Origin of the sequence: Paenibacillus praedii (genome assembly GCF_049725345.1) — a bacterium.
Classification (GTDB): Bacteria; Bacillota; Bacilli; order Paenibacillales; family Paenibacillaceae; genus Pristimantibacillus.
Map to the genome: position 1 here is coordinate 57,672 of NZ_JBMWAM010000001.1, position 115,343 is coordinate 173,014.

The window sequence follows — 115,343 nt, forward strand, 5'->3', positions numbered from 1 at the left end:
TTGATCAATGCGATGGAACCGATCGAACACAAGTTCTCGATGTTCTTCCGGAATGCCGATTCCGAAATCCTGAACGCGGATTTCGATACCTGTATCTAAAAACAACACATGTAGAACGACGTTATCGTCGCTGTACTTAAGCGCGTTATCCAACAAAATTAATAAGACCTGCTTTATTTGATTGGGGCTGGCCACCACCAAACGAGGTTGACCGCTTGTCTTAATGTCGATGCTGCGCGGTTGAAGCTTCTTAGCCAACTTTGCTGCCTGCTTACAGCTTGCCAAGAGGTCGAAAGATTGCAAATCCGTATGATTATGTTGTTGCAAAGAAGCAAGGTCAAGCATCTGCTTCGTCATGATTCGCATCCTTTTAGATTCTTCATAAATCGTAGCAACAGCTTCCCGTTGTACCTTTTCGTCTGTGATCCCCCATCGCATGAGCATTTTCGCATATCCTTCCACGATCGTGAGCGTTGTATTCAGTTCGTGAGAAGCATCCGAGACGAACTGTTCTTGCTTTACATAGTTGTCCTCTAACCTTCTCATCATCCGATTAAACGTCTCAGTCATGTGAAACAATTCATCTTTGGAGCGACTGTTAATCGGAATTTTCTTGATGACCAAGCTTTGCTCAATGTCTTGCATGGTTCGGATGCTGTCTGAAATCGGCTTCATAATTGCTTTAGATAAGAATAGTCCGCATAAGAAACTAAGCAGCACAGCTCCACCCGTCGAAACGAAAAGTATCGCAAAGAGCCTATTCTTACTTACATCCAACGCGTCCATTTTCTCGAATACTTCCAGGGAACCAACAATCTTATTCCCGTTCGTTAGGGGCACTTTAATCGCAATAAGGTTTTGCTCGCCTCCTTCAGTGATTTCAGAACGAGAAAATGCCTGAAATCGTGGGGGAGGCAGCTCAAATGATTCGTTACCATAAATGATGTGCATCACTTTGGAGTTTACATCGAGAATTCGCACAATGACATCTTCAGGAGGCTTTAAGTTGTTCGTCACAGTAGCTAATCCTGGTTGCATAAGAGAATTTGTATCCCATTCTGTCATCCATTGCGAGGCTTTTGTTTGCAGCGCTTCAATTTCGTTCTCGGTCGCTGTCTTAATGAAAAGATAGTAGATGGCAAAATCAGAACAAATCATAATAACGATGAGGCATGTCGATGTCAGCAGTGCGATTTTTGTCCTGATCTTCATTGGAGTTGTCCTTTCAGGCTATACCCGACTCCTCTGATGGTATGGATTAGTTTATGGCTATGGTTGGAATCTATTTTTTTTCGCAGATACCGAATATAAACATCTACGATATTGGTGTCCCCCAAAAAGTCATACCCCCATACGCGATTGATAATTTGTTCTCGCTCCAGCACTGAGTTCCTATTCTCCAACAGGTATAAAAGCAGATTGTATTCTTTGGGAGTGAGTTCAATTCTTTCGCCGCCGCGAGTGATTTCTCTTGTAATCGTATCGATGACCAAGTCCTCGATCTGTACGACTTCCTCTTCTGGCTCCTCATCACGCAGGCGCATGCAAGCTCTAATTCTCGCCATAAGTTCTTCGATTGCGAAAGGTTTCGTGATATAGTCATTGGCCCCTTGGTCGAGCCCGCCAACCTTATCAGGAATGGAATTGCGCGCGGTCAACATAATAACAGGTGTCTGCCTGCTTGTTTTTCTAAATCTTCGCAGCACTTCAATGCCGGACATTTGCGGCAGCATAATGTCCAGAATAATAACATCCCACTCTGATTGAATCGCTTTATCAAGTCCATCCTCACCGTTATCAGCTATTTCGACGAGGTAGCCTTCGTACGTCAATTCTAATTGAAGCAGCCTCGAGATTTTCTGTTCATCCTCAATCACGAGTATCTTTCCTTGCATCTGCTAATACCTCCTTCCTTCATCATCGTATCGGCTGCGTTATATACGTAAGAAAAACCTAAGCTCCTTTGCTTAGGTTTTCTTATACACAATGGCAGTATTCATGTTTTAAGGCGTTTCGGATGCACCAGAATTCGTCGTATTATCATCATTCACTTCTAGATCCGTATCACTCTGCTGCTGATCGTCGTCAATCTCAGTGTCCGAATCGACACTTCCAAATTGTTGATCGTCATTGACTTCTTTGTCCGTATCTACTGCCGTTGAAGGCTGATCATCGTTCGTTTCTTGATCATTGTCATTAACCACTTTGGATGATGTCACGGACGGGTCCGCCTTTGCGGATGGCAGCAATGCTGCACCAGCCAATCCGCCAATGACGAGTGCGGCAGCAAGAGCTGCAACTCCAGTTCTGCGTTTAAATGCCATTTACTTCTCCTCCTCATCTTGGATCCAATTTCGTACAAGTTCAATATATACGACGGACCTGAGAATTCGAGGAGAAATACATTAGAATCAAATGAGAGAACGCTGTAAAAAGTTACTTTTTGTTTGCCTCATTTAAGATGATAAGCGATTCGTCCAATGCCGATTTAGATTTGCTTATATCCGGATTTTTTGAACGGACTGCTGCTAGTACATCGTCGATCGTTCCATCGATTTGAGTCCACGTCTTACGGTCAATTTTCCTGAGCTTAGGCTCTGAAACATCCCAATTATGCTCCAAGTCGTTGGCCTTCGATTTTGCCGTAGCAAAGTCCTTTGCGTTTACAGCGTTCAGCATGTCATTCTCAAGGGTAATAAAATCACCTACCTGACCGGCCAATGTCGTTTGGGAAGAATCGATTTGCGGCACAAGATATTGATTGCACCAAACGTATCCGCCAATGACGAGCAAGAGGAACAAGCTTAAAACCACCGCAGTTTGTACCCCGATGCTTTTCTGCTTCGCATTTATTGGGTTCGGAGTTACTGCTTCGCTTTTAGAAACGATATCGATTTTGGATACGACAAGGAAAACAATAATCGCCAAAATCGCTAAGAGAAAAATGACACTTGTTATGGTTGCTCCTAATTCCAAACCGCCATTTTTCTTGGATTGGGATAAGTAATCGCCTAATGAAGCCCCAAGCGGCCGCGTTAGGATATAGGCGATCCAAAACGCAAGTATCTCATTGAGCTTGTATTTCCAAGCAATGATTATGCAGGCGATGACAATGACGACAGTAATGCCTGTCTTCAAATACCCCAGACCAAGTTGTTCGGAGAATAAATCACCAACGGCCGTTCCAAGTGCAAACGTGAACAGAATTGTAAGCCAGTAGAACACTTCTCTCCTCGCGGTATAAATCGAGTGAATGGAAAGCGTCTTTTCGCTGAGATACCACAATAGAAACGTTATCCCCAGCAGCGCGCTGAACAAAATCGTACTCGTCTCAAGCGGTACCCCGATTCCGTCTGTCAAATTATCTGTGATCAGCGTTCCGAATACACTGATCAGCACCACGGTGAGCCAATATAAACTTGGCACATATTTTGCTGCCTTGAATTGAAGGAACAATACAAGGATGAATGCAATTCCCATAATGACGGTCGTGAACGTTAAACCCAATCCAAGGTTAACATTTAAGAAATCCGAAAATGTTTCCCCCACCGTTGTGCATAGCACCTTAATGATCCAGAAAAAAATCGTAACTTCCGGAACCTTACTAAATAAATTCAGTTTTTTTTCATCTGTTAACATTTCGATTCTCCTTTCATACAGGTATAATTCTCACTTCCACACTTGGCTAATCGGTGCTGCGCTGCGACTCGCGCCCAAACGTGGGAGACCGTACAGATCCTCAATCGTTCGCAGCAGATTATAATGGTTGATCTTCTGCGTATATTTTCCCGGCTTTATCATCGAGCCTGCCATGATAACGGGAATATGATTCTTTTTCGAATTATCGTCTTCATCCCATGTGAGGATCAGCAAGCTGTGATGCGTCTTTGCCCACGCCGCGTATGAATCGATGTTCTTTTTTAACCAATCATCCGCTTCTTTCACCGTCCCGTCATGCATATCGTTTTGATGATTTGGAATGACGAAAGAAACAGTCGGCAGCTTCGTGAAATCCTTTGGGAAGGCCGAGAATGGCTGATTCAGTTTAGCGGGAATGTTCGTAAATTGTACCCATGGATTATGCTTTCGCCCATATCCCCCTGACCAACAACCCGTGAATCCAGCCTTTGGCATATCTTCAGAGTACCCTGTAAAGGTCAAATTCGATTTCAATAATTCAACACCTAAGTTGTCGGTCTTGAACGGCTTGTTACAAGAATCATCCTTCACCCCTTGCATAGATCCGGAAAACAGTGCGAGATAATTCGGCTGACTCGGATGGGTAATCGCATAGGCATTCGTAAACAAGGCCCCTTGGCGAAGTAACGCGTTCATGTATGGCGCATTGGAACTGCCGATGATTTGGTTATACGAATGATTTTCCTCCACGACAATGACAATATGATCCACCGCGATCTCAGGAAACTTTGAGGAAGCCAGCAGCAAATCAGCCGTGGACGACTCCGATGTTTGCGTTATCTCCGGAATTGCCTCCAAGTGCGGCTGTGCTGATAAACCACAGCCTGTTCCGATGGTTATCACAAGCAGAAACAGTAAACCCATCCATTTTGAACGACCCGTTTGTAAGTACATATTGTTCCCTTCAAGTTTATTCATGATCGAATATCCTCACGGGAAATAGTCTGCCGATTCACAACCAGCAGTCTGATCCTGTTTAATATTCGTTGGCCCATTCTGCATCAGCATCTAGTTTTTCGAAACTCGCTGACGTTCCGCCTCGAAAGACCACCAAGATAACGATAAGAATTGTCAATACGAATGTTACCGGTCGACGACTTCCGAGAAGGTCATCGTTCCGCTAGCCGCCGCAGCACCCCCACTCAAGAGGATCACTTCGCTCGAGATGGGAATACAGGCGCTTTCAAGTACCATGCCGACGAATATCCCAGCCAGTCCCAATGCGTCGATCATTTGAACAGCATTGCTTGAAAACCATTCCACGATCTGGTGCAATTTGCAGCCTCCTTTCCTTCTTGAAGCTTCCCCCATTATGCTGTCATCAATAGATAGGCCAAGAATACAGCCGCGAGCACGAATCGGTAATAGGCAAACGGGGCTAACTTCAGTCGTTCCAACAGCTTTAAAAAAGTGATGACAGCCAGCAGAGCTACGACGAAAGAGACGATGAAGCCGGTCGCAAAAAATCCCGCGTCTGAAGCTGTCAACGTATCGTAGCTCTTAAGCAGCTCATAGCCGCTTGCGGCCACCATCATCGGAATCGCAATCAAGAAGGAGAAGTTCGTCGCTGCGCGGTAACTGACTCCTGTCAATAACCCGCCTGCGATCGTAGCTCCGGAGCGAGAAAACCCCGGCCACAGCGCCAGGCATTGAAATAATCCGATCATCAACACTTGTCTATAAGAGAGTTGATCCATGGCTTCGGCCTCAACCTTCACTTGTTTCCTTTGTCCGAATAACATGAAAACGCCGCCCAGTACCAAGCCCACCAACACCGTATAGGGCGAGAACAAATACGACTTGATGAACGAATGCAGAACCAATCCCAGTACCATGGCGGGCAAGCAAGCCAAGATGACATGAATCAGGTTCAGTTTCTGCGCCGGATCGGGGTACCTCCCTTTGGCGTCCGGCTTTAAGGTTGCGAAATCAAGCAGGTTCAATATCCGCCGCCAATAAATGACGGCAACTGCTAAAATGGCACCGAGCTGAATAATGATTTCGAACGTGTCCGCCTTATCGCCGGAGAAACCGAGCAGCTTGCCGCTCAGAATCAGATGGCCCGTCGAGGAGACAGGCAGAAACTCCGTCAAGCCTTCTACAATGCCTTGGATGATGGCGGTGAAGATATCTTGCATGAACGGGTACACACTCCTTTAGCTTTTTTGGACACCAATGAATAGCAATACCTACTGTAAAACGTAATCCTTAACCAGTGGTGAAGCGTTTCTTAACATTTTATTAAATGCCATTAAAGGTTCATTTCTTCGAACAAAAAGAAAAGGCCTGATTCGTAATCAATCAGGCTTTGACTTATCCTTTAAAGCGGTACCCGGTACCCCACACCGTCTCGATATACATCGGATTGGCGGAATCGGCTTCGATTTTTTCACGGATTTTGCGAATATGAACGGTTACTGTTTGCAAATCGCCGAGTGCGTCGATCCCCCATATTTTCTCGAACAAGTGACCCTTGCTGAATACCCGGTCCGGATGTCTGGCAAGAAAATAGAGCAGATCGAACTCTCTCGTTGTCAACAAAGCTTCTCTTTCGTTTACGAACACTTTGCGTGTGTCCGGATCGATGCACAAACCGCGAATGTGAATATCATTTTTCGTCTCCGGTGTTCCTACCAAACGGTCATATCTCGCCAGATGCGCCTTGACCCTGGCGACGAGCTCTGCCGGCTTGAACGGCTTCGTAATGTAATCATCTGCGCCGAGGCCAAGACCTCGAATCATATCGATATCCTCTCGCCTTGAAGTCACCATCAGAATTGGTATATTCTTTTTCTCCCGAATTTTCCTGCATACCTCGAAACCGTTCATCTTCGGCAGCATCAGATCGAGAATAATTAGATCATATAACCCCGCTAAACTCTTTTGCAGACCTGCTTCACCGTCGAAAGCCATATCGACTTTATAACCGTTAATCTCCAAATAATCTCTTTGCAGCTCCGATATTGTTACGTCGTCTTCAATCAAAAGAATGATTTTCACTTGTATCAGTCCTTTATCGAGATGGGAAGTCTAAGCTCGATCGTCGTGCCGATCCCAGGTTCACTGGAAGCTGTAATAATTCCATCATGCCCATCCATAATTTGCTTTGCAATGGCAAGACCCAAGCCGCTGCCGCCCGTATGCGCATTGCGCGATTCGTCCGCTCGATAAAAACGTTCGAAAATATGCGGCAACGCTCCCGAATCGATCCCAATGCCGTTATCCGCGATTTCAATAACCGCCTCTCCACCTTTACGATAAGCGTTCAAATGAATTTCAGGATCGCTTTTATCTATAAACCTAACGCTGTTTTGAACAATATTGCCAAGCACTCGCTTGAAATGATCTCGATCCAACGAAACGATGATCTCCGAGTTTAGTCGAATATCAGCATTGAACATAATCGCCTTCTTCCCGAGCTCGAATTGCAGCTCTTCCGCCCAGTCTTGGAGGAATGAATCTAAATTCACAAGTTCGAACTGAAACGGCTGACGGTCCAAGTCCAGTTTAGAATATAAGAATAGCTCCTCAATCAGGTTATCCATCTCATCCGCTTTGACGGCAATAGTCCGCATGTATTTCGCGCTTTTCTCCGGCGTATCCGCAATCCCGTCCATGATACCGTCAACATAGCCGCGGATGGCCGTCAGCGGCGTTCGGAGATCATGCGAGATATTCGCAATTAGCTCTTTACGATTCTTCTCATACTGCAATTGCACACGAATAGATTGTTGCAACCGTGAGCGCATTTCTTCAAATGCAATGCCTAATTGCCCGATCTCATCCCTCCCAGAGACATGAAGCTTGAAGTCATAGTTGCCTTCCTTAATTTCTCGCGCCGCATTCCGAAGCGCTTGGAGTGGACGTATGATGTTTTTGGACATGAACGTGGTCAAGAAGATATGCGTCAAGACCAGCACGCAAAGCAACGCAAAGAACAGGGTCGGGAAATATTTACGGATGAAATAAATGATGGGATCAATTTGGGAGATTATGAAGACCGTACCTCGCTCACCATTCCGGTAATCGAAGTCGAACTGCAAAATTACGAAATTCTCATTGCCGATCTTTTTAAGCGGTAGTTGGCTGAACGCATCCTTCCCTTTGAACGGTGGTAAGTTAGTCAAATCCAGCGTTTGTTGGATTCCCGGAGAACGATACACGATTGATTCGTTCACACGGACCGCGAAACTTGAATTTTTGCGCTGAAGCTCCATCGTCAAATCGTCAAGATAGACCTGGTCCTTTAACAAGTCAGGCTGACGCTGAACAGACCGTTTGATTTCTTTCGCAATATGCTCGACATCGTTGTGGTCAAACCGGTCTTCAGTGGATTCGTAAATCCCCTTCATATTTTGAAGATCTCCACGGAAGAACATAATCATGAGCAAACTTATAAGTAAAATAGAAACAAGCGGAATGAACAACATCGCTGCATATGAAAGCAGCAATTTCAAACGAATGGACATGTCAGAAATTCTCCTCCGATCTTAAGCTTCTTTGCGATCAAACATAAGATATCCGAGCGAGAAAAACAAGACGAGTCCGGCCAAATGGATCTGCCTCCTTCGTATGAATAACTGCATACCCAGAATAAGCAAAGCTTCTAAACTATTGATAAACTAAGTCTTAAATTTCTCTTAACTTCAATGGAGGCTCGTCCTGCGGGAACGGAACTTCTTTGACCTCCACCTCTCCTCCAAATAATGCTCATACCAACTGATGCTTGCTACCAGCCAAGCTCCACTTATTAAATATCCTCCGATGATGTCACTCGGATAGTGGACGCCGAGATAGATCCGGCTTATACCGATCATAAGGATCATCGTCAACCCGATAATTACGATCGCGATCCGAGTCCAAGCACGACGTGCATGTTTCCAAAGAAAGTATATGGTTAGACTGTATAGAGTGAACGCGGACATTGAATGACCACTTGGAAAGCTGTACCCCGCAGCATTAATGATCCGATGAATGTCCGGCCTTGCTCGATGGAAAATCTGTTTGAGCAAATAATTTAGTAAACTCGAGCAGAGGATGACACCAACGAAAAAAATCATTTCCCTTCGATAACCGATTATGACAAGCGTCAGTACGATGAGTATCGTAATAATCGTCACATAGACCCCGGAGCCCGCGGTCGTGAACCCCTTCATGACAACAGTCACATTAGGGGAGTTAAGACTTCGAATAACATCTACAATTTGGTTATCAAAGAGAGCCACCCGGTGCCGGCTAATCATGACGGCTAATCCTGCAAATAAACACAACATAAGGATCACACTTACAACCGAACGAAACATCACAGTTTTCAAAAATCCCACACGAATTCCTCCCTTTGTCAGTTAGACAGAATTTAAAAAGAGAGTCATCCAAATTAAGGACGACTCCCTCACAGTATTAGTTCGGATAGGCTTTTGCATACCGCATAATTTTCTTAAAAACGTTCGAATCTGGGTGCTTTTTGAAAATGTAGGGATCTGGGCAGGTATTCACTTCGAGTATCCATGGATGCATCGTTTCATCCATCGCTATATCGAGCCCGATCACGCGTACGCCAGGGAACGCATTCTTCATTACTTTTCCTGTCTGAACACCTAGCTTCGATAGCGTATATAGCTTCGATTTCACTTGACCCGTATGGTTTCGTAATAATCGGCTCGCCACAACGATCTTTCCGCCGCTGTGATAGTTGGTAACGATTTTATTTTTAGCGGCTACCCTGCCTATAATTCCGGTCGTTTCCCAGGTTCTGTTTGGCGAATATTGAACCATCACCCGGATATCAAATTTACTTCCTTCAAATTCCAACAGTTGAATTCCCTTTTGAACGAGATACCTTTTCCCATTTGTTTGACTCAGGATGGATCTGTAGAGAGAATCATACGCGTTAAAGGTTCGAATCTTCTGGCCAAGCTGGTATCGGAAGCCGTTCCCCGCTCGATCTACCCGCATAACGCCATTACCAAATGAACCGAACTCCGGTTTGATATACACCATTTTATACCGAGTTAAAAGACGAAGCAAAGTCGATCGTGTCATTCGCAAAGTTTCAGGGACATATTGAGATAAAAATGCATTATTTTGGATAACAGCGGTCTTTCTCCATTTACTCCCTACGTAGCGCACCACTTGTTGTCTCCTTTTCTAGATGCTATCTTTATAGATTCCTATTAATTTCCTTGCAGTCTGACGCCAACTAAATCGATTCAATGCGTCATTCCTAGCTTGCCTTGCTAAGCGGGCATAAAGATGCGAATCTTTTGCTAGTTTGACAATTTGGTGCGCAAACGCCGAAGGTTGCCGGTATTTTTGAACGAGAAGACCATTTCGCCCATGCTGAACGATTTCTGGAATGCCACCATTTTTGGAGGCAATGACTGGTAAACCGCTAGACATCGCTTCTACATTGACCAAGCCAAAAGCTTCATGTTTTTGCGAAGGACACACGAAACAATTGCCCGATCGATAGAACCCCGGCATTTGCTTGCGAGATAAATTACCCTTGAACTGAACAGGTATCTTTAGGTTGCGTGCCGTCTGCTTTAAAAACGCTTTGTAGGCAGGCTTCCCAGTTCCTCCAGCCACTGATAATCGGAGAGAGGGAATGGATTTCCGAGCTAATTGAACAGCTTTTAGTAAAGTAGGAACGCCCTTTCTGGGAATAAGCCGACCTGCGAAAAGAAGGTGGAACGGCTTAGAAGTTGGGTTACCTCGTGGCCTGAATTTGGATGTATCCACACCTAGATGCACAAATTTGATTTTATCTTTGTGTGCGGGAAACCGGTTATTCAACGATAGTTGCAGCGATTTGCTATTTCCAATAATTAAATTGACATGCTTAAAGTCCTCGTTCGCTTTCTTAATTGTTGTCATCGGGCTGGATACGAAAGTCATTGAGTGCATGAAGATGGAGATTGGCGTAGTTGGAAATGCTTTTCGAACTGCCCCGGCAAAACTCGGTCTGTTGTCGATTTGGATGATATCGTAAGACTTACCCTTGGCCGCTCGGATCGCATTTTTTAAATAAAACTGTTTTGACCCTCCGGGAACGCGTAGAATGGTCACATTATTCATGATCGATTTACGGGGAAGATTCTTTCGTAAGAGACTGACAATTGTGATCTGATGTTCGCGCGAAATTTGCTTGGTAATTTGATAGATACAGTTCTCTACAGAACCTCCAATTGGAGGCGGCACAGGAATTTGCTCAGGTGCAATTATAAGAAGTTTCATTCCATTCTCCCTTTCCTATAATGTAAGTTGTAATCCAAACTATTCATCTCTCGATTATTGTTGCTAGGCAACTATAGACAGGAGAAGAATTTAATAACTTGCCCATGGGAAATACCTGAAGCCTCCCCACGCGATGTTACTTTCATTAAGCACAATCGTTGCCGCAGAAACGATATGTTTTGGAACCATCTCCTCGTCCTCCAACCTCTTACAAGAATTTATGGATATCATTTGTTATTCATTCTGTTATCACCTCGCGATTCTTTTCACTCTGATGATAAAGTCTTATCCCAGATAGTTTCCTTTATCTTGTCAATGCTCGGATGACTGTCCACACAAATTGTCCCTAAAGTACTGTGTTTAGAACTCGAAATTACTTCATGAATCACTGTTTCAAATGGTGCGGATAACATTTGCATGAAGCCGATTTATCGATAACTGTAATCTTTTTTGTATATAACGATAGTTTCACGGCCTTTAAAGCAATATTTTCAAAAGCATCTATGTCAACACCGTATCTCCCTACTCGAACTGAACTTTCACTATTAACACTTGCTATACATACAGTCTCACCTTTAAGGGTGATGCAATTAAATCCAGTACGATTTGTAGATTTGCGTATTTCTTCAGTTGATGCTTACATTGAGTCATTAAGATGAAGAATCAAGAAGGTAGAAGAGGAAAACAAGCAGCTTCGAGAACAATTGAAAGTCGCGTACGCAGAGGTTTGTAAAAAAATCTGAGGGAACATCGTTCCCTCCTTTCTTCAATTAAAGGGCCAGATTGTTGATGAAGAATTGCCGATTTTTGCAACAGATTTCAACCCTGAAGATTTTAAATATCCAAAACAAAAATATTGAAATATTACCTCTGAACATTCTGTTATATTTAAAAATGATGGAGAACTAAAGCTTTTTATTCTGTTTTCTAGTAATTTTTCAATATCACTGATAAAAAAATGTATGGAGGTATCTAATTGTGAGAGTAAAGTTACAGGACAATTTTTCAATATCAAAATTAGTTATCGGATGTATGCGAATGAATGAATGGAATTTCAGTATAGAACAAAGTGTAGAATTTGTTGAATGGTGTATTGAGCAAGGGATTACTACATTTGATCATGCTGACATTTATGGTGGCAATCACCATAACGAAGCTCTATTCGGTGAAATTCTTAAAATTAAACCCCAGTTAAGAAATGAAATGGAAATTATCACAAAATGTTCAATATGTGTTCGTAATGATGAAAACCCTAATATAAAAACGAGATACTTCAATACTGATAGGGAGTACATAATAAATCAGGTTAACAAATCAATTGAAAAACTAAACTGTGATTACATTGATTTATTACTCATTCATATGCATGACTTGCTAGTTAATCCGAAAGAATTAAATGATACGCTTAATGAATTAAGAGATAAAGGAAAGGTTAGATACTTTGGGCTATCAAACCATAATCCATTGGAATTCGATACACTACAAAAATATGCGGATGTAAAATTTGTTACACATCAATTTATGTTGCATCCTTTGGGAATTGAAAATTATAAGAATGGGACAATGACCCATTGTTTAAAGGAAGGAATTCATCCGATGTTTTGGTCACCATTAGCAGGGGGGAGAATTTTCAATCCTACTAATGCCTTAGAAGAGAACATGAAGAATGTATTAGAAGGTATTAGGCAAGAACTTCACCTAGAGGAGATTGATGAAGTTATTTATAAGTGGCTTCTTATGCATTCATCAGATCCTATAATAGTATTAGGAACTGGAAATAGAGAGCGTATAAAGCGAGCAATACATTCTCTAGGGGGTATGCAGATGACAAGAGAACAATGGTATAAAATCCTCATAGAAGCAGGCTACAACTTATGGTGAGAGTGTCAAAACCCCTTGCAAACATTATTATGACTCGAATGATTTGAGACACGGCAGTACGACATTTTTTATTGAAGTAATGGATAGCTTATGAGCAATATCTTTTGTTCTATTCAGCTAAAACTATTGCTGGACGATCTTCAATTAAAGGGCGCGATTGTTGAAAAAGAAGTAAAGGAGGGATACATATTAGTCATATTTAATATGTATTCCTCCCACTATAAAGTAATGTTTTCTCCTGTTTTCTCACGTAATCTCAATATTTCAACTTTGACAGCTTCAGCGGTAATAACGGAGAATGTAGCCTATGCAATTGACTGAAGTCAGAGCGCAGGCGGGAACAGAGCATAATGTCGTTCCGGATCGTCGTCTGGCCGCCGCACGCCGACGTCCATCAACCGCAGCTGCTCCGAACGTCATTCCTCCTTCGTTAGTACTTTCATTATCCAGCCAATAACCTGAGCGCTATGATGTTCCTTCATTTCGGCCATGGATATATGCTTTTGTCCAATTCGGGACTTATTTGTTCAATAATAAACGCAACAACAAATGAAAAAACAACTGATATCGCCATTTGTTTAGGTTTTTTGTAAAAGACTACACATTAACCACTGCTCTCCCCTTTCGTTAAAACGGAGCCCCTTGGCCCTTAAAAGCAACACCTATATCATTGCCTGCGTCGTTCCTCATAACGAATCCTGTGACACATTAATATATTTCAGTTGCTTCATACCATATAGAAAATCAGGCTTCCGATTAATCATACACATTCCTAAGTCCAAGAATCGCAGGTACTTCAGCTTCTCTAACTCGAGCGGTAGCTCATGAATCGAGGTGTATTGAATCGTAAGCTGCTCCAGTTGTTCCAGCTCTCCAATCTCCGGTGGGATGCGGTTTAGGCTGATCTCTTCCTGTGGCTTGATCTGATACCCGAGAGTTGGCCGATCCGAGCTCCCACAATAGATGCAAAGCTCTTTCAGGTTCTTCAGTCTGGCGATGGATGCGGGGATACTCTCTAAATCAGCCGTCAGGATTTTCAAGCGTTCAAGCTTGCTTAGCTCGAACAAGCCTTCGGGTAGACGATAAAGATCCTGTTCAAAAATTTCTAGATCACGCAACTCTGTAAGCTCCCGGATTCGCTCAGGCAGCTCTGTCAGCCCATGTCCACTTATATACAGCCAGTCGGTTTTATGCTTAATGGCATCATCTAGTAGACGATCCAGGTCCCGGTGAGCCTTTAATTCCAAAAAAAGCCCTGTAATTTGATCCATCAGTTCGATTGCTTCTTCCTCAGTTACTTCCATACCATACATATGTTCATGCACAACCGAGTAAAGGTAGTCTCCGCCACCTTCTTTCAAGAAACACAAGTCTTCCGGCAGGCTAGGATAAATCTAATCCGACAGGCGGTTAGCCATTTGCTTCAATAGGTTCCCGCTTTCTTCGCAGCATCTATATAAATTGTAGGTTCCCGCGGTATAAAAGGCATGACTGCGATAGGTATTTCTTATTTGTGTAACTTCATCCATATTATCGTCTTGGATTACGATTGTCTTCATCAGATAAGGTTCCAACGCTTCAAATATACTTGTGTAATGGCCCCGTACCACATCAGCCGGAATTTTCTCCCCGAGCACAAAACATTCCGAGTTCCGTATCGCCAAATCTATTACCTGCTTGTAAGCTTCGCCTTTAGGGTCTGTATACATTCTCATCCCATAAGTCTCCATTCCCATTCGAAGTTCATAATATTCCTTTTGGCATGATACCACAATTTGGAGCTATCCTGCCCGTTTTATGTTCAATTCTTCCCTTCTATTCTAAACTACTCCTGAAATGAAATAGCGACGGAAAAAGCAATTTACGGCTTTGCAACGAAACAAATACAGCCGCCTCTCAAGAGGGCAGGCTGTATTTGTTTAAAGTCTTTTAATTGGATGGAATAATTCGAATATCCTTATCTAAATTGGCAAGCATCATGTAATTCCGATTGAAAGTAAAGATGCGTTTTACCTGATAATAGGACATGGTCACAGCAGTGAATGCTTCGCTAAGCGAGAAACGGAGCTCGGGCCTTTCCATAAGCAGTCTGCGAGATTCCCTCTCAAATTCGGGGCCGCTGGAGATGACCTCCAGCTTGCCTTTACTCACTGCCTTATCAATTGCATTCAGAAAATATTCCGCCTGCTGATAGCTGTATTCATTGCGAAGCCATTCGTGAAGATCAAATATAATGGAGTTGGTCGTCACGTAATTACGTTCAAGATCATGCAAATCCAGAAACAGGGAACGGGCTTTCACATAGCGAGGGTCATCAGGGTTCATTAAAGCGGCTAAAGCTGTTTCATCGAGAAAAATTGTATCCTGAATGTTCAAGTGGTTATCCATATGTCAGCACTCCTTAATCCTCTAGTTTGCAAATACCATCCAAATACAGAAGCGGGTTATCTTCCTTTTTATCCACTGAGATGGGGGTTGCTTCGTATGGGCTGCTTGCCAAGTATTGGACAATGATACCATTGACGATCGTTTGCACGGTCGTATGCTGCATATCGGCGATTGCTTTCAACTCAACATAATATTGCGGATTGAGTTCTATAGTGCCTTCATCTTGTTCTTCACTTCTTGAAGAAATGAATTCGGAAGCGGTAGACCTCGCTTTTTCGAATTGATTTTGAATGAAGCGTTTGTAATTATTCACCATCGCGATTCACTCCTTATGTATAACTTTTATAAAGATTCGGCGAATTTTGTCGATTTCAGGGGGTAATGTCGGGTGGAAAGCCAGCTTCTGGCTTCCATCAAACTGATGGACGTCATACGCTATTTTTTTAAACTCTCTAATTTTTTCGCCATCCTTGCACCATCCTTTTAAGTTGGTGCTCTATTTGTATGCGAACAAATATTCTTAATAATGTCTTGACTTTGAAAATAACGACCTTTGTAACGGCCGTAAATCGATGTGAGCCGATATCTTACCGTATGCATTAACGGTGGAAGGAGTCGTCTCGTTGGAATCGTAAAGATGTCTTTACTGCAAGTCGTAGTAGAACATGTTCACGTCTATGGACGCACGCGCTGGGTACATGGCGATTTACGCAGCTCAGACTAATTTATTTCTTACTTTTGTTGAGATACAATAAAATAAAAAGTATAATAAGCGTATTTAGAAGGGAGCAAATCATTATGTCTGATCTTACGACTTCTTCAATCGAAATAGGACTAAGCACATTCCTCGAGGCTGCTCCGAGATCCGGCGGCGTCTCGCACGCCGAACGGCTTCGACAAGCGGTAGAGGAGATTAATCTGGCCGAGCAAGTCGGTCTGGACGTCTATGCGATCGGCGAACATCATCGCGCGGATTACGCGAGCTCGGCGCCAGCCGTTATTCTGGCCGCTGCCGCTTCCACGACCAAACGAATCCGGCTCTCGAGCGCCGTAACCGTGTTGTCGTCGGATGATCCGGTTCGCGTGTACCAAGCCTTCTCCACCTTGGATGGCCTGTCCAACGGACGGGCGGAAATTATGGCGGGCCGTGGCTCGTTTATCGAATCTTTTCCATTGTTTGGATACGACTTGACCGACTACGACAGACTATTCGAGGAAAAGCTGGAGCTTCTGCTCGCGATCCGCGAATCGGAGAAAGTAAGCTGGCGCGGCGGCCATCGCCCTGCCATTGACAACCTGGGCGTCTATCCGCGATCCGTACAGGAGCCGCTGCCCGTATGGATCGGAACCGGCGGCAATCCGGACTCCGCGATTCGTGCCGGCATGCTAGGGTTGCCGGTCGTTTTTGCGATCATTGGCGGCATGCCGGAGAGATTCGCTCCTCTAGTCAACCTCTATAAGGAAGCGGCCGCGAAGGCCGGACACGACGTAAGCAAGCTGCAGATCGCGACGCATTCGCACGGCTTCATATCGGATACGACCGAGAAGGCCGCCAACTTGTTCTACCCATCGACGGCAGCACAGATGAACACCATAGGGCGCGAGCGCGGCTGGCCGCCATACACCCGCGACTCGTTCGACGCCGCCCGCAGCCTTCGCGGAGCGCTCTACGTCGGCGATCCCGAGTATGTCGCGGAGAAGATCGTGCTGCTGCGCAAGAACCTGGGCCTAACGCGCTTCCTCCTGCACGTGGACGTCAGTACGATGCCGCACCACAAATTGCTGCGCACCATCGAGTTACTCGGCACGAAGGTCGCGCCGATCGTCCACAAAGAGCTTGCTCGCGGGGCCGTGCAAGGGTGAGCTTGGCTGTGAATGCCGATTTTATCGGCATTCACGAGGCGTTCGCAGCGCGTGTGAGCCGGTTATGCCGTCCATCACACAACAAAGGGTCCGAACCAAGGTGCAAAACCCTGGCTCGGACCCTTTTTTTACCTCAACCGTCACTTCTTCTTAGTAGTGGAGAACTGTATTGGCGACCCGCAGAACATCGAATGCGGCTAAGTTGTTGTTCTCACTTTGACACGCACCTTGATGTTGCCGAATGCAGCCATAGTGTTGCCCCTCTCGGATTAGGACTTCATTCATTAAAGCTAATTTCTCGATGAATATCATCCTATTCCAAGAGACAAGCTTATCAACGTACACGTATGCTATTTTAGCCCTAGTTTGGAATTATTCGTAACAACTGCAGAAAAGGTGACCGAATAGCACTCCTCCGGATACAGCACTCGAGGCGCCACGAGCCCCCGCAGGCCGCGTGAATGCCGAAAAATTCCGCATTCACGCGTCAAACCTACATATCTAATTTTTATTTTTAGGTGTTTTGACGAAGTTCTTAACTATCTGCCTAGACATATATATTCAGATGGGGGATTTAAGGTTTTCTCCCCTCCTTGCACAACCCCAAATAGACCGCGATCGGGTAGAAGTGCCGTTTCGTGGTCTATTTGGATTTTTGATTAATTAAGGAATTATAGGCAAGAGCCGTGTGCACCTTAAGTGCTTTCCCATAGACTGTTGTTGTAGGTCAAACATCACACTAAGGAGTAATCACTTAGAACAACTCCGTATAAGATTATGAGATCGCTTTTAGGCCATTCTCTGACGGAAGCAATTTGCACCTAGATCAAGGCTATGGCAAGAAGGGTAAACAGAGATAAAGGTATAATTGCGTCTCCAAACCATTGCGATGTATAAGCTTTTCCAGATATTCGGGCTCCGTTCGATGTCCGTAAATAAACATTGTTCCTATCCACGTTAACGATAACGCCCTCGTAGCGTTGTCCACAGCGAGTATGAACGCGAACTCTGCGATTCATATATCTCATGCAAAAATGATACATTTCATCCATTTTAGTTCACCCCCCATCATCATGTTCACAGTGTCCGAGGAAGATTATGATAAATATCACGATTATTAACCCCCAAAAGGCTCAAGGAATGCGCCTTTTGGGGAAGCTTTATTTGAATGAATTTTTTATTGTCCATGCATCGCGTAATGCATGTGGAAACCAGCTGTTTATTCAGTACCCTAAGCCGCAGCCGCAGCCACCTACGTTTTCTTTTTCTTCTTTGATACTTTCAACTCTTCTTTCATTGCGTGGGAAGACGCCGCAACTACAAGCGATAATTACTAATAATATGAAAAGCACCAGAATCGTACCAGTGTTATTGAACATTATTCAATCACCTCCTAAGTATTAAGTACTCTGTAAATTATGCATGGCTGTTGCTTTGTGATTGGATGTTTGTGATGGAGATATTTCATTAATGTCATTAGCCCTCACTCTACCAAGATATACCCGTCCTCGAAATTGAAGCGGCGTCCATCCATGTGGAACAGTTTCGGAAGGAAAAGAAAACTTGTAAATGTAGAATCGTGATTAATGAAACACAAAAAAAAGACCCATAGAACGGGCCTATTGGGAGAGGTATTAGGAGGAATATAAACATTCTGAATACAATTTTATTAATAGCCGAAACGCATACAACTACAAGCTATAATCACCAATAAAATAAAAAGAACCAGAATTGTACCTGTGTTATTGAAGGCACCACCAACATATCCAGACATCTCAATGCACCTCCTTACGTATAGAGTACTCTTTAAGTTATGAATGACTGCTGCTTTATGATTGTGTGTTTGTTACACTCGCCTGTCATACGTTCTGACAGCGGCCCATAGTACGTTCAGTTAATGGCCAGCTCCGTGACTCGAACCTGTGTTTTTCACTTCTGCGTATTGAGCAGGAGCATTATCAGCTTTTAAGCTTTCTATTATATCTTTTGTAACTGCTTGTGCTATTTCTTTGGCTGCATCGTTATCGCTTTTAAAATGAATGCCCATTTGTTCTCTAGAAAGTGCTACCTTATCTGCTATTTCTTCAAGTTGAGCTTTTTCATTCGGGAAGAAATAAGAAAGGATGTAAGCGGATGTCCATGCTGTTGCTGTATGTCCTGAAGGATAAGAAGGGTGCGGAGGCACCATCATTCCCTCTGGCAATTGAATTGATGGGTCCAAATCGGTTGGTCTAGGACGTAAATACTCGTATTTTGCTTGGAAAGTCGCTGTTAGGGAAGTATAAATGGCTCCTGAAACGATAGCATGAACCCGAGCGGATTCCGGACCCATTAACCCGTATTTATGAATCAGTTCTTCTGTCATTTCCAGCCAAAGTGTGTTTGGACTCGCCGTATTTTGCCAATGCTTTATAAATTCCACATCTTCGGCTGTGCGATTTTCAATCAATTTTTTTAAGTCTTCCAATTCTTTTTTAGTCTCATCAGAATCATTTGCAGGTGGCGTATCTACTTTGTATGAGCTGCCATCCTTGAATTCAAGTGCTTTCCAAGTACCAGCTGTTGGTGTAACCGGATGTTCGTGCGTCCAGCCCATACCTCTGTTACTGGATTCAGCTTGTTGCTCTTCCTGTTCAGAATGTACTTCGCCATTTGCTTGTTCCGACGAGTTACATCCTGAGAAAACGATCATAAAGGTAAGGGCTAATAAAGCAGTCATATATAGTTTGTTCTTTTTTTCTTTCATGGTAATCCTCCTAAGACATTTATAATAAATTAAATTTAGTGAAATCGAGTTTAAATAGTCAGTCTTTCATAGCGTTTTAAGAAACTGCTATCGTTTTTTCATAACGGTGGACTTGATCGGTTGAATCGATAATCGTTATGGAAACGTTCCATTCGCCTTTTTCGGTAACAATATTGCCATTTGCTTCATAGGTAAACTTATCGAATCCTTTAAAACCGTAAGGATCTGGTCCGCCAGTCCGATATTCGAATGGGATCGTGAGCGACAATTCACTATTTTTTTTAGCTATCTGTGCGTTTACGTGTTCTGGAGCTCCTACGCCGGTCGTAAGCCAAATGTCTAATCGAAACGACTGTCCTTTCTCTCGTTCGGAATTCATTCGAAAGGACATATGCGATTTATCTCCCATCACATGCCAGTTTATCGCCTCTGACGGTATAACTTTTTCGGGCGGGGCGATGGTTGAGAGCATTCCTGCAAGTATAAAAAGGACAACTGCTAGAAAGACCTCCATACGTACGCCAAGTACGAATTTTTTCAATAAGTTGGAGTCCACATCCTTCATCTCGGTTGCCGATGCGGACATACGAGGAATGAATACGAACCGGTGAAAAAAACCAATGATGATGACAACCCCTAAAACACAAATCTTTGCCAATACTAAACGACCGTATTCGCTTATAAGGAGGGCACTCCAAGTGCTCAACCTCATTAAAGACAGCACTATACCACTTATAGCTACCAACACAATCGCCGGAAGCGCAATTGCTGAAAAACGCCGTATGAGCGCATTTATATGATCAAATTGCGCTGCAAAGCCGTCCCGTGTCCATGCAGATGCTGAAGTCCAAATTCCGAACAACCCGCCCAACCAGATGGCAGCAACAGTCATATGAACAGTGTGAGACAGCACGGCAATCCACACGCCTGATGAAGAACCGTAAGCATGGCCAGTAAGGGGAAACATGAGGATAAGACCTAATCCGGCAACCATTTTTGCAGGGAACGCAACGCGCTCATTCCGGTTCGGGACGAAGGTTAGAGCGTACATCAAACCTACAAAGCCAAGACGCAAACACAAGGATAGTCCGATCAATGTGGAGCCCGCTATAGTAAAGAAAAGCTCCCCAAAAGTATGCGTTCCAATACCGATTAACTGTTGAACCAGCATCCAAATATGCAATGCTCCTGAAGCGACAAAACCGACGAATGCAAAAATATAAAGCAACCGCTCATTTCGCACCGAGAACAACATCAGTTGGTCATGGCGGGAATCCCATAAGATGGCATATCGATAAAATAGAAATCCAGTGATGCTTGTGACGACCAGCACGTCAAATATGCGCAGAAAATGTTGGACGACTGCAATCCAATCAATGGAATGATGACGAGTATGCGCTTCGGACCCATGGTGATTGTGATGGAGAGAATGCTCGTTGGAATTGGAAATAGACCTATCCTCAATTTGTTTTTTCGAGGCTTCAACTCCCTCTTGTTGCTCAGATGGTGTCACCTGATTCGTTTGCCGTGACCCGCCTTCTTCCATTACAGGAACCAGCTCATTATCCTCTTTTGTTGGCTCCACTTTTGGCGCTGTCTCAGGATTGGACACGATTGCCGAACTATCCTTCTCTTCCTTGGTATCACTTGGAGAAGACATTGCAGCTTGCAGTTTCGAATCAGCAGATGCTCGAAGACCGGAAGAAGAAGGTGCCTCCGCTACGGGTTTTGTCTGCGGGTTCTGTTGGACGGGTTCCGACACCGGTTTCGAATCTGACGTTGTCCCGGGTTTTAGATTAGAATTACCCGAACCTTCGGGAGCAGGAGCTACTCCATCTAGCGATATCGTTTCATTAGGCTTTTCTTTTTCAAGCGGCTTCTTCACGGAGAAGCGGTACGATCCTTCTGTTACGTGTGTATCAATTGAAAGAACCTGCCATTTTACTTTATAGATACCCTCATTCAATTTAGGAATGGTATAGATCAACCAACGAGGATCAGCGGCACTTCGCTTGCCGCTTATGAGGTTTCCTTGGTCATCTTCAAGGGTGATCTGGCTCAGTTTCGTGTCAAACTCTTCCGTGAATTGAATTCGGATTTCTTCCGGCGTATCTTCAAGCGCCGCATCTTGTAAGGGTGCCGAGCGTTCCAAATTGGCATGAGCATTTGTGATTGCAGGCAGACTAAAAAGAAAGAACACCATGAGAAGCCACTGTCTCCAGCATCGTAACGTCATTCGTCTCATTTCCTTTCCAACAAAGAGAGCCGCTGATACACTGCGGCTTCTGTTAGCACTCTATTAAGCTCTTGTATAAATTAAGACAGCTGATCGTGTACCACCGACTGCAGACAAGAACTCAATATTCGCTCCAAGCTTTTCTGAGACGGCGCGCAGCTGTACGGAAACTTCGCCGGTGTAAGAGGCGTCCAAATATTGCTTAACAAATGAAGCGTTCACATACGTCGAACCATTCTTTATTGCAGCGCTCGGCGCATCAACCAACTTACCGTTCACATAAACATAAGGAACCGGATTGACTTTGGAGGATGGCAGTTTCACTGCACCGTTTTGAACCATGAAGGTCATCGTCGCTTCGTAGTTCGTTACGCTGTATTCTCCATCTTTCTTTTCGTCCGTGCTCGGTTTTGCGCGAAGCAGGTAATAATCGGCCGGACCGGTTGTGAAGGCAGCCTCACCTTCTGAATTGGTCGTTAACGTCTGAGCTTCCGAATTGCTCCGACGAATCAGTGAAACCTCAGTATTTGCAAGAGGCTTCCCTTTTAGCAACAGTCGGACATTCAATTGCTCACCCGGGGTAACGGCTGACGGATTAAAATCCGGCACCAGTTCCGCGCGGTCCATGTTTACGGCTTTCGAAAAACCTTTTAACGTCTTGACCCGATCGAGTATCGGGATATCACTGACGGCGACGAATGATTTGGCTCTTCGAAGCGTTCGACTGGCTGTTTCCCCGTGCTTAAAAATGCTGTCGCCTTCCACAGAAATTATGTATGCGCCTGGTGAGGAAGAGGAGAACGAAGCGATAAATCCGTTATTGATTGCAGGTTCGGTTGCCGTTGCGGCTTCGCCGGTATAGAATCTTGTGGCCGTGATATCCACTTTTTTGTCTGCGGGAGTTGTTACGAATACCTTCGATGTATCAGTGCTCCACTGGCCGGCGATGCGGTAGCTTTTGTGTCCGTTAGAGTGGTTTCCCAACAATAAATCCACATAGGAGACTTCCCCTTGTCCAATAATCGGCGCGTTGGTCTGTGACCATCCGTCATGTGCCAATGCGGTTGTTGTCATACAGACTGTAAGTACAGCCGCGAGCACGGTTGCTGCGAGTTTCTTTTTTAACATACATCTTTCACCCTCCATTATTTTGATTGGAACATGAAAAATTATATAAGGCATCTCAATAAAATAAAATGACTAGAAAGGGCTATTCCAGAGACTAACATGTGAAGTTTTCATGTCAATTCTTTGTTCTAGAAATATTGCCATCAAATGTGACCGGAGTTCATCCGGAAAGTCAAAAAAACCACCGTCGCCGATTCGCGCAAGTGGCAATACGTACAGAATATGTCCGTGTTATTCTAGAATGAGTCTATTCCGAGCAAAAAGGGAATTCGATTTTTTTATTTTTGTCCCATCCACCCCTGCTCATAGGCATATCTAGCTAATTGCACCCGATTCTCCAGATGAAGCTTGTGCAATATATTTTTTAGATGATTTTTTACGGTATGCTCCGAAATGTCTAAAGCAAGAGAGATATCTCGATTGGACAACCCCTTGGCGACAAGGCCGAGAATTTCCCGTTCTCGGGTTGTCAAATGGTCTGTATGTGACGTCGATTTATCTGTTTGCGAAAACTCTTTGAGAATTCGAAATGCTAATTCGCGTGTCATAGGCGCCTCGTCAACAGCGATCGCTTTCAAGTAATCATGCCATGATTCAGGACTTAAATTTTTTAATAAATACCCTTGTGCCCCTTTTTTCAGCGCATCGAACAGATGGGCAATATCGTCTGACACCGTGACCATTACGACTTTCACATAAGGAAACTTGTCCTTAATTTTTTTTGTCGCTTCCAATCCATCCATGCCAGGCATTTGTATATCCATGAGGATCAAATCGGGCATCAACTGCTCAGTAAGTTCAAAAGCCTCCATCCCGCTTTTTCCCTCGGCTACAATCTCGAATATAGGGTCACCGCTGAGAATGGTCCGAATACCCTCTCTCGCATGTTCGTTGTCATCGACGATAAGCACACGAAATCGTTGCTTGTTCATGCTGGTTCCTCCTTTCGAATGGTTACAATGGTTTCGTTCCCTGCTCGCTCGATCTTAAATTTCCATTTCATTATCCTCGCACGTTCTTCAATGATTTTAATGCCATAGTGATGAATTTTATCTTCTTGCCGTTCCTTGATCCCTTTCCCGTCATCCGAAACCGTACAGAACCAGCCGTTTTCCACAGCATGCGCTTCGATTCGAACGTTACGTGCTTCGGCATGTTTAAAAATATTTAGCAGCGATTCTCGAATTGAAGCTAGTAACTCAACTTTTTCCTTCGTAGACAATCTCTCTTCAGGCAACTGCCAGTCCAGTACAAACTGCAGATTTGTTTCTCTCTTTATTTCCTCGATTAAACTATTCATGCCTTGCATCCACGAGATGGAGCTGGGATCGGCGGATAAACGTAAATTCGCAATGGCTTCCCTCACATACGCATTTGTGCGATGCACGCTTTCTCGAAATTTCTGATATGGAATTCCTGCTGCGTTATTCGTTTTTTCCATACGATCCACTTGGGCGTTTAGTAGAAACAAGGATTGCGCGATTCCATCATGCAATTCACGGGCAATCTTCTCGCGTTCTTGTAATACGGCTTGCAAAGCTTTCGCTTCGTTCAACTCCTCCTGGTTCCGCTCTATCATAGAGAAGAGTTGAGTTAGGAATAAAATCGTAACTAGAAAGACAATGACCGGTGCGAGTAAATTTCCCAGCTCCATGGAGAGATAAGGAAGAAGAAAATCATGCCTTACATATTCCCAAAGGCCGATCGTTAAAGTAGGTATGATAAGAATTAACCACTTCATTTGTTTATATGACAAGATTTTATTGCCTCCTTTTCGTCATTTATGCTACTCTATTTTAACTCGATAGCATGAATCTAAATAGCTAATTTTTCAGAAATAAAAAAACCACCAACAAATGGGGTGATAATATTGGTGAAGTTATTCAAGTATTTCAGCTTCTGGCTTACTTTGTTCGCACTAAGTATTTGTTTATTTAATTCTTCAGGCTTTGACGATAAGAATTTGTTGCTTTATATTACAAGCCCTATTTTGTGGTTTTTGGATGATTTTTCACCCTTTTTAAAACGCTTCATTTCGGAACAAATACTAATTGGCTTGTTTTATTTCTTGAGTTTATTTTTTTGGTGTTGTATTGGATTGCTTATTGATACATTTATTCACCCTTCAAAAAGAAAAATATTATTATTGTGTCTCTCTAGAATAGGTGTGGCTTCTTGCCTAATCATACTAATTTCAGCTGTTTTTTATACAGCACAAAATACGGAAAAACAAATCAGTAATATTCTTAAAAATCCAAACAAATACAATGAACAATCAGTTCGAATTGCGGTTGTTAAATCAGCAAAGGATGGCTATGGCGAAAAATATATCGTAGAAATGGCAACCATACTACAAACAACAAACAATAAAGAAATATATGGTAGTACCATATATGCACTAGGAATAATTGGAACAACATCTGCTGTAAAGGCACTTATGGAACACTACAATGATCCTGAGGATATAATGTTCGTACTAAAAACAAATGAGAATACAATCATATCCATGCTTGATAAAAATCAACCACTAAGTACAATCACTACTGGTATAGAAGCAACAAAATTACTAGGATTTGAATCCTTTATTAATCCACTAAGCAATATTATTAATGAATATCCGAACAAAGAAATCCAAAAAAAAGCAACGGAAGCTTTAGAACAAATAAGTCAGAGTCCCAAAAAGAACAATCCTAAATTCAACATTGATTAATCTTGCCATTTCCTCTAGCTGTCACTAGCGGTCGCTCCAAAATGGGAAATAGTTGTTTCATCAACCTGATATTTCGGCGTTTGTTGGTTCGGTCAGATATAGACCAAATCGTTTTCGTTCCGATTTTTGGTTTTGGTTTAATGAATTCCTGCCAATAATGTTGTCAATTTATTATAAATATTGATATAACAACGAAAATGGCGTGTCAAATTGGTTGTCAATTTGCACGCCATTTTGTATGTCGATTTTAATTTTGCACCTCTGAAGTAAACCCGTTATTCAAAGAGCTAAGCTCTTTATTTTTCAACAAACGTCTCACAAAAAAAGTGAACAGCAGCAAGCAAAGAGCGACCGACACAGCGCTGACCGTGAACAATACTTGGTAACTCGTGTACTGGGACACCCAGCCCAGCAAGATCGCACCTAGCCCAATACCGAGGTCGGTAGCAGTCAATAAAGAAGCATTGGCAACCCCTTTACGATCCGGACGAGCAAGACGTATCGTTGCTGCTTGAAGAGCTGGCTGCGCGGAACCGAAACCGATACCGTACAGAACTGCCGAAACGAGCACGCCGAACAATCCGGTCGAGAAGCTCAAGACAATCAAAGCCAAAATCGTAATTACAAGGGAAGGAACAATGACAAACGTCTCGCCTTGCCGGTCTGAAAGTTTTCCCGCAATTGGACGGATCAGAGCAAGCGTTGCGGCATAGGCCAAAAAAAACGCGCCTGAATTGACCTGGATCGAGTTAGCAAACAGCGCAACAAAGGTAGTAATGCCGCCATAAGCGATATACAGAAAAAAGACCGATGCCGTGACGGGAAAAACCGATTTCTCAAAAAATTCGATTCTCCTTGCGCCAGATTGCGGCCGGAAAGGCATGCTTGCACCAAATGTCAACAGAAGAGCTGCGGCAGAGAGGCCGACGGCAAATAGAAACATGGCGTCGTAAGATAGGTTTTGTGTAAACCAGATGCCTAACATCGGGCCGATTGCCATAGCCAGGGTCATAGCCATGCCAAACCACCCCATGCCTTCTCCACGGCGGGTAGAAGGGATCATATCCGTAATCGCCGTGATCGTGGCAGTGGTGGAAAGAGCCCAACTCATCCCGTGCAATATTCTGAGCCCCATCAAAACGACGATTCCGCCGACCCAATTATACATATACATCGCCAAGGTGAAGAGAAGAAGCCCCCAGACGATAAACGGACGCCTGCCGAACCGGTCCAGAAGCCCGCCGACGATTGGACGAAAAATAACGGCGGACAGCATAAACACGCCCGCCGCCAGACCGACCTGCGCTTCGTTGCCGCCCATCTGAATGATGAACAGCGGCAGCGTCGGAAGCAGCAAATAAAATCCGGTGAATAGGAAAAACATTCCTAAGGTCATGAAAATAAACGACTTCGTCCATAGGCGTTCCACGTTTCAATCCTCCTCGGGTAAATAAAAGATACAGTGCTCTAAATTTCGTATTGTTAACTTGCCACGCCTGAATCGGGTGATCCCCACATATAAACTAGTCGCATAAGAGGTAGGAACTGCCACCTCTGACGACCATATTTATGCTGGTTTACTCCAAAAACTAATCCTCCGGGCTTCTTAGAGTTTTTTCTTTATCAGCAATTGTCTGTTCCGTTGTCGCACACATTATTGCACTATAGAAGCGGACAACTGTGCGTTCAGCGGTCCGTCTTTCCAGCTTAGATTCCGTATACCTGATGCGGTACATACGGCTCCTACAGGCTCGCAATCTCGTTTTCTTCCAGCTTCACCGACATCATGCTTATCTCCTTGATATTAAGCTTAACACATGGAGTTAACTCCAAGTCAAACGTTTTCAACAACGGCGCGGGCGACGTTCATCGGGCCGATCAAGTCCGTGGCGATCTCTTAGCGAAGTCTATGCCCATGCCATAGCTGGCGTCAGTAATAAACTAAATATTCATTCACTTCGAAATCAATAAATTCATCCACCTGATGACCGTACCCATACTTCTAATATTATATACCCACCTATTTTCCAGACGCTCACTGCCTCAAAAACGATATCTACATGGAGGACGCACAAAAAGACGACCGTTATCCCGTAGAATACTGGGAAGCGGTCGGTGCTTAAAGATGTCTTTTTCTACTAAACGTCGGTATGACCAATTGAATGTAATTTTCTGGATGAATAAGAAAAACCGAGATAACCTAAGGTCATCTAGGTTTCCAACAATTATTGATTTCGCAGTGTCTTCAATGCACCACTCCAGGCGATGACCTGGTCTAGCATGTCGTTTACCGATTGTTCATGACGGTCGGCCGGCTTGAACACACTGAAATTCTCGAAATCGGTGAAGAGAGACAGCGCAACTTGTATCCGCACGTCCGCCAATTGCAATTCTCCGGCGATCAGCCGCAGGTTCTCCACCGCACGGGCTCCACCAAGACTACCATAACCGACAAATCCGGCTGCCTTGTTGTTCCATTCCTTGTACACGAAATCAAGCGCGTTCTTGAGCGCTCCGGACGTAGCGTGGTTGTATTCCGGGGTCACGAACACGTAGCCATCGAAGGAGTCCACCTTCTCGGACCACCGTTTGGTATGGTCCTTCGAGTACTGCCCCATGGAAGGAGGCACCGCTTCGTCCAGCAGCGGCAGATTGAAGTCGAGCAGATCGACGAGCTCGAACTCGACGTCGCTGCGCTTCTGAGCAATGTCATACACCCAGCGGGCGACGGCTTCGCCGTTGCGGCCCGGACGCGTGCTTCCGATAATGATGGCGATTCTAATCATGTTGGAAAATTCCTCCTATGCAGAATTGGCTTATTACTGTTTAAGCTCGAGACTCGTACCAGATCGGCTATGAGTTCCTTCAAAATAAATATAACCAAAATCTGCTCTTACTAATCTGCTCATTAGTTTAACGATTATCGGGCACACAAAAAAACCGCACAGTGTGCGGGTCTCAATGCATGTTACTATTTTCCTTTGTTTCCCAGCTCTTTCACACTGCCATCATCGTATCCAATAACGACTTTATGTGCCATTTGAATAAAGAGCCCATGATCTACGACACCTGGAATCTGATTAATTAAATAAGAAAGTTGTTTCGGGTCCTCAATCCAGTCAAATTTGCAATCTACGATGTAATTTTGGTTATCTGTCATGAACGGCTTTTCATCGACAATCCTTAATGCAGGAGTGCAGCCGAGTTGACTTAGCTTCTGTATCGTAGATTCAAAGCCGAACTTTACGATCTCAACAGGCAAGGGAAATAATCCTAGATGATCGACAATTTTTCTTTGGTCTACTACAACTATCATTACCTTACTCGCTGAGGCGACTATCTTTTCGCGAAGTAACGCACCTCCACCGCCTTTAATTAAATTCCAATTTTTATCAACCTCATCTGCGCCATCAATTGTAATATCAACCTCACCGGTTATTTCACCAAATGTAATGATAGGTATCCCATATTCGGACGCCAACTGCTCTGATTTTTTAGACGTGGCAATTGCTCTAATTTGAAGACCTTCCTGTATTCTTTCTCCAAGCTTCTTTATTGCCCAGTATGCCGTTGACCCCGTTCCTAAGCCAACGGTCATTCCATCAGCTATATATGCAACAGCATGTTCAGCAGCTATTCTTTTTGACTCCAAGGCAATCACCCTATTCTCTGGACGTTGTAAGGTAGCGTTTTATGCTAGCCATTATAGTATTAATTTATTCATTAGTCTAACAGATTTAATTAAAGCGGTTAATATTCACCCGTTATGACCGTTTTTACGCCCGGTATTTTCCATACCTCTGACGAATCAATTTTGCTTAGTTCACCAACCATCATCATGTTCAAAGTGTTGGAGGAAGATTATTGTGAGGAAAAAGTATGAAGACATTCAAGAAACACAAGTTTCTTCCTCTTAACTTCTGTGCCTTTAACTAACAAAAAAAGGAGCCTAGATGAAGCAGGCTCGTCAACTATCGTTTCCCGTAAGCTTAAAAATAATCTTTTCATACTTAGTGTTCGTGTAACATTGAATTAGGCGCCACCGGCTTGCCCATTAACGCAGATTCGAACATATCAATAATTTCTAAGAACCTTTCCGCTTCTCGAAAAACGTGATCTGCAAGTAAAGGATGGATGATACTTTTTATTTTGCACGCTTCGATCAAATTTTTAGCCGTTTGTTTAAAATCTCGCAACGATTTAACGGAAACTCTATTTTGATCTAGAAACTGTCCCAACAAAGGACCAGTTTGAGATTGTGGGCGCATGGAGTCCAAATCCTGTGCTTGGAACAATAGTTGATCAAAGTCATGGCTAAATTCATTCGCCTGATCAACTAATTTCCTTTCGGATGGATCCAGTAAATGACTAATAAATTTGGCGTGATCAGCCATAATTTTTAAGAAAAACACATTTTCATCAATGATGGCATCGGGCAACGGCTCTAAAGTACCATTATTGAGTTCTATTAATCGATTTTTAAAATAATTTGCTTCCCTGCTTACATGATCAACTAAAAGGGGGAAGTTGGTTTGCCCGGGAAGTTGACAGGTTAAGATCAGACCTAAAATTTTTCTTTTAAACGCCCAAATATAGCTAACTGCCGTATGAACCTCATTATTAAATTGCATGATGACTCTAGGGTCCGTATCATTCCTGAAAGATAACGCACGCTGCTCTATATCCTCGAAGATTTTATAAAAATAGTTTGCTTCATCAATTAGTTGCTTATCTTCCACTCTAAAACCAAGCTTTAGAAATAAGGAGTGCTCCTTCATGATCCGTGCCCAAAAACGCACCTCATCCAATGAGCGGGCAACAAATAAATCCGACATACATTCACCTCCAAGGTTATGCTCACTTAAATACTGTATTAATCAGAGTGGCTCTTTTATGTATGTCCTTTTTAAATATGCCTCATTACTTTGTCCTATTCATTTTGCTTGTAATTATTATCACAGCTAATTCCTTGACTTAATAGGCTTTTGCCGTTTCCTGACAAACATCTTCACATAGACTAACCCGTACTAGCAAAATGCTTATATGTGAAAGGATGTACTCGATGAAGATTTTAGCCATTGCTCCAGACAAACTGCCTCTGCCTCCTATCAAGGGAGGATCGGTTGAAGCAGTTATGCACAATATATTTACTAGAATAGCCAAAACGGAGCATGTTACATTAGTTAGCAGTGTCCACCCACGTTTACCTAAAATGAGCACAACTGCAAACGGAAAGTTGAAATTTATGCGGTTTCCATATCTTAACGAAAATGCTTATATCCAAACCGCGATGAAAATGATGCGCAAGCACAAATTCGATATCATCCAGGTTGACAATCGGCCTACCTTCCTGCCCGCGATCAGAAGAGCATTTACTAATACACCAATCGTTCTCTCGCTGCACTCTCTTCATTTCTTATCAAAGTTATCCCATAAACAAGGAAATGCCATGCTTCGACACGCAAACGGGGTGACTTGCGTCAGCTCCTCCCTTGTAAATACGTTTAAAGCTAAATATCCAAGACATGCCGCGAAATTCAAACCAATCCTTCTAGGCGTCGACACGAATAAATTCCAGCCTAAACCTAAAGCCTACAAGAAGTACATTCGTAAGAAGTATGGATTAGAGGCCTCCTGCAACCTTTTGTTCGTTGGAAGAATAATCCCCAGAAAAGGACTTCACACCTTGGTTGAAGCAGCCGCTCTGCTTCGTAAGGTGAATAAAAAGGTCACTATCGTTGCAGTTGGTGCTTCTTGGCCAGGTGTTAAAAGAGAGACTCCTTATATGAGAAAAGTTAGACAGCTTGCCCAAAGACTGCATGTCCCCATTCGATTTACGGGTTTTATTTCCCCGAACAAGATACATGAAATGTACCATCTAGCCGATATATTTGTTTGTCCGACTCAATTTAAAGAGGGTTTTGCCTGTGTGAATTCGGAAGCGATGGCCTCAGGAATCCCGATTGTCGCATCGGCGCGTGGCGGTATATTGGAGGTCGTTCAGCATGGGAGAAGCGGGCTCTTGGTCAAATCATATAAAAATCCGGCAGCATTTGCTAAATCACTGACTCAAATAATGAGAAATTCAGCTTTGGCAAAGCGTCTTTCCATTGGTGGAAGATTACGTGTCGTATCAAAATTCAGTTGGGTCAGCACGGTGTCGAATTTAAAATCGTACTATCGGAGTAAGATGTAACGATGTGAATTCTGTATGTAACAAAGCACCGGTTTCTTCTTTAGGGTGGATGCCCCAATACTTCGACTTCGTATGGGGCAAATTCGAGATTCCCTAATCCCCAAAAAAAGGGGCTAAACAACACGTTTTGCAAATAAAAAACGGCCTTTCCAATATGCATTAAAATCGCTAATTGTGACACCCGGGTCCCCGTACGTCTGAATTATTTTCCCATTACCTGCGTACATCCCCACATGACCTACAATGCGATTGCTGGAATACCGGCCAGGTGTGTAGAAGAACATCAGGTCGCCGGGCTGCAATTGATTAGCATCTACGGTTTGTCCGACTTCAGATTGAGAACGTGAAGATCTTGGGAGTTCTACGTTGAAGTGGGCATACACATGCTGGACGAAAGAGGAACAGTCAAATGTATGCGTATCACTGTAGGAACCCGCAGCAAAATGATAGGGTGTACCTAAAAATTTTCGAGCGTAGCTTATGATTTCATATTTTTTTGCCGTGGATAACGATTGGCTCCGCATTTTTTCAGTCGAACTTGGTCCGGGTTGCTGTGATGAAGATGCACTTTGCTTCTTAGCCAAAGAACTGTCATCGATTGGGGTAATGATAACCTGCGAATTTTTTTCGTTCCAGACCACTTTGGTGCCCATCAAAGTGGATAACGCTTGTGTTGTGATATAAGGCTTATGATCGATAAACTTTGGAGCTTGCGGAAGTGCAATAGGGTTATCACCAACTAACGATTGAGTTTGATTCATGTTTACGGAATAAACGGGATCCGTATTGCCTATGGCGAGACTGGCATTGGTCATTTTATGCAAGTTTAAACTCATTGATTTCACAGATTCCTCGAGTGGTACCCATACCAATCCACTGTTATCTTTGTAGATAGGAATATTGGTAAACATCGGTTGATATGCAACCAGCATGCTGGCGCTATGGACGTCTGGGATAGGCGATGGTTGTTCTATGTTATGGGCTCGTTTATTTCCACATCCTCCAGTCATAAACAGAATTGAAATACAAAAAATTAAAACAAACTTCCATTGTTTTTGAAGCATCATAAGCTACTACTCAACCCCTTTTCCATTTATATTGATTAGTGTTTTCCAGGATCGATAATTTATGCATGAGGATGAGATGAATAACAGTCAACTGCGTTTCTAAAACAAAAAAGCACCGGCCGGATGGTCGATGCTTTCATTTCACCTCTGTTAAAGGCTCCATACTTATCTTATATGACAAAATAAATCATACTTGCGAAGAGGCATTGAGTCTGGATCAATATATGTCCTTGTACCATGGATTTAAATGAACGAGCACCTCTTCAACAATAGGATTATGTTTTTTGATGACCTGTTTTATTTTCTTACTAATGTCATGACCTTCTTGAACGCTTAGCTCAGCTGGAATTCCCACCCTCACATCAACAATCATGTAATGGCCATGCTCCCTAGCCCGTATTCGGTCAATTCTCTTCACTTCCGATATGGATCGAACAAGCTGCAGAATTTCTTCCATTCTATCTTCATCGATATTTTTCTCCATCAATACATCAACTGAAGTTCTTCCCATGTGAATCGCCAGCCTGAGGACAAAATACGCTACTATGATTCCCGCAACAGGATCACCGTATTTCAGAAAAAGAATATTAAAGTGTTCTCCAAGCATGGCAAGACTGATACCAACAACTGCAGCAAGGGACGCGTAAACATCTGCCAAATGGTCATAAGCGGTTGCAATCAATCCGCTGCTATTGATTTTTTTGCCGATACGCATGGTGTAGACATAAAGCCACTGTTTCCATACCAGTGAGATCCCTGCTGCGATGAGAACAAGCACCGTTGCTTTATGAGGCGGTTCCATCAGCGCCATTACGGAGTGATACCCCATGTAGACAGCTGCAAGGACCAGAACAACGGCAACTATACCAGCACCAATAACCTCCGCTTTACCATGTCCATACGGGTGATCCTTATCCGGCGGCCTTTTAGAAATCATCATCGAAATTAATGCTGCTGCAGTCGCAAACACGTCTCCGGCGTTATGAACGCCATCTGCTATCAGCACCTGGCTGCCAAAAAGCAGACCTACAATAAGTTTCATGATGGTTAATAGAATATTGCTGATCAAGCTTGTCCAAATAGCAAAAGCTGATTGATTGTTTGTTGATTCCATACGAATAGTCAGACCTCCAGCACAGGTTGAGTAGGAATATTAATGAGGTTCGATATCCACATGAACATTTTCTCTTATCCCTTTAAAGATACTGTGCCATTATACAAAACGAAATTCGTGTGGGTCTAGAGAAACAGTCTTGCCTTGTGTAAGAAGTCTTACTACAGATCAATAGAGTTTGCAGCAACTAATTTTGTTGTGCGTGTACAACATAATTTGAATGAGTTCCAGTACCAACCAGATTGGCTCTCTCATTTGGTTTATGTTGCTGAATATAAATGTCTTCAGCAATCATCCAATTATTTCCTCATAGATCACGAGCTTTTACCCCGTCTATTTTCAACCCTCTCGAAAGCGGCAGTTCTCTGGAACAATCAAATTGTAAAACAAAAAAACCGTCCCTTTTGGACGGCATGTAAAAATCTTCATATTTTTTGTGACAGCCTAGCTGATTTTATCGCCATGTGGACGCCGACGCGCGACGCCGCTGTCATAGGCAGCCTGGATGACAGCTTTGCGGACGTTATCGACGACATGCTCATCGAAAACGCTGGGGATCACGTAATCCCGATGAAGCTCTTCCTCTTTAATGGAGGAAGCGATGGCATGCGCGGCCGCCAGCTTCATGCTGTCGGTAATCCGGGTTGCCCGGCAATCGAGCGCGCCACGGAAAATTCCCGGAAAACAGAGCACATTGTTAACTTGATTCGGGTAATCGGAGCGTCCGGTCGCCAGAACGCTCACATATGGCTCCGCCTGTTCCGGCAAAATTTCCGGTGTCGGATTCGCAAGCGCAAATACGATCCGGTCCTTCGCCATCAGCTGCAGCAGCTCTGTTGTTAAAACACCGGGTCCGGATACGCCGACGAAGATATCGGCATCACGCAGTGCCTGCGATAAATCGCCAGCTATTCCTAACGGATTCGTATTTTCCGCATACCAATTCCAGATGTCGCTGCCATATCGCTCCCCGCGGGTCAAAATCCCTTCACGGTCAACCCCGAGAATATGTTTGACTCCAGAGGACAACAGCATGCTCGTGCATGCGATACCAGCCGCCCCAATACCGCAAATAACCACTTTACAGTCCTCTAGCTTCTTGCCTATCAATTTTACCGCATTCATCAATCCCGCCAGCAGTACGATGGCGGTACCGTGCTGGTCATCGTGGAAAACCGGTATGTCCAGTTCTTCCTGAAGCCGCTTTTCGATTTCGAAACAACGCGGCGACGCAATATCCTCCAGGTTGATGCCTCCAAAGACGGGCGCGACCGCCTTTACGATACGGATGATCTCCTCCGTATCCTGCGTATCCAAACACAATGGAAAGGCGTCAACGCCGGCAAACTGCTTGAACAGCATTGCTTTTCCCTCCATAACGGGAATGGCCGCTTTCGGTCCGATGTTGCCAAGTCCAAGTACCGCCGTCCCGTCAGTTACGACGGCAACCGTATTCCGCTTGATTGTCAGCGCATGGACACGGCTCGGCTTGTCTTGAATCGCCCGGCATATGCGGGCAACCTCAGGCGTATATACTTTGGACAGATCGTCTCTGTTCTTAATTCGAATCTTCGGTGTTACTTCGATCTTGCCGCCCAGATGCATCAGAAAAGTCGGATCGGATACGTTGATCATACGCAAGCCTTCCATGGTTTGAAGCTCCTGGGTGATGCGGTCCGGCAGTGTCTGCTCTGGAAGCTTGACCGTCACGTCCCGTACTGTAATCTTGCCCGGCCTAATGACATCAATGGCGACAATATCGCCATGGAAGCGGTGAATGGCTGCCGCGATTTGTACAAACGTAATCTGCTCCACATTGAGCTCCATCCGGAGAACGATGGTTATGCCCGTACCCGAAATACCGTTCATTCGCCTCCAACTCCCTTTTATATCTGAATAGCAAAAGGCTGCTGACCGGAACAGCATCAACAGCCTGCTGGTTATACTGTCAAAAGTGTTTTACGAAAACGGATATTGCCGGTCTTCTCGCTGTACCGAAATCCATTTGATGGTCGTAAATTCGTCCAGCGCCGCTTCACCGCAATAGCGGCCGATGCCGGACGATTTCTCGCCTCCGAACGGAATGTTGGATTCCACATTAACCGTCTGATCGTTGACATGGATCATTCCTGTTACAATCTGTTTCGCGACGTTGATTCCCCGATCCAGTGAGCCGGAATGTACGGCGCCGCTGAGCCCGAAATCACAATCGTTGGCGATCCGAATGGCTTCTTCCTCACTGTCAACCGGAATAATTGCTGCCACCGGCCCGAAAATTTCATTTTTCGCGACTGCCATATCGTTCGTGACCTCCGATAGGATATAGGGCTCGATAACGTTGCCCACTACTCTGCCTTCCATTTCGAGCTTGGCGCCTTCGCGGATGCTTTCGTCAACAAGTGCCATTACCCGCTCGATCTGCCGCTTGTTGATCATTGGTCCGATAATCGTATCCGATTCCGCCGGGTTGCCCGCTTTCAGCTTCGCGGTTGCTTCCTTGAATTTGGCGACGAATTCGGGGTAAATTTTACGGTCAACGATAAACCGGTTCGTTGCAATGCAGATTTGGCCCTGGTGTAAATATTTTCCGAATGCGGCAGAAGCGACGGCCTGGTCGACGTTGGCGTCATCCAGTATAATGAACGCGTTGTTGCCGCCGAGCTCAAGCGCGACCTTCTTCAAATTTCTGCCGGCCACTTCCGCGATATGTCTGCCAGCTCTCGTGGAACCTGTGAAGGAGATCACGCGCGGTATCGGATGCTCGGCGAAATAGTCGCCGATTTCCTCCACGTCGTAAACCACGACGTTGAAAAGCCCTTTCGGTATGCCTGCTTCTTCAAAAATTTCAGCCATGATGAGGCCGCCAGTGATCGGCGTCTGCGAATCGGCCTTCAACACGAGTCCGTTCCCTGTCGCCAGCGCCGGAGCCACTACCCTGATGCTCAAATAGAATGGCCAGTTCCAAGGCGTAATCGCCCCGATGACGCCAACCGGGTTGCGATACACGCGATTTTCCTTGCCTGGTATGAACGAAGGCAAAATCTCGGTATTCATTTTGAATGCATATTTCGCTGCTTCCTTGACATCGCCGATGGAAGCACCGACTTCAATTGCCGATTTCAGCTGGGAGCTTCCGGATTCCTCCACGAGCATCTTCACAATTTCGTCCTGACGCTGCCCAATAATTGCAGCCGCTTTCTCCATAACTGCAGCTTTCTCATGAGCGGATACCTTCGCCCATTCCTCTTGCGCTTTTCTTGCCGCTTCATAAGCCGCGTCGATGTCCTGTTTGTTGGCTAACTTTATCCGGGCGATCACGTCGTCGGTGAATTTGTTGGTCACCGTCACATAGCGCTCGCTAGAACCTTCCTTCCACTCGCCGCCGATCAGCATTTTATCCCACGTTTTCACAGCAGATGCCATTGACATGTGTATCACTCCTCATTAAGGTTTGTGGATCATAAACGTCATGCTTCAGACTGCGCTTGCTGAACAGGTTTTTCCTGACGCGAACCTTCTGAAAGGACATCACCTCCCTAAAGCAATATGCCGTTTTCTTATTCTTTCGATCGACTGCCCATGGTTTCTCGGAGCGGCCGCGAAGGAAGTAAAACGCTTCCATCATTGACATTGATCACGCCTTTGGAGGTCAGCCTTACCTTCGGCAGATGTGTGGCTGACATGAACAGCAGCGAATAGATCGGATCGGCGAAAGCATAGCCGGCATCGCGCATCACATTGAAAAAGCGCCCTGTTTCCGCAATCAATGTATCCATATCGAGCAGACTCATCGTACCGAGCAAGGGCAGCGGCAGGTCGAAGGCTCTTTCACCGTTCTGGATAAGACAGATGCCGCCTTGCTGTGCAAGCACGGAGTTCGCCGCTTCCGCCATCCGAGCGGGCTTGCGGCCGAGAATGACCAGGTCGCCAGATAGCGAGTAAGTGCTTGCCAAAGCGTCAAACTCGCCGAAGCCCTTAATAATGCCCGTCGTTATCCATTCACCTTGACGCTGCAGGAGCGAGACATACATATATCCGCCTGAATCCGGCAGATGGACGATTTCTCCTACGACAGGCAGCGCCTCGCTTCGGCTTCGGGTAATAGCGGCATTGACCAGCTCGATCACGGGCGTCTTCGGCGCTTCACTGTCGGTTGAAGAGGAAGCGGACACCTCAAACCATTCCGCCTGAACGGTCGGCTCCATCATTTCGTACGCCCCTACACCGTAGCGGCTCCATTCCACCTTTGGAAGAGGTTCCGTCAGCTTTCCTTGCGCAGCGGCGATACGCCCATTCGCCATCACTTTGACGGGGGTCGGGTTGCGCAAATCCTCCAGAAACACAATGTCCGCGATCCGTCCAGGGCTGATTCCACCTAACTCGCGATCCATGCCGTAGTAAACTGCCGGATTGAGCGATGCCATCCGATAGGCGTCGGCAGGTTCAACCCCCTCCTCGATCGCGATCCGAATGCATTCGTCAGTAAAGCCTGATTCAAGGAAGAATGGCGGAGACCCATCGGTTGTGAGCATCAGTCGGTCCCAGTACCGGCATCCTGCTTCAAGCAAGCCCTTGACGAGCGCCCTCAAATCCGGTCGAATCGAGGAATGCCTAAGTGTTGCGTAATAACCGAGGCGCAGTCTGCGCATCACCTCGTCGGCGTTGATGCTCTCGTGGCAGCCCGTGGCGCCCGCTGCTGCGACCGCATTGAGTGTTTCAACTGACGCGCCGGGATTGTGAGTTTCAATCCGCTTTCCGGACGCAGATGCTTCCCGCATCCGGGCAACCATCGTCCTGTCGCCGTCGATCAGCTCCTTCCAGTAAGTCAACTCTCCCGCCTGAAGCACTGCCTTATTCCGAAGCGTGCGCCTAACACGCTCTTCCGTGAAGCGATCCGCAAGCTCAGATTCGCCGACCTGCGGATCGAGGCGGGCCCACCAAAAGTTTTTTATGGGCATCACGGAGAGAGCTTCCATCAACGCCTCCATCTCCTCCTGCTTCAACTGAAGGAAAAAAGGCAAATTATCATGAAGCAGCGCTGTAGTACCGCGGGATAATGCATATTCAGACAGTGTACGCGGGTTATAGACTTGAAATGAATGGGCATGGGGCTCGATGTAGCCCGGCACCAGAATGAGTCCATCAGCGTCGATTACTTGCGTAGCGGGATCGACTGCCGGCTCCTTTGCGCCCACGTATGCAATACGGTCTCCGCAGATCACGACATTGTTGGCAGTTACTTCTCCGGTATAGATCTCAAGCATGTTAGCCCCGCGAATCCAAGCGGTCGCCGGCGCCTTGAACCGGGAAACGGAGATCAGTCTTTGCAGCTCCTCATCCGTCATCGTTGGCAGCGTCACGACCATCCCCTCCTTCTGTATGAATAGGCGGTAATCCTGCACCAGCCGCCACATAATCTTCCAAATGGATATCTTCGATACCGGGAATTCTTACCCGCAAATAACGCATGGGCTCGCTGTTCAGCGGCACCGTACAGTCAAATCCCATTTTCGCCCCAAGACCGTCATTCGTTGAAGGATCAAGCTTGGAGCTCTGCGCGCCATGAACGACAACCAAATCCTTGTCTGCTTGAAATCTGGTTGCGATCGCCCATTCGACCTCTTCCATGTCGAAGATGTCCACCTCTTCGTCCACGACTACAACATGCTTGATATCAAAACTGTTCGCCAGAGCGGCGATGATCGCGTTCTTAGCTTCGCCTTCGCTGCGCTTCTTGATCGATACGACTGCATGATACCGGCACGTTCCGCCGATGCTCATATGAACGGCTTTTACGGTCGGCACGGTTTGGCGGATCGTCTGGAAGAGGCTCGCCTCGCGCGGAAGTCCTCCAAGCAGCAGATGCTCGTAACCGGCGGGTACGATCGTATGAAAAATCGGGTCGTTCCGATGCGTAATTGCCGTGATCTGGACAACCTCCTTATCGCTGCGGGGTCCGTAATATTTCGGAAACTCCCCAAAAGGGCCTTCCGGCTCCCGCACGTGGGGAAGAATTTTACCCTCCAGCACGATCTCCGCATGAGCGGGCACGTCGATATCCACGGTTTCGCAGCGGACAACCTCGAGAGGCTCGCCATGAAGCGCTCCAGCGATTTCCAGTTCATCGACGCCGAAGGGCGTGCTTGCCTGAGACGCCAGCAGAGTGAGCGGATCGACGCCGATAACGATTGCACATTCCAGCGGCCTGCCGGCCTCCTCCGCGAGTTTGTAAAGATGAAACGTATGCCTAGGCAGAAGCAAAGCGCCAAGTTTGTCTTTGCCCGATACCTGGAGCCGGTGGATGGATACGTTCTGTTTACGTGTCACCGGATCACGAACGATAAACAGCGCTGCGGTAATGTAGTTCCCCGAATCCTTCTCATGATGAATAGGAATCGGCAGCATCCGCATCAAATCGATATCGTCAAGCACGATATTTTCCTTTACGGATGCCTCGCCGTTATTGACCTCCTTGCAAGGGAGCGGTGAAGCCGCGGCTCCGGCAAACTTCGGGATGATTCCGCTGCGGTCGGTATCGAGCGCCTCGGCAAAATCGTCCCTAGTCGAGCAGATGCCCGATACTACCGGTATTGAATAATTCTCCACCTGCTTGAAATAAACGGCTTTACTGCCGTCAAGCTTCTTGGCCACCGCAGCGGCTTCATAGCGCAGGCTTACTTTCCTTTCGACAATCGCGAGTCGGTTGCTTCGCTCCAGATGTGCGAGCCACGAGCGAAATGATTGTGATTTTATTGCTCTCATGTAGCAATCCTCCCTGCTAGACAGTGACGGTTATGCCGAAGATGTCCTTTAGCCGGCGCTGGAACATTTTCGTTAACCGTTCACGGCCCCGAACCTCCGGCGGTGTCGCATATTCGCGCCCTTCGACAATGACGGGCTGGTCGTAGCGAATTAGAATATGCGGCAAATAATCGTCGTATAAAGCACGAATACGCTTGGCATGCGCCGGATTACGGGCATAAAGCTTCAGCATGCGGAGCCCGAAGCCGACGTGCCGCCCCTCGTCCTCCTTGATCCTTGTAAAACCTTCGGCAAGCCCCGGGAATAATCCTTTACTGCCGTATACCGCTTCAAAAACTTCATAACCGGTCATCGCCTGTACGCCCTCGATGATGCCCTGATAATGGGTCAGCCCTTCGACGAGCGCCGCTTCGCGCTCCTCCGGATCCTGATCCAGAGCCAAGAGCATCTTTTTCATGCGTTCATCCAGCTTCTGCTGGACAATGTTCTTTACCCCTGAGATCCGGTCTTTACCGAATACTTCCTTGAAATAGCGCATGAAAAATTCCGTATGCTTGAACTCCTCCACGAGCTGTGTGCTTAAAAAAGCCTGCTGCTCCGTCGACGAGCCCAGCATGATCCATGGACAAAACTTCAAGGCCACGTTCTCCTCGGCATCGAGAAACCCCGTGCAGAAATGGATCAAATATCCCTTCAGCTCATCATCCAGTGCCGCGAAATCACTTTGGTCCTTGGACAAATCAATCGCAGCCGGATCCCATGTTCCGAACCTTATCGCCTTGCGGTACAGATCCCATGCCACCTCGTCGGTTGATTTATCCAGGTTGTTCACAAGATCGTCCTTTGCCGCTGGTTCGCCCATTTGACTCATCTTCAATCCCCCCAAAGATCGTGAAAATCATACAATCGCTCCAGCAGCTCCAGCACATCCGGTTCCGTCGGTACGCGCGGATTGAATCTCATCATGCCGCTTTTGAACGCGTCTCTTGCAATTTCAGGCAGCTTCTTCTCGGGAACGCCGACCTCCCTCAAACACAGGGGCAGCCCGATTTCCCGAACCAGCTTCGCCACCGCTGACGCGGCCTCAGAAGGGTCATGCCTGTGCCTCTCCTCACCGCTGCTCATCAATCCGGCGATTATCGCCGCCTTATCCGGGCAGGCCGATGTGTTAAAAGCAACGACATGCGGCAGCAGCAGCCCGATCGCGATACCATGCGGGACGTGGCAATGACCGGACAACGCGCTGCCGATGGCGTGTGCCAGCCCAAGAAAGGCGTTGTTGAACGCCATGCCGGCAAGCAGGCTTCCATGCGCCATGCCGATACGGGCTTCGACATCGGAACCATTCTGCACCGCGCGGCGCAGACACGAGCTGACTGCAGCAATCCCTTCCTTCGCCAGCACATCGGATGACGGCCGGGCGCGTACGGAAAACAACGCCTCTATGCCGTGCGCGAGCGCGTCAATGCCGGAAGCAGCTGTCATTGCCGCGGGGAGGCGCATGGTCAGCTCAGCATCAACAAGCGCGATGGACGGGGCCATATGGGGGCTAGTCACCGTCACCTTCACATTGTTCGCCCAATCGGAGTAGACTCCGAACATGGTCACCTCGCTTCCGGTCCCGGCCGTTGTAGGAACCGCCACTAAAGGGACTGTGCTTGCCGCAGGCACACGTTCGATGCCTGCGTATTCGCTAATGCTTCCCCCATTCGCGGCTAAGATGCGAATACCTTTGGCCGTATCGATCGAACTTCCACCGCCTACAGCGACAATACAATCATACCGCTTGGCTCGAAATGCTTCTGCTCCGCGGTTAACCGTATCCAGACTTGGGTCTGGCTCCACATCCGTATGCACGTCGTAATGAATGCCAGAAGCCTGCAGGGATTCCGTCAGTCCGGTGAGCAGTCCCGCCGATTCCACGCCTTTGTCACTGACGAGAAATACACTGCCCGCTCGGAGCTGCCGCAGACGCTTACCGAGACCTGCGGCCTTTCCATAGCCGAATTCAATCCGAGTAGGAAGATGGAACGAAAATTCGAAGTCCTTCTTAGCGGCCTTCTCCCCAGCATCTGCCGTCTTTTGATCGAACGTCAAGTCGTCCGCCTCCGTTCGTTAATCGACTTCGAAGTGAATGTGTTTTGTCTCGCAGTATTCCATTAAGCCGTCAACGCCTCTGGTTCGGCCCTGCCCACTCATTTTGTAGCCGCCGAATTCCGCCTCGGGGAAATTTTTATTGTAGGTGTTGATCCAAACCGTCCCTGCCCGGATACCTCTCGTCATGCGCATAGCACGGTTCAGGTCGGATGTCCAGACGCCTGCGGATAACCCAAAGTCGGTTTCATTTGCCAGCGCGAGCGCCTCCTTCTCGTCAGAGAATGACTGGACAGCTAGCACGGGACCGAAAATTTCCTCCTGCACGACTCGACTGTTTGAGGACAGCTCGTCAATAATCGTGGGCTCAAAGAAGTATCCCTTGTCGAACTCCCCTCCCGTCAGTCGACTGCCGCCTGTAATGAGCTTCCCTTCGCGGCGGCCGATTTCGACGTACTCGCTCACTAAATCCAATTGGCTTCGGGAGACAAGCGGTCCCATGTCCGTCGACTCCAGCAAGCCGTTCCCTATACGCAGGTTCTCCGCATAGCGGAGTAGTCCGTTGATTACCTTGTCATGTACAGACTCATGTACGAGCAGCCTTGAGCCTGCCATGCAGATCTGGCCGGCCGATATAAAGATCGAACGTCCGATGACCGGAATGGCCTTCTCAAGATCGGCATCGCCGAATACCACATTTGGGGATTTTCCGCCAAGCTCCAGGGCCAGCTTCTTGATGTTGCTTGTCGCCATCTCCATGATCGACTTTCCGGTCGATGTATCCCCTGTGAAGCTGATCATATCGATCTTCCTGCTCATTCCCATCGCCGCGCCGATCGATTTTCCGGGTCCCGTTACGATACTTACAATGCCCTTTGGAAAATGGGTCACCTCATCGATCAGCTTAAACAGCTCAACGGAAATGGCCGGCGTTAGACTGGCCGGTTTGACGATAACGCCGTTGCCGGCCGCAAGCGCCGGTGCCAGCTCGCGGATCATCAACAGCGCCGGCCAGTTCCACGGCGAGATAATGCCGACGACGCCGATCGGCTCCTTGGCGATGACGCCGAAGTTGGCGGGTGTCAGCGTGACGGAACGCCCGAATACGGTGCGTGCCGCTCCTGCGAAATACTTTAGCGTATCCACACATCCGCCCAGCTCCTGGCGGGATTCACGGATGGTTTTTCCCTGTTCCATGGTCAAGAGTCGGGCGAGCTTCTCTAAGTCCCGTTCAATGAGCTGCGCCAGCCCGAGCAGCGCGTCATATCTGCGCTGAGGATTGTAGCCCCAATCGCCTGCATGGTATGTCTCATAAACCGCATCGATGGATTGTTCGATATCCTGCACGGCCGATTTTTGGGAGTACGCTATCCATTCACCCGTTGCCGGATTACGGGACTCCAGTAATTCGCCGGATGAGGACTCCGTCCATTCTCCCCCGATATAATTGTAATAAACAGCCGGATTCTGTCCGGTTATCGAAGACATTTTGCCACTCCCTTACGCAAGCGATTTACTTGAACAAACAATATAGTTCAGGAACAATGAACCTGCCGAGCAGATACGAAGGGACACCGCACGAAACCGCACTTAAGAAAATCGGCAGCGACGAATCAGCGTCCTGTAAATTTGGGCGGCCGCTTCTCCGCAAACGCATTGACCCCTTCACGGAAATCGTCGGATCCCCGCAGCATTCCGTATGCGAAGCCTTCAATCTCAAGTCCCGCGCTGAGCGGTCCCTCCTGGGAGGCATTAAGCACCTGTTTCAGCGTGCGAAGCGCGAGCGGCGAGAAAGAGAGAAGCTCATCCGTCAAGTTTGATACCGCGGACTCAAGCTGCTCCTGCGGAACAACGGCGGTGAGCAGCCCCCAGCTGTACGCTTCGTCTGCAGGAATGCGGCGCGCCCGCATAATCATGTCCTTAGCCCGGCCAAGGCCCGCTATCCGGGCAACACGCTGCGTGCCGCCGCTGCCCGGAATCATGCCCAACCGGAGCTCCGGCAGGGCGAGGAGCGTTGTATCCGAAGCGATGCGGAAGTCGCAGGCCATGGCGATCTCCATCCCTACGCCAAACGTGTAGCCCTGAAGCTGCGCAATGACCGGCTTTGGTGACCGTTCAGGCGCCGCCACGTTCTTATGCAGCACCGATAGCTCCTCTTGGGATCGCTCCATAAATTCCGTGATCGTCCCGCCGGATGTGAAAGCTTTCGTGCCCTCACCTTTGATGACGATGACTTGAACCTCGTCGTCCTGGTTCAGTTTCTCGAAAATCTCGCTTAAATGGGCACGCGCCGTAAAGCTCAGCGTATTCATTTTCTCCGGGCGGTCCAGCACTATCGTTGCCGTACGTCGTTCCGCGTTCTTCTCCACCCGCAGGTGATCCCACTCGATTTGTTCCACTCGCTGATTTTCCATTCAAGACACACTCTCCTTAGGTATGTGTAAAGGCTCATATTCTCCGCCTCGCAGCTTGCGGCGCAATATTTTGCCCACTGGGCTTTTGGGTATCTCGGTGAGAAGCACATATTTCCGAGGCCTTTTGAAATTAGACAATTCAACGCTGTCCTTGCAAAAACAGTCCAACTCCTCTACCGTCAACGAAAGATCCTTAGGCACAACGAAAGCGGTTACAATTTCACCGTAGCGCTGGTCTGGCAAGCCTGCTACAGCGACCTCCGCCACCTTGGGATGTTTGGCGATCACGTCTTCTACTTCCAGCGGATGAATGTTTTCTCCGCCTGATATGATTGTATCGTCCAACCGTCCGAGCACGAACAAATCGCCTTCCTCATCGAGCATTCCCATATCCCCGGTGAAGTACCAGCCTTCGCGGATCGCTTTCTCCGTTGCATCCGGCCGGTTCCAGTAGCCATGGAAAGCTTCGCTCGTTCTCAGATCGACGATAATTTCCCCCGGCACCCCGGCTGGTACGATATCGGCGGGCTTGGATTTTCCTTCGGGATCGGGTGAGACGACGCGAAGATGCTGGTGAAATCCGGGTTTCCCCGCGCAGCCTGCCTTCTTATTCAAATAATTGCAATAGGAAAAGGTGTATACCTCGGAGGATCCGTAATGATTAATGAATACCTCGGGCTTCAGTTTATTGAAGATGGCCTCTGTCAGCACTTCGGTCATTGCCGCGCCGGCGTAGCCTAGCTTACGCAGAGCCGACAGATTATAATTGTCGAAATTCTCATGGAAAACAAGGTCGTGAAAGATGGTCGGCACGAGATAAACGCAGCTGATTTTCTCCTTTTCCAGCACCTCCAGGATGAAAGCCGGTTTATATTCCGGCGTCATAACCAGCTTGCCATTCAGAAAAGCCATCGCGAGCAAGGAACGCATTCCCATCGTATGATACAAAGGCATGACGCCGATCGTGCTTTCCTCCACTTGGTACTGGTTCTGAATAATGTGGGCGACCGCGGCTCCATATTCGTTGCCGTGCGTCCGGGGTACACCCTTCGGGCGACCTGTCGTTCCCGATGTATAAAGCATCAGGCAAACATCATCATCACGGATGTGCGGCAGGGACGCCGGTTTTTCTGCGCCCCGGATCAGCATCTCCTCATAACGGACATCTGCGCCCGAGGCCTCCTGCACGCCGATCTTGATGGTGTCCAGTTCCTTTACCGCTTCAAGCACCGTACGTTCGCTGACCGGTTCGTAAATGACGGCTTTCGCCTCCGCATCCTGGATGCAGTACTTGATCTCCTCCTGGGATAGCCGATAATTGATCGGAGTAAACACCGCACCAATTTTCTGGATCGCCCAGTACAGCACGACCATCTCATACCGGTTCTTAAGCACAAGCACGACCCGTTCTCCCTGCCCGACACCGATGTCCTGCAAGGCGGAAGCAATCTTGCCTATCTCTCCGTCCAGCTCCCGGTAAGTAAGCCGGACATCACCCTGCACTAACGCTTCAAAATGCGGGTACCGCTCGACCGCAAATTCAAACAATGTCCCCACGTGCATGGACGAACTCACCGTCCTTTCGTCTGGCTGACGCGTTCTCGATCGCTTCAACAATCCCTTTGTAGCCGGTACATCTGCATAAATGACCAGAAAGCATTTCTTTAATCTCTTCCTCTATCGGATCGGGATTCGTCCGTAGAAAATCGACAGCGGACATGAGGATGCCAGGCGTACAGAAGCCGCATTGCAAACCATGACATTCGGAGAAGGCGGTTTGCAGCGGATGGGCAGCTCCGACTTCGGCTAATCCCTCCACTGTCATTATTTCCGCGCCCTCCGCCTGGACGGCGAACATCAGGCAGCTTCTGACGGCAGCTCCGTCTACCAGTACGGTGCACGCTCCGCACACCCCATGCTCGCAGCCGACATGCGTTCCGGTTAATCCGCAGTCCTCCCTCAGAAAATCGCTGAGCAGCTTTCTCGGCTCGGCCTGCTCCTTATAGTCCTTGCCGTTGATCCTCACCTGTATATCGGTCCTTTCTCTGGCGGACACCTTCATTATCGGCTCACTCCTTTCCGACGGCTTTGCCATAAGCTGCCTGAATCACTTTTCTCGTAAAGACCTCTGCCAGGTGAAGGCGATAATCTCTCGTCGCGTGAAGGTCATCCTCCGGGTCCAAACTGGCGGAAGCAAGGTTCGCCGCCTTCTTCAGCAACGAATCGGTCAACCGTTCGCCGATCAGGACATCCGCCGCGTCTATTGCCAGCACAGGAACGGCATCCACGCCTCCGAGCGTCAAGCGTGCCTCCGTAATGCGGCCCTCATTGTCTGTATCCACTAAGCAGGCTGCGTCTACAAGGGCGAAATCACCGTGCCTGCGGCTAAATTCCTGGAAGGAATAGCCTTTCGGGACGTTGACCGACGGAATACGGATTTCGGTCAAAATCTCGCCAGGCATAATATCGGTCGTAAGGTAAGTGATGAAAAAATCGCTTAACGCCACTTCCCTCTCCTCTCCCTCGCTGCGGATGACAGCGGACGCGCCCAACGCAAGAAGGGACAATGGCAATTCAGCTGTTGGGTCAGCGTGTACAAGGCTTCCTCCGATCGTGCCGCGGTTTCGGGTTTGCATATGTCCGATGAACGGCACCGCCTCCGTGAGCAGCGGAAGCCGCGCCCGGATCAGATCTGATCGCTCGATGTCCCGCTGCCGGGTAAGGGAGCCGATTCGGATCCATCCGTCCTCATCGCGAATGTAGCTTAAATCACTTAGACCGTTAATGTCGATCAAGCACTCCGGCGCGGCTAACCGCATGTTCATAATCGGTATAAGGCTTTGTCCCCCTGCGAGCAGCTTTCCATCTTCGCCGGACTGCTGCAGCAGTTGGATTGCTTCCTCGATCGTCGATGGACGGAAATAATCAAACAACGCCGGCTTCATAGCTGTCGATTTCCTTTTTCAGTTTTTTGAAAAAGTCGTTAATGATGAGCTTCGCCACTCCGCCTAGCATCCGTTGACCAACCGCCGCCACTTTTCCGCCTACTTCGGCGGTATACGTATACGTTAGCGTTGTTTCGCCATCTCCCGCGGACGCAAGCTCGAGGATGCCTTCCGCATCTAAGAAGCCTGGCCCTCCTTCTCCGTGCATCACCAGCTTGTAGCTGCTTGGGGCCTGCAAATCCGTCAGGGAAATGGTCGCATCATATTTGCCCTTTACGGCCGCAATGCCTACGGACAGTTCAGCCTTGTATTTGTTCTCGCCGACAAGCTCCAGCTTCTTGCATCCCATGATGCATTCGGAGAGTACGCCTGGATCCATGAGTTTGCTCCATACTTGATCAATTGGGGCATTCAATGTAAGATTTCCGCCACCGTTCATAGCGTTACCTCCTTCGGTTGTTTTTTCTTTCGCTGCGCTTCCTGCATATACGACCATATTCTAGAAGGCGAGAGAGGCAGGCTGTCTATCGTAATGTTCAGAGGCGACAGTGCATCCGCCACCGCATTGGCAATTGCCGCCGGTGCGCTCATCGTGTTGCCTTCGCCAAGTCCCTTTGCGCCAAGAGGCGTGATTGGTGAAGGTGTCTCCAGATGTTTGACCGATATCCTCGGAATTTCCGTGGCGGTCGGGCATAAATAATCCATGAAGCTTCCCGTAAGAAAATGTCCGCTGCTGTCGTAGGCCAGCTCCTCGAAAAGTGCGCCGCCTAATCCGTGGACCAGACCGCCCATCACCTGTCCCTCTACGATTAGAGGATTAAGCAGCTTGCCTGCGTCATGGACTGTGATATAATCGAGAATTTTTACCTCGCCTGTCTCGGCGTCAACCTCTACCGTTACCGCATCCGCTACGAATCCGTAGGTCGCAGAGCCGTTGACGAGGTCGTTCTCATCCGGCGGCGCTGCGCCGGGTATCGTGTAAAATGCCGTTTCATGAATGCCCGGCTCCATGCCATCCGGAAGCGACTCCGGGTTCCAGTGGGCAGAGCCGATTAGCCGTTTCAACGAAAGCTGCTTCTCCGGACTTTCTCGGACAACAATTTTGCCGCCTTCTACGTCAAGTGCTTCAGGCGGCAGCTTTAGTTGGGCGGAGGCGATAAGCAGCAGCTTGTCGCGCACCTTACTGGCGGCCTGGTACACAGCACTGGAGCCAATGGGAGCAAACCGGCTGGAGTAGCTGCCGGACGCCACCGACCAAGGACTAGTCAAGGTGTCCATCTCAGCGATCACCCTAACTGTAACTGGGTCCACACCGAGCACTTCGCCGACGATTTGGGCGGCGACTGTCTCATGCCCTTGCCCGGTAGGTGCCGTACTGATCCTTACCGATATGCCGCCCATCGGATCGATCGACACGGTCGCGCCCTCCGCCGACCCCGATTTAGGAAGCGATTTGGCGCGCTCTTCCGGTGTAAGCGCTACCGTAATATAGCCCATGTTGGAGCCGGAAGGCTCCACGATGCAGGCGAGCCCGATGCCCAAATATTTTCCTTGCCGCCGCAGATCTCTCTGTTTCTCCCGGAACGCGTCGTAGCCGGTCATCTCCAGCGCTTTTTGGAAAGCAGCCATATAGTCCCCGCTGTCATATAAGCCGCCGGTAGGCGTACGATACGGAAACGCTTCGCTCGGAATCAGATTCCTCCTGATAATGTCCGCCGGGTCTATGCCAAGCTGCAGCGCGATGATGTGCATCATCCGCTCCAGCGGAAAATACAGCTGTTGTCCACCGTAGCCGCGGATCAAGCCGGTCGGACTTTTATTCGTCATGACGGCGATCGTTTCCATGAACAGGTTTTTGATTCCGTATGCGCCGGTGCTGTTAGAATGGGTTCGATAGAGACAAGCGGGCTCCGGCGCCCGAATATAACCGCCGACATTGTCAGCCATTTTCATTTTCATCCCTGTCACTATACCGTCGCGCGTCACCGCCGCCTCGATCCATGTGACACGGTCGGTCCCGCTTGAGCTTGCCATCAGGTGCTCCTGCCGGTCCTCCACCCATTTCACAGGGAGCCCCACTTTCTTCGATACGACGCCCATTAGCACCATGTAGGGATAAACGCCCGACTTGATGCCGTAGCTGCCGCCTACATCCTTCGGAATGATGATCCTCAGCCGGTTGCTCGGCATCTGAAGCGCATGTGCCATGACCGACTGCAGCGTGAACGGTCCATGAAAATTGGACCAAATCGTCATATGATCTGTGCTCCGCTCATAATTGGCGATCACGCCGTACGTTTCTACCGGCGTGGCGCTGTATTTCGGAAAAAGAAACTTATGTTTCAGCACCACATCTGCTTCCGCAAAAGCCTTCTCCACATCGCCGTAATGAAACGTTCGGTGATTCGCGATGTTGGAGCCGACCTTATCGTGAAGAATCGGAGCTTCCGGTTCCAAAGCTTTCTCGATATCGACAACCGCGGGAAGCGGCTCGTAATCGACCTCGATGGCATCAAGCGCGTCTTCCGCAAGGTAGCGGTTTTTCGCGACAACAACAGCGACCGGTTCTCCCACGAAACGCACCTTGTCGACGGCGAGCGAATAATATTCCACAGGAGCCGTAACGCCAACCGGAAAAGGCTTCGTCAATTCCGCGATATCACGCCCGGTCACGATCCCTTTAATGCCTGGCATTAACGCCGCTTTGTCCGTGCGGATTGCTCTGATTGCGGCGTGAGGGTAAGGACTGCGCAGAATGGCGGCATGGTGGATGTTCGGTAGCGGATTCATATCTTCAATAAAGGTACCTTGCCCGGATGTAAGCCGCGCATCCTCCGTTCGAGGCATCGGAGAACCGATGCCGTTCGGTTTACCATTTGTATTCATATATGCGTTCAATAGCTGCTGCCTCCTTTCGCTATCAGTCTGAAGTAGTCGTCAAGCACATCAATATCTTCCGGCTCCGCCGAGTCTATATTAACCAATTCACGCTCAGACGCGTATTTCGCAACGACATGCCGACCGCCTTGGTCCCCGTTGACGTTCCGCAGCTCGGAATAGACTGCCTTACCGAACAACACGGGATGTCCCGGCTTTCCCTGATAGGCTGGTTGCACAACTGGAGCTTTGGTCTCTGCATAACGCTCCATCACCTGCTCGATGACGCTGGGATCCATCCCCGGCTGATCCGCAAGCATTATGACGCCGGCATCTGAGGATACATGCTCCAGATGCGAGACAGCTATTCGGACCGATGCGCTCATGCCAAGGCTCGCTTCGTGATTCGGCAGGATGACGACGTCAAGATCGTCGATTGTCTCCATCAGCTCAGGAAGCTCGCCATTCACGACAATGGCTACACCGATCGCCCGCGTCCGCAGCGCCTTCCGTGTCACGTGCCGGAGCATCGATTCCTTGTCAATCGGCAGAAGCAGCTTAGGAGAGCCCATTCGCCGGGCATAGCCCGCTGCAAGAATCACGATCCAAATATCCGGCTTCATTGGGTTGCCAGCCGAAGGCTGCCGGTTGACTGCCGACTATGCAGCGGCGCTTCGCGAGAGCGGAGCGGTTGGCCGCTGCGTCCGTTCCGGCGGCTTAACAGCTCGCAAAGAATGCTAAGGGCGATTTCCTCCGGCGACTCCGCACCGATGTCAAGGCCGACGGGCGCATGCAGCTTTTCAAGCGCCTCCTCGTTCCACCCCGCGTTCAGGCGGAATTCAGCCAACATCCGCTCCATCCGTTTACGGGAACCAAGAACGCCTAAATACCGAATGGGTAGGCCAAGCAGCCTTTGCACCAGCTGACGGTCTGTCTCGTAGTGATGCGTCATGACGACCACGTAATCCCCTTCCTTTACGCAGCATTCTGAATATGTTCCACGCGAAGCAAGCACACGTTGATCCGCAGCCTGGAAACACTCCCGATTCAGGTAGTCTTCTCGGTGATCCGCTAGGGTGACATGCCAATGCAATGCTTTTGCGCCGCTCACAAGCGGAACAGCATCCGCCCCTGCCCCTATAACAAGCAGCCTTGGCCGCGGTCTGGAAGTCTCCACAAACAACTTTACGGAAATACCGTTTACGATCCTGTCGATCAAACCGGCCGCGCCGGAAATGGTTGATAAAGATACAGATGAACCTATCGGCAAAGCCGCCGGGTCGTCCGTTTCTAGAACAACCCCGGTCGTATAGCTCTCCGTACAGGTTAACCTTCGGTGAAACTCGCCGATCATGGCCTGCGCCTCATCGGGACGCCCTTCAGGATCAAAGGGCTGCAGCCAAATGGTCATTGCACCGTTACAGCCGACGCCAAGTCCCCAAACCAGGTCTTCCTCCGTCCTAAAATCGTAATGAAGCATCATCGGAGCCCCGGTTTCCCACATGGTTCGCGCATGCTCCTGAAGATCCCCTTCCACGCAGCCTCCACTTATCGCACCAATTATGGTACCGCTTTCAACAATAAGGCAGCGTGTGCTTTCACGCCGGTAGGCCGACCCTTCCACATCAATGATGGTTGCGAGCGCAGCGCGTTCCATATTGTTCAGGCAAGCATTTAATCCCTGCCATATTTCCAGCATTTGCCCACCACCTCGCTTGTTGTCAAATCCGATTATACGTCTATCGTAAAAAAAGAACCGTTTGCACGGTTCAATTATTATTGCATCTTTGATTTTAAAATCTTATCACTTGTTTATGAAATTGGAGAACAGATTCCTGTATTCCGTCGGCGTAATGCCTTCCAGCCGTTTAAATGTCGTGGCGAAATAACCGGCATTTGCGAATCCGGTATGATTGGCGATAACTTCGATGGGCATCGACGTCATCTTGATCAACCGTTTGGACTGCTCCACCCGGTATTTCGTTAAATATTCGACAAACGTTACACCCATCTCCGTTTTGAACAGTCGGCTGAAATGGGAGGCGCTCAGATACACCCAGTCCGCTACTTCGTTCAGCGTAATCGGCTCGTAGAAATGACTGTGGATATAGTCCGTCACGCTCTGAATAGGCTTCCCTGGATCCATTTCGACCGGATTGGCGGACAACACTGCCTTATGCACATGAAGCGTTTCGTTTCTCAAACTCGGCAGCATCAATCTATCCAATGACTGAAGCAAATCCGAGTTCGTAAACGGCTTTAGAAAATAACTGGAAAAACCGGCGTTCATAGACTTCTGGACCGTCTCGAACATTTTTAAATGCGTTACGACCACAATGGAGACTCGAGGGCTCGTTTCCAGCATTTTTTTCCCAAGCTCGATCCCGTCCATATCCGGCAGTGACAAGTCAAGAAAGACGATGTCGGGCTGATTCTGCCTGAGCAGCAGCAATCCCCGCTCGGCGGTGCCGGCTTCGTAGACGGAAAGATAGCTGTATGGACTTTCTTCAACGATTAAACGAATGTCCTGACGGCTTTCCGCCTCATCATCAACGATCAGCATCCCGGCCATGACGATCCCTCCATTTCACGGTTAATGGTTTGACTGGTCGTCGCGCTGCAGCTCACGGCGCAAAATTTTTCCTGAAGGATTTTTTGGAATTTCGTTAATGAACACATATTTGCGCGGCCGCTTGAAATTGGAGAGCTTCGGATGCTGCTTGCAAAATTGGTCCAATTCCAAACTTGTTAATGCCGGGTCGCTTGGCACGATATACGCGGCTACAATTTGCCCCCACTGCTCGTCCTCTTCACCGAGCACAACTGCCTCCAACACCTTGGGATGCTGCAGCAGCGCCTCCTCGATCTCGTTCGGAGAAATGTTTTCCCCGCCGGAAATGACCATTTCATCTGCTCTTCCGACAACATATAAATCTCCGTCCTCATCGAAATAGCCAAGATCGCCTGTATAGTACCAGTGGTTGCGTATAGCCCGTCTAGTCGCTTCCGGTCGGTTCCAATAGCCCTTAAAGCCTTCGATGGAATCGGCTTTTACGACAATCTCCCCGATCTCCCCCGGCCGGATACGATTCTCCCGGTCAAGCAGGTCGTCGGTATCGGAAGGCATTAGACGTATCTTCTGATGGATGCCCGGCCTCCCTGCACAGCCAGGCTTGCTGTCTAGAATCGAACATGTCGTAAACGTGTAAATTTCGGTGCTGCCATAATGATTGATGAAGTGCTCCGGCTTCAGCAATGCAAAGCATTTCTGCGTCAGGGACTCCGACATAGGAGCCCCGGCATAGCCAATTTTTTTAAGCATGGACAGATCATATTCGCCGAATCGAGGGTCGTTCAGCAAATCGCGATACATGGAAGGAAACATGTAAAGGCAGCTAATCTGCTCTCTGCTAAGAAGCGATAACGCTTTACGGCCGTCGAAATCTGGAAACAGCACGTATTTGCCGTTCAGTACACACATGGAGAGCAGCGAACGGATGCCCATTGTATGATAGAGAGGCATTGCTCCCAGCGTACTGTCGAACAGCTCGTAATGGTTCTGTATGATATGGGCCATCGTGGAAGCATATTCGTTCTTGTGGTATTTCGGTACCCCCTTAGGTGTGCCTGTTGTACCCGATGTATAAAGCATGACAGCAATATCCTCGTCGTCACTGGCCGGTCCGTTGAAATCTGCTGTCCCTCTAGAAACCAGCTCCCCGTAAGAGAGGTCTCCCTCCTCTTTCTCGAGGCTGACGAGCAAAGGCCGCTCATTATACTTGGCATTTGTCACCGAACGTTTACTGACTTTCTCATAAATGATAATTTTGGGCTCCGCATCATTAATGCAGTACTGTAAATCTTCGGGCGAGAGGCGGAGATTCACCGGCGTGTAGATCGCGCCAAGCTTTTGAATCGCCCAGAACAGGCATACCGTCTCGAATCGATTCTTAAGCACGACCATGATCCGATCTCTCTTCACAACACCGAGCTTCCGGAGAGAGGACGCCAGACGGTTGGCTTCCTCATTCAATTCACGGAACGTAACCAAACGGCTGTCTTGGACTACAGCGGTTCTATTGGGATATCTCTCAACGGCGTAATCGAATACGGTCCCCAAGTCCATAGCGATTCTCTCCCTAAATGTCTTTTACTAACAATTATATATTGAAAGCGAATTCAAAACATTAAAATTTTTGACATCTTCACTTTTGCAAAACAATCAACATTGGTTAGCATGCTGTTTTAATCAAAATAAGGATAACCCCTTTCAGCATATTAATTATGTAACCAAACAGTAAAGGGAGTGGCAAATGAATTTGATGAATACCTTTATATCAAGACTTTTAATACTCCTTTTTTCTTATCTTTTTATTTATCCGGCTATTGTTTTCTCCTTCCTTGTCCTAGGATTATCATCATGGAAGTCAGGAGCATGGATGCTAGGTTCAGCTCTGCTTTTGCAAATGATAGTGAAGCTTTATTCAAACAACATCCTTATTGAAAAAAATAGGAAGCGGGAACGAAAAAATTCATTTGAAACACCGGTTATTAAAGAAGCTCCACCACCGTTAAATGAAATATATATTGAAATCAACGCTCAGCATTGGGAAGAGGAGCTGTTAATTAAAAAAATCATGGAAAAAAGATCCGATATTTCGCTGGATAATAATCATCCTGCCGCGATTCGATGTCATCACTGTAATGAAATAAGGGAAAATAAATCAATAAACTTCAAATAAATGCCCCTACTAAGCTCTCTAATAAAAAAGCGCAATTGTTTGGCTTGTATCAGAGAAGGGTAATACAATATCGAAGCTTAAATATTCATCCAAGGAGGAATTCATATGGCAGAGCATGATCATATTGTGGATAAAGACGGAGATCTGGAGCCCGGGAAAATCGATCAAGCGTTGGATCGTTTAGATGCGTCTCAGAAGAACGATATTTTACAAAATTTCGAAGACTTCAAAGGCTATCTCGCCAAACGAATTGAATTGGCTGAAAATTTAGGATTAAACGAAGAGCAGTTAGCCTTAGTGGCGCAGAAAGTTGCCGGATACCTAGCGAAGCACGAGGAGCCTCGAAATCGTGAAGAAAAGCTCCTGCAGGAGCTTTGGAAAGCCGGCAGCGAGGAAGAACAGCACCACTTGTCTCACCTGCTTGTAAAGCTGGCTCAGTCAAGAGGATAAATGTATTTATAAGGAGGTCTGCTATTCTAAAGCAGACCTCCTTATTATATTGCCACTCCCGCACGAATCATGGCTGTGTGGGAGTTGCGGAAAGACCTTGAATATCTGTAGAACCAAAGAAAAATAGGGCGATTAGAATAAAAAATATAATAAACCCGGCAAACCCCACTCCATCAAAATCGCTCATTACGATCACCTCAAAGAATCATTTATCCGTTTTCTTTTTGAACGCTTGAATTATTTCATCAAGAGTCATATTTCCATTGTCATTAAGGAACTGTACCATCCTCTCTATATTTGAACTATCCATTTTCCCTATTGTTTTATATTTTCCAGTTAAACTAACAATCATTGTTGCTTCTCTAAATAATTGGACGGCATCTACTCTTAATTTACCAGTTAAGAGAAGGGCAGCTACAACAACTTCCAGATTATTTCCTTTAAAATAATCTAGTAAAGATGTATCGTTTGAACTTTTTTTTTAGTGGTTCCGATTGTTGGTTTTCCTTTGTTTTTAATGGAAGACATGCAGTCCCCCCTCCCCATATTTCACCCTCCTGGATCGCGATTTGGTGCAAGGAAGGATCAAACACAATATCACAGTGCGGTTTACGGTCATTATTCTAACCATCATATTCTGAGAACAAACCACTCGTTACAAAAAGGACTCAACCAAATTCGCCATATCCGTCATATAAGGTAAAGAGTACATATTGGTGTATGTAGTTAATGAACTATACCGAGAAGAAATCATTAGCATATCTTATTAGTACAATCATCAAGCAAATCCTGGGCAAAGGAAGTGAGTATAAGTGGGAAGAAGAAAAAGAGTGAATCTCCATGCGTTTTCATTTGCTGAAGGAGAACACTCAAATGATATTGATCAGTCAGTTGAATCCGAGTCTCGACCAGTCTCCACAACTATGTTCTCAGTTTTTGACCGATTTGGTGGAATCGACGGAATAATGTCCATGATTGGAAAGATCCAAAAAATGTTTGGTATTTATCAACAGGTGCGTCCTGCGTTCAAAATGATCAGTACTTTCATAGGTCCCAAAGCAACCGTAATGAACATAACCAATAAAAATAGGAATGCAAAACGAAAATTAACAGGGAAAAGAAACCTCCATAGAATAAATCCACGGAAAAATTAGCTTTTCAAGATGTAACGTCCCTAGAAACACAAAAAGGCCCAAGAGGGTCTTTTTTGTGTTTACCTTAAATCAGCATTCTGAATTTTATTGACTTCCCCTTGAAAAAAATGGTATATTCAACCCCTGAAATGTAACAGCTTTTAATACAGTTGCATCTAAACATAAGGGAGAGGTGACGCGTTGGAGAGCAGACCATCTGCGCGTGTAATTCTCCCTCCTCATAAAAGACTCCGTTCCGCGGGAGGTTCGTCAACTGACTGTTCAGTTGAAAAAAACCGGAACACCTGCATACGATCACAGGTTCCGGTTTTTAAGGATAGCTTCTTTATTTACGATTCCAATAATTAACCTTATTAATAATTAATCTATCTAATCACTATCTTACTGGCTTTACCAAATAATCGGTCACATTAAGGCTGAGAGCCTGTCTTGCATATTCAAAATCAGTATATCCGCTCCAAATCACTATGTTACTGTCGATAAATAAAATATAGAGGATCCACTGTTCGGAATCCACTGCTGCTCATCTATTTATATATACAAGAATTCAGTTTAATCTTCAAATCCGACATTATGATATACCTGCTGAACATCCTCTAGGTCTTCTAGCGCATCGATCAATTTATCAAATTGTGCTTGTGCGTCTTCCGGAAGGTTCACGTCATTTTGTGCAAGCATCGTTAATTCTGCAACTGTAAATTCAGTAATCCCGTTATTTTTAAATGCTTCCTGCACAGCATGGAATTGATCAGGCTCAGCATATACCAATATGGATTCCTCTTCCTCTAAAACATCACGCACGTCTACATCCGCTTCCAACATGATCTCAATAACTTCATCTAGTGTTTTACCCTCTAATGCAAAGACTGCCGTGGAATCAAACATATAAGCTACCGATCCGCTAACTCCCATACTTCCGCCGTTTTTATTAAATGCAGAACGGACAGTTGAAGCTGTACGGTTCACGTTATTTGTCAATGTATCTACAATGACCATGGAGCCGTTCGGTCCAAAGCCTTCATATCGTAACTCCACATATTGTTCATCCGAGCTGCCTTTTGCCTTTTCGATAGCACGGTCAATGATTGCTTTAGGCACATTGTACGTTTTTGCCCGCTCCAGTACAACTTTAAGGGCGCGATTAGATTCTGGATCAGGCTCACCCTTCTTTGCTGCGACATAAATCTCGAGGCCGAATTTTGCATAAATACGACTCGTATTTTTGTCTTTTGATGCTTTTTTTTCCTTAATATTGTTCCATTTACGACCCATGCTGATCCCACTTTCTTGTTTTTACTTTACATTTTTTTATTATAACCGATTTTCTTTCGTTTTGGACGAGTTAAAATAGAATATTAGGCTTAAAATGATGATGCGCTAACGAGCCAATAAATTGTATCCGCATTCATGAGTGAAACCTTGCCTATTCGACTGTTTTTGAATGAATATGATCTTTTACACAATATAATTTGAGGAATATGATAAATCCATTAAGTTAAATAACAACACTCGCTGAATTTCCAAGTGGAAATCGGGGGAACCAAGCGCGACGAAGCATAATTCGCCGCATGGGGTGAATCAGTGACGCTGAAAGATAGCGACGCTGTAGGGCGACTCTAAACGCCCGAATCCGTCAGCTAACCTCGTAAGCGTTGTTAGAGAGGTGAAACAACTTCGGTTCGATTATGGCCGCGGGGGGATTCCTCTGCGTTTTTTTTCGTGGAAAAAAACAGAAAAATGGATTCATAAGCAGCAGAGCATACTTAAATTAAGAATCAATTCATGGCGGTGATCAAAATGTTAACTTTATTAAAACGATTATTAATCGGTCGACCTTTAAAGTCCACAGAACTCGGGGAGCAAAAACTAAATAAAACAAAGGCGCTCGCCATCCTTTCATCGGATGCTTTGTCTTCCGTTGCATACGGTCCGGAACAGATTCTGTTAGTGTTAATCACAGTAGGCGCTGCAGCATTTTGGTACTCCATACCAATTGCGGCAGGCGTATTGGTTTTATTATTAGCCCTTATTTTATCATACCGGCAAATTATCTTTGCCTATCCGCATGGCGGAGGCGCTTATGTGGTATCAAAAGAAAATCTAGGCAAATACCCTGGGTTAATAGCCGGGGGCTCCTTGTTGGTTGACTATATTTTAACCGTAGCAGTAAGTGTTTCCGCCGGAACAGACGCCATAACCTCGGCTTTTCCAAGTTTGCATGCGCATACGGTAATCATTGCCATTGTGTTTGTCGTATTCATTACTATCTTGAACCTGCGCGGTATAACGGAATCCGCTTCGATATTAGCCTATCCGGTATATTTATTTGTTTTAGCGTTATTCCTATTAATCGGAACAAGCATTTATAATTTGATAACGGGTCATGTTTCACACGATTTACACACGACTATCGGTACGCCAGTGGCGGGTATTAGCTTATTTCTGCTCCTAAGAGCTTTTGCTTCGGGAAGCTCCGCATTAACAGGAGTTGAGGCTATTTCAAATGCAATTCCAAACTTTAGAAATCCGGCACCGAATAATGCCTCTAAAACGTTAATTGCAATGGGTGCCCTGCTTGCGCTGTTATTTTCGGGAATTGTATTTTTAGCCTATTATTACGGAATAACGCCTAAAGCCGATGTAACCGTGGTCTCACAAATCGCCGAACAAACCTTTGGCCGTAATTTTATGTACTTCTTCGTGCAAGGAACGACCGCATTAATTCTTATACTTGCCGCTAATACTGGCTATTCAGCTTTCCCTTTGCTAGCCGTAAATCTCGCCAAAGATAAGTTCATACCAAGAATGTTTACGGTTAGAGGAGACAGACTCGGCTATTCCAATGGCATTATCATACTTGGCATTTTATCCATCATCTTAATTATTGTTTTTAAAGCACAAACCGAGCATTTAATCCCGTTATATGCTGTCGGAGTATTTATTCCCTTCACCCTGTCCCAAACAGGAATGATGCTGAAATGGATCCGGCAAAAGCCGCCGGGATGGATTTCAAAGCTAATAATTAACACAACAGGCGCTCTTATTAGCTTTATTGTTACGATCATGTTCTTTTTAACAAAATTCGCCCAGGTTTGGCCGGTCTTCATATTTCTACCGCTTATTATTTTTGCCTTTCATCGGATTAAAAAGCATTATGAAGCAGTGAGCGAGCAGCTAAGACTGACAACGTGTGAGCCTGCTATTCAGATCGAGGGAAATGTAATTATTGTGCCGGTAGCAGGTATCACGTATGTGGTGGAGAACTCCATAAACTATGCCCAGTCCTTGGCGGCAGCACAGATTATTGCCGTCCATATCCCTTTTGAAAGAGATGATGAAGCAAGGCTTGAAGAAAAGTGGAGAAATTGGAGGCCAGATGTAAGACTGGTATCGCTGCATACACCATACAGAAGTATCATTCAGCCATTAAGCAAGTTTATTGATACTGTGCAGAGAAAAGCGAGTGAATCAAACTATCAGGTCACGGTGATTATCCCACAATTCATTCCCAAGAAAGGCTGGCACAACATTTTGCACAACCAAACAAGTTTAATGATTCGTGCCCACCTGCTGTACCGTAAAAATGTAATTGTAACCACCGTTCCGTATCATTTAAAGAAATAGAAAATGGAATGCAGAGACAGGGTCGTCTATCCTAAGCTTTGTGACAGCAGCGAATGACAACAGCGCTTTATTGTCGCTGACAATCATACACGTTGCATTTTCATCGGTAAATTGGGAATTGAATTCAAACCCGAGCTTTGATCATGACCAAATAAAAAAAGCCTGCCTAACCAATGATGGTTAAGCAGGCTTGAGCTATATAGATCACTGTTTAGAATACCTTTGTTGTCCACGATTCACAGTTCCAAGTATCTGTTACGACATCTCGATAAAATTCAGGTTCATGAGAAATAAGCAAAATGCTTCCCTTGTATGCCTTCAGAGCACGCTTAAGCTCATCCTTTGCGTCCACATCCAAGTGATTGGTCGGCTCGTCGAGTACGAGTAGATTCGTTTCGCGATTGATCAGCTTGCATAAACGAACCTTCGCCTTTTCTCCACCGCTTAGCACGGCAATCTTGCTCTCGATATGCTTAGTTGTCAATCCGCACTTGGCCAGTGCCGCACGCACCTCGAACTGAGATAAGGAAGGGAATTCCTTCCACAGCTCCTCAATGCATGTATTGTAATTGGTATCCTTCGTTTCCTGTTCGAAATAACCGATGCTTAGAATATCTCCAAGCTGAACAGAGCCTGACAGCGCTTGAATCTCACCTAGAATACTCCGAAGCAGCGTTGTTTTACCGATGCCATTCGCACCGACCAGCGCAATTTTCTGTCCGCGCTCCATACGAAGGTTAAGCGGTCTAGATAAGGGGCTGTCATAACCGATGACGAGATCGGCAGCCTCAAATATCAGCTTGCCGGAGGCTCTGGCGTCCTTGAAGCTGAACTGCGGCTTCGGTTTTTCTTTCGCTAGCTCGATAACATCCATTTTGTCGAGCTTCTTCTGTCTGGACATTGCCATATTACGCGTCGCTACGCTCGCTTTATTGCGGGCTACGAAGTCCTTCAAATCTGCAATTTCCTGTTGCTGGCGCTTGAAAGCAGATTCTAGCTGTTGCTTTTTCATTTCATAGACCTGCTGGAAATGGTCATAATCTCCAACGTATCGATTTAACTCTTGATTCTCCATATGGTAAATCAGGTTAATGACGTTATTCAGGAACGGGATATCATGTGAGATTAGAATGAATGCATTCTCATACTCTTGCAGGTAACGCTTCAACCATTCGATATGCTGTTCATCGAGATAGTTCGTCGGCTCATCGAGGAGCAATATGTCCGGCTTCTCTAGGAGCAGTTTTGCTAGCAATACCTTCGTCCGCTGACCGCCGCTCAAGTCGTTGACGTCCTTATCCAGTCCAATATCAGTAAGCCCCAATCCGCGTGCGGTTTCATCGACTTTGGCATCAATCATGTAAAAATCCTGATTCGTCAATGTATCCTGAATGGTCCCGACATCCTCGAGCATCTGTTCAAGCTCTTCTGGAGTTACGTCGCCCATCCTGGCGTACATATCGTTCATTTCTTGTTCCATATCAAGTAAATATTGAAAGGCTCCCTTTAGGACGTCACGGATCGTCATGCCCTTGCTAAGAACCGCATGCTGATCAAGGTATCCTACGCGCATGCGCTTAGACCATTCGACTTTTCCGTCATCCGGCTGAAGCTTGCCCGTAATGATGTTCATAAAGGTAGATTTTCCTTCGCCATTGGCTCCAATTAGTCCGATATGCTCGCCTTTCAGCAGGCGGAAGGATACGTCATTGAAGATCGCGCGATCTCCGAAGCCGTGGCTTAATCGTTCAACGTTTAATATGCTCATGAATGACACCTTTTCTTTTAAAATAAATGCTCGTTATATTATAAGCGTAAAAAGGCAAATAACTCAATGTCTATCCCTTAACGCCTATACTGTTATTGTAATTCACCCATTCAAACCCTGCTTATGCTGCATAAAAACGAAATTTATGAACAAGATAGATTGGGATATGAGTTAAAAAAATGAAAGGAGCGTTTTGCTTGCAGGAAGAGAAAGAGTTAAACGAGCATGAGCCTACGATTGCGCCCGGAATGGATACGCTGCAAGAATTGGATGAGGAAGCGTCTGAGAAAGAAATAAAAAAAGGTGATTCTACCCATGTCACAAGTTTATTTGTTGATCGAATACCTGAGGATTAATAGGGGGTAACCATATGAAAAAAATAATTATGTACTTCAGTATGCTGTTATGCGTTCTTCCATTAAGCAGCGTACATGCACTGTCCAGTTCAGATACTGGCGGAATATCGGTCAATATGATCAATAGCGACGGCAAAACAGTAGGAACAGCCCGGGTTACCGAGCATGCAGGTAAGGTTTACCTGCACGTCGAGGCGGAAGGGCTACCTCCCGGAACGCACGGTATACACTTCCACAATGCAGGACAATGTACAGGACCTGATTTCGCTTCAGCGGGTCCTCATTTTAATCCGCAAAGCAAACAACACGGATTCAAAAATCCGAAAGGCTATCACGCCGGTGATTTGTTGAACATTGAGGTCGGAGCGGACGGAAAAGTAATCACCGATCTTGTGAGCCAAACGGTCACGCTTGAAAAAGGGAAGCCTAACTCTTTATTAAGGACAGAGGGTACGTCGTTGATCATTCATGAAAAAGCAGACGACTATTTGACGGATCCATCCGGCAATTCCGGAAACCGTATCGCTTGCGGGGTCATCAAATAATTGCACCAATAGCAAAAGCCAGGTACTCATTTGAATACCTGGCTTCAGTTCAGAAGAAACTGTATTCTTGCTGCTTCTTGTTACGTTTTTCTTACCACTCTGCTTCCCATGCGCTTTCATAGCCATTACTTAAGGAACGCTTTAGCAAGGACTGCTCCTTTGTTTTCTTAAAAGGATAATCCGTTCCCAAATATTTCGCGAAATGCTTGCTTTCCTGCCTTCGAATTTTCCGGGCCTCTTTACGTTCAGGCGCTGTCTCATACAGCAGTCGTTCTTCATCCGTTTCTGGAACGACCCCCGGCACCTCTGTTGGTTTGTCATCCTCCCCCAATGCGACGAAGGTCAAGAAGGAAGTTGCACAAACTCTGCGTATGCCTGTAAGCAAATCCTCCGTTACTACCCGGACAAAAACCTCCATTGACGTTTTATGTGACCAAGTAACAAAGGCTGACAAGCTTACCGCATCGCCTTTTTTTACCGGATGCAAAAAGTCTACCGAGTCTGTCGAGGCCGTTACGACAGGGCGTCTTGCATGCTTGGTTGCAGCGATCGTCGCTACATCGTCTATATAAGCCATGAGCTTTCCTCCAAAAATCGTACCGTGATGATTGGTATCCGGCGGCAAAACAATGGCATCCTTTATGGTTAGAGATGCTGATGATGGTCGGGTTATTACGGGTACTGCACGTTTCTCCATGATATTCATGGTAACACCTTTCTTCTATATAAGCTTTCGATACCAACTAGTTTACACCCGATAAACCTATAGGTAAAATACATATATCGAATAGATTACATTCCTTTTCACTATATTTCCCTTATGATCCGCTGAAGGAGTACATCGCAATGGACCTTAAACATTTACATTACTTTGTGGCTGTAGCCGAAGCCGGCAGCTTTACACTAGCGGCGCGCAATCTTCATATTACCCAGCCGTCTTTATCCAAAATGGTACGATTGCTTGAAGAAGAGCTTGGTGTTCAGCTTATCGACCGTTCGTCCAAGCAGATCCAATTAACCGATGCCGGCACCTCCATTCTTCGTTCGGCCAAGTTTATCATTCAGTCAGTTGAACACATGTCCAGCGAGCTTGAAGAGGTTGTCAGCTTAAAAAAAGGAAATCTACGGCTCGGCATCCCTCCTATGATCGGCGGATATTTCCTGCCATCCATCATCGAGAAATTTTTGACGCAATATCCTCAAATCCGATTAACCGTCATTGAACAAGGCGGGAAAAGCTTAGAGCAGGATATTCTGCAGGGTGAATTGGATTTTAGCATGGTTATTCTTCCGGTCAAGGATGAAGACAAATATGAAATCCTTCCCTGCATTAACCAAGATTTGCGTCTAGTCGTCCATGTCGATCATAATCTGGCTTCACATAAGACGATCCGGCTGAACCAGCTGGAACACGAGCCATTTATCATGTTTCGTAAAGACTTCACGATTCATCATCTAATTAAGGAACAATGCGAAGCAGCCGGCTTTGAGCCCCGGATCGTATTCGAAAGCTCACAGTGGGATTTTATGACCGAAATGGTTGCTGCCAAATACGGCATTACCCTCCTGCCGGAAGGTATTTGCCAGCAGCTTGACCCCAGAAGATTCACGACTATTCCTGTCCTTCAGCCTACCATTCGTTGGCAATTATCAATGATTTGGCGTAAAGATAAATACTTATCCTTTGCGGCACGAGAATGGATTCATATTGTAAAATCAGAGCTTGTGCGAGCCACCTACGAATCCTAAATGAAGCAGGAGCTGCTCCGTGTAAATTGTCATCTTGTGTGAATAAGTTTCCCTTTTAGAACCGCACCGATCCCTACATTCTTGATGGAGAAAGCGGATTATCGCAGATTTCACTCTTACGCCCAGTATGAAAAAGTCTGATGTGCTGTAAATTATCCTTATCATGTATCTGGTTGCTGGATGAGCAAACGGGACATATTAATAAAGCCAATTACCCATAATGGAGGTTTTTAACATGCAAAAACTATATACAGCCACGGTTACAGCAACCGGAGGTAGAGATGGCAAGCTCATCTCGAGCGACAATTACTTGAATGTCGATGTGAGAACGCCGAAGGAGCTTGGCGGTCCAGGCGGTGCGACAAATCCGGAGCAGCTTTTTGCTGGAGGTTATGCTTCATGCTTTGAGAGCGCGTTGAATGTGGTATGCAGAACGAAAAAAATTAAAGTTGAAAAAACGGAAGTAACGGCCCACGTTACGCTCGGTAAAGATGATGAAGGTAATTTTGCGCTTGAAGTTGCGCTGGATATTACGTTAGGCGGCGTCGAGGGGAGTGTGGCTAAGGAGTTGGTCGATGAGGCACATCAAGTGTGTCCATACTCAAGAGCGACTCGCGGTAATATTAAAGTAGAGCTTAATCTTGTTTAGCAGCTAGATGCGGCAGTTGCTCGAAGAGATACAACAAGTAGTTGTAGGGTTTCAGTCTGTTCTCTTTCGCACTTTCGATCACGCTGTAGATCGTCGCACTTGCTTTGGCCCCGCGCGCGTGTTCGCAATCAGCCAGTTTTTCCGTCCGATCACAAATGGCTTGATGGACCGCTCGCTACGGTTGTTGTCCAGCTCCAAACGCCCATCCTCCAGAAACGTGGTCAGCTTCTCCCACTGGTTCAAGCTGTATGCGATCGCCTGCCCAAGCAAACTTTTCGGAAGCGTCCAGGATCGCTGCTGCTTGAGCCATGCCGCATAAGCCTCCAGCATCGGAACACTTCGCTTCTGCTTCTCGGCTAGGCGTTCCTCCGGTGAAACCTCTGCCACCTCACGCTCGATGGCGTACAGCTGATTGCAAAAACGCAAATCCCTGTCCGGTGACACTGCCGACGCTGGTACTCATCCAGTACCGCCGGTGATACGCCGCGCCCCGTACGGTAGAGCCAGAGATACAACGTCGATTCCGCAGACTGCCCGGCTCCTTCAGCACCTGCAGCGTCGTCTCGTCCGCATGCAGCACATCCTGTCGCAACACATACGCCTTGAGCGCCTCGTACAGCGGCGTCAGCCAGGTTTCGGATCCGTAGATCATTCAGTTCGCCATCGTTTGCCGGGAAAGCGCATAACCTAGACGGGCAAATTGTTGTTCTTGCCGATAGAGCGGCTTCGGCCTCGGTGCAGTAACGATAGGTGTTTGCAGTGACGACAAGCATAGACTTGCCGTTATACCAGATCGACCTCCAGTGCTCGTACGACCTCGCGTAGCAAGGAAGGCTGGAGTCCGGCAACGACTTCACAGAGCTGACGACGATTCACCTGATTGGCGTTGCACCAATGGCTCGCTTTTTCTCCACTCGCGCGGAACGCTGCGATACGCGCTTCCCATTTCATTAGAATCTCTTCTCTTGGTATAGAAAATCCTCCTCTGGTTGGCTTCTGAGGAGGATTATCTCATGACGTATTTATGATTCGTAGGCGGGGAGTGCTTGACGCTTACAAATCCGAGCTGTAAGCACACATTGGCTCTAACAGATCACAAACATACATTACTCTCACACTGTAAGAGCACATAGGTGCTTACAGTTCTACATCGAATTACCTTCCACATCGGTATTAAACGAAGGAGCTGCACCTGAGGTCGTTTCCAACCTTGTGGGACAGCTCCTGATACATTATTTTCAATTTGTGAATTTAGTGCTGCAGCTGGCTGGAAGGATCCAAAATCAGATTCGTGCCTTCGATTTTCAGCTTATCCATACGAATAACCCAGCCTTTGAATGCTTCATAGATGTCATCCGTATATCCGAACAGTCGTTTAATGTCCATGACAATTTGCTTTTCATCATCGTTATAATCGCCGTCAGCGAAAATAAGCAATAATATTTCAATGAAAAAGATGTTTTTTATGGCATCATCCTGTATGCCTCCAACAATGTCCTTCAGCTCCCTTTCGGACGAGAAGGCATATCCGGACTGCTGAAGCTCCATTTCATCCATGATCGACCGCAAATATCCCCTTTCCTTTCGATTCACGAATCCATCCGCATTCGCAACGAGATGTGCTAATTCTAAAAATGCTTCTTTATGCTCCTTAGTTTGTAAAAAATGCAAGAACAATATCATTCACTCCTCAACCTTATTTTTATTTTTGGCTTTCCTAAATAAAATTCGACATCTCTTGAACATTTCCTACAAGATTCTTTTTATGTTACAAAATTCGAATTGAATTCCACTGATCCCTGTTCAGCATCAATAAAAATAACGGTGCAGAGGATAGTTCTGCACCGTCATTTTTATTTTTCATGATATTCCATCAAAAACAATTATGGATTGACTGTTTTATTATAATTCGCGATTTTCTCTGCAATCGCTTTGGCAGCATCCCTATGATGACTTAATTATACAAGAAATAAGGTACAGCCTCCTCCTATTTTTGAGGAACTGTACCTTTTTTACATCATGGTGACTTTTTCAGTGGCCTCCGATCTGGCGGCCTTCTTACATAAGTTACGGAATATACTGCTGTACAATGCGAACGACCTCTCCGTCCTTCACCGTTAAATGATAAGGAAAGCCTTTCAGATCAAGCTCATCCTCCGTGTTCATAAGTTCAACGAATTTCTCTATTGAAATTTGCTCATCCCATAAAATATCCGCTTCTGCGATATTTCCAGTCCGGTTATAAATTTGCATGCGCACATCAGCATCTTCAGCAATAGTTAATGATATTAAGGTACTGTTATCATTTATAATGTAATAGCCGTCCGGAGGTCCTTCCATCTCGCCGTCACCTTCGCGCTCCAGAAACTTTTGGACCGCTTGCTCCCCCTCGTACCATTCCATTCGATCAAAGGACAATACATAACGATCGTCCTGTTTCTCAATCTGATCAATAAAGCCTGTTTCCAAATTTGGCGTTACCACTATCGGTTTATAATCACGGCCTCCCGCCAGCGCAAAATTAAAGGCCGTAAGACATGTAATAGCAACGAGAGCAACCATCGTATATTTTTTCATCGCGCAGACGCTCCTTCATAGTGGTGTATATTCTTATTCTGCCTACCTATAGAATATAACGTCTGCCGTGCCAAATAAGTTACAAAGCAGCTACAAATATTTTTCCGCTGCTCTTTAAAGAATAAAGGCATCCAAATCATGTTCTTCAAGGTAATCTTTCACCCGATTAATGAATTGGCTGGAGACCTCTTCATCCAAAACGCTGCGGTCAAACGACAAACCGTCAAAGCGAATGCGCCTAAGGCTTCCCCCGCCGCCCCATTGCTTCGCGATCGGTATGCCCATGAAGCCAAGCTCCGCCATACGCTTCAATTGACCAGTAGGGAATTCATCATGCAATTCCATGAATGAAACGGCAGGCGCCAGCTCTGTTTCCGCAAAATGTTTTACTTCCAGACGCAGCTTATCCTGCTCCCTCGTATATCGAAGCTCCATGGTTAGGCACTCCTTTCATGAACCTACCCCTTCGGATCGTAAAGATAAAAGCCTCTTCCCGTCTTCCGTCCCAGCCAGCCAGCCTTCACATAATTGCGCAGCAGTGGACAAGGTCTATATTTCGAATCGCCAAAGCCCAAGTGAAGCGTCTCCATAATGGCTAAACATGTATCGAGTCCAATGAAATCAGCGAGCGCAAGCGGCCCCATCGGGTGATTCATCCCAAGCCTCATGACCTGATCCACGGATACCGCCGACGCTACTCCCTCATAGACCGTATAAATGGCCTCATTTATCATCGGCATGAGTATGCGATTGGCCACGAAGCCTGGAAAATCCTTCGATTCCACTGCCGTTTTCCCAAGCGCATGCGCAACATTCTTCAATTTCAGTAATCGATAGCGAAGACGTATTCGATGCTAGGATAGCATTCGAATTACAGCGCAGATCCAGATCCTTGAACAACGATTTTTTGAGCTCCATATTTTCAGGCACCGCTTCTATGACAAGCTCCGAGTTTTTGGCGCAGTCTAAATCCGTAGAAGGGGTTATGGCCTCCATTGTGATTGTGCTCTGTTCCTCCGTAATTTCCCCCTTATCAGCCAGACGTGAAAGTGAGGCTTGAATTGCATTAATCCCGCTCGCAGCAGCCCCATCGATATCATACAAAGCTACGTCAAATCCGTTTTGCGCGAATGTCTGAGCAATTCCACGGCCCATTTGTCCCGCACCGATGACGGTGATATTGCGGATTTCCATCTTCACCACCCCAGATTCAATCATCCACCTGGATTAAAATAGCATCTCATTGCGCTCCCCCGCTGCAAATGGCAGCAATGCCTTGCCCGCCGCCGCGCCTGACCAACTCATGCACCAAGGTTAGAACGATTCTTGCACCGCAACGCGGCTTCCGTGAACGGCCATATGAACATGATCAAAAGCACAGGTAAGCCTCTCCTTGAAGCAAAGGATCAAGGACAAAGTTCGACGGTATCCGTGTTTGTTTTAGTATATGAATGCGCCATGCGCAAAAATAACTTTCTTGTTCATGCGCTCACCCCTATTTTTCCAATACACAGCAGCACGGAAATTCCAAAAAAATAAGCCTTTCCTATGCAGGAAGGGCTTGCGCTTTTGATGAGCTGGAGTTTATTCCGGTTTTGCGTCCTTTATATAAATAAACCAATAAGCTGCTGCTACAAATACAGCTCCCCCCACTAAGTTTCCGAGAAAAACAGGCACAAAATTGCTGAAATAATCAATCCAGGTGAACGAACCGGCAAAAATGGCTGCAGGAATGACAAACATATTGGCCACGACATGCTGGAACCCGATCGCTACAAACGTCATAATCGGGAACCATATGCCCAATATTTTTCCCCCAACATCGTCCGAGGCACTAGATAACCAAACAGCAAGCGCCACCAGCCAATTACATCCTATCGCTGAGATAAATGCCTGAAGGAAGGTGTCGTCAAGCCTTGCTTGAGCGATCGCTACTGTCTTCTCTAAGTAGGGGCCCGTCTCTGTTAAACCGACAACATGACCAAAGCAATAAGCAACGAAAACCGCCCCGACAAAATTGCTCAGTGTCACCCAGAACCAATTCGTGAGAAGCTGCCTGACGGTTATTTTCCCCGACATTAGGGCAATGGAGAGCGACATCATGTTGCCTGTTACTAATTCTCCCCCAGCTATGATCACTAAAATAAGTCCTACCGGAAATACTGCAGCTCCTAAAAACGAAGCAAAGCTCCCCCAGTCATCCGGCAAATTCGCACTTACTCGAATATGAACGAGAAAGCCGAAGGCTATGAAAGCTCCAGCTAAAAAACCTAAAACCAGTAAAGAGGGTAAGGTCAGAGACGCTTTGCGTTCTCCGGCCTTCATCGTTAGCTCAGCAATATGCCGAGGAGTATGAAATGCCATGATGTCCACCCACAAAATGATCTAAACGAAAGTGACAAACCATAATTGATTTATCCCTATTTCTATCATTAAGCTAATGCCTTTCTGATAGCTTCAAGCACCCTGTCGCCTTGAAAAGGCTTCACTACAAAATCTTTAGCGCCCGCTTGGATCGCTTGGACCACCATCGCCTGTTGTCCCATTGCGGAACACATAATGACCTTCGCTTTCGGATCGTTTTGTTTGATTCGCCTTAAAGCTTCTACCCCTTCCATTTCCGGCATTGTAATATCCATCGTAACCAAATCCGGCTTTACTTTTTCATATACTGCAATCGCTTCAATTCCATTTCCCGCTTCACCGACTACCTGGTGACCTCCTTTTGTGAGGATATCCTTTAACATCATTCTCATAAATGCCGCATCATCTACAACCAATATATTCGCCATCAACTATTCTCCCTTTTCCTTTTGTAATAATAAAATAAAATTCATCTCACCAATATTATGTATGACTAGTGGAACGGCGATCGCCTTATTATAGCCGTACATTTTTATTTCTCCCTCCAGAATAGTCGGGGGTGTAATATCAAACTTCAATCCCTTCTGGGATATATGCGTACAAACGTTTCCTGCTACCATGTTGGCTATCTCTCCAACAAAGCTATGAAGCATTTCACCTTCAAGCGCCATACCGAACATGCTTTCCCCTAATTTCCCGAATGTAGGGATACCTCCATCGATAACCAAACGTCCTTCTAAATCACCGGTAAAGCCCACCAACACACACATCTCGCTTAATAATACGGTTTCATTGTACAATCGCGGCTCTTCTATGTTCAGTGGCACGTGAAGCACCGCTCTAGCTGAAGCAATTATACTTTCTACGAGATCGTTCACACCTACATTGACTATTGACATTAAGATTCGCCTCACTTTCCGCTAAATTTGTTTATGATTTTTGACACTTCTAAGATTAGTGCTACTTTTCCGTCGCCTAATATCGTTGCCCCTGCAATACCATCAACTTTTCCAATATAGGAGCCCAGTGACTTGATTACGATTTCATCGTTACCGATCAGCTCATCTACAGCTAAAGCTAATCTCTTTTCTGCAGAACCTACGATCACGAGCGGGATATGGCGCTTCTCCTTCTGCGGTTTAGGCATACGGAAATGCTCATGAACCCAAGCTACCGGGATGACCTGATTTCTCAGCAAAATAACGGATTTCCCGTGAACCTGCTGAATATCATTTACTCTAACAATTTCAGCAATATTACTCATAGGAATAATAAAGATTTGGTTATAGAGTTTCACGAGCAATCCATCGATGATCGCTAATGTCAACGGGAGCTTGATTCTGAATCGTGTCCCCAGTCCCAGCTCCGTTTCGATATCAATCATGCCATTCAGCTTTTCAATATGGCTTTTGACAATATCCATGCCAACTCCACGGCCGGATACATCACTTAATACAGCAGCAGTCGAAAATCCGGGGCGGAATATAAGGTCGATGCCTTCCTTTTCAGTCAATTGATCCGCTTCTTCCTGATCGATAACGCCTTTTTGCACGGCCAATCTTTTCATTTTTGCTGGATCTATGCCTGCGCCGTCCTCTTCTACATAGATAACGACCTGATTATCCTCATGTGCCGCTTTGATTTTTAAAGCTCCTTTACGGGGCTTGCCCATTGTTTCCCTTATTTCAGGCGTCTCGATACCATGGTCCACTGCATTCCTTATTAAATGAATGAGGGGATCAGCGATTTCTTCGATTAGAGTACGATCCAATTCTGTATCTTTGCCTTCAACAATAAGATCGATCTCTTTGCCTAAATCTCGGGACAAATCACGGACCATTCGCGGAAACCGGTTGAACAGCTGTTCGATCGGGAGCATTCTTGCTTTCATTACACTTTCCTGCATATCTCCAATTACACGATCGAGATGGTCAGAAATCTGGCCCAATTCATTCACTGAATCGTCGGTAAATCTCCGACTCAATGTTCGTTCCACCTGATGAATGCGGGTACGATCTATAACGAGCTCGCCTACCAAATTCATGAGATGCTCCAGTCGTTCCACGCTGACCCGAATCGTTTGGGATTTGGTATGGCTTTTTGCAGCGTGCTGATCATTAACAGCAACGGTTTCTTGAGCCGACACCGTTGGACTGATCCTTGCCGCTTCGATGCTGTCTAACGGTTCCACCCACACATCGACCACTTCAATCAAATTGGAGGTGAGATCCTTTATCACCGTTGAGCTTTTGTCACCTGCAAATAGGAAGGTGATCTCGACAGGTGTATCCATCTGCTCATCGATCTCTTCTAATTTCGGTTCGGAACGTAAAACTTCTCCCCATTCGCATAATTTGGAGTGAATGACGCAAGCTCGTGCCCCTTTGATTACACATTCGGATACAATTTTCATACCGATCCAAAAAACTTGAAGACCCTGATCCTGAGCTTCTTGTGCCTTCAAGCGGGTATCTAAGCTTATCCCAAGTGTGCCTTTCACTTGTACAGTTCCAGAAGCAATTTCCGCAGGCTTTCCCGAAAAAGATTGAAGCTCCCGCAAGCATACAGATATATCTGTCGCCGAGCTTTCATTATCCACAACATCATGCTTTAGTTGTTTCAGGCAGTCCATTGACTGAAAGAGAAGATCGATTAGCGGGCTCGTGACCTCTAATTTTTTACTTCTTACTTGATCCAGGAGATGCTCCATTTCATGTGTCAAGTTCTTCATATCTTCAAAGCCCATGACTGCGGATGAGCCCTTTAAAGTGTGTGCTGCTCGGAACAAGCTTTGGATGACCTGCTCCGAATTCCCAGCTTGCTCAAGCTTTAAAATTTCCTCATCCATGAGCTGCAGCTGCTCCTCCAGTTCCTCCAGAAACAGCTCCCTGTATTCGGACAACATCGGGTCTTCTCTCCTATTCATGAAGCAATACGGTATCCAGCTTCAAAATTCCGACCAGGCTGCTATCCGTTAATCCGATTCCTGTGAAATAGTTGCCGTCAGGTCCGCCAACGCGTTCTGAAGGAGGCTGAATGTCTGTGAAAGTGGTAACTTTGTTCACGCGATCTACAATGATTCCAACAGTGTCATCTTGATGGTGAACAACTACTATTCGACTTGCCTTTGTATGCTCTTTTTCATGGAGTCGAAACAAGTTCCTGAGACTGATAACCGGTACAATCCTGCCCCTCAAGTTAATGACTCCTTTTACATAAGGCATGACATTCGGTATTTGAGTAATATCCTGCATTTTAATAATTTCATGTATATCCTGAATTCGAATGGCGTACTGTTCACTTTCGATGCCAAATTCAATATATTGCTCCTGCTTAGAAGCCTGCATCGCACTACCTCTTCTCTTCATTTAACTATTTAATGTTGAAAATGGATACGGAACTATTTAAATCCTGTGCAAGCTCAGCCAGGGATAGAGCCGTTGCTGCGGTTTCTTCGCTGCTTGCCGCTGATTGTTGCGTAGCTGCGGAAATGCTTTCAATTGAAATAAGCACTTCTGCGGATTGAGCGGCCTGTTCCTCACTCGCTGCGGCAATTTCCGTAACCTTAAGAGCAGATTGATTGACCATCGTAATGATGCTGTCAAACGCTTCACCGGTTTTTTTGGAAAATGCAACGCCTTCACCAACTGCCCTCACACTGTGTTGCGTATTCTGCTGCATACCTTTAATAATTGACGTTATTTGCTTCGTAGCTTCACTGCTACGTTCAGCCAATTTACGAACCTCATCGGCTACAACCGCAAACCCTCTGCCCTGCTCTCCTGCACGCGCCGCTTCAATTGCAGCATTCAATGCCAAAAGATTCGTCTGTTCTGCAATATCATCAATTACTTCAATAATTTCACCAATCTTATTTGAATCCTCTTCTAATCGGGACATCTGTTCATTAACCACAACCATGCCTTCGATGGACGAACGAACCACTTTGCCGCCTTCCATTGCAATATCCATTGTTGTATTAGACAGATCAGCTGCTTGCTCTGCACTCTGAGCCACCGAACTAATAGCTATTGACAATTCCGAGAACAGTTCATTCATCGTTTGAGCATCACTCGCTTGGCTGTTACTCCCTCTGGCTATCTCCTCGGTACTTGACGAGATCTGCTGGGAGGCAGCAGCAACGCTTTCAGCGGATACAAAAATGGCTCCGACGGTTGACCTTAAACTGATTACCATGTTGTTTATGGATGTCGCCAATTGTCCGATCTCATCTCTTGTATTGATATCCGATGTTTCTCTCAAATCGCCAGCCGCCACTTTACCAAGTAATCCCACCAGTCGATTCAGAGGCCGTGCGATAATTTGTGACATGAAATAACCGAATGCAATACTGAAAAGCAATGACACAATGATAATCGTTATGGTCATGGTTCGGGAGCCTTCGTACATCGCATTGGATTGCTCAAACCCATGTTGTGCTGTCGTAATATTCAAGGAAATCAGCTCCATTAAAACACCTTCTACCTGGTCACCGGCCGCTTTAAAATCAGGAGCGATTCTTTTATATTCGTCTATATCACCTGCATGTGCGGATTGCATAGCAAGTTCCAGCATTTCATTGTATGACTCCCATGCAGGATCAAATTTATTTATGACTTCCCTTTCCTGCTCACTCAAATCAGAATTACGGTATGTATCCATGTTCGTTAAAATTTGATTTTTTAATTCGTTTATATTATTTTCATAAATATTTTTGTCTGCACTTATAATAGCAATAAAGTTCATATCCCGGATATTAACTCTAATTTGCTGGTATAACACTTGAGAGGCAGCAATATCAGCAATGGGTACTAACCGTTCATTGTATGTGATTCCTACTTCATCATTGATTTTCCCCATATTAGACAAACCAAATATTCCAACGAATGCAAGTAGGATAGCCATCAAAACAAATGCGGAAATTAACTTCACAGACGTTTTCAAATTATAAAACCATTTCAAAATAGAACACTCCATCCTGTTTATAATATCTTCTGTCGTTCTATACAAAATCATTTATGTCATCTGCTATCCGCAGCTTATTGGAAATAAATTAAATTATCCCAAAAGATCGTATAAAAAAAGACCCAAAAGGGTCCTTACACCACTTTTGGTAGCCCGGCTGTCATAGCGTTCGCCTTAGACCCGTTGCTTTGCGTCCTTATCTTTCAATAAGTTTGCCTTTATCAATAGGAATAATCTTGTCACTTCTTAATAGGATGTTCAAAAACAAAAACCGAAACGGCTTGGTCATCTTTTATATGTATGTCCGAAAACAAACGAACCAATTTCGATCCAATCAACTCTTCCATCCCCTCAGGTACTTTGCGATTATAGTATTCCTGAATGAGCTTCGTTCGGGCCTGGTGAACCAAATTTCCGCCTTGCTCGGTCTGCGTCATGAACTTTTCGACAGGTGTAAGATTTCCGCTCATCGTCGTGATTGCTTGATTATCTACAAAAACAGTACGCACCTCATCCGGACCTTTGCCGAATAGATCCTTCCGCACCTTCCGAACCATTTCATTGAATAGATGTACTTTTTTTTGCATGACCCCTCGCCCCTTCAAGGATTTTCCATTTTCTTTGCTAGCAATCTAAGATTGTGTGGTATTTCCTCAAATTATAGTGGATGAGCAAAAAAAAACCATCGAAAAACAACTATATACCTTCAATCGGTACAAAGCTGTTTTATGATGGATGTATAGCCAACATCAGATTATGCCTTTTACCATTCCAGTCATCGTATCTATTCGTAGTGAAAGCAACTTCATACCAAATTACTCCACCATTGCATTATTTCTTATAATACACGCAGATATCACATGTGTCAAATGGACTAAATAAATCATCTAATAGGTATTTATACATGGGATTCTAATATTTATTAAAATCATTTAACTAAGACTTGCAGCATTATATATATCCTTGGTTTTAAAAAAGAATGGACAAAACTAACTTCTGCTGTATGTCTGTGAACGAAGCGATCTAATTGCTACGGTCGATGTTTTAAAGCCTGGCATTTTACAATGGGGATCAAGCTCGGGACTAGTCGCCTTATTCACGTTCTGTACCCCCCCCCAATGCATCGGCACAAATAGCGTATCTTCTCTTATTTTATCCGTGATTCGGCTGCGGACACTGAAGCTTCCTCTGCGAGAACGAACTTCGACCCACTCCCCATCTTCAATTTTATATTTTTTTGCTGTCTTGGAATGAAGCTCGATATAATTCTCCACGCTCCGTGCTGCGAGTGAAGCGCTTCTTCGTGTCTGTACCCCTGTTAAATAATGGGATAGCTCTCGTCCGTTCGTCATCGTGAGCGGATATGTTTCGTCAGGCTGCTCCTGAGGCAGCCGACTTTCTACGGGGAAGAAAATCGCTTTGCCGTCCGCATGAGCGAAAGTCTGCTCGAACATCATGCCGTTTATTGCTTGCCCCTCCGTTGAAGGACAAGGCCAATACACGCCGCCCTCTTGACGGAGACGTTCATACGTAATGCCATAGTAATCGGCTAGGCCACCGCGGGTGGCCTGTCTCAGTTCTTCGAAAATCTGCTCTGCCGATTCGAATGGGAAATATCGCTGCTTGCCCAGCATTGCAGCAAGCTCACATAGGATGGCCCAGTCATGCCTTGCTTCGCCTGGAGCGTTAAGCTTGGATTCTCGAAGCAGCACGCGGCCTTCCAAATTCGTAAGTGTTCCATCATTTTCCAAGTAGGCCGTCACAGGCAATACGACATCGGCCAGCTTGGCCGTCTCTGACAAAAACATATCTGCTACCACAAGGAAATCGATCTTAGACAACCCTTCCTCTACCCGATCTGCATTCGGATTTGAAACGACGGGGTTGGACCCCATTACAAACAATGAACGTATCGTTCCCTCGTGAACCAGCTCCATCATCTCATAGGCGGATACGCCTTTTCGGGGTAGCTCCTCGGGATCAACTCCCCATACGCCAGCCACATAAGCACGATCCTGCTCATCCTCTATGGAACGGTAGCCTGGCAGTTGATCACTCTTCTGGCCATGCTCTCTGCCGCCTTGTCCATTCCCCTGCCCAGTAACTGCACCGTAGCCGCAGCCTGGCTTGCCGATTTTTCCGGTAACGAGCACCATATTCAAAAAATTCCGAACGGCAGCATGCCCATCTGTCTGCTGCTCAACGCCTCTAGCCGTAAATATAATACCGGTACTCGCTTGACCATACGTCACCGCTGCCTTATGAATCATCTCTTTATCTACGCCCGTTAGATCTGCGATCTCTTCCAATTGGACTCCTGATATATGCTGCACAAGCTCAGTGTAGCCGTTTGTCCGGTCGTTTATAAAAGACTTATTTTCAAGTTTCTCGTCCATTAAAACTTTAAGCATACCGTTTGCAAGCGCAGCGTCCGTGCCGGGCTTGATTTGAAGATGAATGTCGGCAATTGCGGCGGTAGCGGTCACTCTCGGGTCGATGACAATAATAATGGCTCCGTTTTCCTTCGCTTTTGTAAAATAAGGCATTAATGTCGGCTGGCACTCCGCGATGTTCGTGCCGGCTAAAATAATGCAGCGGGCTAGCGGGATATCCGATAGCCGGCAAGTTAGACCGCGGTCGATCCCAAACGTTTTATTTCCAGCAGATGCTGCAGCAGACATGCAAAAACGCCCGTTATAATCGATATATTTCGTGCTTAGCGCTACTCTGGCGAACTTGCCCAGTAAATAAGAGGACTCATTTGTTAATGAACCGCCTCCGTATAAACCGATCGCATCAGGACCATAACGCCGGCTTACAGCAACAAAATTATTATATATGCGAGTTAAGGCTTCCTCCCATGTAGCCGGCGTTAGCCTGCCATCCTTCCTTATTAAGGGCTGAAGCAAACGCTCAGCGCTTATCACATGCTGATGCGCATTCATTCCCTTCACGCATAAGCGTCCTTCTGATGCTGCATTCGGAATTCCTTCTATTCTATACGTATGGCGTCCGGTGTCCGGGATCGGCGCAGCTTCTGTAATACGTATTTTGCACTGTACACTGCAGAAAGGACATTGTGTATCAATTGGAAAGCTTGCTTGCTTATGAAGTGAGGTTTCTCTTATCATCTGCTGCATACACGGTCACCTGGCCTTTCTTCATTAAAATTAAACTTCTCCGAGGCAAAAACTCTATCCAGCAGCTCTTGCCGAATATCGAAATCTAATAAAGCTTCTCTAATCTCAACAATGCTTTCCCTCTCCATCCACTTCCACATCGGCTCGCCGAATTGCGCTCGCTCCCGATAAAGCTGCAAACAGGCAGCAGCAAGCTCTAGAGCAAGCGTATCGGTATCTGCAATGCCGATTAGCTGCCCCTGTTTCACCGGATGCTCCGCATGACCAGCAGCATAGACTTCCCATCCAGCAGGAGCGCCCGTAATCCCGATTTCATGAACGAGTACACCCGCGTGCTCATGAAGGCCGGACGAAACAGCCGTTTTTACGTGGTAAGGGAATAACATACGCCCGAAATGATTGTGCAGCGTTGTCCCAAGTAAAAATGATGCGGATTTAGGCACGGTCTCTTGAAGCATATTAGCCGTGAAGCCTGCTGTAAGGCCAATAAATGCTTCATTTAAGGGAAACGCCGCTTCACAAGCAGGAATGTCAGGATGCAGGAGCGATAAATAGTATTGGATAGCCGAGGAACAAGCAGCACAGCCATCAGCTTTGCTCCAGCCTAACGATGTCATGACTTCTTTGGTGCTAATAAAAGCACTGCTTGCAATCGAAGCCTTCAGCAGCTCGTGGCTCATCTGTGTACAAGCGCATATAGGCGGAGCGCCTGCAGCTATGCTGGTTTTTCCGTTAAGGAGAGCATACTTCACGACGGCTGAAACCATTGAACGGCAGCCGCCGCAGGAGCTCGACGCTTTGGTGCGATCCCGAACCTGATCCGTTGTTTCCAAACCATCCTCCAATACAGCGCACATAATAGCTGATTTATTGACAGCATTGCAGGCGCAAACGGTCTCTCGATCTGACATGGCAGCAACGATTCCATCGTTATCGCTGCCGCCACTAGCGGTCGCTGCAGGACTAAGCGAGGACACTGGAGCTTCACGCTTCACTAAATTCAGTAGTTGAGTGCTTTCCGCCGTATCCCCGAACAGAATAGCTCCACGTATCACGTCCTCTCTCATCATGACCTTTTTGTAGGTTCCTCGGATTCCGTCATACATCTGCAAGGCGGTTTCCGCTTCAGTTTCTAAAATTTCACCAACTGAAAAAACCTCGATACCGGATATTTTAAGCTCCGCATAGGGGACAGATCCTGCATAGGGTCCTGTTTCCTGGCCGCATATGACCTTAGCGAGCACTTTTCCTTGCTCATACAAAGGAGCGACCAGTCCATACGCAATTCCTCGATGCTCAGCGCATTCTCCGACTGCATACACATTCGGAACACTCGTGCGCATGAAATCATCCACAACGATAGCTCTGTTCGTTTCGATCCCGCTGGCTCGCGCTAGGCCGATATTCGGGCGAATGCCTACTGAAATGACAATTAAATCTGCTTCTATTGTAATTCCATTTGTAAAGCGGATACCCTTAGCTCTATTTCTGCCCGTAATGCTTTCCGTATCTTTATTGAGCCAGAAGCGCATGCCCTGCTGCTCCAGCTCTTTGCGCAGCATCTCGGCAGACATGCGGTCAAGCTGACGATTCATAAGATATGGCGCATTGTGAATCACGTCCGTTTCCATGCCAAGATTGAGCAGTCCTCTCGCCGCTTCAAGCCCTAACAGGCCTCCCCCGATGACAGCCGCCTTTCGATAATTTCGGGCATATTCCATCATCGTCCTGCAATCTTCTATATTTCGGAAGGAAATGACGCCTGCTTTGTTCACACCTAGGATCGGCGGTATGAATGCCGATGAGCCCGTTGCAATAACAAGGGAGTCATAATCTGCCTGCAAGCCCGATGAGGTTTCGACTATTCGAGAGTCCGTATGGATGCGCGTGACCATCTCATTAGTATACAATCGAATGTCTCTTTCCTTATACCAGGACCAATCATTTAAGATAATATCATCAATTGAGGAATTCCCCTGCAGCACCTTCGATAACATAATGCGATTATAATTCGGGTGAGGCTCATTCCCAAACACCGTGATTTGAAACTGCTGCGGATCAAGCTTATAAATTTCCTCTACACATTTGATGCCTGCCATGCCATTTCCAATGACCACCAGTTTTTTTTTTCTCATGTATGATCACATCCATTCCTGGTTTTCCATTATCATGATGAAATAACGATCATCGAGCCTCTTCATCAGCAAATTACGGTGCAAATAAGCAGCAAAAGCCCTTTCCCGTTTCATCAGGGAAAAGGCATCATTGCCAGATGAGTTGGCACGCCACTGTGCTTTACTCTTGTATAGTGTAAGATTAGTGCATGTTGCTTTATATGTCAATATATCTAACACATGATTATTGAATTAAATTAACATAGAAATTTATGTTAGATATATTGACATGTTAATTTCTCCGATTTATAATTCGAGTTGGGGTTACAACTAAGTGATCCACCCGAATACGAACGGCTGCACAATGCTGTGCCGCCGATGGCAATGAGGCCGCAACTTATCCTTTATTAAGGATGGATTGCGGCCTTTTAGGTGCTATACTTACACAATAAAGGAGAGATTAGGATGGAGAGAAAAGGATTTTGGCAAAGCGGTCATAAACCAACTTTATTCAGTTCATTTTTGTATTTTGATGTTAGTTTTATGATTTGGGTTTTAATTGGTCCATTAGCCGTTATTATTGCGGCGGATTATCCAATGACCCCCATAGAAAAAGCTAATCTTGTCGCACTTCCTATTCTTGGCGGGTCTATTCTTCGATTAGTGCTCGGTTTCATGACGGATTATATCGGCCCTAAACGTACAGCTCAAATCGGGATGCTTTTGACCTTGATTCCACTCATTATGGGCTGGCAGTTCGTACAATCGCTAGAACAGCTTTATGTCGTTGCGTTATTGCTCGGTGTTGCAGGCGCCTCGTTCGCTGCCGCGCTGCCGCTTGCCAGCCAGTGGTATTCGAAGGAGCATCAAGGACTTGCAATGGGAATCGCTGGCGCGGGGAACAGCGGCACTGTCATATCGACACTGTTCGCGAACCGTCTAGCTCAGCATTATGGCAGCTGGGAGGTCGTATTTGGACTTGCCATTATCCCCATCGTGATCGTCCTTATTCTGTTTACTATTTTTGCTAAAAACAGTCCAAACCGTCCTGCTCCAAAAAAACTTTCGCATTATGCACAGGTGTTAAAGCAAGGTGATGCATGGGTGTTCTGCGCCTTCTATTGCGTAACCTTCGGTGGCTTCGTTGGCCTTTCCAACTACTTAACTATATTCTTTAATACACAGTATGGTCTATCTCCTGTAAGAGCCGCAGATTTTACGACATTTTGCGTTATCGCGGGAAGCTTCTTCAGACCCGTCGGCGGCTATTTGTCCGATCGTTTCGGAGGAGCGAGAATGCTGACGATCTTGTATGGCGGAGCAGGGCTTATGCTTGCCGCGGTTGCTACGCTGCCAAGTCTTCCAGTTGTGCTTGGCATGCTGTTCGTGGGCATGATGTGTCTAGGAGCAGGCAATGGCTCTGTATTCCAGCTTGTGCCTCTGCGTTTCGGCAATGAGCTGGGATTGATGACTGGCATTATCGGTGCTGCCGGAGGTTTAGGAGGCTATGCTCTTCCACTTGTTCTTGGACAATTGTATCAAACTACCGGATCCTATGCGCCAGGCTTCCTGGTTCTAAGCTCGATTACCTTAGCATCGCTAGTTCTGTTAACGATGATCCAGCTACGCTGGCGGAACAAATGGATGGAAAAAGGCGGCAAAGCCCGTCTCGAAGTCGCAACGGATAGTTCACGAATCCAATTATAATCTCCCTTCCCCTCCACTAGGAGATCGTTCCTAGTCGAGGGGAATTTTTTTATTTGCTAGAAATGATTTCATGTATTGTCTCTTTGGATTTTTAAGCAGTTTCGTCATCGTTTCAGACCATCGATCCTTGCGCTCCCCATTCGTACGATTTGCATAATACATAGAGATTTCTTCATTATACAGCTTAAGCTGATCGATTAATTCCTCATCCTGCCTATACTCTTCTTCATGATATACATTCATATACGGCAAACGTGGCTTCGAATCGGAACCCTTCTCAGGGTGACCCACGCTCATCCCGAATAAAGGAAGTACTCTTTTCGGCGTTTTGAGCAGCTCTGTTACTTTGTCAAGCTGATTGCGGATACCTCCTATGTAACAGATTCCAAGCCCCATGGATTCAGCGGCAATCGCAGCGTTTTGTGCGGCCAGGGCGGTATCGATAACGCCGACCATAAACATTTCAGTCGAGCGCAATGCTGCTTCGATGTCCTTAGTCTCTGCTTCCTCAAGCTGAGCTGCCAGCTCCAACCTGTGCAAATCGAGGCAAAACACGAAGAAATGGCCGTTCTTCGCGACATAGGCTTGATCACCGGCCAAAGCAGCCAGCTTCTCTTTCTTCTCAGCATCATTAATACCAATGATAGTGTAGCTCTGTACAAAGCTTGAGGTTGAGGCCGCTTGAGCGCTCTGTACGATAGCCGCAATTTGTTCATTCGTTAGCGGCTCATTCGTATAAGATCGGATCGAGCGGTGATTGATAATTGTTTTGATGATATCATTCATTAGCCTTCCACTCCTTTTTTATTTTTTATTATGACACATGTTTTGCAAAAAAAAAAAAAGAAGACCGCCCTTTGGTCCTCAGACCAGGGCGGCTTCACTTATCAACACCATTTATTTCCAACCAATCTCATTTATTTTCGCTTTCAAGAAATCGATTGTATTTTTTGCATACCAGTCAGGCTCAGCCTGTCTTGTGTGGAAACCTACCTCGGCTGTCAAATAACCTTGGTAGTCGATTTCCTTCAAGGCCTTCAGTACAGCGTCAAAATCACAACGTCCAAGGCCTGGCGGCAAGCGATCGCTGTCCGCAAGGTGAATATGGTGCAGCTTATCCTTCATGCGATACACATAGTCGCTTGCTACCTCATTGCGATACAAGGCGTGGAAGGTATCGAACATTACCTTAACATTATCGCGTCCTGATTGCTCGCTCAGAAGCAGCGCATCATCAGCAGACTCGATTAGGTTGCTGTCGGTTGGCGTTGGCTCAACAACCATCGTAATCCCAAGCTCTTTGGCATAATCAGCCGTTTTAACAAGTGCCTCCAGGCTGTAGTTCCAAGCTTCAGACTTAGAAGTTCCGAATACGGCCCAGCCTGCCAGGTAGATAACGGTTGGGCATTCCCAATCATGAGCAAGCTCCAGCACCTGTCTGTAGTGGTTGATTGTATAGGCTCTTTCTTCCGCAATCGGAGAGCTTGGGTTGTTCCCAGGACCGCCGCCCGGAGCCGGAAGCAGCGAGGATACAGCCAGCTTCTCTTGCTTCAAGAGGCTTAAAATTTGTTTGCGGCGCTCAGGTGAAACAGTCTCAGGCCAGGCATGCGGGCTTGCGCAGCCGATTTCAATGCCATCATAGCCGAAGGATGCCAGTCTGCGGATAACCTCTTCGAGCGGGTAAGACGGTACCCACACCGGAAAACTGCTGTATGTCCAAGTGTTAAAGGAAATTCCTTTCACATTTACACGTCCCTTCGATTATTGTAACGTATCAGTCCCAAATAAATACGGCTTTTTCGGTTTCACGTTGGTCAAACATCCGGAATGCCGTTTCTGCGTCCTCAAGCTTGAACGTGTGTGATACAAGCTTTTCTACTGGGAGGTTTCTATCCAGTATGAATTTCGTAATTTCATCATATTCGAAAATCGGGAAGTACCACGAGCCCATAACTGTAATTTGCTTGCGAATAAGCTGCTGGCTTGGGCGAATCGTCAATTCCTTGCCTTCACCGATAAATGCTGCACGGCCATGCGCACGCAGACTGTCTAATGCTTGACTCTGAGCAAATGGGCTGCCGGAGCAATCAATTGCCGCATCCGCACCGCGTCCTTTTGTAATTTCCATAATACGCTCAAGTACGTTTTCTTTGCCATTGATCACATAGTCAGCGCCAAGCTCCTTAGCAACCTCAAGACGCTCGTCAAGCATGTCTACGGCAATGACTGTAGCGCCAAGACCTTTGGCTACCATCACACCCGCGCCGCCCATTGGCCCAAGACCAAATATAACAAGTGTATCTCTTCCGTTTATGTTCAAGCGCTTCTGTGCGTGATATAGTGTACCAACTGCATCTGTCGAAACTGCAGCAACAACATAGCTCATTTCGTCCGGAATACGCATGCAGTTTTCTTCTGGCACTACGACATAATCTGCATCGCCGCCGTGTGTGTCAAAACCGATACATTTCCAATCCGGACAGAACATTTTATAGCCGCTTCTGCAATGTGCGCAAACGCCGCAGCCAATGGCTAAGTATACCGCTACACGATCGCCTACTTTAAATAGACTAACGTTATCGCCCACCTGTGTAATCTGACCAGCAGGCTCGTGACCAGGGTGTATGTTTCCGGTTTTTACAGCTTCACCGCCGACTACGGTATCTGTACCGTAATATAAGCTCATATCGCTACGGCAAATAGCCGATGCTTTCATTTTGATCAATACTTCTCCGCTGCCAGGAACGGGAATCGGCACCTCTTTAATTTCAACTACTTTATCTCCTGGGAAAACGACCGCTTTCATTGTCATGATAGGTCCCTCCAATTAAAAAATTTTAATAGCTTAATATTAAATTTATTTATGCACTTTAATCCAGCGTTGTTGTTTATTGCTCTCCATAATAGCATCTGTTATACACATAGAAATATGTCCGTCTGCAAACGTGGCAAAATTTGTTGAATCCTTAAGCGGGTCTTTGCCATCACGAATGAACGAATAGTAATGCAGCATCATGTTCTTCAAGGAATCCGGCCAACCCTCATTGTGACCGCCAGGGTGGTGGATGGAAGGTCTGGCTTCCTTCAGGAACAGTGCCGGATCTGCCATGAGCTCCTCGTTGGAGCGATCGCGGTGACCAATCCACAAGCTAGCTGCATCCTCTTGCTTCCAGTATGCGGATTTCAAGCTGCCGTTAAGCTCAAAACTAAGCGCATTTTTGCGACCAGCGCTTACTTGCGAAACCGTGAATACCCCTTTGCTTCCATCCTCGAACCGTATGAGAACCGAAGCGTAATCCTCCGTATCGACAGTTACATCCTCGTATGCTGCATCTTGCTCTGCTGCAAGTCCACCGAATGTCTCCTGTGAGGTCAAAGGCTTCTTGCGCGTAGGCAAAACGGTCCATAGATCAGCGAAAACCTCTGAAATTCTCTTTCCAGTCACATATTGCACCGTGTCACACCAATGTGAGCCAATATCTGCGATTGCTCGCGATTTGCCTCCCACTTTACTATCTAATCTCCAATTGTAATCTGTTTCAAACAGAAGCCAGTCTTGCAAATAACTGCCGTGCACGACATTAATTTTCCCGAATGCGCCTTGCTTAACCATTTCCGACAGCTGCTTCATCATAGGATACTGTCTGTAATTGAAGTTCACACCATGAACAACCTTATGCTTGATCGCAAGAGCCAGCAGCTCAGCCGATTCCTCACTCGTCATGGCAAGGGGTTTTTCGGACAGGACATGCTTGCCGGCTTCAATAATTTCTTTGTTGATCTGAAAATGCAGATGATTCGGCGTACAGTTATGGATAGCGACGATGTCTGGATTTTTCAGCATTTCCTTGTAATCGCCATAAGCGATTGGAATGCCGAGCTGCTCAGCCTTGCGGCGTGCATTTTCCTCGCCATTCTGAGCAAGCGCAATTACTTCGACAAACTCCAAGCGGCGAACCGCTTCAATATGAGCGGCACCGATAAAACCGGTGCCGATAATGCCTACTTTTATTTTATTGATCACTTTTTGATCGCCTTCTTCCCGAACATAACAGCCAAGATAATGATCAAACCTTTAATCATCATTTGTTGACTGACATCTAGGCCCATAATGATCAAGCCATTATTGATAACCCCAATCATCAAAGCGCCTACTACCGTTCCGATAATTGTTCCTACTCCGCCGAACAAGCTCGTTCCACCAAGGATAACTGCTGCGATAACCGAAAGCTCATCGCCTTCACCGAAGGAGAAGCGGCCTGCATTCATACGGCCCGCATAGAGCAGACCGGCTAGACCAGCCATTAAGCCTGTTCCTAGAAATACAAGTAATTTGATGCGTTGTGTTTTTACACCAGAAAATCTTGCTGCATTCTCATTGCCGCCGGTTGCCAATGTTTGTCTGCCGAAAGATGTTTTACGAAGCAGCACGTGAGCGATAATGGTGAATACAAGCGTCCAAATGAGAAGAACGGGAATCGGACCAATATCACCTGATCCAAAAATAAAGTTAAAGCTGTCATTCACGATTGGAATAGGTGCGGTATCTGTCACCCACATCGCAAGACCTTTGACAGCGCCCATCGTACCAAGAGTAACAAGGAATGACGGAATCGCAGCCTTTGTCACAAGCAAGCCATTGACCAGACCAATTAGAAGCCCTGTACCTACACCGGCAATAAGACCGCCGAGTATACCGAAGCCTGATTGCACCGCTAATGCTCCAGTCAAAGAAGCGAGTGCTGCCGTTGAGCCTACTGAAAGATCGATTTCTCCGGTACTAATAACAAATGTCATGGCCAGTCCCATAAGTGAGATCGTTGCCGTTTGTCTTACGATGTTAAGCAGATTTCCCGATGTTAGGAAGCCTTGGTCAAACAAGGTGATGGCGAAGTAAATAAAAACACCGATAAAAGCGATGTATACGATGTAATTGCGCCACTGAAAGCCTTTTACAGCTGCAAGTGCGCTTGGTTTTGCTGTTCCTGTATTAATATCCTTGGATTGCATATTGCAACTCCTCCTCTGAATGTATCTCCGTGCGCTTCATTTCTTTCTTAATTTGTCCATCATGCATGACGAGAACGCGATCGCTTAGCGCGAGCAGCTCCGGAAGCTCGGAAGATACGACCAAAATCGCTTTTCCGCTTTCTGCCAGTTCTCGAATAATATCGATAATTTCAGTTTTAGCGCCGATATCGACCCCGATTGTCGGCTCATCCAGCAGCAGCACCTGTGGATCATTCGCAAGCCATTTGGCCAGAACGATTTTTTGCTGATTACCGCCGGACAACAGATTACTCGTTTTAAAAATATTATCCGTCTTAATATTAAGTTTCTCTACAAGACGCTTGCTGATATCGTTCGTTTTCTTATCGTCGATGAGAAACCCTTTTTTCACCTTTGAAAGAATCGGCAGTATCATATTGTCTCTTACGCTGTGCTGCAAAATAAGCCCCTGCATCCGGCGATCCTCTGGAATAAGCGCAAGGCCCGCATCGATCGCATCACGTGGGCTGTTCACCTTTTGTTTTTTCCCATTCACGAATATTTCACCGCTGTCTACGTGATCGATCCCAAAGATCGCGCGTAGAAGCTCAGTCCTTCCACTTCCCATCAGACCGGCGATACCGATAATTTCGCCAGGCTGGATTTTCAAGCTGACATTTTGGACCCTGGAACCTGCATTAATGTTTCGAAGCTCGAAGATCGGAGGAACTGCTGTGTCGTATTCTCTTTCCACCCATTCGAAAGCTTTGTTGAACTCCATGCCAACGATATGCTGAATGACCCTATCGAGACTAGTCTCTTTAATAACCTCTGTTGTAATTTTGCGACCATCGCGAAGAATCGTAATACGATCGCAAATTTGGAAGATCTCATCCATACGGTGAGAAATATAAATGATGGCGTAGCCCTTTGCCTTCAGCTTGTTAATAAACGAGAACAAGATTTCAGTCTCCGTCTTTGTAAGCGACGAGGTCGGCTCATCCATAATCAGTATCTTTGCCTCTTGCGATAATGCTTTAGCGATTTCCGTCATTTGCCAATAACCGACTCCAAGCTCCTGTACAACATCGGATGGTTTTATGTCAACACCTAGTTCCTTTAGGAGCTTTTCTGCTTTAATTGCATTTTCTTTATCATCAAGCAGGCCTAAAGAGGTTTTGGATTCGCGTGTCAAATAAATATTTTGTGCTACGGTCAAGGTTGGAATTAAGCTGAACTCCTGAAAAATCATAGAAATATAGTTAGCTTGAGCATCCTCATAGCTCTTAATATTCACAGGTTTTCCTTCGATTGTAATTTCACCTTTATCTGCCGTGTAAACACCAGTAAGTATTTTCATAAGCGTCGATTTACCCGCACCGTTACCGCCCATTAGCGCATGTACCTCGCCTTTGCGAACGGAGAAGCTTACATCGTTTAACACGGTAATGCCGTTAAACGCTTTAGATATATTTTTCATTTCAAGAATCGGTTGATCCATGTACGCTCACCTTCTCTTTTTCTTAGAATGAAGACTGCCAAATGGCAGCCTTCATTCTAAGAATCGTTATTTTTTCATTGCATCTTGAACGCTAGTAGGAGCATCTACACCGTAGATCAGCTTCCAGTTTTCCAATACATTTTCTTTTGTTACTTTAATAGCTGGGGAAGCAACATAAGCTGGTGCTTCTTTACCAAGCAGGCCATAACCTGCAAGGATGGCTTGCGCTACACCTTGGTCATATGGAAGCTGAGCGCCAAGGCCTTGAACGATGCCGTCAGAAGCAATGGACAATGCAACGTTTGTGCCAAGGTCAACCGTAGTAACGATCAAGTCGTTTCTGCCCGCTGTACGAGCCGCAGCCATTACGCCTTCAGCCGGTACATCCCAAGGAGCGAAGATGCCGTCGATGTCAGGGTTTCTCGTCAGCATTGCGGAAGCAACCTCTTCACCTTTGTTCGGATCTGTAATACCGCCTTGCGCTACAATTTCAATATCAGGGTATTTTTCCTTAATTGTCGCTTCAAAAGCATCGGAACGGTTTTTCGTAACGAAGAAGTTAACGTCGTGGTACACGATTCCAACTTTACCTTTTCCGCCAAGCTTTTCTGCCATGATATCAGCAGCTACTGCGCCGTTACCATAGTTATCGCCGGATACAATACTAATGTAATCTTTGCCGGCAACAAGTCCCTCAGCAGCGCCGTCCATGAATACCAGCTTCACGCCTTGCGCAATGGCCTTCTTGTAAGCACTCGCTGTGGATACAGCGTCAACTGGTACAGAGATCATAATGTCAGGCTTTTTTGCAAGAACGGTTTCAATATCATTTACTTGCTTCTCGGCTTTGAACTGGGCGTCAGTTACCGCTACAACCTCGATACCCATCTTCTTGAATGTATCCTGCATTGCGCCTACAGCGGCATTCATGTAGTCCGTGCCGGAGTAGTGCATAACGATAGCAGCTTTATAATTGCCTTCTTTAATTTTGGCAAGCTCTTCTTCCGATAAGTTAAGGTCCTTCGCCGATACCGCTTTCTCGCCGTTCGGTCCAACGTCCTTTACTTCTAGATCAGGAATATTTGGGTTGATTGTAAGCGGCCCGCTTGTTTCTGTGTAGCCTTCATGCTCTTTCGGTGTATTCGTCGCAGTTCCGCCAGACTGGTTATTGTTACCGCAACCCGCAAGTGCAATTCCGCAAACAAGCAGCAATGCAACCGCTGTTGTAAATTTCTTCTTCATTAAGATACCCCTTTTCTCTTCATGTGTGAAATCAATGCTTCAAATAGTGAACGTTTTATTAATTTGAGTATAAAGCTCGCATGATGTAGGAAGTAGACGATGAATTTAACATGCAGGGGGAACTTTTTAGCGTATGCAATTTATAATGGCTAGCTTTGCGATGTTCTTTCGCAAGCTAGCCATTGCTTAATAACCATTGTCCTTCATAGATTGCTCCACCTTAACGGCTGCCTCATCAAGAGCTTCCTTCGCGCTTCTCTCCCCGGTTAAATACTGCTGGACGGCCGTTTGCACTGCTTCAGAAAGCTGCTCATAATTCGTAATGCGCGGCCTTCCCACTCCAACGCTTAACGATTCGCCAAGCACCTGATAATATTCGCGCAAGGAAGGATCAGACAATGTACGCGAAGCCTCATAGGCCGATTTACGGGTCACATGCTGCCTGAATTGCAAGTATTCCTTCTGCGTGCGGGAACTAGTTAAATAGTCAGCAAGCTCAAAAGCAGCTTGCTTATTATTCGAGTATTTGTTTATAGCCAATCCATAGGAGCCAAAATGAGGACCTCTCTTGATCACGCCGTTATGCTCCACGCCCGGAAGCATGAAGTAGCCAACCTCTCCTCCCTTCACTTTCGGATTCAGCCGCATGTCATGATAATTCATACCCATTGCAACCTGTCCATAGCTGAAAGCGATCTCCACCTCATCCCATGTATAAGAGAGCACATCCGGCGGCGTAACCTTTTCCTCTAAAATCCAGCTCCCGTATGTCTCTAATGCTTTAACCCCTTTATCGCTGTTAAAAACAGGCTTGAGCTTATCATCAAACAAATGACCGCCAAATATACTCAAAAACGATTTGAAATCAACAAAATTGGATTCATGCTTGCTGGCCATTAAGGTTGTTCCATACCGATCAATCGTGCCGTCCTGATTGGAATCCCTCGTGAAAAAAGCAGCGATCTCCAAATATTCATCCAAGGTTTGAGGGATCGTCAGCTTGCGATGATACTGCTCCTCAAACTGTTTTTGATATATCGGGTCTTCGAAAAGGTCCTTTCGATAGCTGACGGTGAGCGCATTCGATTGTATCGGTAAACTCCATATATCAAAACCCGATTCTGTTATACGATCCAGGTTGATTATATCCATCGCCGGCGGCTCCTTGTGCGGGGCGTCTTTATCAAAGACGGAAGTATCCAAAAATAATTTCGCGATAAAATCATCGACTTCATTAGTCTGCTTCGACTGCTCCATGTAAGCCGTTAACGGCTCGATATGCTGAATGATTTTCGGCATCCAAGGTGTATCTATAGCAATCAGATCATATTCATCACTCTTCCGAAGCAGCTCCGAGAATACCTTCTCCTGTAAGCTGTTGTACGGAAAGGCGCTTACCTCCACGTGAATGCCCGTTCTCAGCTCATATCTTTCAGCGGCGTTTATGACGGCTTCCGAACCTGCTTCAACAGTCGCATAAAGCACCTTTAATGATTTGCGATTCTCGGTCTCGTTTAATTTCTGATTAGCATCATTCATGCAGCCTGTTAGGATCCATGTGAGTATAAGTATAAGAGACGTTAACACTTTATATCTGTTCATTCTGGAGTCCCCTCTCCACTTGTTACTCGGCATCCTCGGTTGCGGTCGCTATACCATTTTGCTTGCGAAGCTCGGAGGGTGAATAGCCGAATTCCTTTTTAAATAGGCTTCTGAAGTACGCATGATCCGCGTATCCCGTTTCTTCTGCGATTTCATTCACCTTTTTGTTCGTATTCAGCAATAGGCTCTTGGCCATTTTCATTCGCTTGCTCGTCATATACCTCACAAAATTAACGCCCATCTGCTGCTTAAAGGTACGGCTTAAGGTGACGGAATGAACGTTTACCGCCTCAGACACCGAATCAAGACTTAAATTGATATCATATGAAGCTTCAATTAGCTGCAAGGCCTGCTTGAACCAGTTGTTCATGTTAGGCTCAAGCGGGTCTCGCGTCTGGAGTTGCGTCTCCTTAAGGGCCATGACACCGCCCAAAATCATTTTTCGAAGTCTAGTCCTGAGCTCATCCCAGGTTTTATACTTCGATACCCAATCATTCCAGTAATATAAAGTTTCTTCATCCAGCATAATTACATCGTTTTTCACAAGCCCCTCATCAAGCAAAGCCATCAAATATGAAGCTTCCTTCTTCAGCTCCTCATAGCTCATATGGCTCAACATATTTAACCAAGCATCCAGCGTTCTCTCAAGCTCCAGGTTATCACCCGTCCGTGCTTGATGAATAATTTGCTGCCTATATCCATGCGTTTGCTTCGTCCATTCTTTCCGATCGATTCGATTTTTTCTGCGCTCTGCATCAGCATGCTGAAAAAATTGTTTTGAGCTTCTCTTGAGAAATTCAGCAGCTAATAGCGGTAGAAAGCCGACTTTTTCCCTAAATGTGCTTTGAGCTTGTTCTGGAGTAGCCTTTACGACGATACCCTCAGCCCCCGATTCATGTATGAAAGACAGCATCACCTGCTCCAATGTATCGCGATACGGAGCTAACAATACGGCCCGATCACCGATGAGGATAGACTTTAGCTCACGTTCGTCAAACCATAGGCTCACATTATACAGTTCCATCTGCTGAGTTGAAAAATACGGGAATGGCATTTTTATGATAAGCTGCTCGAGCTCATTTTTCATACGTTTCTCAAGGCTGGTCCTCACCTTTTCAACAATTTCCTTCAGCTGACCGCGATCGGCCGGCTTTAGCAAATAATCTGCCGCGCCATGCTGAAGAGCCTTTCGTGCATATTCAAAATCATCGTACCCTGATATAATGACCACATGCATAGCTGGGTGCTTTTCCTTAAGTATTTCCAAAATCTCTAAACCACTTAATTCCGGCATGCGAATATCCAGAAATACGAGTTCAGGCAATACGAGCGAGATTTGCTCAAGCGCCTTATGTCCGAACTCTGCGTTGAATACCTGTTCATGGGGGAACAAAGCTGTTACCTTCTGAATAATGCTCGTCCGCACTTCGCTTTCGTCGTCTACAACACATATTTTCATAATAAGACCAGCTCCTTCACGAGATCCTAAGCCTGTACAGTATTGTATGCAACAAGGAGGTAATAGCCATTGTTACGCTTTAGTTCTGTAAGACGTATACTAAACCGACTGACGCTCAAGTTCAAGCTATTTGTTTTGCTCATATTGCTGTCTATTATCCCCATTTCATTAGTGAGCTATAGCTCTGAATATTTCATGTTTCGCTCTGGAACCGAGTATTCCGCATCCATCTCATCGCAATACGTAGAATCAGTAGCAAGAGAATTGTCCGATTACCTGCAAAGCCTTAACCAATCCTTCGACAGTCTCTTTATTCATTCCAGCTTTCAAAATTTTCTGTATACCGAAGAAGAACAGCTTGCCGAACAGTCCAATGACATGATGAGATTTCGGCCAATTATTCGCACTTCCCTTCAATTTCACCCTGAAGTCGTTGGCGTTCTCTACATTGACCGGCTGGGCAAAAGATATTTTGACTCTTATCAAAAACAGCTCGACCCTACATTCTCCTTTTCCAAGAGCTCTTTCTACGAGGCTGCTTTCGCGAATCTTAATCCGGAGCTTACAGGTCCTCATCAGCAATCTTATGTGATGTACAGCAAAGCAAATGTATTCTCCTATATTCGGCCAATTCTGAACTCGAATACAGGTAAAACACATGCTTTATTTATTATTGAAATCAATGAAGAGAAAATTAAAAGCATGCTGCGGGGAGACGAGCGGAATCAGCAAGGACAGGTTTTTTTGTATCGGGAAGAAAACGGTGCAGCCTTCTCTGATCTGCCCATTAACGCAAAAATAATACATGATTTTGAGCAGGCTCGAACAACATCGCCTGCAAACAGCAAGCAATTTCTATTTACTTCGGAAAATTTGGAGTATCAAGCAATTTATTCCGATCTGCCAGGCAGTGATTGGAAGCTCGTATGGACTGCCCCTCTCAGCAGCATCAACGAAGGCGTAAGGCAAACATATAGATTGACATTATTAATAGGGATAATTAGTCTGGCAATCGCGATTATTTTTGCCTTCCCTGTTATGAATGGCATTCTTAAGCCGCTGTATAGTCTGAAGAGAGGGATGCAAAGCCTCGGGCGTGGCGCTTATGTACCTATTAAAGCAAATAACTCTTATGACGAAATTGGTTTTCTCATTCGAAGCTACAATCAGATGCTGGATAAGCTGCAGTATATGGAGCGCGAGGTTTATCAAGCCAATATGCGGGAAAAAGAACGGGAGCTGCTCCAGCTGCAGGCGCAAATCAACCCGCACTTTCTATTCAATACACTCGAAACGATTGAATCTTATGCGGTGAGGAACAATGGAGAAGCCGTTGGCGACATGGTTCAGTCTGTCTCGCGAATGATGAGATATACGGTTCGCAATGACGATGGATGGGCTTCTCTTAAGGATGAAATGGCTTATATCCACAACTTCCTGACCATCCATTACTATCGGAATCGCAAGGATGTAAAAGCTAATCTGGATATAGACCCTGCAGCCAAGGAGATTCCGATCATGAAGCTCAGCATCCAGCCTTATATCGAAAATGCAATCAAATACGGCTGGAGTCCTAATCTTAGCGCGGAGGAATTTGAACTAGATTTAAAGGTAGAGCTCATCGAGGATATGATGAGCATCACCATTCGGAATACGGGGACCGGCATATCGCCAGATGTGCTTGCGAAGCTGCAGATGCTGATCGTAAGCAAAGGTAAAACGGATGATCCTTATTTCCGCAAGCATACAGGCGTATTTAATACTTACCGCAGGCTAATCCTCGTTTATGGGGAACGCGTTCTTTTCCGAGTGGAAAGCTCGCCTGAGCATGGTACGATCTTTGAGTTCCGCTTCCCTTACGATGCTGGCAGGAGAAAATAGATGATTAAGGTGCTAACCTATGAACTGTGAAATTTCCTCATTAACATGATCTCGCTGCTCCCAAAATAAGCCATGCCCGCTGTCCTCCAACCATACGAGCTTGGAGTTCAGAATGTATTTGTTCAATTCGACTGCAAGCTGCGGAAGGACGATTTCATCATGAATGCCTTGAAATATTAAAGTAGGCGCCTTGATCTTGCCAACGTCTGCAAATAAGGTTTCATCCCTGAGCGAGGTCAGAAGGGCTGCAGTGGAATAACCTGCTGCTTCTGTGCCCAGCTGGAAGAACCAGTCGGCAAATGGTCCTGTAATATTTTGAAAGAAAAACATTCCATTTAGATCCTGAAGCATTTTGGGGCGATTATTCAAGGATGCTTGGATAAGCTTCGTTACCTCCTCCTTCGGCAGCCCGTAAGGAAAGCCCGGCAGCTGCGTAAAGCTTGGTGCTGCTGCTGCCAGAAGCACTAGCTTAGATACTCCGTACCCATTATGTCGTCCCATATACCGGATCGCTATTGCGCCTCCAACCGAATGGCCAACGAGAGTAAAATCATTTAGCTTCAACGCATCCACGACTCCGTTTACATCATCTGCCAGCCGGTCATATGCGTAGCCGTCAAACGGCTTATCCGAATTTCCGAAGCCTCGAAGATCGATTCCGATACAGCGGTAACCCATCGCAGGCAGCACATTGAACTGATATTCAAACAGCTTATGATTGGCCGGCCAGCCATGTATAAATAGGATCGTCTTCTCACTCTCAGGATTAATGTCCTCCACATAAATTTTTACATCCGTTTCCACCTCAACATAATATCCCACAATGACACCTCCATGAAGTAACGCTTCTTATGAACTAGGATACTCAGGAAGACGACAATAGGTGAATGCCTAATTACAACAGTCATTTGCGATTTATCCAACATTAACACTGTTCATGTCGTTAAATATATTGGTTTAGTGTACAGGTTTTGACAATCTTTACAGCTTTCATCTGCTAATATGAATACCATAGTGTCCATCATAGACGAGGAGTGTTGAAATTGATTACAATTTCCAACGAACATTTTCAAAACGAAACAATTACTTTTGACGGTTTTAGCTTTATCGGATGTACGTTTACAGACTGCGTTATTCTCATTACGACCTTGAATTTTAATTTCGAGAGATGCTCCTTCTTCCATTCGTCCTTGCATGTGAATCCGGCCCTCTCCATCTTTGAAATTTCGCACAAGCTATCGCAATCCACTTATGACAATGGAACCAATTGCTATCGTGATGACTATAAGTATCCTCAAACGACGATGAGCTTACCTGTCGCTAACGTTCATTAGTATGCCGATCATATAGTGATGAACTATTGAAAAAAACGCCCTCCATCGAGGGCGTTTTTTGAGTGTATTATCTTTTTTGTTGTCTTCCCGTTATCAGCAGCATGAGGAATGAAATAAGGATGATAATAAATGTCCATGCCCATGCCATCGTTAGGTTTCCTGAGTCTACGGCCACATAAATGGCTGTCGGAATCGTCTGCGTCTTTCCAGGAATATTGCCGGCAATCATCAGCGTGGCGCCGAACTCGCCAAGTGCTCTAGCAAAGCCTAATATATAGGCGCTAAGCAGAAACCGACTGGCTAAAGGCAGCGTGATATAACGAAATACGTGCCATTCATTGGCCCCCATGGAGCGGGCTGCTTCCTCCAAATCCTTATCGATTGATGCAAATCCAACCTTCATGGATTGGTAGACGAGCGGAAAAGCGACCACCACGGCGGCGATGACTGCCGCCCCCCAGGAAAATACAAGTGGTGCGGAAAATAACCATTCTATAGCTCGTCCGATCCAGCTATTTCCCCCTAACAGAACGAGCAGGAGAAAACCTACGACCGTAGGAGGCAAAACGATCGGCAGCAGAAATACGGTTTCTACTAGCAGCTTTCCACGAAAAGACTTTATTGTCATCCACCACGCGGCTGCCAGACCAATCACGGCAGTCACGACGCTTGCGAGCAGCGCAACCTGTAGCGATATCTTTATGGGCAGCCACAGCTGCTGCCAATCCATAGACGCCAGCATCAGCGCGGTTTGGAAAAGCCATATTTCACGAATACATCCATCACTTCATCTGTTTGAAGAAATTGATAGAGCTCTTCCGCCTCATTAGCATGTTTAGTAGCTTTTATAATGCCTACTGGATATTGAATAACAGGGTACGTACTGGGGTCTACTTGAAAAGCAATCTTGACTTGCTTAGATGACAGAGCGTCCGTTTTGTATACGAAGCCCACATCAGCGTTACCTGTCTCTACATACTGAAGCACTTGTCGAACATCCTTTGCTTGTACGATTTTGTCGCCTAGGCTGTTCCATAGGTTTATCGCAGTTAGCGACTCTTTCGTATAGCTTCCTGCCGGTACGCTCTCGGGTATGCCTACTGCGACGTGCTTTACCGCTTCATTTGTCAGATCCTCAGGTTTAACAATCATTAATTGAACAGCTGCAGGTACGATAGCAACTAGCTCGTTTTGAAGAAGCGATTGCTGCATTCTAGTATCTACTAATCCTCTATCTATGAGCGCTTGCATATTTTTGGACGCGGCCGCCAGAAAGAGATCAACAGGCGCTCCTTGTTCAATTTGCTGCTGCAGCGCTCCTGAAGCGCCAAAATTGAAGTGAAGCTTGATAGAAGGATGCTCTGCTGCATAGAGCCTCTCCACCTCCTGGAGTGCATCCGTTAAGCTGGCAGCAGCTGAAATCGTAAGCTCCACCGTTTCTGTCTGATTCAATTCGCATGCGGTAAGCAGGAAAGAGAACGATACAGCCAGCAGCAAAGACATACCGTTCTTTATTACTCGACTCATCCTCTCGTCCACCTCTATGTTTATGATCTAAACCATATTATATAGAGGTATTTCATGCGCTGTAAAGCAATAAAATGAGCAGACTGCCTGTTTTTAACTCGGCCCAATATTGGGATGTCTGACGCATTATAAAGAAAGCCTTCGACCCGACATCATCAGTCCTTCCATAATATAGGCGGGAAATGGGTAAGAATTGCTATAATCAAACTTTACCGTAACAAAAAAAAACGCTTCTGTGACTACCAAGGTCACTGAAGCGTTTTTTTATTCCCTTAAACCCAACATTTTTAATCCATGCATAATGCCATCCTCGGTAACATCCTTCGTAACATAACGAGCAGCCTGCTTAACGATCTCAGGAGCGTTGCCCATCGCAACGCTGTGATACACATATTGGAGCATTTCGATATCATTCAGCCCATCGCCAAATGCGTAAACATCTTCAGACTTAAATCCAGCACGTTCAACTAATGCTTGAATGCCTCGTGCCTTGGATCCTCCTTGCGGAAGTACATCGCTGCCATATAAATGCCACCGATTGAAACCAAGCTCAGAGAAATGATCTTTGTAGCAGCCCTCATCTTCTTCCTTACAGAAGAGAAGACATTGATAAATTTCTTTGCCTTTATAAAACTCTGGATCCGATGGCGGCAGCTTGCTCTTCAATGCATTGCTTTCAGCCTCTGAATAAGCGTTCCGGTCCGTATTCGTACGCATTTCTTCGGGCGTCATGAAAACTAACGGGTGACTGTTATCCGCTGTCATTCGCGCCAGCTCTTCTAGCCGTGCGGCGTCAATTGCTTGATTGTACAGCACTTCACCTTGGTACACGACGTACGAGCCATTAAAGCTGATATACGAATCAATGTTCAAAGCAGTGCTGACATCCTTCAGCATGAAGGGCCCTCTTCCTGTTGCGATGACGACCTCATGCCCATCCTTCTGTAAATCAAATACCGCTTGCTTTGTAGTGTCTGGAATGTTCTTGTTATGATCCAGCAGCGTTCCATCTATATCGAATAAAATGAGCTTTCTTGTCACTTTACCTCAAATCCCGCAGCATGGTTTTGACCTTGCTATATTGACCGTTGACTCGATCAATCAAATAGTTTTGCATCAGCTGGTTTTCTGCAAGCTGTGCCATCTCCGAATCAATATCCACATTATTTCCGTTATTGTTCATCGTTGTTGTATTCGTTTCAACAATTTTATAAGGCAGCGAATTTTCACCCAAATTATTGAATGGCATATGCTTGGCATAAGTTCGTCGAAGAGCCAAGCCATTATTCGTATTTTGTTCTAATCTGCGATTCAGTTCTTCCTCAAATACAACCGATTTCTTCTTATAGTGAGGCGTGTCCGCATTGGCTATATTATTCGTAATCGTTTCATGTCTCGCAATAATGGCTTCCAATACTCTTTCATTCAATGTAGGCTTCATTGATATCATCAAAGATTCCCCTTCCTGTTGCATCAATGTAATTATGTCTGAAATCCCGCGAATTTTCAATATATTTTTGCCAGGCTAGGCTGCAGAGGCGCTGCATTATGGCATTATCGATAAGATGATAACAGACTCTTATGTATCCAAATAGCGGCCTGGCTTCCATCAGCCATAGCAAGCGTCACCATCTCAGAATGGGCAGCGGCATCTCCTGCTGCCCAAACATGGCGGATACTTGTCATTTTTGTGCGGGAGTCCACGATAATATGTTTATTATCCATCAGCTCAACACCTAATTGCTCAGCGATTTCTGTTCGGACGATATTGCCTCCGAAAGAAATAAAACAACGATCGCTCTTCATAATCGTACCGTCACTTAGCTTAACGCCCTTGAATTGGAAATTCGAAACCAGAATGTGCCCAATCGGCATTGGGATGTAGCTGATGTTTGCTTCCTTTAACTGACTGAGCAGCTGGTCGTCGATCGCGGCTTGTTCGTGATTGATATAAATAAGCTTCTTCGTCCAATGCGTCAGCGTCAGCGCCATCTCAGCACCAGCTTTGCCTGAGCCCAGAACGATCGTTTTTTTATCTAAAACCTCGTACCCATCGCAATCTGGACAAACAAAAACGCTCGTTCCCATGCAAGGTATGAGCGCAGGAAAATCAGGAATTCGATCCTTTACGCCCGTTGCAAGCAGCAGTCTTTTACCATGAATTTGTTCATTTCCGGCCGTTGTTACGATGAAGCCGTCGTCTTGCTGCTCAGCTTTAATCACCTTTGCGTGAATAAGCTCGACACCGAGACGCTCAGCTTGCTGTCTACCAGCGGCGAGCAGAGCAGGGCCGCTGACCCCCTCCGGCCATCCAATCAAATTATGATAGCAGCGGCACAGGCTTGATCTTCCCTCAGCGGAATCGATTACGACAACTTGATGCCGGTATCTTCCGAGCTGAATAGCGGCCTGCAGCCCTGCAATGCCGCCCCCTACAATCACGCATTCGAACTTCATATTGCCTCCTCCTGCCAAACCTGACTGCACTCCCTGTCAACACACAAGATTAATATCTTTGAAATGAACGACTCCTATTCAAAACACGGATTAAAATAAAAAAAAGCCCAATTCATTTCAACGAAATGCATTAGGCTTTATCAAGTTTATATTGAAAATCACTTGCATTATTCATGTTCATACGATGCTTTACCGTTCAATATCCATCCCTATGAAAGCAGCTGCAGCCTTTTTTTCTTCATTCTCTTCAATAGCTCCGGGAGCGTAACGCCTAATAGCACAACGGTCACTCCAATCCATTGCAGCAGGCTTACATGCTCATGAAGCACGAAGGATGACAACAGCACCGCTACTGGCAGCTCGGACGCGCCAAGAATGCCGGCCATTCCTTCTCCGATATGCGGCACGCCAACAGCAAACAGCAAAGGAGGAATAAACGCTCCAAACAGGCCAAGTAAAAAACCGTAGAGCATCAGCTCTCCAAATAGTAAGCCATTAAACAAAAACGTCGGTGGAAATAGTAAAAATACGAGCAGCATACCGCCTGTAATCATCCACGCGCTGCGATAAGCGGGCTGCGCAGCTGGCACAGCTTTACCGCTGAATAGAATGAATAAAGAATAACTGACCGCTGACAGCAGCCCAAGCATAACGCCCATCAGGTTGAACCTCCCTGCCCCATGCTCAATAATGCCTGCGGCTAGCAAAGTGCCTCCTAGCAGCACTGCTATTGTAATTATCATCAATTTGTCAGGACGCTTCCGCTCGCTTATCGCCTGGATAAGTACGCCGATCCAAGTAAATTGAAATAATAAAATAATTGCCAGAGAAGCTGGAATGTATCGCAGCGATTCATAATACAGCAATCCGGTAATTGCGGTAGGCGCACCCGCAGCCATAAGCAGCAATCGGTGCTTCCACGTCAGATTGGTGATGGGTTTCGCAGCAGCGGCTTTGTCTGCCGCTTGTTTAATGATTCTTTGCTCGCGTCTCTTTATGAAGAACGCAAGCGCCCATGCCAGCAGGAAGCCCGTTAGCAGCTGACTGCCAACCACCTCACCAAGCTTATAACCGTGTCCATAGGCCAGAACGACAATGGTGGATAAAATGCCATAGCTTGCAGCTCCCAAAAACACCGATAGTAAATATTTCATCTGTACACATGCCCCTTTCAAACTTGCACAAACCTTCGAATATACACATAAAAAAAATCCTAACCTCGAATACAGGATCATATGATATGATCTTATACTCGTAGTTAGGAAGTTAAGGCTTCCCGTAGAAACCCTCACCCTATATCTTGTATTCACGCTGTGAGGTTATACGAAATGATTAAAATGTAATGTTATGTTGGTATGTTTACCAGGGTAAATCTTACATGACGCGTAATCTGCTGTCAATAGTTATCTGTTGTTATTAAGCTTCAACCGCATCCAACCAAGCCTTGGCGATGAGTGAATGACCCGCTGGCGACGGATGAACGCCGTCCTCTGCCCAATAAGCGGGACCTGTCCGTGTGCTATGGGCGGCAAATAGTCCATCAAGCGGAACGTATGGCGTTTTGAACTCCAGCGCTAGCTCGCGAACGGCTTGAATTTTGGGATCGAGATCCTCCCTCCACGTTTTGCGATCCTCAGGTATAGGAACGACAAACGGTTCGATCAATAGGATCAATGCGTCCAAGGATTCCTTCGTGTTCAAAATCAACCGCCGGTAGCCCTCATAATATTGCTCGGCAGAGGTTGGATCATTGCTGTCATATCGACGCCACGTATCATTCACGCCAATATAGATCGACACCCATGTCGGCTTTAGATCGAGGCAATCCTCCTGCCATCTTCGCTCCAAATCAACGACACGATTGCCGCTAATTCCACGGTTAAGAAACTGTACCTGCTTCTCCGGATACTTTCGTCCGAATTCGGCTGCAACCATCAAAGCGTAGCCATGTCCAAGGCTGTTGAAATCACCATAATTTCTTCCGCAATCCGTTATGCTGTCGCCCTGAAAAAGAACGACTGCTTGATCTTCAATCATCGTCATTCCAATGCTCCTCTCAATCGAATAAAGCGTTTCCACGTCAAAATAAATGAATGGGGAATTTTTCACAATTTCAGTATCATTTTAAAGAGTAGCGGTCCGCCTGTCAATTACTGGTTTCATGCTATGAAGCTCGAAATAGCCTATTTTATGCTATGATAATAGAGAAGGTTAAGGCTACCGATTGGAGTGAAGCAGAGTATGAGCACGATGACAAAAATTGAAACTGTTCGGTCCGTATGTCCGTTTGATTGTCCCGACACATGCGGCCTTAGCGTTACTTTGGAAGATGGAAGAATGACTACAATTACCGGCGACATCCAGCACCCTGTCACGCGCGGAGCGATTTGCAACAAGGTACGGCAGCTACCAGACCGCGTCTATCACCCTGAGCGTATTCTCTATCCGATGAAGCGGACGGGTCCCAAGGGCACCCTCTCCTTCGAGCGCATCAGCTGGAATGAGGCCTACGATGAAATAACAAAGCTAATGCAGCAAGTGATTCACGAGCACGGTGCAGACGCTATTTTACCATACAGCTTCTACGGTAATATGGGCATACTTAACGCGGAAGGAATGGATCGCCGCTTCTTTCACCGTCTTGGCGCGAGTCAGCTTGACCGTACGATTTGCAACGCGGCCGGTGCGGAAGGCTATAAGTATACGATGGGCGGTTCGATCGGCATCGATCCGGAGGATACAGTACATACGAAGCTATTTCTCATCTGGGGCTGCAATCTCGTATCGACGAATATGCATCAGGCGATGCTCGCTTCCGAAGCCCGCAAGAACGGTGCCACTATCATTCATATCGATGTGCATCGCAATCGCACCTCGGCCTGGGCAGACCGCTTCATCCACATCCGCCCTGGAACCGATGCCGCGCTGGCGCTCGGCATGATGCATGTTATTATACGAGATGGCCTGACGGACAAAGCTTTTCTGGAGAAAAATACGATCGGCTTCAAGGAGCTTGCCGCACAAGCCGCTGAATATAATCCAGAACAGGTTGAAGAGCTGACAGGTGTACCGGCTGCAGAGATTGAGGAGCTTGCTCGTCTCTATGCCACGACAAATCCTTCTTTTATACGAATCGGAAACGGTCTTCAGCATCATGACAATGGAGGAATGGTCGTTCGCACGATTTCTTGCCTCCCGGCGCTGACCGGTCAATGGGATATTCGCGGCGGAGGGGCTATGAAGGGCAACAGCTGGTATTCGCGTTTGAACAGTGCAAAGGTGGAGCGGCCGGATTTAATGCCTGATCCGGATACGCGCACGATTAGTATGAATCAGCTGGGCGATGCCTTGACCGAATTAACTCCGCCTGTAAAATTGTTATTTGTCTATAACAGCAATCCGGCAGTCGTTGCGCCTGATCAAAACCGTGTTCGCGAAGGACTGCTGCGAAACGACCTGTATACCGTTACTCATGACTTATTTCTAACGGATACATGCAAATACGCGGATATTGTACTGCCAGCAACCTCGCATTTTGAAAATCGCGATCTGTACGCCTCCTATTGGCATCTTTACTTGCAGCTGCATGAGCCGATTATGGAGCCGATGGGAGAATGCAAGTCTAATTTTACACTTTTCAAGGAATTGGGCTTACGTCTTGGATTTGAAAGCGAAGTGTTTGATATTACCGAGGAGCAAATGATTAGCGAAGCGCTTGACAGCAGCTATAATCCCTTATTAGAAGGAATCACGTTCGAGGCGCTCAAACAAAAAACCTGGATGAAGTCCGGCGGCGGAACCCTTCCTCCCCTTCAAGAAAGAATTCCTACGCCATCTGGGAAGATCGAGCTGTACTCGGAAGCCATGCTGCAGGCCGGTTTATCACCAGTTCCCGTTCATTCGCCGCTTCGCGAGCCATCAACCTATCCGTTCTGGCTGACAACGGGTCCGAATCATAGCTTTATCAATTCCACCTTCGCCAATCAGGAGCGATTGCAGAAGCTTGAGAAGGAGCCGCATCTTCAGATGCACAATGACGACGCCGTTGCGCTTGGTCTCACGGATGGCGAACGTGTCCTCGTTCGCAATGACAGAGGGTCGGTGGAAATAACGCTGCGGACCGGTACGGATGTCCTTCCTGGCGTGCTCGTCACCCAAGGACTATGGTGGGATGACAAGAACAGGGGCCATCAAGCGGTCAATGCGCTGACACCTCAGCGGCTCGCTGACATGGGCGGCGGCGCAACCTTTTTCTCCAATCGGGTTGAGGTTGTAAAGTTATAATACGTTAAACAGCCCTGAATCCTAACGATATGGATTCAGGGCTTTCTTTGCTATGTGATTAAACTACCCTATTTGGAGGTGTTATGCCGCTAAGCGCAGCAACCAGATTCTGAGCGGCGAGCATAGCCATATTAAATCTCGTCTGGGACGTAGCTGAGCCGATATGCGGGAGAGTCAGCACGTTCGGCATTTGCAGAAATGGGTGTTGGGGATCGATAGGCTCCTGTTCATAAACATCCAATCCGGCTGCTGCGATCGTTCCCTCTTGCAGGGCTTCGATTAAAGCCTGTTCATCTATAGTCTGTCCACGGGAAATGTTTATGAAAATCGATGAGGGCTTCATAAGTCGGAATTCATGGCGTCCGAGCATTCCCTTTGTCTCAACCGTAAGCGGTGCTAGCAGCACGACAAAATCAGAAGTCGACAGCAGTTCCTTCAGTTCCTCATAACGAACGCCAAGCTGCTGCTCCGCTGCCGGCTTGCGGCTGCGATTGTAATAAACGACATCCATATCAAAACCAAACCTAGCGCGCTTGGCCACGGCTTCTCCGATCCGCCCCATGCCAATAATGCCGAGCTTACCATGATGCACATCTATGCCAAACAGCTTCACGCCATCGCTTTTCTTCCAGTGGCCGTCCTTCACATAGCGATCGAGCTCTGCTACTCTTCTAGCTGTTCCCAACATGAAAGCCAATGTCAGATCGGCAACCGTATCATCCAACACATCCGGCGTATGAGTGCCGATTACCCCTCGGTCCTTCATGGCCTCTAGATCAAAATGATCGTACCCGACGCTTATCGTACTGACGGCTCTAAGCTTGGGGGCTCTAGTAAGCAGATCGGCGTTTACTTTTCTTCCGCTCGTCAATAGCCCATCTGCCGCTGCAAGCTTCTCCAGCAGCAGCTCTCGAGGGATCGATTGCGTACTGTCCCATTTATCGACAAGGCAATGCTCGGTGATATAAGCTTCAACCTCCGCCGGTATTGAACGGTCAATAAAAACGACCGGCTTCATCAATAACCTCTTTCATACTGCTTCGGCGGGGTTGCCTTACCTTTTACTGCTTGGATGGCATGGAGCGCCCAGTAAGGATCGCGAAGCATTCCACGTGCTACTGCAACAAGATCAGCATCCTCATTAGCCAACGTGGCTTCTGCTAATTTTGGGTCATCCAATAAACCAACCGCAATAACGGGAACCTGCAGCGCTTCTTTAAACGCTCTCGCCATTGGCACCTGATAACCAGGATAATTTCCTGGCTTCCGCTGAGGAGCGGGTCCCTCTCCGCCGCTTGTAATATGGAATATATCAACCCCGGCAGCCCGGTACTGCTTGCTTATTTCGATGCTATGCTCCAAATCATAGCCATTCTCCATATATTCAATTGCAGATATTCTCATGATTAAAGGCATTTCCGCAGGCATAACACTCTTCACAGCCCGGATTACCTCCACACCGAACTTCGCATAATTTTGACCATATTCATCCGTCCGATTATTAATAGCCGGCGAGTGAAATTGATGAATTAAATAGCCATGCGCGCCATGAATTTCAATGGTATCGACGCCTGCCTCCAGAGCACGTGCTGCTGCCGCTTTAAATTGCTCCACTAAAACATTGATCTCTTGCACAGAAAGCGGTTTTGGGGTTTTATAGCTTGGGCCGGCAGGGATATCGGATGGGCCGACGGGCTGCTCGGCATCCTCTGCTTTGCGGCCTGCATGGGCAATTTGAATGCCGATTTTCGATCCGTATTGGTGCACCTCGGAAATAATCCGCTTGAAGGCTGGAATTTGCTCATCCGACCATAAGCCAAGATCATTATCAGTAATTCTTCCATCAGGATCGACATCCGTCATTTCCATCATAATAAGACCTGTCCCGCCGACAGCTCTTGATACATAGTGAACAAAATGCCAATTATTCGGTGCGCCATCTTTCGCTTCAACGGAGTATTGGCACATAGGCGCCATAACGATTCTGTTTTTTAAAACGAGGCTTTTAAAGCTGTAAGGTGAGTCCAAATGATGAAAGGTCAACATGATCACTCCTATTTTAAGATGCTGTCGCTGTTATACGTCTATTTTATACATAGAAAGGTAACATTTGAAAGCAAAAAGAAAAAGGAATGTCCGCGAGTTTGAGCCAAAAAGACACTCCTTCCTTATCATGCGCGTTTTCAATCAGCATTATTAATTTCCTGCATGTCATGGCGTATAGCCGGTTTGTTCCACAAGATACTGCCCCTGCTCAGATGGTATCCACTCTAGAAAAGGTTTCTGAAGCATTGTCTGACTGCAGCTGTTCTCAGGACGTTGAAAAGCTCTAATGCTGAATCCTTACCTCCAAGTTCTTTCCAATTCGTTATTTTGCCGGAATAGATTTCTTGGATTTGCTTCTTCGTTACGCTCTTCAATCCTCGCAACCCCTTCCTTCCAGTTTCATCCATCATAAGACAAGCAAGCCGTGTTCGAGTAGTACTAAAAATAGATAGTACTTTTACAAAGTTCAAGTTGTTTGGTTGAAAATATACATCCTGTCATCTATAATATAGTATGCTTTTAATAGTTTATGGGAAAGGGATACTACGATGACTAAAACGAACGATTTTCGTATTTTATTGTATTATAAATTTGTAGCGGTTCCCGATGCCGAACAGTTCGCTGCCGCGCATCTCGAATATTGCAAGGCACTAAATGTAAAGGGCCGCATTCTCATTGCGGATGAGGGCATTAACGGCACGCTCTCGGGGACAGTCGAGCAAACTGAGAAATACATGAGAGATATGCATGCGAATCCTCTCTTCTCGGATCTCGTGTTCAAAATCGACGAAGCTGATCAGCATGCCTTCAAGAAAATATTCGTGCGCTACAAGAAGGAGCTTGTCACGCTCCGTTACGACAAACCGCTTGATCCGAATACGTTTAGCGGTACTCGCCTTTCTCCTAAAGAGTTTCACGAGTATTTGCAAAGAGAAGATGTCATCGTGCTCGATGGAAGAAGCGATTACGAATATGATCTCGGTCATTTCCGCAATGCAATCAGGCCGGATCTGGAGACCTTTAAGGAATTCCCGCAATGGCTTCGCGAGAATATGAGCGAGTTCAAGGATAAGCCAATTATCACTTATTGCACGGGCGGCATTCGTTGCGAGAAGCTTACAGGTGTTATGATGAGCGAAGGCTTTAATGATGTCTATCAGCTTGATGGCGGAATTGTGACCTACGGCAAGGATGAAGAGGTTCAAGGAAGACTGTTCGACGGCAAATGCTACGTATTCGATGAGCGCACCTCTGTTATAATCAACCACACGGATGAGGCTGTAGTCGTGGGCAAATGCCATCATTGCGGAGAGCCTGCTGATACGTATATTAACTGCGCCGATGATTTCTGCCATCGTCAGCACCTCGTATGCAAAGAATGCGAAGAAACAAAAAATGGTTTTTGCTCTGAGGAATGCGAAGATCATGTGCTTAGCGTAAACTAAAGTGCAGATCTGATCTTCATTAAGAAGATCAGATCTGTTTTTATATCACTAATTACACATTGAATTGGATATCCTAATGCTGTCTTAAATGCTAAGGCGATTAAGCGAATGGAGGTCTTATCAGATGGCTCGCAACAAAAACAAATCGATTCCCAGTAAAAACCGGGCATTCGTAGAAAGCTCAAAGCAAGCAGAAAATAACGTAGCTGAGTCAACGGATAGAAATCGCAATCAGAAGGGTCATGTGCCGAACAGCCCTTCAACTGGCTAGATTGCGCGGTATGATATGAGAAAGAGCTGTCTGTTTCTCTCAGACAGCTCTTTCTCATTTTACAGTTAATGGATTGACTCCCATCGATTTCGGTATTGCACGAGCCGCGGATGCAGCTGTTCGGGTTCTGTGAGCAGAAGCAGCCGAACCCTAACGATCCATTCCTCAAAGGAGGAATAGGAAGCGAACCTATTTGACATCTCCCCCGTCATAAGAAGAAAGAGCGGTGCAGGATAGGTATCCGATAAATGACGCAGCGCTGAATCTATCGGCGTGTACTTTTTTCGTTTCGCTTCAAAACGCTCAACGATCACATTCGACGCTCCACGGTCCCGCTTCCATTCATGGAGCTTATCCTCCCGTTTATAAAAGGCGCTGACCGGGTCCTTCGACATACGCTTTACACTTTGCTCATGCAAGGGATACAGCACCAGCTTGGCAAATGAGCGCTCCTTCGCAATGTAGGCCGCTAAATCCAGCTCTTGATCTGTTGTATGCTCGAAGGAATCATAATAAACGATGGTGCCCTTTCGCTCAACCTTCGGCTGCTCATAGCCAAACGGTACTTTCTGAATCATGTCACTCATTTTTATATTCTCCTATGCTGTCTTTAAGCCTTTAGCAAGAAAATAACACATCTTTATATATAATGCCATCTCAAAGCTTTCTATAATCGCTTTTCATTATACTCTTCACTAGTCCTGACCACTTTGAATTAGCTGGACAGTATTTTTTCGCTACCTGTTCAATGGTTTCGAGGCCTTTGCCTACGTAATGCTTGGAGAGAAGCTGTCCGAATCTTCTTACACTGTCAGCTTTCGTCTCAAAACTAAAAGCTCGATTATACTGATCGCCATCTATGGCATTTAATCCGAATAAATTATTTTTATTTTTGGCAATTTTGCTCTTGCCATTGCCGCTCTCCAGCTTCATAACGGCGATTGTAAAATACGCATTAATCCCATACTCATCCTCGATCTCAAGAATGGCCTCCTCCAGCTCATAATCAGCAAGCGCGGTGCCTTCGAAAATTATGGCAATATGGTCTTCGGTTAATCCTGAGTCAGATTCGACAACCGAGGTTGGCTTGCTTGGCTCTAAATTCGTCTCTACTTCCTTCTTTTGCTTCGCCTCTTGTTCCTGTTCTGTTTCAGCCTCACCCGGCGGAGAAAAGACGCTCGGCGCAGTTGAAGACCTCTCGACAGCAACATTCAAAGCAATTGATGCTTCGTTTTCTTCGACAACCAGCTTGGCATAACCTCCATGAATGAACCCGCCCTCCTTCAGCTCCAGCCAGACGTTGTCCATGATCGACGCAACCTCCATCCGCATTCCTTTTTCAACTACCTTTAAAATAGGGGAGCGTGCATTCGGCTTTGTTCGAACATTTAAGTAATATGCGGTCACCTCATAGGTAAGCTTTGGCACGACAACCTGCGCAACCTCTTGCTTTGGTTCTAGCTCTGCTTCTTGAGCCTTTTCTTGAATGGTTTCGAGCTCCGGCGCATTGTCTGGCGCATGCATCAGCCCCTGTTCAACTTCAGGTCCCTTTCCAAGCTCGTTCTCCAACGACTGGATCTGGACCTCCAGCTTATTTTGGTGATCAAGTCTTATCGGCATATGTATTGGCATCGGATGTGAATTATTCAATTTTAGCGGTTCCCTTTCTGCAGTGGTGAGAGGCGCTGGATTTGTCACCTCTTCGGCAAGACCGGGTGGCTCTAATGCAGGGCTGCTATTTAAAGGTTGAATATACATGCCTAAGGTGATGATGACGGACATTACGAGCAAATAAAAAAATGCTTGCTGAATCAACTTTTTTCGCATGACAATACCTCTTCCCATAATGTAATGAAGGATACGCTTTCCGAGTGAAGTAACTGGCGAAGCTGCGCGTCCTTAAGGACAATCCAACGGTCTGTGAAGATTATATGTAGGTATGTCAGTGAAAAGACGAGATTTTGTCCATTTGGCCATAATCTGCACAACAAAAAGCCCTTATTCCCTAGAGAATAAGAGCTTTCTGAAAAAAAAATTTAACAAATCATCACCACAAGCCGCAAACATCGCTTTTATTTTACAGCTCTACAACGATTTTGCCGCGAACATGTCGTTCCGATAAGCGCGTTAAAGCCGCCGGAATTTGATCGAGCCTAATCGTTTCACCGATCATCGGATCAATATCTCCGCTGAGCATTAGCTGTTGAAACTCCTCCGCCATTTTCGCAAGGTCCAGCTCTGCTTGACGATTGCCCGAGCCATGCGCTCCGCCCAGCATGAGCTTGTGAAGGGTAAAGGTTTTTACTGAAGGCTGGAAATCCGCAACAACCTCCGGCGCTCCCGCGATACAGACAAGCTGCCCTCCGAAGGCTAAAGCTGATAAATCAGCCTGTGCAGTAGCCCGGTTAACCGTATTGAGGATCAAATCGACTCCCCTCTCCTCCGTTAACCTCATTATTCCCTCATGAACATTCTCACTGTTATAATCAATAACCTCGTCCGCGCCAAGCGATTTCACATACTCCGCATTGTGCGCGGATGCGCTGGTTATAATTTTCGCTGCGCCAAATTTTTTCGCGATTTGAATGGCAAAGCCGCCTACGCCGCCAGCCCCTCCGTGTATGAATATCGTCTGACCCGCTTGTATATTCATCTTTCTTACGAGCGCTTGATAAGCCGTTAAGCCCGCGCAAGGAAAAGCTGCCGCAGCAGCAAACGAAATACCATGTGGAATCACTGCTGCCGTATGTGCTGTCGTTACCGCGTACTCGGCGAATGCCCCCGGCTTCGTAAAATCACCGTGATAGACAACGGAATCACCAACCTTCCATTGCTCAACGCCTTCGCCTATTCCCTCTATGATTCCTGCTGCATCCACGCCAGGCACATGCGGGTACTTCCATGTTGGAAGACCGCCAGCCAGTAACTTATAATCAACTGGATTTAGGCCGACTGCTCGTATACGAACAAGTATTTCTCCGGGTCCCGGCACTGGCTTAGGCAGCTCGGCGAGCACTAAGCTGTCCGGCTTGCCAGGATGCTCTAGAGCGATTGCTTGCATGTAATAGCCTCCTCTAATGAGTTTTAACTGCTCTATTATACTCTAATGGATGGCATGCAAAAAAACAAACCAAATCATAGCTTTCCGTTATTGCAAACTAATAGTCAATAACTGTCGATACGGAGCAAATGCTTAAGATGCTGTTTACTTATTCATTTGCTTGTTCATAAGTTGCTCCTCTTCTTTTTCTTCTTGTATTCGTCTTTTTAATATTCTCAGCAACTCTGAAGGTAACAATCCTACTTATTAATTCATAAGGCAGTGGCTGTTCAATTGGGAATTGGACAGACCCTTTTGCTCCTTTATATTCCGATAGTTCTTGCTTAAATGCTTCGATTGCACTTGGAGCCGGGTAAAAACCTATATGATTTTTGTAAGCCGCAAAATGCACCAAATTTCCATTCTGCGCATACGTCGGCATTTGATAGCTGATCTTTTCCTCTGCGTTCGGTGCTGACTCTTTAATAACTTGTCTTAATTTTGTAAGAATCTCCTGAGTCTCGTTAGGAAACTGTAATATATAATCCTCAATTGAGTAGATCTTGTTATCTCCCATGATCTCTCCTTTGACTTCTATATTTAGAAAAAACTTTGTGATTATACATTATAACCCATTAATTTCTTTTTTACTGCATTTAAATACGGAGTCACCTCCCGAGTATACCCGAAACAACAAAGGGACCTCGTCATGCCATCTTTCCCTCCTATTTTTTAAAAAAAGAACCTTCAATCTATAGATAGATCAAAGATTCTCTGTTTTATTTTTACTCCATGCTTTTTCAATCTCTTCATCATAGAAACGACTGTCTATTGATGAAAAATGCTTCTTATTCTTTCTCATTAAATACCTTTGTTTCTACATCTAAAACATTAACTATAAACTAATTCTTTTTCGATTAGACCAAGCGTCTCTGCTGTTGAAGTATGAATTTCGTGCAGAAGCTTTGGATTTTCCATGAGTGACAAGCCATAAGAAGGAATCATTTCTTTAATTTTTGGTTCCCACTCTTTCATATGTTGCGGGAAGCATTTTTTAAATACCTCAAACATAACGTGAACAGCAGTAGAAGCACCTGGAGAAGCACCTAGTAATGCAGCAATCGAGCCATCAGCGGCACTAATAACTTCCGTACCAAATTGAAGTGTACCTTTGCCGCCAGCTTCAGTATCTTTGATAACTTGCACACGTTGGCCCGCTACTACTAGATCCCAATCCTCGCTTTTTGCGTTCGGGATAAACTCTCGTAACTCTTCCATGCGCTTTTCTTTCGATAACATAACTTGCTCGATCAGGTATTTTGTCAATGACATGTTTTTTGCGCCTGCCGACAACATCGTTACGAGATTATCCGGTTTTACGGAAGTGACCAAATCAAACATTGAACCGGTTTTTAAAAACTTTGGTGAAAAGCCGGCAAACGGTCCAAATAGCAACGATTTTTTATTATCAATAAATCTTGTGTCAAGATGCGGAACAGACATTGGAGGAGCTCCAACCTTAGCTTTGCCATATACTTTTGCATGATGCTGCGCTACAACATCCGGATTTTTACACACCATAAATATTCCGCTTACCGGGAATCCTCCAATATGTTTTCCTTCAGGAATACCGGATTTTTGCAGTAAATGAAGGCTTCCTCCCCCACCACCGATAAAAACGAATTTTGCAGTGTGGCGTTCGACGTTGCCGCTGTCGGTTCGCACTTTCAATTCCCACGAGCCATCGCTAGTACGTTTCATATTATCAACACTATGTTTGTATTTGATATCGACGTTTTTTCTCTTTAAGTGGTCAAACAAAATGCGCGTCAAAGCACCAAAGTTGACATCAGTTCCAGAGTCGATTTTTGTTGCCGCTATAGGTTCTTTCGATGGACGATCTTGTATAATAAGCGGAATCCATTCCATTAGTTTTCCAGGGTCATCGGAATATTCCATCCCTTGAAATAGAGGATTATTTGACATCGCTTCAAAACGTTTCTTTAAAAACGTTACATTTTGTTCCCCTTGTACCATACTCATATGAGGCAATGGCATGATAAAGTCCTGCGGATTACTTATCAGCTTGCTGTTTACAAGATAAGACCAAAACTGCATTGAAAGCTGAAACTGTTCATTAATTCCGATAGCTTTGCTAATATCTATAGATCCGTCTGGTTTTTCGACAGTGTAGTTAAGCTCGCACAGTGCCGCATGCCCTGTTCCTGCATTATTCCATTCGTTAGAGCTTTCCTCTCCTGCATTTTCGAGCTTCTCAAACACTTTAATTTCCCATTCCGGTACTAATTCTTTCAGAAGGGTCCCTAAAGTCGCACTCATGATTCCGGCACCAATTAAGATGACGTCAGTTTTAGTTTCTCTGTTACTCATTTTTACCATCCTTATATCCTAAAATTTGCAGAAAGGATGTAGGCGCTCCTGCTTAGTCGTCACACCAAGCTAAGGCGCGAACTAGTCACACATCTTTTCTGTTTTACTTATAATTATATCATAGTGGATTACAATTAATTATAGATTAAAATATCTACTATTATCTTATAATTATATGCTATTTAATAGCTGGTGAAAAGTGCGAAGTCCATCCACAAGGTCCTAGGAACAAACAGTACCCAAGGCCTTAACCCAGCTTCTTCCAAGGATTAAAAAACGAAATACTCTGCTCAATGAGTCTCCACCTTTTTACATTGGAATACACTCACCATTATATCGAACAAATGTTCCCGTTACAAAATGTTGAATTGCTATACTAATTTTCCTAATTATGTATAATATGAGGGAAATAATAGAGACCTTTTCCCTGGGCTAATGGCAGCGCTTGTCCGCACCTCTTCATGACTTTCACCGTAGAGATGACGCCCCTGCTGGGCATACATAGCAAAGCGCATGCCAATGTCGACATGCGCTTCTAAAGCTGCGAAAGCTTTTTATTCTTCTTTAGCTGTTTCCACATATTTTTTGAAATTATCTAAAATCGCCTGCCATCC

106 protein-coding genes, 4 pseudogenes and 3 riboswitches (2 of these 113 cut by a window edge) are annotated in these 115,343 nt (G+C 46.1%); of the genes and pseudogenes, 19 read left to right on the forward strand and 91 right to left on the reverse strand.

Annotated elements, in window-relative coordinates; genetic code table 11:
* The 13 genes from ACO9K6_RS00285 to ACO9K6_RS00345 form a co-directional block, all read right to left on the reverse strand.
* On the reverse strand, window positions 1-1,212 hold the 5' portion of the coding sequence (locus ACO9K6_RS00285; protein WP_424765531.1) for a sensor histidine kinase. Its footprint begins 141 nt before the window's first position; only the first 1,212 of its 1,353 coding nucleotides appear in the window; it begins with the start codon at window positions 1,210-1,212; its stop codon lies beyond the left edge, outside the window.
* Window positions 1,209-1,895: a response regulator gene (locus ACO9K6_RS00290; protein ID WP_424765532.1), complete on the reverse strand. Its 687-nt coding sequence runs from the start codon at window positions 1,893-1,895 to the stop codon at window positions 1,209-1,211. The genes ACO9K6_RS00285 and ACO9K6_RS00290 overlap by 4 nt, the downstream gene beginning before the upstream one ends.
* 108 nt (window positions 1,896-2,003) lie before the next feature.
* A complete protein-coding gene (locus ACO9K6_RS00295) occupies window positions 2,004-2,324 on the reverse strand; it encodes a hypothetical protein (protein ID WP_424765533.1) in 321 nt (106 codons plus the stop codon).
* Between the two features lie 112 nt (window positions 2,325-2,436).
* Entirely contained in the window at window positions 2,437-3,639 is a 1,203-nt protein-coding gene (locus ACO9K6_RS00300; protein WP_424765534.1) for a COG4705 family protein, read from the reverse strand.
* A 30-nt stretch (window positions 3,640-3,669) separates the two neighbouring features.
* Window positions 3,670-4,617 (reverse strand): alkaline phosphatase family protein, encoded by a 948-nt coding sequence (locus ACO9K6_RS00305; RefSeq protein ID WP_424765535.1) that lies wholly within the window; start codon window positions 4,615-4,617, stop codon window positions 3,670-3,672.
* A 165-nt stretch (window positions 4,618-4,782) separates the two neighbouring features.
* The gene (locus ACO9K6_RS00310; RefSeq protein ID WP_424765536.1) at window positions 4,783-4,974 is read right to left on the reverse strand and encodes a hypothetical protein; all 192 of its coding nucleotides are present in this window, start codon (window positions 4,972-4,974) and stop codon (window positions 4,783-4,785) included.
* Between the two features lie 35 nt (window positions 4,975-5,009).
* Window positions 5,010-5,837 carry an undecaprenyl-diphosphate phosphatase gene (gene bacA / locus ACO9K6_RS00315; RefSeq protein ID WP_424765537.1) on the reverse strand — a complete coding sequence of 276 codons (828 nt, stop codon included), beginning with the start codon at window positions 5,835-5,837 and terminating at the stop codon, window positions 5,010-5,012.
* 175 nt (window positions 5,838-6,012) lie between these two features.
* Window positions 6,013-6,699 carry a response regulator transcription factor gene (locus tag ACO9K6_RS00320; RefSeq protein ID WP_424765538.1) on the reverse strand — a complete coding sequence of 229 codons (687 nt, stop codon included), beginning with the start codon at window positions 6,697-6,699 and terminating at the stop codon, window positions 6,013-6,015.
* A gap of 5 nt (window positions 6,700-6,704) precedes the next feature.
* Complete coding sequence (locus ACO9K6_RS00325; RefSeq protein WP_424765539.1) at window positions 6,705-8,168, reverse strand: sensor histidine kinase; 1,464 nt, start codon at window positions 8,166-8,168, stop codon at window positions 6,705-6,707.
* A gap of 177 nt (window positions 8,169-8,345) precedes the next feature.
* Entirely contained in the window at window positions 8,346-9,023 is a 678-nt protein-coding gene (locus ACO9K6_RS00330) for a phosphatase PAP2 family protein (protein WP_424765540.1), read from the reverse strand.
* A 76-nt stretch (window positions 9,024-9,099) separates the two neighbouring features.
* Complete coding sequence (locus tag ACO9K6_RS00335; protein WP_424765541.1) at window positions 9,100-9,828, reverse strand: YheC/YheD family protein; 729 nt, start codon at window positions 9,826-9,828, stop codon at window positions 9,100-9,102.
* Window positions 9,829-9,846: 18 nt separating this feature from the next.
* The gene (locus tag ACO9K6_RS00340; RefSeq protein ID WP_424765542.1) at window positions 9,847-10,935 is read right to left on the reverse strand and encodes a glycosyltransferase family 4 protein; all 1,089 of its coding nucleotides are present in this window, start codon (window positions 10,933-10,935) and stop codon (window positions 9,847-9,849) included.
* A gap of 385 nt (window positions 10,936-11,320) precedes the next feature.
* Window positions 11,321-11,557: a nucleoside-triphosphatase gene (locus ACO9K6_RS00345; protein WP_424765939.1), complete on the reverse strand. Its 237-nt coding sequence runs from the start codon at window positions 11,555-11,557 to the stop codon at window positions 11,321-11,323.
* Between the two features lie 10 nt (window positions 11,558-11,567).
* Between ACO9K6_RS00345 and ACO9K6_RS00350 the strand changes: the two are divergent.
* From ACO9K6_RS00350 to ACO9K6_RS00360, 3 genes and pseudogenes are all read left to right on the forward strand, one after another.
* Window positions 11,568-11,678: pseudogene (locus ACO9K6_RS00350) on the forward strand (DUF6262 family protein); the annotation flags it as partial.
* A 235-nt stretch (window positions 11,679-11,913) separates the two neighbouring features.
* Window positions 11,914-12,816, forward strand: coding sequence for an aldo/keto reductase (locus ACO9K6_RS00355; protein WP_424765543.1), 903 nt, complete (start codon window positions 11,914-11,916; stop codon window positions 12,814-12,816).
* A gap of 307 nt (window positions 12,817-13,123) precedes the next feature.
* Entirely contained in the window at window positions 13,124-13,273 is a 150-nt protein-coding gene (locus ACO9K6_RS00360; RefSeq protein ID WP_424765544.1) for a hypothetical protein, read from the forward strand.
* Between the two features lie 229 nt (window positions 13,274-13,502).
* On the opposite strand, the gene ACO9K6_RS00365 is transcribed toward ACO9K6_RS00360, so the two are convergent.
* From ACO9K6_RS00365 to ACO9K6_RS00380, 4 genes are all read right to left on the reverse strand, one after another.
* Window positions 13,503-14,177: a leucine-rich repeat domain-containing protein gene (locus ACO9K6_RS00365; RefSeq protein WP_424765545.1), complete on the reverse strand. Its 675-nt coding sequence runs from the start codon at window positions 14,175-14,177 to the stop codon at window positions 13,503-13,505.
* A gap of 33 nt (window positions 14,178-14,210) precedes the next feature.
* Window positions 14,211-14,531: a hypothetical protein gene (locus tag ACO9K6_RS00370; protein WP_424765546.1), complete on the reverse strand. Its 321-nt coding sequence runs from the start codon at window positions 14,529-14,531 to the stop codon at window positions 14,211-14,213.
* Window positions 14,532-14,745: 214 nt separating this feature from the next.
* A complete protein-coding gene (locus ACO9K6_RS00375; RefSeq protein WP_424765547.1) occupies window positions 14,746-15,204 on the reverse strand; it encodes a type II toxin-antitoxin system VapC family toxin in 459 nt (152 codons plus the stop codon).
* Between the two features lie 13 nt (window positions 15,205-15,217).
* Window positions 15,218-15,520: a hypothetical protein gene (locus ACO9K6_RS00380; RefSeq protein WP_424765548.1), complete on the reverse strand. Its 303-nt coding sequence runs from the start codon at window positions 15,518-15,520 to the stop codon at window positions 15,218-15,220.
* A gap of 482 nt (window positions 15,521-16,002) precedes the next feature.
* Between ACO9K6_RS00380 and ACO9K6_RS00385 the strand changes: the two genes are divergently transcribed.
* Complete coding sequence (locus ACO9K6_RS00385; RefSeq protein ID WP_424765940.1) at window positions 16,003-17,067, forward strand: LLM class flavin-dependent oxidoreductase; 1,065 nt, start codon at window positions 16,003-16,005, stop codon at window positions 17,065-17,067.
* Window positions 17,068-18,290: 1,223 nt separating this feature from the next.
* On the opposite strand, the gene ACO9K6_RS00390 is transcribed toward ACO9K6_RS00385, so the two are convergent.
* From ACO9K6_RS00390 to ACO9K6_RS00420, 7 genes are all read right to left on the reverse strand, one after another.
* Complete coding sequence (locus ACO9K6_RS00390) at window positions 18,291-18,446, reverse strand: hypothetical protein (protein WP_424765549.1); 156 nt, start codon at window positions 18,444-18,446, stop codon at window positions 18,291-18,293.
* A gap of 290 nt (window positions 18,447-18,736) precedes the next feature.
* The gene (locus ACO9K6_RS00395; protein WP_424765550.1) at window positions 18,737-18,841 is read right to left on the reverse strand and encodes a YjcZ family sporulation protein; all 105 of its coding nucleotides are present in this window, start codon (window positions 18,839-18,841) and stop codon (window positions 18,737-18,739) included.
* A gap of 120 nt (window positions 18,842-18,961) precedes the next feature.
* Window positions 18,962-19,813, reverse strand: coding sequence for a phosphatase PAP2 family protein (locus ACO9K6_RS00400; RefSeq protein WP_424765551.1), 852 nt, complete (start codon window positions 19,811-19,813; stop codon window positions 18,962-18,964).
* Window positions 19,814-19,889: 76 nt separating this feature from the next.
* Window positions 19,890-22,016, reverse strand: a complete 2,127-nt coding sequence (locus ACO9K6_RS00405) for a copper resistance CopC/CopD family protein (RefSeq protein WP_424765552.1) — start codon at window positions 22,014-22,016, stop codon at window positions 19,890-19,892.
* Window positions 22,017-22,112: 96 nt separating this feature from the next.
* A complete protein-coding gene (locus tag ACO9K6_RS00410) occupies window positions 22,113-23,177 on the reverse strand; it encodes a DUF4198 domain-containing protein (protein WP_424765553.1) in 1,065 nt (354 codons plus the stop codon).
* A 278-nt stretch (window positions 23,178-23,455) separates the two neighbouring features.
* Window positions 23,456-24,109 carry a response regulator gene (locus ACO9K6_RS00415; protein WP_424765554.1) on the reverse strand — a complete coding sequence of 218 codons (654 nt, stop codon included), beginning with the start codon at window positions 24,107-24,109 and terminating at the stop codon, window positions 23,456-23,458.
* Window positions 24,106-24,933: a sensor histidine kinase gene (locus ACO9K6_RS00420; RefSeq protein ID WP_424765555.1), complete on the reverse strand. Its 828-nt coding sequence runs from the start codon at window positions 24,931-24,933 to the stop codon at window positions 24,106-24,108. The genes ACO9K6_RS00415 and ACO9K6_RS00420 overlap by 4 nt, the downstream gene beginning before the upstream one ends.
* 117 nt (window positions 24,934-25,050) lie before the next feature.
* On the opposite strand from ACO9K6_RS00420, the gene ACO9K6_RS00425 reads away from it, so the two are divergent.
* Window positions 25,051-25,887, forward strand: a complete 837-nt coding sequence (locus ACO9K6_RS00425; protein ID WP_424765556.1) for a hypothetical protein — start codon at window positions 25,051-25,053, stop codon at window positions 25,885-25,887.
* 247 nt (window positions 25,888-26,134) lie between these two features.
* On the opposite strand, the gene ACO9K6_RS00430 is transcribed toward ACO9K6_RS00425, so the two are convergent.
* The 4 genes from ACO9K6_RS00430 to ACO9K6_RS00445 form a co-directional block, all read right to left on the reverse strand.
* Window positions 26,135-27,316 (reverse strand): MFS transporter, encoded by a 1,182-nt coding sequence (locus tag ACO9K6_RS00430; RefSeq protein WP_424765557.1) that lies wholly within the window; start codon window positions 27,314-27,316, stop codon window positions 26,135-26,137.
* A 796-nt stretch (window positions 27,317-28,112) separates the two neighbouring features.
* Window positions 28,113-28,673 carry an NADPH-dependent FMN reductase gene (locus tag ACO9K6_RS00435; protein ID WP_424765558.1) on the reverse strand — a complete coding sequence of 187 codons (561 nt, stop codon included), beginning with the start codon at window positions 28,671-28,673 and terminating at the stop codon, window positions 28,113-28,115.
* A gap of 185 nt (window positions 28,674-28,858) precedes the next feature.
* Window positions 28,859-29,548, reverse strand: a complete 690-nt coding sequence (rpiA, locus tag ACO9K6_RS00440) for a ribose-5-phosphate isomerase RpiA (RefSeq protein ID WP_424765559.1) — start codon at window positions 29,546-29,548, stop codon at window positions 28,859-28,861.
* 349 nt (window positions 29,549-29,897) lie between these two features.
* A complete protein-coding gene (locus ACO9K6_RS00445) occupies window positions 29,898-30,722 on the reverse strand; it encodes a DUF2935 domain-containing protein (protein ID WP_424765560.1) in 825 nt (274 codons plus the stop codon).
* Between the two features lie 227 nt (window positions 30,723-30,949).
* On the opposite strand from ACO9K6_RS00445, the gene ACO9K6_RS00450 reads away from it, so the two are divergent.
* Complete coding sequence (locus ACO9K6_RS00450) at window positions 30,950-32,083, forward strand: glycosyltransferase family 4 protein (RefSeq protein ID WP_424765561.1); 1,134 nt, start codon at window positions 30,950-30,952, stop codon at window positions 32,081-32,083.
* Between the two features lie 113 nt (window positions 32,084-32,196).
* Here the strand turns inward: ACO9K6_RS00450 and ACO9K6_RS00455 are convergent, their stop codons facing one another.
* The 19 genes from ACO9K6_RS00455 to ACO9K6_RS00545 form a co-directional block, all read right to left on the reverse strand.
* Window positions 32,197-33,150, reverse strand: coding sequence for a C40 family peptidase (locus ACO9K6_RS00455; protein ID WP_424765562.1), 954 nt, complete (start codon window positions 33,148-33,150; stop codon window positions 32,197-32,199).
* A gap of 217 nt (window positions 33,151-33,367) precedes the next feature.
* The gene (locus ACO9K6_RS00460; protein ID WP_424765563.1) at window positions 33,368-34,264 is read right to left on the reverse strand and encodes a cation diffusion facilitator family transporter; all 897 of its coding nucleotides are present in this window, start codon (window positions 34,262-34,264) and stop codon (window positions 33,368-33,370) included.
* A 444-nt stretch (window positions 34,265-34,708) separates the two neighbouring features.
* Window positions 34,709-36,133, reverse strand: a complete 1,425-nt coding sequence (locus tag ACO9K6_RS00465; RefSeq protein ID WP_424765564.1) for an NAD-dependent malic enzyme — start codon at window positions 36,131-36,133, stop codon at window positions 34,709-34,711.
* 90 nt (window positions 36,134-36,223) lie between these two features.
* Entirely contained in the window at window positions 36,224-37,693 is a 1,470-nt protein-coding gene (locus tag ACO9K6_RS00470; RefSeq protein WP_424765565.1) for an aldehyde dehydrogenase family protein, read from the reverse strand.
* A gap of 128 nt (window positions 37,694-37,821) precedes the next feature.
* On the reverse strand, window positions 37,822-39,624 hold the full coding sequence (locus ACO9K6_RS00475) for an adenine deaminase C-terminal domain-containing protein (RefSeq protein ID WP_424765566.1): 1,803 nt from the start codon (window positions 39,622-39,624) through the stop codon (window positions 37,822-37,824).
* Window positions 39,599-41,026 (reverse strand): UbiD family decarboxylase, encoded by a 1,428-nt coding sequence (locus ACO9K6_RS00480; RefSeq protein ID WP_424765567.1) that lies wholly within the window; start codon window positions 41,024-41,026, stop codon window positions 39,599-39,601. Before ACO9K6_RS00480 ends, ACO9K6_RS00475 begins: the two co-directional genes overlap by 26 nt.
* Window positions 41,027-41,042: 16 nt before the next feature.
* Window positions 41,043-41,897, reverse strand: coding sequence for a R2-like ligand-binding oxidase (locus ACO9K6_RS00485; RefSeq protein ID WP_424765568.1), 855 nt, complete (start codon window positions 41,895-41,897; stop codon window positions 41,043-41,045).
* Between the two features lie 2 nt (window positions 41,898-41,899).
* Complete coding sequence (locus ACO9K6_RS00490; protein ID WP_424765569.1) at window positions 41,900-43,123, reverse strand: iron-containing alcohol dehydrogenase family protein; 1,224 nt, start codon at window positions 43,121-43,123, stop codon at window positions 41,900-41,902.
* A gap of 18 nt (window positions 43,124-43,141) precedes the next feature.
* Window positions 43,142-44,608 carry an aldehyde dehydrogenase family protein gene (locus tag ACO9K6_RS00495; protein ID WP_424765570.1) on the reverse strand — a complete coding sequence of 489 codons (1,467 nt, stop codon included), beginning with the start codon at window positions 44,606-44,608 and terminating at the stop codon, window positions 43,142-43,144.
* Between the two features lie 125 nt (window positions 44,609-44,733).
* Entirely contained in the window at window positions 44,734-45,534 is an 801-nt protein-coding gene (locus tag ACO9K6_RS00500) for an enoyl-CoA hydratase/isomerase family protein (protein ID WP_424765571.1), read from the reverse strand.
* Entirely contained in the window at window positions 45,535-47,097 is a 1,563-nt protein-coding gene (locus ACO9K6_RS00505; RefSeq protein ID WP_424765572.1) for an AMP-binding protein, read from the reverse strand.
* Complete coding sequence (locus ACO9K6_RS00510; protein ID WP_424765573.1) at window positions 47,075-47,596, reverse strand: (2Fe-2S)-binding protein; 522 nt, start codon at window positions 47,594-47,596, stop codon at window positions 47,075-47,077. The genes ACO9K6_RS00505 and ACO9K6_RS00510 overlap by 23 nt, the downstream gene beginning before the upstream one ends.
* Window positions 47,597-47,603: 7 nt before the next feature.
* Complete coding sequence (locus tag ACO9K6_RS00515; RefSeq protein ID WP_424765574.1) at window positions 47,604-48,479, reverse strand: FAD binding domain-containing protein; 876 nt, start codon at window positions 48,477-48,479, stop codon at window positions 47,604-47,606.
* Complete coding sequence (locus ACO9K6_RS00520) at window positions 48,460-48,918, reverse strand: SRPBCC family protein (RefSeq protein ID WP_424765575.1); 459 nt, start codon at window positions 48,916-48,918, stop codon at window positions 48,460-48,462. Before ACO9K6_RS00520 ends, ACO9K6_RS00515 begins: the two co-directional genes overlap by 20 nt.
* Window positions 48,915-51,377 (reverse strand): xanthine dehydrogenase family protein molybdopterin-binding subunit, encoded by a 2,463-nt coding sequence (locus tag ACO9K6_RS00525; RefSeq protein ID WP_424765576.1) that lies wholly within the window; start codon window positions 51,375-51,377, stop codon window positions 48,915-48,917. Before ACO9K6_RS00525 ends, ACO9K6_RS00520 begins: the two co-directional genes overlap by 4 nt.
* A complete protein-coding gene (locus tag ACO9K6_RS00530) occupies window positions 51,374-51,979 on the reverse strand; it encodes a nucleotidyltransferase family protein (protein ID WP_424765577.1) in 606 nt (201 codons plus the stop codon). Before ACO9K6_RS00530 ends, ACO9K6_RS00525 begins: the two co-directional genes overlap by 4 nt.
* Entirely contained in the window at window positions 51,976-53,055 is a 1,080-nt protein-coding gene (locus ACO9K6_RS00535; protein WP_424765578.1) for an XdhC family protein, read from the reverse strand. Before ACO9K6_RS00535 ends, ACO9K6_RS00530 begins: the two co-directional genes overlap by 4 nt.
* Window positions 53,056-53,160: 105 nt before the next feature.
* Window positions 53,161-53,928 (reverse strand): response regulator transcription factor, encoded by a 768-nt coding sequence (locus ACO9K6_RS00540; protein ID WP_424765579.1) that lies wholly within the window; start codon window positions 53,926-53,928, stop codon window positions 53,161-53,163.
* A 21-nt stretch (window positions 53,929-53,949) separates the two neighbouring features.
* Window positions 53,950-55,482: a class I adenylate-forming enzyme family protein gene (locus ACO9K6_RS00545; RefSeq protein ID WP_424765580.1), complete on the reverse strand. Its 1,533-nt coding sequence runs from the start codon at window positions 55,480-55,482 to the stop codon at window positions 53,950-53,952.
* A gap of 187 nt (window positions 55,483-55,669) precedes the next feature.
* Here ACO9K6_RS00545 and ACO9K6_RS00550 point away from each other — a divergent pair, with 187 nt between their 5' ends.
* From ACO9K6_RS00550 to ACO9K6_RS00560, 3 genes are all read left to right on the forward strand, one after another.
* A complete protein-coding gene (locus ACO9K6_RS00550; RefSeq protein WP_424765581.1) occupies window positions 55,670-56,098 on the forward strand; it encodes a hypothetical protein in 429 nt (142 codons plus the stop codon).
* Window positions 56,099-56,203: 105 nt separating this feature from the next.
* Window positions 56,204-56,548 (forward strand): DUF3243 domain-containing protein, encoded by a 345-nt coding sequence (locus ACO9K6_RS00555; protein WP_424765582.1) that lies wholly within the window; start codon window positions 56,204-56,206, stop codon window positions 56,546-56,548.
* An 812-nt stretch (window positions 56,549-57,360) separates the two neighbouring features.
* Entirely contained in the window at window positions 57,361-57,702 is a 342-nt protein-coding gene (locus tag ACO9K6_RS00560; protein ID WP_424765583.1) for a hypothetical protein, read from the forward strand.
* A 552-nt stretch (window positions 57,703-58,254) separates the two neighbouring features.
* Here ACO9K6_RS00560 and ACO9K6_RS00565 read toward each other — a convergent pair.
* Complete coding sequence (locus ACO9K6_RS00565) at window positions 58,255-58,974, reverse strand: YebC/PmpR family DNA-binding transcriptional regulator (RefSeq protein ID WP_424765584.1); 720 nt, start codon at window positions 58,972-58,974, stop codon at window positions 58,255-58,257.
* Window positions 58,975-59,202: 228 nt separating this feature from the next.
* A riboswitch (cyclic di-AMP (ydaO/yuaA leader) is annotated at window positions 59,203-59,370 on the forward strand.
* Window positions 59,371-59,499: 129 nt separating this feature from the next.
* Here ACO9K6_RS00565 and ACO9K6_RS00570 point away from each other — a divergent pair.
* Complete coding sequence (locus ACO9K6_RS00570; protein ID WP_424765585.1) at window positions 59,500-61,326, forward strand: APC family permease; 1,827 nt, start codon at window positions 59,500-59,502, stop codon at window positions 61,324-61,326.
* Between the two features lie 211 nt (window positions 61,327-61,537).
* On the opposite strand, the gene ACO9K6_RS00575 is transcribed toward ACO9K6_RS00570, so the two are convergent.
* Window positions 61,538-63,094 (reverse strand): ABC-F family ATP-binding cassette domain-containing protein, encoded by a 1,557-nt coding sequence (locus ACO9K6_RS00575; protein WP_424765586.1) that lies wholly within the window; start codon window positions 63,092-63,094, stop codon window positions 61,538-61,540.
* Window positions 63,095-63,291: 197 nt separating this feature from the next.
* On the opposite strand from ACO9K6_RS00575, the gene ACO9K6_RS00580 reads away from it, so the two are divergent.
* Window positions 63,292-63,450: a hypothetical protein gene (locus ACO9K6_RS00580; protein WP_424765587.1), complete on the forward strand. Its 159-nt coding sequence runs from the start codon at window positions 63,292-63,294 to the stop codon at window positions 63,448-63,450.
* 14 nt (window positions 63,451-63,464) lie between these two features.
* Complete coding sequence (locus ACO9K6_RS00585) at window positions 63,465-63,995, forward strand: superoxide dismutase family protein (RefSeq protein WP_424765588.1); 531 nt, start codon at window positions 63,465-63,467, stop codon at window positions 63,993-63,995.
* A 91-nt stretch (window positions 63,996-64,086) separates the two neighbouring features.
* Here ACO9K6_RS00585 and ACO9K6_RS00590 read toward each other — a convergent pair whose 3' ends face one another.
* Window positions 64,087-64,692 carry an acyl-CoA thioesterase gene (locus ACO9K6_RS00590; protein ID WP_424765589.1) on the reverse strand — a complete coding sequence of 202 codons (606 nt, stop codon included), beginning with the start codon at window positions 64,690-64,692 and terminating at the stop codon, window positions 64,087-64,089.
* A 149-nt stretch (window positions 64,693-64,841) separates the two neighbouring features.
* Here ACO9K6_RS00590 and ACO9K6_RS00595 point away from each other — a divergent pair, with 149 nt between their 5' ends.
* Window positions 64,842-65,744 (forward strand): LysR family transcriptional regulator, encoded by a 903-nt coding sequence (locus ACO9K6_RS00595; RefSeq protein WP_424765590.1) that lies wholly within the window; start codon window positions 64,842-64,844, stop codon window positions 65,742-65,744.
* A 235-nt stretch (window positions 65,745-65,979) separates the two neighbouring features.
* Window positions 65,980-66,393, forward strand: coding sequence for an organic hydroperoxide resistance protein (locus ACO9K6_RS00600; protein WP_424765591.1), 414 nt, complete (start codon window positions 65,980-65,982; stop codon window positions 66,391-66,393).
* Here the strand turns inward: ACO9K6_RS00600 and ACO9K6_RS00605 are convergent.
* From ACO9K6_RS00605 to nirB, 16 genes and pseudogenes are all read right to left on the reverse strand, one after another.
* Window positions 66,380-67,153, reverse strand: a pseudogene (locus tag ACO9K6_RS00605) (IS66 family transposase); the annotation flags it as partial. The gene ACO9K6_RS00600 and the pseudogene ACO9K6_RS00605 sit on opposite strands and share 14 nt — an antisense overlap.
* Before the next feature lie 23 nt (window positions 67,154-67,176).
* Window positions 67,177-67,344 (reverse strand): hypothetical protein, encoded by a 168-nt coding sequence (locus ACO9K6_RS00610; protein WP_424765592.1) that lies wholly within the window; start codon window positions 67,342-67,344, stop codon window positions 67,177-67,179.
* Window positions 67,345-67,644: 300 nt separating this feature from the next.
* Window positions 67,645-68,070 carry a tellurite resistance TerB family protein gene (locus tag ACO9K6_RS00615; protein ID WP_424765593.1) on the reverse strand — a complete coding sequence of 142 codons (426 nt, stop codon included), beginning with the start codon at window positions 68,068-68,070 and terminating at the stop codon, window positions 67,645-67,647.
* Between the two features lie 390 nt (window positions 68,071-68,460).
* The gene (locus ACO9K6_RS00620) at window positions 68,461-68,970 is read right to left on the reverse strand and encodes a hypothetical protein (RefSeq protein WP_424765594.1); all 510 of its coding nucleotides are present in this window, start codon (window positions 68,968-68,970) and stop codon (window positions 68,461-68,463) included.
* A 114-nt stretch (window positions 68,971-69,084) separates the two neighbouring features.
* Window positions 69,085-69,405 carry an acyl-CoA dehydrogenase family protein gene (locus ACO9K6_RS00625; protein WP_424765595.1) on the reverse strand — a complete coding sequence of 107 codons (321 nt, stop codon included), beginning with the start codon at window positions 69,403-69,405 and terminating at the stop codon, window positions 69,085-69,087.
* Window positions 69,406-69,428: 23 nt separating this feature from the next.
* Window positions 69,429-70,164 (reverse strand): annotated as a pseudogene (locus ACO9K6_RS00630) (3-hydroxyacyl-CoA dehydrogenase NAD-binding domain-containing protein).
* Window positions 70,165-70,210: 46 nt separating this feature from the next.
* Window positions 70,211-70,303: pseudogene (locus tag ACO9K6_RS00635) on the reverse strand (hypothetical protein); the annotation flags it as partial.
* Between the two features lie 251 nt (window positions 70,304-70,554).
* The gene (locus ACO9K6_RS00640) at window positions 70,555-71,334 is read right to left on the reverse strand and encodes a formate/nitrite transporter family protein (RefSeq protein WP_424765596.1); all 780 of its coding nucleotides are present in this window, start codon (window positions 71,332-71,334) and stop codon (window positions 70,555-70,557) included.
* 68 nt (window positions 71,335-71,402) lie between these two features.
* A complete protein-coding gene (locus tag ACO9K6_RS00645) occupies window positions 71,403-71,762 on the reverse strand; it encodes a response regulator (protein WP_424765597.1) in 360 nt (119 codons plus the stop codon).
* Between the two features lie 3 nt (window positions 71,763-71,765).
* On the reverse strand, window positions 71,766-72,233 hold the full coding sequence (locus ACO9K6_RS00650) for a chemotaxis protein CheX (protein WP_424765598.1): 468 nt from the start codon (window positions 72,231-72,233) through the stop codon (window positions 71,766-71,768).
* An 11-nt stretch (window positions 72,234-72,244) separates the two neighbouring features.
* A complete protein-coding gene (locus tag ACO9K6_RS00655) occupies window positions 72,245-74,239 on the reverse strand; it encodes a chemotaxis protein CheA (RefSeq protein ID WP_424765599.1) in 1,995 nt (664 codons plus the stop codon).
* A 13-nt stretch (window positions 74,240-74,252) separates the two neighbouring features.
* Complete coding sequence (locus ACO9K6_RS00660; RefSeq protein ID WP_424765600.1) at window positions 74,253-74,681, reverse strand: chemotaxis protein CheW; 429 nt, start codon at window positions 74,679-74,681, stop codon at window positions 74,253-74,255.
* A 25-nt stretch (window positions 74,682-74,706) separates the two neighbouring features.
* Window positions 74,707-76,296 (reverse strand): methyl-accepting chemotaxis protein, encoded by a 1,590-nt coding sequence (locus ACO9K6_RS00665; RefSeq protein ID WP_424765601.1) that lies wholly within the window; start codon window positions 76,294-76,296, stop codon window positions 74,707-74,709.
* 147 nt (window positions 76,297-76,443) lie between these two features.
* Window positions 76,444-76,526: riboswitch (cyclic di-GMP riboswitch) on the reverse strand.
* Window positions 76,527-76,538: 12 nt separating this feature from the next.
* On the reverse strand, window positions 76,539-76,886 hold the full coding sequence (locus tag ACO9K6_RS00670; RefSeq protein ID WP_424765602.1) for a Na-translocating system protein MpsC family protein: 348 nt from the start codon (window positions 76,884-76,886) through the stop codon (window positions 76,539-76,541).
* 402 nt (window positions 76,887-77,288) lie between these two features.
* The gene (nasC, locus tag ACO9K6_RS00675) at window positions 77,289-79,439 is read right to left on the reverse strand and encodes an assimilatory nitrate reductase catalytic subunit NasC (RefSeq protein ID WP_424765603.1); all 2,151 of its coding nucleotides are present in this window, start codon (window positions 79,437-79,439) and stop codon (window positions 77,289-77,291) included.
* Window positions 79,427-81,574 carry a nitrite reductase large subunit NirB gene (nirB, locus tag ACO9K6_RS00680; RefSeq protein ID WP_424765604.1) on the reverse strand — a complete coding sequence of 716 codons (2,148 nt, stop codon included), beginning with the start codon at window positions 81,572-81,574 and terminating at the stop codon, window positions 79,427-79,429. Before nirB ends, nasC begins: the two co-directional genes overlap by 13 nt.
* Before the next feature lie 444 nt (window positions 81,575-82,018).
* Between nirB and ACO9K6_RS00685 the strand changes: the two genes are divergently transcribed.
* Window positions 82,019-83,260, forward strand: coding sequence for a nitrate/nitrite transporter (locus ACO9K6_RS00685; protein WP_424765605.1), 1,242 nt, complete (start codon window positions 82,019-82,021; stop codon window positions 83,258-83,260).
* Between the two features lie 30 nt (window positions 83,261-83,290).
* Here ACO9K6_RS00685 and nfsA read toward each other — a convergent pair whose 3' ends face one another.
* The 9 genes from nfsA to ACO9K6_RS00730 form a co-directional block, all read right to left on the reverse strand.
* A complete protein-coding gene (nfsA, locus tag ACO9K6_RS00690) occupies window positions 83,291-84,046 on the reverse strand; it encodes an oxygen-insensitive NADPH nitroreductase (protein ID WP_424765606.1) in 756 nt (251 codons plus the stop codon).
* 111 nt (window positions 84,047-84,157) lie between these two features.
* Window positions 84,158-85,003, reverse strand: coding sequence for a sugar phosphate isomerase/epimerase family protein (locus ACO9K6_RS00695; RefSeq protein ID WP_424765607.1), 846 nt, complete (start codon window positions 85,001-85,003; stop codon window positions 84,158-84,160).
* A gap of 31 nt (window positions 85,004-85,034) precedes the next feature.
* The gene (locus ACO9K6_RS00700; RefSeq protein WP_424765608.1) at window positions 85,035-86,072 is read right to left on the reverse strand and encodes a zinc-dependent alcohol dehydrogenase family protein; all 1,038 of its coding nucleotides are present in this window, start codon (window positions 86,070-86,072) and stop codon (window positions 85,035-85,037) included.
* Between the two features lie 45 nt (window positions 86,073-86,117).
* Entirely contained in the window at window positions 86,118-87,281 is a 1,164-nt protein-coding gene (locus ACO9K6_RS00705) for a Gfo/Idh/MocA family protein (protein ID WP_424765941.1), read from the reverse strand.
* Window positions 87,281-88,270, reverse strand: coding sequence for an ABC transporter permease (locus ACO9K6_RS00710; protein WP_424765609.1), 990 nt, complete (start codon window positions 88,268-88,270; stop codon window positions 87,281-87,283). The genes ACO9K6_RS00705 and ACO9K6_RS00710 overlap by 1 nt, the downstream gene beginning before the upstream one ends.
* Window positions 88,251-89,750, reverse strand: a complete 1,500-nt coding sequence (locus ACO9K6_RS00715; RefSeq protein WP_424765610.1) for a sugar ABC transporter ATP-binding protein — start codon at window positions 89,748-89,750, stop codon at window positions 88,251-88,253. The genes ACO9K6_RS00710 and ACO9K6_RS00715 overlap by 20 nt, the downstream gene beginning before the upstream one ends.
* Window positions 89,751-89,816: 66 nt before the next feature.
* A complete protein-coding gene (locus ACO9K6_RS00720; protein ID WP_424765611.1) occupies window positions 89,817-90,992 on the reverse strand; it encodes a substrate-binding domain-containing protein in 1,176 nt (391 codons plus the stop codon).
* A gap of 186 nt (window positions 90,993-91,178) precedes the next feature.
* Window positions 91,179-92,594, reverse strand: coding sequence for an ABC transporter substrate-binding protein (locus ACO9K6_RS00725; RefSeq protein WP_424765612.1), 1,416 nt, complete (start codon window positions 92,592-92,594; stop codon window positions 91,179-91,181).
* A gap of 22 nt (window positions 92,595-92,616) precedes the next feature.
* The gene (locus ACO9K6_RS00730) at window positions 92,617-94,053 is read right to left on the reverse strand and encodes a response regulator transcription factor (protein WP_424765613.1); all 1,437 of its coding nucleotides are present in this window, start codon (window positions 94,051-94,053) and stop codon (window positions 92,617-92,619) included.
* A 69-nt stretch (window positions 94,054-94,122) separates the two neighbouring features.
* Between ACO9K6_RS00730 and ACO9K6_RS00735 the strand changes: the two genes are divergently transcribed.
* The gene (locus ACO9K6_RS00735) at window positions 94,123-95,934 is read left to right on the forward strand and encodes a sensor histidine kinase (protein WP_424765614.1); all 1,812 of its coding nucleotides are present in this window, start codon (window positions 94,123-94,125) and stop codon (window positions 95,932-95,934) included.
* Window positions 95,935-95,946: 12 nt separating this feature from the next.
* On the opposite strand, the gene ACO9K6_RS00740 is transcribed toward ACO9K6_RS00735, so the two are convergent.
* From ACO9K6_RS00740 to ACO9K6_RS00775, 8 genes are all read right to left on the reverse strand, one after another.
* Window positions 95,947-96,756: an alpha/beta fold hydrolase gene (locus ACO9K6_RS00740; protein WP_424765615.1), complete on the reverse strand. Its 810-nt coding sequence runs from the start codon at window positions 96,754-96,756 to the stop codon at window positions 95,947-95,949.
* Between the two features lie 579 nt (window positions 96,757-97,335).
* Complete coding sequence (modB, locus tag ACO9K6_RS00745) at window positions 97,336-97,998, reverse strand: molybdate ABC transporter permease subunit (protein WP_424765616.1); 663 nt, start codon at window positions 97,996-97,998, stop codon at window positions 97,336-97,338.
* 11 nt (window positions 97,999-98,009) lie between these two features.
* Window positions 98,010-98,795 (reverse strand): molybdate ABC transporter substrate-binding protein, encoded by a 786-nt coding sequence (gene modA, locus ACO9K6_RS00750; protein ID WP_424765617.1) that lies wholly within the window; start codon window positions 98,793-98,795, stop codon window positions 98,010-98,012.
* Between the two features lie 264 nt (window positions 98,796-99,059).
* Window positions 99,060-99,836, reverse strand: coding sequence for a Cof-type HAD-IIB family hydrolase (locus tag ACO9K6_RS00755; RefSeq protein WP_424765618.1), 777 nt, complete (start codon window positions 99,834-99,836; stop codon window positions 99,060-99,062).
* Window position 99,837: 1 nt separating this feature from the next.
* A complete protein-coding gene (gene flgB, locus ACO9K6_RS00760) occupies window positions 99,838-100,245 on the reverse strand; it encodes a flagellar basal body rod protein FlgB (RefSeq protein ID WP_424765619.1) in 408 nt (135 codons plus the stop codon).
* Between the two features lie 104 nt (window positions 100,246-100,349).
* Complete coding sequence (locus tag ACO9K6_RS00765; protein ID WP_424765620.1) at window positions 100,350-101,252, reverse strand: NAD(P)/FAD-dependent oxidoreductase; 903 nt, start codon at window positions 101,250-101,252, stop codon at window positions 100,350-100,352.
* A 209-nt stretch (window positions 101,253-101,461) separates the two neighbouring features.
* The gene (locus ACO9K6_RS00770) at window positions 101,462-102,406 is read right to left on the reverse strand and encodes an EamA family transporter (RefSeq protein ID WP_424765621.1); all 945 of its coding nucleotides are present in this window, start codon (window positions 102,404-102,406) and stop codon (window positions 101,462-101,464) included.
* Between the two features lie 81 nt (window positions 102,407-102,487).
* Window positions 102,488-102,599, reverse strand: a riboswitch (purine riboswitch).
* A 69-nt stretch (window positions 102,600-102,668) separates the two neighbouring features.
* Window positions 102,669-103,295 carry an SGNH/GDSL hydrolase family protein gene (locus ACO9K6_RS00775; protein ID WP_424765622.1) on the reverse strand — a complete coding sequence of 209 codons (627 nt, stop codon included), beginning with the start codon at window positions 103,293-103,295 and terminating at the stop codon, window positions 102,669-102,671.
* Window positions 103,296-103,493: 198 nt separating this feature from the next.
* Here ACO9K6_RS00775 and ACO9K6_RS00780 point away from each other — a divergent pair, with 198 nt between their 5' ends.
* Window positions 103,494-105,536, forward strand: coding sequence for a molybdopterin-containing oxidoreductase family protein (locus ACO9K6_RS00780; RefSeq protein WP_424765623.1), 2,043 nt, complete (start codon window positions 103,494-103,496; stop codon window positions 105,534-105,536).
* A 58-nt stretch (window positions 105,537-105,594) separates the two neighbouring features.
* Here ACO9K6_RS00780 and ACO9K6_RS00785 read toward each other — a convergent pair whose 3' ends face one another.
* Both ACO9K6_RS00785 and ACO9K6_RS00790 read right to left on the reverse strand, forming a co-directional pair.
* The gene (locus ACO9K6_RS00785) at window positions 105,595-106,554 is read right to left on the reverse strand and encodes a 2-hydroxyacid dehydrogenase (protein ID WP_424765624.1); all 960 of its coding nucleotides are present in this window, start codon (window positions 106,552-106,554) and stop codon (window positions 105,595-105,597) included.
* A complete protein-coding gene (locus ACO9K6_RS00790; protein WP_424765625.1) occupies window positions 106,554-107,582 on the reverse strand; it encodes an NADH:flavin oxidoreductase/NADH oxidase in 1,029 nt (342 codons plus the stop codon). Before ACO9K6_RS00790 ends, ACO9K6_RS00785 begins: the two co-directional genes overlap by 1 nt.
* Before the next feature lie 548 nt (window positions 107,583-108,130).
* On the opposite strand from ACO9K6_RS00790, the gene trhO reads away from it, so the two are divergent.
* Entirely contained in the window at window positions 108,131-109,027 is an 897-nt protein-coding gene (gene trhO, locus ACO9K6_RS00795; RefSeq protein ID WP_424765626.1) for an oxygen-dependent tRNA uridine(34) hydroxylase TrhO, read from the forward strand.
* A gap of 124 nt (window positions 109,028-109,151) precedes the next feature.
* Window positions 109,152-109,298: a hypothetical protein gene (locus ACO9K6_RS00800; RefSeq protein WP_424765627.1), complete on the forward strand. Its 147-nt coding sequence runs from the start codon at window positions 109,152-109,154 to the stop codon at window positions 109,296-109,298.
* A gap of 65 nt (window positions 109,299-109,363) precedes the next feature.
* On the opposite strand, the gene ACO9K6_RS00805 is transcribed toward ACO9K6_RS00800, so the two are convergent.
* From ACO9K6_RS00805 to ACO9K6_RS00830, 6 genes are all read right to left on the reverse strand, one after another.
* Window positions 109,364-109,885 (reverse strand): hypothetical protein, encoded by a 522-nt coding sequence (locus tag ACO9K6_RS00805; protein WP_424765628.1) that lies wholly within the window; start codon window positions 109,883-109,885, stop codon window positions 109,364-109,366.
* 70 nt (window positions 109,886-109,955) lie between these two features.
* The gene (locus ACO9K6_RS00810) at window positions 109,956-111,125 is read right to left on the reverse strand and encodes a glucosaminidase domain-containing protein (protein WP_424765629.1); all 1,170 of its coding nucleotides are present in this window, start codon (window positions 111,123-111,125) and stop codon (window positions 109,956-109,958) included.
* A 250-nt stretch (window positions 111,126-111,375) separates the two neighbouring features.
* Window positions 111,376-112,359, reverse strand: coding sequence for a zinc-binding dehydrogenase (locus tag ACO9K6_RS00815; protein WP_424765630.1), 984 nt, complete (start codon window positions 112,357-112,359; stop codon window positions 111,376-111,378).
* A 148-nt stretch (window positions 112,360-112,507) separates the two neighbouring features.
* The gene (locus ACO9K6_RS00820) at window positions 112,508-112,915 is read right to left on the reverse strand and encodes an iron chaperone (RefSeq protein ID WP_424765631.1); all 408 of its coding nucleotides are present in this window, start codon (window positions 112,913-112,915) and stop codon (window positions 112,508-112,510) included.
* Window positions 112,916-113,229: 314 nt separating this feature from the next.
* Entirely contained in the window at window positions 113,230-114,729 is a 1,500-nt protein-coding gene (locus ACO9K6_RS00825) for a malate:quinone oxidoreductase (protein ID WP_424765632.1), read from the reverse strand.
* Window positions 114,730-115,283: 554 nt separating this feature from the next.
* On the reverse strand, window positions 115,284-115,343 hold the 3' end of the coding sequence (locus ACO9K6_RS00830) for an SRPBCC family protein (RefSeq protein WP_424765633.1). Its footprint extends 375 nt past the window's final position; 60 of the gene's 435 nt are visible here — the last part of the coding sequence; the start codon falls outside the window, past its right edge — the gene reads right to left on this strand; it ends in the stop codon at window positions 115,284-115,286.

Excerpts from the sequence above, each read along its gene's own strand:
- nirB (WP_424765604.1), bottom strand. The coding sequence starts at position 81,574 with ATGAGAAAAAAAAAACTGGTGGTCATTGGAAATGGCATGGCAGGCATC.
- ACO9K6_RS00480 (WP_424765567.1), bottom strand. The coding sequence starts at position 41,026 with ATGAGAGCAATAAAATCACAATCATTTCGCTCGTGGCTCGCACATCTG.
- ACO9K6_RS00725 (WP_424765612.1), bottom strand. The coding sequence starts at position 92,594 with ATGAACAGATATAAAGTGTTAACGTCTCTTATACTTATACTCACATGG.
- ACO9K6_RS00360 (WP_424765544.1), top strand. The coding sequence starts at position 13,124 with ATGCAATTGACTGAAGTCAGAGCGCAGGCGGGAACAGAGCATAATGTC.
- ACO9K6_RS00515 (WP_424765574.1), bottom strand. The coding sequence starts at position 48,479 with ATGAAGCCGGCGTTGTTTGATTATTTCCGTCCATCGACGATCGAGGAA.
- ACO9K6_RS00535 (WP_424765578.1), bottom strand. The coding sequence starts at position 53,055 with ATGCTGGAAATATGGCAGGGATTAAATGCTTGCCTGAACAATATGGAA.
- ACO9K6_RS00415 (WP_424765554.1), bottom strand. The coding sequence starts at position 24,109 with ATGAACAAGCAACGATTTCGTGTGCTTATCGTCGATGACAACGAACAT.
- ACO9K6_RS00655 (WP_424765599.1), bottom strand. The coding sequence starts at position 74,239 with ATGTTGTCCGAATACAGGGAGCTGTTTCTGGAGGAACTGGAGGAGCAG.
- ACO9K6_RS00485 (WP_424765568.1), bottom strand. The coding sequence starts at position 41,897 with ATGAGTCAAATGGGCGAACCAGCGGCAAAGGACGATCTTGTGAACAAC.
- ACO9K6_RS00775 (WP_424765622.1), bottom strand. The coding sequence starts at position 103,295 with ATGACGATGATTGAAGATCAAGCAGTCGTTCTTTTTCAGGGCGACAGC.
- ACO9K6_RS00610 (WP_424765592.1), bottom strand. The coding sequence starts at position 67,344 with ATGAAATGGGAAGCGCGTATCGCAGCGTTCCGCGCGAGTGGAGAAAAA.
- ACO9K6_RS00340 (WP_424765542.1), bottom strand. The coding sequence starts at position 10,935 with ATGAAACTTCTTATAATTGCACCTGAGCAAATTCCTGTGCCGCCTCCA.
- ACO9K6_RS00450 (WP_424765561.1), top strand. The coding sequence starts at position 30,950 with ATGAAGATTTTAGCCATTGCTCCAGACAAACTGCCTCTGCCTCCTATC.
- ACO9K6_RS00445 (WP_424765560.1), bottom strand. The coding sequence starts at position 30,722 with ATGTCGGATTTATTTGTTGCCCGCTCATTGGATGAGGTGCGTTTTTGG.
- ACO9K6_RS00710 (WP_424765609.1), bottom strand. The coding sequence starts at position 88,270 with ATGCAATCCAAGGATATTAATACAGGAACAGCAAAACCAAGCGCACTT.
- ACO9K6_RS00405 (WP_424765552.1), bottom strand. The coding sequence starts at position 22,016 with ATGGTGTTCTTTCTTTTTAGTCTGCCTGCAATCACAAATGCTCATGCC.
- ACO9K6_RS00790 (WP_424765625.1), bottom strand. The coding sequence starts at position 107,582 with ATGTTGACCTTTCATCATTTGGACTCACCTTACAGCTTTAAAAGCCTC.
- ACO9K6_RS00385 (WP_424765940.1), top strand. The coding sequence starts at position 16,003 with ATGTCTGATCTTACGACTTCTTCAATCGAAATAGGACTAAGCACATTC.
- ACO9K6_RS00590 (WP_424765589.1), bottom strand. The coding sequence starts at position 64,692 with ATGGAGAAACGTGCAGTACCCGTAATAACCCGACCATCATCAGCATCT.
- ACO9K6_RS00455 (WP_424765562.1), bottom strand. The coding sequence starts at position 33,150 with ATGATGCTTCAAAAACAATGGAAGTTTGTTTTAATTTTTTGTATTTCA.
- ACO9K6_RS00570 (WP_424765585.1), top strand. The coding sequence starts at position 59,500 with ATGTTAACTTTATTAAAACGATTATTAATCGGTCGACCTTTAAAGTCC.
- ACO9K6_RS00555 (WP_424765582.1), top strand. The coding sequence starts at position 56,204 with ATGGCAGAGCATGATCATATTGTGGATAAAGACGGAGATCTGGAGCCC.
- ACO9K6_RS00575 (WP_424765586.1), bottom strand. The coding sequence starts at position 63,094 with ATGAGCATATTAAACGTTGAACGATTAAGCCACGGCTTCGGAGATCGC.
- ACO9K6_RS00495 (WP_424765570.1), bottom strand. The coding sequence starts at position 44,608 with ATGTCTTCGATAACCGGACAGAATCCGGCTGTTTATTACAATTATATC.
- ACO9K6_RS00370 (WP_424765546.1), bottom strand. The coding sequence starts at position 14,531 with ATGAGAATGTATACAGACCCTAAAGGCGAAGCTTACAAGCAGGTAATA.
- ACO9K6_RS00640 (WP_424765596.1), bottom strand. The coding sequence starts at position 71,334 with ATGGCATTTCATACTCCTCGGCATATTGCTGAGCTAACGATGAAGGCC.
- modB (WP_424765616.1), bottom strand. The coding sequence starts at position 97,998 with ATGGATTGGCAGCAGCTGTGGCTGCCCATAAAGATATCGCTACAGGTT.
- ACO9K6_RS00820 (WP_424765631.1), bottom strand. The coding sequence starts at position 112,915 with ATGGGAGATAACAAGATCTACTCAATTGAGGATTATATATTACAGTTT.
- ACO9K6_RS00530 (WP_424765577.1), bottom strand. The coding sequence starts at position 51,979 with ATGAAGCCGGATATTTGGATCGTGATTCTTGCAGCGGGCTATGCCCGG.
- trhO (WP_424765626.1), top strand. The coding sequence starts at position 108,131 with ATGACTAAAACGAACGATTTTCGTATTTTATTGTATTATAAATTTGTA.
- ACO9K6_RS00465 (WP_424765564.1), bottom strand. The coding sequence starts at position 36,133 with ATGAACGGTATTTCGGGTACGGGCATAACCATCGTTCTCCGGATGGAG.
- ACO9K6_RS00645 (WP_424765597.1), bottom strand. The coding sequence starts at position 71,762 with ATGGCGAATATATTGGTTGTAGATGATGCGGCATTTATGAGAATGATG.
- ACO9K6_RS00770 (WP_424765621.1), bottom strand. The coding sequence starts at position 102,406 with ATGAAATATTTACTATCGGTGTTTTTGGGAGCTGCAAGCTATGGCATT.
- ACO9K6_RS00410 (WP_424765553.1), bottom strand. The coding sequence starts at position 23,177 with ATGTTAAAAAAGAAACTCGCAGCAACCGTGCTCGCGGCTGTACTTACA.
- ACO9K6_RS00380 (WP_424765548.1), bottom strand. The coding sequence starts at position 15,520 with ATGGTGAATAATTACAAACGCTTCATTCAAAATCAATTCGAAAAAGCG.
- ACO9K6_RS00625 (WP_424765595.1), bottom strand. The coding sequence starts at position 69,405 with ATGGAGCTTCGATATACGAGGGAGCAGGATAAGCTGCGTCTGGAAGTA.
- ACO9K6_RS00670 (WP_424765602.1), bottom strand. The coding sequence starts at position 76,886 with ATGCAAAAAAAAGTACATCTATTCAATGAAATGGTTCGGAAGGTGCGG.
- bacA (WP_424765537.1), bottom strand. The coding sequence starts at position 5,837 with ATGCAAGATATCTTCACCGCCATCATCCAAGGCATTGTAGAAGGCTTG.
- ACO9K6_RS00510 (WP_424765573.1), bottom strand. The coding sequence starts at position 47,596 with ATGAAGGTGTCCGCCAGAGAAAGGACCGATATACAGGTGAGGATCAAC.
- ACO9K6_RS00600 (WP_424765591.1), top strand. The coding sequence starts at position 65,980 with ATGCAAAAACTATATACAGCCACGGTTACAGCAACCGGAGGTAGAGAT.
- ACO9K6_RS00545 (WP_424765580.1), bottom strand. The coding sequence starts at position 55,482 with ATGGACTTGGGGACCGTATTCGATTACGCCGTTGAGAGATATCCCAAT.
- flgB (WP_424765619.1), bottom strand. The coding sequence starts at position 100,245 with ATGATATCAATGAAGCCTACATTGAATGAAAGAGTATTGGAAGCCATT.
- ACO9K6_RS00550 (WP_424765581.1), top strand. The coding sequence starts at position 55,670 with ATGAATTTGATGAATACCTTTATATCAAGACTTTTAATACTCCTTTTT.
- ACO9K6_RS00765 (WP_424765620.1), bottom strand. The coding sequence starts at position 101,252 with ATGAAGTTCGAATGCGTGATTGTAGGGGGCGGCATTGCAGGGCTGCAG.
- ACO9K6_RS00290 (WP_424765532.1), bottom strand. The coding sequence starts at position 1,895 with ATGCAAGGAAAGATACTCGTGATTGAGGATGAACAGAAAATCTCGAGG.
- ACO9K6_RS00805 (WP_424765628.1), bottom strand. The coding sequence starts at position 109,885 with ATGAGTGACATGATTCAGAAAGTACCGTTTGGCTATGAGCAGCCGAAG.
- ACO9K6_RS00390 (WP_424765549.1), bottom strand. The coding sequence starts at position 18,446 with ATGTTCAATAACACTGGTACGATTCTGGTGCTTTTCATATTATTAGTA.
- ACO9K6_RS00400 (WP_424765551.1), bottom strand. The coding sequence starts at position 19,813 with ATGAAAGAAAAAAAGAACAAACTATATATGACTGCTTTATTAGCCCTT.
- ACO9K6_RS00500 (WP_424765571.1), bottom strand. The coding sequence starts at position 45,534 with ATGGAAAATCAGCGAGTGGAACAAATCGAGTGGGATCACCTGCGGGTG.
- ACO9K6_RS00800 (WP_424765627.1), top strand. The coding sequence starts at position 109,152 with ATGGCTCGCAACAAAAACAAATCGATTCCCAGTAAAAACCGGGCATTC.
- ACO9K6_RS00825 (WP_424765632.1), bottom strand. The coding sequence starts at position 114,729 with ATGAGTAACAGAGAAACTAAAACTGACGTCATCTTAATTGGTGCCGGA.
- ACO9K6_RS00540 (WP_424765579.1), bottom strand. The coding sequence starts at position 53,928 with ATGGCCGGGATGCTGATCGTTGATGATGAGGCGGAAAGCCGTCAGGAC.
- ACO9K6_RS00730 (WP_424765613.1), bottom strand. The coding sequence starts at position 94,053 with ATGAAAATATGTGTTGTAGACGACGAAAGCGAAGTGCGGACGAGCATT.
- ACO9K6_RS00685 (WP_424765605.1), top strand. The coding sequence starts at position 82,019 with ATGGAGAGAAAAGGATTTTGGCAAAGCGGTCATAAACCAACTTTATTC.
- ACO9K6_RS00375 (WP_424765547.1), bottom strand. The coding sequence starts at position 15,204 with ATGGATAACCACTTGAACATTCAGGATACAATTTTTCTCGATGAAACA.
- modA (WP_424765617.1), bottom strand. The coding sequence starts at position 98,795 with ATGAGTCGAGTAATAAAGAACGGTATGTCTTTGCTGCTGGCTGTATCG.
- ACO9K6_RS00460 (WP_424765563.1), bottom strand. The coding sequence starts at position 34,264 with ATGGAATCAACAAACAATCAATCAGCTTTTGCTATTTGGACAAGCTTG.
- ACO9K6_RS00470 (WP_424765565.1), bottom strand. The coding sequence starts at position 37,693 with ATGTCAATGGCATCTGCTGTGAAAACGTGGGATAAAATGCTGATCGGC.
- ACO9K6_RS00780 (WP_424765623.1), top strand. The coding sequence starts at position 103,494 with ATGAGCACGATGACAAAAATTGAAACTGTTCGGTCCGTATGTCCGTTT.
- nasC (WP_424765603.1), bottom strand. The coding sequence starts at position 79,439 with ATGCAGCAGATGATAAGAGAAACCTCACTTCATAAGCAAGCAAGCTTT.
- ACO9K6_RS00815 (WP_424765630.1), bottom strand. The coding sequence starts at position 112,359 with ATGCAAGCAATCGCTCTAGAGCATCCTGGCAAGCCGGACAGCTTAGTG.
- ACO9K6_RS00700 (WP_424765608.1), bottom strand. The coding sequence starts at position 86,072 with ATGACAATGAAAGCGGTCGTTTTCCCAGGAGATAAAGTAGTTGAAATT.
- ACO9K6_RS00585 (WP_424765588.1), top strand. The coding sequence starts at position 63,465 with ATGAAAAAAATAATTATGTACTTCAGTATGCTGTTATGCGTTCTTCCA.
- ACO9K6_RS00720 (WP_424765611.1), bottom strand. The coding sequence starts at position 90,992 with ATGAAGAAGAAATTTACAACAGCGGTTGCATTGCTGCTTGTTTGCGGA.
- ACO9K6_RS00505 (WP_424765572.1), bottom strand. The coding sequence starts at position 47,097 with ATGCACGTGGGGACATTGTTTGAATTTGCGGTCGAGCGGTACCCGCAT.
- ACO9K6_RS00300 (WP_424765534.1), bottom strand. The coding sequence starts at position 3,639 with ATGTTAACAGATGAAAAAAAACTGAATTTATTTAGTAAGGTTCCGGAA.
- ACO9K6_RS00650 (WP_424765598.1), bottom strand. The coding sequence starts at position 72,233 with ATGTCAATAGTCAATGTAGGTGTGAACGATCTCGTAGAAAGTATAATT.
- ACO9K6_RS00295 (WP_424765533.1), bottom strand. The coding sequence starts at position 2,324 with ATGGCATTTAAACGCAGAACTGGAGTTGCAGCTCTTGCTGCCGCACTC.
- ACO9K6_RS00595 (WP_424765590.1), top strand. The coding sequence starts at position 64,842 with ATGGACCTTAAACATTTACATTACTTTGTGGCTGTAGCCGAAGCCGGC.
- ACO9K6_RS00305 (WP_424765535.1), bottom strand. The coding sequence starts at position 4,617 with ATGAATAAACTTGAAGGGAACAATATGTACTTACAAACGGGTCGTTCA.
- ACO9K6_RS00810 (WP_424765629.1), bottom strand. The coding sequence starts at position 111,125 with ATGCGAAAAAAGTTGATTCAGCAAGCATTTTTTTATTTGCTCGTAATG.
- nfsA (WP_424765606.1), bottom strand. The coding sequence starts at position 84,046 with ATGAATGATATCATCAAAACAATTATCAATCACCGCTCGATCCGATCT.
- ACO9K6_RS00660 (WP_424765600.1), bottom strand. The coding sequence starts at position 74,681 with ATGCAGGCTTCTAAGCAGGAGCAATATATTGAATTTGGCATCGAAAGT.
- ACO9K6_RS00565 (WP_424765584.1), bottom strand. The coding sequence starts at position 58,974 with ATGGGTCGTAAATGGAACAATATTAAGGAAAAAAAAGCATCAAAAGAC.
- ACO9K6_RS00325 (WP_424765539.1), bottom strand. The coding sequence starts at position 8,168 with ATGTCCATTCGTTTGAAATTGCTGCTTTCATATGCAGCGATGTTGTTC.
- ACO9K6_RS00785 (WP_424765624.1), bottom strand. The coding sequence starts at position 106,554 with ATGAAGCCGGTCGTTTTTATTGACCGTTCAATACCGGCGGAGGTTGAA.
- ACO9K6_RS00620 (WP_424765594.1), bottom strand. The coding sequence starts at position 68,970 with ATGAAAAAATATACGATGGTTGCTCTCGTTGCTATTACATGTCTTACG.
- ACO9K6_RS00395 (WP_424765550.1), bottom strand. The coding sequence starts at position 18,841 with ATGTCTGGATATGTTGGTGGTGCCTTCAATAACACAGGTACAATTCTG.
- ACO9K6_RS00520 (WP_424765575.1), bottom strand. The coding sequence starts at position 48,918 with ATGAACGGTGGCGGAAATCTTACATTGAATGCCCCAATTGATCAAGTA.
- ACO9K6_RS00435 (WP_424765558.1), bottom strand. The coding sequence starts at position 28,673 with ATGATTAGAATCGCCATCATTATCGGAAGCACGCGTCCGGGCCGCAAC.
- ACO9K6_RS00715 (WP_424765610.1), bottom strand. The coding sequence starts at position 89,750 with ATGGATCAACCGATTCTTGAAATGAAAAATATATCTAAAGCGTTTAAC.